The sequence below is a fragment of the Pararoseomonas sp. SCSIO 73927 genome (assembly GCF_037040815.1).
Classification (GTDB): Bacteria; Pseudomonadota; Alphaproteobacteria; order Acetobacterales; family Acetobacteraceae; genus Roseomonas.
This window is the reverse complement of sequence record NZ_CP146232.1, coordinates 1,281,053-1,394,609: the sequence shown is the minus strand read 5'-3', so window position 1 is coordinate 1,394,609 and position 113,557 is coordinate 1,281,053. Positions and strand designations below refer to the sequence as shown.

Genomic DNA, 113,557 nt, shown 5'->3' with positions numbered 1-113,557 from the left:
CCGTCCGCGAGCCGGACGAGCCGCCGGCCCCGGTCGATCGCGAGGACCGGCGCGCCGAGGCGCAGGTCGAAGCCGCCCGCCCACCGCGCCGCATCCGCCAGGACCGTCGGGGCCGCGTCGTCGGAGGCCAGCATCGCCTTGGAAAGGGCCGGCCGCTCGTAGGGATGGTGCCGCTCCTCCCCGAGCAGGACCACCGCGCCGTCAAAGCCGAACTCGCGAAGGGCCAGGGCGCAGGCGCCGCCCGCATGGCCCGCGCCGACGATCACAACGCGACGCAGCGTGCCCGGCATCCCTTCCTCCCCCATTCCTGGTGCGGAGCGTCCGGGCAGATCCGCCGCCGCGCGCCGTTTCCGGTAGAATAGTTGTCTGGACACCTATTGCAAGGCCAATCTTGCCGTGTCCCCTGACGCCGGAGCAGGACGGAAGCGGCGACGAACGCGCATGCCACGGAACAGCATCTACGCCCCCGTCACCGAAGGGCCCGCCGGGGAGGCCGTGGCCTTCGACCGCTACCTGCCTACCGTGCTGTCCAAGCTCGTCAGCGAGCTGCGGATCTCGGCCAATGCCTTCTTCGGCGACCGCTACGGCGTGACCCTCATCGAGTGGCGCATCCTGTCCTTCCTGGCCGCGGCTGGGCCCTCCAGCGCCTACACGATCTGGACGGAGGGGGAGCTGGACAAGGCCGCCGTCAGCCGCGCTCTCCGCGGCCTGCAGGGGCGCGAGTTCGTCACGATCCTCCCGGGCACGCGCACCCGCCGGCCCAGCCTCGTCATCGACCTCGCCCCGGCCGGGAGAAGGCTCCACGACGCGATGTTCGACGAGATCATGCTGCGCCACGAGCGCCTGCTGGACGGCCTCTCCCCCGGCGACGCCGAGACGCTGTTCAGCCTGCTCCGCCGGGTGCGGGAGAACATCCCGGGGATGAGCGGCGGCCGGCCCCTCCCGCGCGACTGAGGCGGGCCCGGTTCCACCGGCCCCAGCCAGCCCGCGGCGCCCGGGGAACCGCGTTCTGGCGGCGCTCTGCGCTCAGGTCCGGGCGGGGTCGGGCAGGTCGGGCGCCCCCGCCCAGTTCCCCGTCCGCAGCGTCTGCGGCGACCAGCCGCCGGGGACGGGCGGGAGCGCCAGCGGCAGCCCCGCCGCCCGGAACACCGTCCGCCCCGGCTCGAAGCGCCAGAGCCGCTCCGCGCCCGGGAAGGCGGCGACCTCGGGGGAGTCGGCCAGCACCTCCGCTCGGCCCGTCATCTGCACCAGGTCGCCGGTCGCGTCCTCCACGAAGACGAGCCCGGCGCGCGGGTTGGCCAGCAGATTCCCCAGCGTGTTGAAGAAGCGATTGCCGGAGAAGTCGGGGATGGTGAGCGCGCCGTCCGCGCCGATCCGCACGAAGCCCGGCCGCCCGCCGCGGTGCGACACGTCGACCTGCCGCCCTCCCCCGGGTGGATCGGCGAAGCTCGCCACGTAGAAGGTGTCGGCGCCGGCGATGATGCGTCGGGCCCTCTCGTCCGGCCCCTCCGTGACCAGGGGCGGCGCGGAGGGTGCCGCGCGCGGGTCGCGGAGGGCGCGCACCTCCCGCTGTCGGATGTACTGGGGGCAGTTGCCGAAGCTCTGCTCCACCCGCACCGTGAAGGCGCCGGGCCCGTCGCGGAGGAGGGTTCCGTTCATGCGGTTGCGGCGCCGGGTGGCCGGTTCGATGCCGAGAAGGCCGATGGCGTCGCCATCCTCCATCCCCGCATCCGCCGGGTCAGCCGGGTCGCGCGGCAGGTCGAGGCGCAGGTGGCGGGGATCGGGCGAGCTCATGAAGCCCGGCCGGCCGGCGCGGAGCGTGGCCCAGGGCCGGCCTTCCGGGTCCACCGCCCCAATGACGACGAAGGGAAGCCCCGCGAAGAACAGCCTGTGCTGATCGGGCATGTGGTCGCGGATGATTCTCCGGCCCATTGCCTCTAACTGCTCGCTCGACCCTGCTTCCCGCTGCAGTGCCACCTCTCCGGCGTGCCAGGGCGAGGGACGGTCGTCCGGCCCCGCGCCGGTGACGAGGTCACGCGGCATGGAGGCCTGCCGCGGTCCGGGGGAAGGCGAGGAAGCCCGGCAGTGCCTCGACGCGGGCGAGCCAGGCGCGGATCGCCGGGTAGGGGGCGAGGTCCACGTTCCCCTCGGGCGCGGCGACGATGTAGCTGTAGAGGGCGATGTCGGCGATCGTCGCCCGGTCGGCCGCGATCCAGCTTCGCGCGCCGAGCTCCGCCTCGATGAGCGAGAGAATGGCGTGCGCGCGGGGGATCACCTCCTCGGCGCGAAACGGCGCGCCGAAGACGGTGATGAGGCGGGCGGCGGCGGGGCCGAAGGCGATCTGCCCGGCCGCCACCGAGAGCCAGCGCTGCACCCGCGCCGCGCCGGCTGGGTCCTCAGGCAGCCAGTCGGTCCGGCCGAGCTTCCGGGCGAGGTAGACGAGGATGGCGTTGGAATCGGGGACCACCACCTCCCCGTCCTCAAGGACCGGGACCTGCCCGAAGGGGTTCAGGGCGAGGAAGGCGGGCGACTTGTGCTCGCCCGCGGCCATGTCGACCTCGACGAGCTCGTAGGGCACGCCGAGGAGGGAGAGGAACAGCCGGGCCCGATGGGCATGGCCGGACAGTTCGAGGGAGTGGAGCTTCACGTGGGATCTCCGTGGCAGGGTTCCCTGGCATGGAAGTCCTTTCCGGAGCCTGACAGAAGCCGCGTTATCGGAACTGCACTGATGCGTAGGATGGAATAATCAGGGGCTGCCGGGAGAGGAGGCTTCGCCGTGGACCGTTGGCAGGCCATGCGCGTCTTCGTGCGGACCGCGGAGTGCGGGAGCTTCACGGGGGCGGCGCGGGGGCTCGGCATGAGCCCGCCCGCGGTGACGCGGGCCGTGGCCGCGCTGGAGGAGACGATCGGAACCCGCCTCCTCCAGCGCACCACCCGCTCGGTCCGGCTCACCGAGGCCGGGCAGCGCTACCTGGAGGATTGCCGGCGCATCCTGTCCGACATCGAGGAGGCAGAGGCCGCCGCCGCCGGATCCTACGCCACGCCCACCGGGACCCTGACCGTCACCGCCTCCGTCCAGTTCGGGCGCCTGCACGTCCTGCCCGTCATGACGGAGTACATGGCCCGCCACCCCGGGGTGACCCTGCGCGCGCTCTTCGTGGACCGGGTCATCAACATGCTGGAGGAAGGGGCGGATGTCGGGATCCGCATCGGCCACCTCCCGGATTCCGGCCTCATGGCCGCGAGGGTGGGCAGCGTGCGGCGCGTCCTCTGCGCCGCCCCCGCCTACCTGGCGCGGCACGGCGCACCCGCCGCGCCGCGCGACCTGCGCGACCACGCCGTGATCGGATCGACCGGCATCGACCTGCTGCCGGAGTGGCGCTTCGGGCCGGAGCGGAGGACGGTGGTCAGCCTGCGGCCCCGGCTCGTCTGCAACACCGTGGACGCGGCGCTGGAGGCCGCCCTGGGCGGGCACGGGATCGTGCGGCTGCTCTCCTACCAAGTCGCGCCCGCGCTGGCGGAGGGAGGGCTCGCCCTCCTTCTCGAGGAGCACGAGGAACCGCCCGTCCCCGTCCACGTCGTGCATCTCGGGGGAGGGCGCCCCTCGGCGAAGATCCGCACCTTCGTCGATCTCGCGGTCGAGCGGCTGCGCGGGAACCGCTTCCTTCAGCCCGCCCCACCGTGAGCGCGTCCGAGGCCGGTCTCGCACCCGTCCCGGTCGCTGCGCGTGGCGCGGCCGAAGCGCGGGGCGGAGGCCCGCCCCATGGGGCCGACCGGGCGCGGCCTGGGCGGCACGGAGCGGACGCGGAACGGGCCCCCTATCAGAACCAGCGGAGCAGGCCGGTCGCCTCGTGGCAGTTCACGTAGACGAAGTCCGGATTGTCCTCCCGTAGCACGCAGACCTCGTGCCAGAGGCGGAGGTTCCTGCCGTCCCAGTGCTTCCGCACCATCGCCCAGAAGCTGTTGAAGATGGCCAGGTGCGTCGGATGGCCTCTCGACCACTCCTCCAGGTGGCGCAGCGAGAGGAACATCGCCAGGCCGGAAGACCTCGACGCCTCGCCTCCGTCCGGCCCCCTCTCGGTCATGAACCGGCACGAGAGGCAGCCCGTGGCGGCGGGCTGGTCCCGCAGGAAGGCCATGCCCTCGAGGAGCCTCGGGTGGACCTCGTCCAGATAGGTCCTGAGTTCGTCGCCCCCCACGGCTGTCCAGTCCTGCCCCGACCTGATGACCGCCATGTTCGCCGGCGGCCGGACGCGCAGGAGGAACCCGTGCGTCGGGCGGCCCGCCGCGGCCGGCCGGTGCGGCAAGGGGGTGTCCAGAGGCGTGTCCAGGGGCGCCCGCGCCGCCGCGCCGATCCGGTGCCGCATGGATCCGAAATAGGCGTGGGCCCGGGTCGTCTCGCCGGGGTTGGCCGCGGCCCGGGCGATGCCGTAGTCCGGACGCCCCGCGATCGTCTCGAGGCGGTCCAGGGAGACGAGGATCGTTTCCTGCCACACGCCGACCTCGGAGGCGAGGCGGTCCGGGTGGTGCAGCCAGACCGCGAAGCCGCTGGCGGTGGTCCAGGCGTCGTAGCGGTCCCGGTCGAGCCAGTAGCAGGCGAAGACCTCGTTGACGAAGCCGTGCTCGTCCCGGAAGGCGGAGCGCTCGTGGAAGTCCGGGCCCTCCGCCCTGCCCAGGAACTGCTCCAGGAGGTTGGTTGCCTCTCTCAGCGCATCCTCCGAGCGGGACTGGCACGCGACGTAGGAGATGACGGGATCCCGGACCTCGCTCCCGAACCGGGAGGAGTGGGCGGGGTAGGGCGGTTCCCAATCCGCCCGGGGCCCTGGGCCGGCGGGCGCCGGGGGCTCTTCTGGATGCATCTGTCACCTTCGATCGGGTGTGATGGCCGCCAGCCAGCGGGAAGAGGGGGCGCCCGAGTTCGGGCGCGCCCTCAGGGGACGCGGGGCTCCTCCGCGGAGACCCAGCCCGCGGCCTGATGGGCGTCCTCGGCCGGCTTCCAGTCCATGACGGGCGGCGCCGGGGCGCGGTTCAGCAGCAGCCGCGTCACGTCCGGCCGCGCGTAGTGCCCGGCCGGGTCCGCGACGGACTTGGCGAGCGCGATCCGGCCAAGATCGACCTCGGCAAGGACGAGGCCCTCCCATTCGGGATCCCGCGGCTCCGAGAGGGGGCGCCCGTCCGGGCCGTAGATCATGGCCCGGCCGCCGCCCCTGGCGAAGGCGGCGCGCTGGCTGTCGTCGACGCAGATCGTGTCCACCATCTCCTGCGAGACGACGGCGCAGGGGGCCAGGACGAAGCATCCCCCCTCGGCGGCGTAGACCTGGCTGGCGGCGTTGTTGACCTCGTGCCCGAGCGCGTAGACCGGGCGCCCCTCCCCGCTGGAGAGGCTGGGCCAGGCCGCGACGTGGATCTGCTCGTTCTGCGCGTACATCGCGTATTTCGAGAGCGGCTGCAGATGCTCCCAGCAGTTCAGCGCGCCGAGGCGGCCGAGCTCGCTGTCCACCACCGCGAGATCAGCCCCCGCCCCCTCCCCGAAGACGGACCGCTCCACGTGCGTCGGCTTCAGCTTGCGGCGCCGGAGCAGCGTCGCGCCGGAGGAGGAGACGACCCACTGGCCGATGTAGAGGCTGCCGCCGGATCGCTCGGCGAGTCCGAAGACGGCGACCACGCCCCGGCGCGCCGCCGCATCGGCCAGCATCCCGGCCTCGGGCGAATCGTAGCTCAGCGCGTTCTCGAAGTAGCGCTCGAAGAAGCCGTGCCGGAAGGACGAGACGGGCGAGTGGTGCCAGATCCACCAGGGGTATCCCGGGATGAAGGTCTCGGGAAAGGCGATGAGGGCGGCCCCGGCCTCGGCCGCCTCGTCGATCAGCCCGATGCACCGGGCGACCGAGGCCCTGAGATCGAGGAAGGCCGGGGCGGCCTGCACGGCCGCCACCCGGTAGGTTCTCCTGGCCTGGCCCGGCATCGCCGTCCCCCTAGCTCTGCGGCGTGAAGCCGACCGCCCTCACGATGCGTCCCCATGTCTCGTGCTCGCTCGCGACGCGGGCGCGCAGCTCCTCGGGGCTGCTCAGCCGCACCTCCAGGCCCTGGACGGCGAAGCTCTGCGCCACGGCGGGCGCGGAGAGCGCCGCTGCCGTCAGTCGGCCGAACTCCTCGACGCGCTCGGCGGGGGTCCGGGCCGGTCCGAAGAAGGCGAACCATTCCTCGAAGGCGAGGTCGGCATATCCCTGCTCCACCAGGGTCGGCACGTCAGGCAGGAAGCGGCTGCGCGCGGCGCCGCTCGTGGCCAGGACGCGGCACTTGCCCGCCTTGACGTACTGGAGGAACTCGCCGACCGGCCCGCAGACCGCGGGGATCTGGCCGCCGATCATGTCGAGGATGGCCGGGGGCGTGCCGCGATAGGCGACATGCGTCATCTCGGCGCCCGCGGCGCGGCCCAGCATGATCCCGATGAAGTGCGGGGTCGTGCCCGCGGAGGGGGAGCCGAAGCTGGCGCGCCCCGGGTTCTCCCTGCACCAGGAGAGGTATTGCGGGACCGTCCTCACCTCCTCCGGCACCGTGGGGCCGACGCCCCAGGCGAACTCGAAGGAGGCGCCGCAGGAGAGCGGGGCGAAGTCGGTGAGCGAATCGTAGGGCACCTGCGCGTAGGTGTGCGGGTGCTGCGTCAGCACCCCGAGCGGCGTCATCAGGAGGATGTTGCCGTCCGGCGAGCCGTTCCTGATCGCGGCGGCCGCGATCTGCCCACCCGCGCCGGTGCGGTTCTCCACGATGGCGGAGCGGGCGTAGGAGGGCGGGAGGCCGTCCGCCGCGCGGCGGGCCACCGTGTCGGCTGTGCCGCCCGGCGGGAAGCCCGTGACGATGCGGACGAGATCGAGCGATCTTGCCCGTGAGGGGGTCGAGACCAGCGCTGCCCCCAGGGCGGGGCCGATCCCGACGAACTGCCGGCGCAGCATGATGATGAGCACTCCTCTCCCGTTGCGAGATCACGTTCCATCATCGGCAGGGCCGGCGCGGTTCCGCGCGCCCAGGGCTGCCCCGCCGTTCGGCGCCGCGTGTCGCCCGACATGTCCTCCGCGGGTCGCCGCCACGGGCGGCAACCCTCTTTGTTGCTTATTCAATAGTTGTTTTGACACCCGTTGGCAACGGGTTTGAAGCCGTGATGGTACGGGGGCAAGGACCGGAGCGGGTGATCGCGACAGATGGCTGAACGGCGCAGGCCACGGCCCCTCGGGGTGGAGAATCCGGCCGAGGTGGTGGATTTCGACCGTTACCTCCCGATCCTCCTTACCAAGCTGGTGGCGGAGTTGCGGCAGTCGGCGAACGTCTTCTTCCGCGAGCGCTACGGCATCACGCTGCTGGAGTGGCGCATCCTCGCCTTCCTGGCGTCCGAGGGCTCGGCCAGCGCCTACGCGATCAGCACGGAGGCAGAGCTGGACAAGGCCGCGGTGAGCCGCACGCTCCGCGTCCTTGAGGGGCGCGGCCTCGTCCGGATCGAGCGGATGAAGGGGGATGCACGGACCAAGCTGGCGGTGACGCTGACCCCGGAGGGCAGCGCGCTGCACGGCGCCATGTTCGGCGAGATCATGGAGCGCCATGCCAGGCTCGCCGACGGCCTCTCGGCGGTCCAGATCGAGGGGCTGATCGATGCCCTCCGGCAACTCCGGCACAACGTGCCGCGGATGGGCCGCAAGGGGGAAAAGGTGCGGGAGCTGATGCGCCCGGCCAAGCGGAGCCGGGAGCAGGATCCTCTCCCGTGACGGATCGGCCGTGGTGCCGGACCTGCACGGGTAGGGGCCGCGGTACAGGCGGCTCCGCCCCCGGTTGCCGCCCGTCCGGGACCGCGACCGGGGCCGCCTGCCCCTAGAGGAGTTCCAGCTGTCGCGGCTCCGCCCCCGGCACCGCGAAGGCGCTGCAGTCCAGCGAGCCGTTCTCCCGCGCGCCGTCCAGGCCCAGGCGCTTCATCGCCACGGCGAAGCGGCGGGCGAGCATGTCGGCGTAGGGGCCGGTGCCGGTCTGGCGGATGCCGAAGCGGGAGTCGTAGGTCTTCCCGGCGCGGGTCTCCCGGACCAGGGCGAGGACGCGGGCGGCGCGGTCCGGCATGTGGGCGTTCAGCCAGTCCTCGAACATCTGCCGGATCTCGAGGGGAAGGCGCAGCAGCACGTAGCCGGCGGCGCGGGCGCCGTGGGCGTGCGCGGCCTCCAGGATCTTCTCCAGCTCCGCGTCGTTCACGCCGGGGATCATCGGCGCGGCGAGGACGCCGACGGGAATGCCGGCCCGGCGCAGCTCCAGCATCGCGGCCAGGCGGCGCAGCGGGGTGGCGGCGCGGGGCTCCATGATGCGGGCCAGGCGGTGGTCCAGCGTGGTGACGGAGAGGCAGACCTGGACGAGGTTGCGCTGCGCCATGCGGGACAGGATGTCGAGGTCGCGCAGCACGCCGGCGGACTTGGTGACGACCGTGACAGGGTGGTTGTGCCGGTCCAGCACCTCCAGCACCTGCCGCGTCAGGCCGAGGGTGCGCTCCACGGGCTGGTAGGGGTCGGTGTTGGCGCCCAGCGCGATCGGGCGGGGGGTGTAGCCGGGCTTGCGGAGCTCCTTCTCCAGCAGGCTCGCCACCTCGGGCTTGAACTGGAGGCGGGACTCGAAGTCGAGGCCCGGGGAGAGGCCGATCCAGGCATGGGCCGGGCGGGCGTAGCAGTAGATGCAGCCGTGCTCGCAGCCTCGGTAGGGGTTGATGGAGCGGTCGAAGCCGAGGTCCGGGCTGTCGTTCCAGGAGAGGGCGGAGCGGGAGGCGTCCCGCGTCAGGGTCGTGGCCAGCGGCGGCAGGTCGGCCATCGCCTCGGCCAGGGTGCCCCAGCCGTCGTCGAAGGCGTCGGCCCGGGTGCGCTCGAAGCGGTTGGCCGGGTTGGACAAGGCGCCGCGGCCGCGCCGGAGGCCCGGCAAGGTGCTGCCACGGTTCAGAAGGGGGCTGCCCAGGCTGCCGTCCGGCATGGTGGCCTCCGATCGCGTTCTCTCTGTGTTCCCCGTGATTTGGGGGCAGGTGGGGCACCCCGTCAAGAACATTGAGAGAACGGATGCGTGAGAATCGTGATGGGCACTGCAGCTCTGCCCGAACCCAGCATCACGGGAATGTAACGCAGGGTGACGACAGAGTGGCGGAAGCAAGGCAAGGCTGGCGTCTCACGGGCAGGTGATCCTACGCTGCGTCGCATGATGGCCTTCGAGGTATCCCCGCGGTCCTTCCCCTTAGCCCGCCCGGGCAGGGGCCCAAGCCACGTCAGGAAGTGGTTCGCGGGGGCATCGGGCGTCGGGCTCGGGCCGGGCGGCCGGGCGGCCCTGATCGCAGCGGCCCTGCTGGCGGGATGCGCGGCCGGCGACGGGCCGGGTGGGCTGGCCCCGGCCGAGGAGGTGGCGCCCGTGTTGGCCCAGGCCGCCTCCTCCGTTTCCGGGCCCGCGCGACGGCCCTCCCCGCCGCCGGCGGCGGCGCCCGGCCCGGAGCCGCAGGGCGTGTTCGGCGCCTACCTGGCCGGCCGGCTGGCCGCGAACGAGAGCGATGCGGGCGTGGCGGCCGAGGCGCTGCTGGCCGCGCTCGGCGCCGAGCCGGACGAGCCGGAGATCCTGACCCGCGCCTTCAACGCCGCCGTGATGGACGGGCGGCCGGAGGCGGTGCGCCTGGCCCGGCGCCTGCCGGACAGCCAGTTGGCCGCCCTGCTGCTGGCCGGCACCGATGCCCAGGCCGGGCGGTGGGAGCGGGCGGAGGCGCGCATCCGCGCCCTGCCGCGCCAGGGCAGCGCGCAGATCCTGCAGCCGCTGCTGCTGGCCTGGACCCAGGCGGGACGCGGAGGCACCGACACCGCCCTCGCCACGCTGCGCCCCTTCACGGAGGGCGGGCCGCTGCGCGGCGTGGCGGCGCTGCACGGGGCGATGATCGCCGACGTGGCCAACCGCCCGCGGGACGCGGAGCGGCTGATCCGCATCGCGGTGGCCGAGGCGGAGGAGCCGAACATGCGGCTGACCACCATCGCCGCCGGCATCCTGGCCCGTTCGGGGCGGGAGGTGGACGGGGCGCGGCTGTTCGACGCCATGGCGGTGGGTTCCGACGACATCGCGATGACGGCCGGGCCCGCCGCGCGCCGGGCGGCGCTGGCGGGCCGGGCTGTCGCCTCCCCGGTGGAGGGGATGGCGGAGGCGCAGGTGGCGCTGGGGGCGGCGCTGCGCGGGCAGGGGGCGCCGGAGCTCGCCCTCATCCTCGCCCGCCTCGCGCAGCGGCTGCGGCCGGGCTTCGCCCCCGCGGGCATCCTCGCGGCCGAGAGCATGGCCGACGAGCGACACGTGGCGGGCGCGCTGGCGGTGCTGGAGGGCATCCCGGCCGAGGACGGGATGGCGCCCTTCGTCGCGCTGCGCCGGGCCGCGCTGCTCGGCCGGCTCGGGCGGGGCGAGGAGGCCATGGCCCTGCTGCGCCGCCTGGCCGAGTCCCACCCGGAGGCGCCGCAGCCGCAGCTGGCCATGGCAGACATGCTGCGCCGGCAGGGGCGGGGTGCCGAGGCCGTGGGCGCCTACGGCACCGCCATCGGCCGGCTGGGCCAGCCCGGCCCCGCCGACTGGCCGCTGTTCCACGCCCGCGCCATGGCGCGGGAGCAGGCGGGGGACTGGAGCGGGGCGCAGGCGGACCTTCGCCAGGCGCTGACGCTGGCGCCGGACCAGCCCGCGCTGCTGAACCATCTGGCCTACGGCTGGGTGGAGCGGGGCGAGAGGCTGCAGGAGGCCCGGGCGATGCTCGAGAAGGCCGTGGCCGCCCGGCCGGGGGACGGGAACATCGCGGACAGCCTGGGCTGGGCCCTGTTCCGCCTGGGCGACGTGAAGGGCGCCATCATCTGGCTGGAGAAGGCGGCGGAGCTGGAATCGCGCAACGCCACCATCAACGACCACCTGGGCGACGTGTACTGGGCGGCCGGGCGGCACGCCGAGGCGCGCTTCCAGTGGCGCCGGGCGCTGGGGCTGGACCCGGAGCCGGACGAGACGGGGCGGCTGGAGGCGAAGATGCGCGACGGGCTGCCCGCCGCCGCTGCCGCGCTGCGCTGACGCCCGTGCTCTCGATGCCGGAAGCGGCCGGAACCCTGGCCGAGAACGCGCCCGCCAAGGTCAACCTGCACCTGCACGTGACCGGGCGCCGGCCGGACGGCTACCACCTGCTGGACAGCCTCGTGGTCTTCGCCGGCGCCGCGGACCGGGTGACCGCCGCGCCCGGCGAGGGGCTGACCCTGTCCATCGAGGGGCCGGAGGCGGGCGGGCTGGCGGCGGAGCCGGACAACCTCGTGCTGCGGGCCGCGCGGCTGCTGGCGGAGGCGGCGGGGCGCGATCTGCCGGGCGTGGCGCTGCGGCTGGAGAAGCGGCTTCCCGTCGCCTCCGGCATCGGCGGCGGCTCGGCGGACGCGGCGGCAGCGCTGCGGGTGCTGGACCGGTTCTGGGACCTGCGGATGGAGGCGACGCGGCTGGAGGCGCTGGCGCTGCGGCTGGGGGCCGATGTCCCGGTGTGCCTGGCCTCCCGCCCGGCGCTGATGCGGGGCATCGGGGAGGTGCTGGCGCCCGCGCCCGCCCTGCCGGGCTTCGGGATGGTGCTGGCCAACCCGCGCGTGGCCGTGGCGACGCCGGCGATCTTCAGGGCGCGGCAGGGCGGGTTCTCCCCCGCCGCGACGCTGCCGGAGAGGTGGGCGGACGCGGCGGGGCTGGCGGCGGGCCTCTCGGCCCTGCGGAACGACCTGGAGCCGCCAGCGGTCGCGCTGTGCCCCCCTGTGGCCGAAGTGCTGGCGGCGCTGCGCGCCCTGCCCGGGGCGCTGATGGCGCGCATGAGCGGGTCCGGCGCGACCTGCTTCGCGCTGTTCGCCGATGCGGGGGCGGCGGAGCGCGCGGCCGGGCAGCTGCCCGGGGGCTGGTGGCGTTGGGGCGGAGCGGTGCGCCACGGATAGGCACCGGAGGGCTTTACGCGGGCCGCGCGGGAGGACATGTTCCGGCCGGCTCCGGTGGGGCGTAGCCAAGCGGTAAGGCAGCGGTTTTTGGTACCGCCATTCCCAGGTTCGAATCCTGGCGCCCCAACCAGCGAATCGGATTTCAGTTTGATTTCAGGTGTTTGCGTCGGCGATCCAGCCCTTGGAGGCGGCTCGGCGGCCCGTGTCACACATCGATGTCACACAACAGCGTCACACAACGGTCCACGCCACCCGGCGGCGGCCGCGGCGCCGAACCGTCCACCTCGCCCTGCGGGGCGGCCGGTGGATCTGGCGGCGGCGGCTGCCCCAGGGCCTGCTGCGGCACTTTGGAACCGACGATTCCACGTGCGGTTTTCGGGACATCCAGATAGCCCTGGGGACAGGTGACAGGGGGGTCGCGGTGCTTCGTGCCGCTCCTCTCGACGCTGAGTTCGAGCGACTGGTGGCGGTGCCGATGGGCGCGACGGCAGGGCAGATTGGTACGGTTGGCCAGGCCCTCTCGGCCTTCCGCAAACGCGTTGTCACCTGGAGCGAGGCAGAGCGGGCTGCCCGGCCAGCCGGTGTCAGGGGCAGCGATGCCCTAGTGGCGGAGTGGACCATCGGAGGCAACCTGGGTCAGGATCTCTGCGCCTTCGCGGAACAGCCGGGCGTTCTCGGCCAACCTCTCCCTCTCGGACTGCTGGCACGCCTCACGGAGGCGCTCGCGCCCGGCTCTGACACCTCTGGCAAGTCCTATGGCGTCGCGGCCGGGGAGCTGGCCTCCGCCCTGGTCGCAGGCGCGGACAAGTCGCTGATACGGACGAGCCTGCTGGGCGAGACGGCCTGGCGTGCGGCTGTCGCCGAAGGACGGGCCCGCTTCTTCGAAAGGGCGCTGCTGGCCAACGACACCGACCTTGCGGAGGAGCACCTGGGGAGGTTCGAGGCCGAGGAGGGCATGACCTTCGAGCCCGCAACACGGCGCATCATGCTTCGGTATGCGCTCCAAGTGCTGGCCGAAGTCGCGCGTGACGACGCCCGACGTGACCGTGGGAAGTACCCGGCGCCCGAGGCCGATCCGGTAATGGACCTGTTCATCCAGAGCGGTCTTGCCGATGGTACTCCCGGAGTGACACTCGACGCCAGCATCGTGGAGACGGCGGTGACGTCGGTGAGCGACGGCGAACAGGAGGTGGTGACACCGGCAGCACCTGCGGAAGCGGGCAATCCTGCATTTGCACCCCGCTTCATGAGGCGTCTGCGGCTGCCATACCCTCAATTGAAGCCCGCCCAGCCGATCAGGTCGGCGCGAAGCAAATCCGCGACTAGAACGTGGCCAGGCGTCTCTTCGGCGAACTCTGTGGCGACCTTGAGATCAACGCGATAACGAGGAGAACCTGCCAGGATTTCGTGACGGAGCTAAGCCGTGTGCCAAGCCAACACGGCAAAGGCGAGCGGTACCGGAACATGACTGCCCGCGAGGCCATCCTCGCGGCGAACGAGGACGACGCGATGTCGTCGTGCACCGCAGTTGTCAACAGAACCGACCCTGATGATGCCCCGCAAGTTCCCCGTATGGCACCAGCCACGATCAACAAGCATTTCACAAGCCTGCAGACCCTCGTTGGCGAGCAGCTTGCCATCGACCGGAAGGGTCTCACACCCTTCGTGGCAGTCAGGTTCACCAAAGAGTACGTCAAGGCCAACGCCACCATTGACCGCAGGCAGCTCGAGGATGATCGCCTTACCGCCATCTTCCACGGGCCGGTCTTCAGCGGATTCGGCGACCATGTCGAGAAGCGCTACGTCGCTGGAACTACCCTGGTCCGCGATGCTCGCTACTAGGTTCCACTGGTTGCGCTCTACGGAGGCCAACGCCTGGAGGAACTCCTCGAACTCCGGCCTGATGACATTGTGACGGAAGATGGCGTCGACATCATGTCGATCGGAGCGATTCATGATCGAAGGCGCGCACGCGTGAAGACCCCGAGCAGCGTGCGCAGAATTCCCGTTCACGGCGCCCTGAAGCAACTTGGGCTTCTCGACTACGTCCGGCAGATGCGGCAAAGCGGGTCCCGGCTCCTCTTTCCATGTTTTAGGCGAGGCGGGCCCGACAAGAGCTACGGGCACGGCTTCACCCAGTGGTGGACGGAGTACCGTCGCGCCGTGGGCGCCTACAAGGAGGGCCAGGACTTCCACTCCATGCGCCACGGCGTGAACACGCGGCTTCTTGCCGCCAAGATTCCTGAACCGATCATCCGGACGCTACTCGGCCATAGGCAGGGGAACAGCATGACAGGAGGAACGTACAACAGCGGCCTGCCCAATGCAGAACTCGCCAGCGCGATGGAACTGCTTCGGTACCCCGAATTGAATCTCAAGCTGCTGAATGACCGCGCTGCGCTCCCTCAGAACCGATGACCGATATCGACCCAAACAGGGCTCTCGCTGCGGTGATCCGAAATGCTGGGTCTGGCCGGAAGCGGAACGGCTGCTTCGGAGAAAGTGTTACGACAGAGCGGACAGGAACATCCTCAAAGGTGTTGACCCAAATCTGCTCTAGCGACCCCTCAAGTGGGAAGACAGCCTACGGCGCCGCTGCATTGAGGCGCCTTACCCTCGGGCCTTCAGGGACGGCCAGTTCCGCCGCCACCACTGCCGCGATCTCCAGGAAGCTGCGAACCACCGGCATGCGCTGGAGGTCGGCGGGGCAGGCGACAAACTCGTCAAAGTGCGGAGCGGGTGCGACGATTGAGACAATCCTGCACCGCTGATCCTGCCCCGCCTCTGACCGCAGGACGGGCGCAATGCCGATGCCGCACGCGACGGCCTCCTTCGCCGCCTCGCGGGACTCCATCTCGACGAAGCGGGTGAGCGGGTGGTCCGCCGCAGCCGCCGCATCGAGGAAGGTGCTCCGGGTCGTGGAGCCCTCCTCCCGGATGATCAGCGTCTCGTTCTGGAGGTCCTGGTAGGTGACGCGGGCGCGGTGGGCCAGCGCATGGTCGTGCTTCATGAGAAGGACGATCTCGTCCCGGCGGAGAAACTGGACGTGCAGCCTGGCGTCGCCGACCTTGATGTTCGCCAGCACTCCGATGTCGATCTCGTAGCGCAGCATCGCCCTGTGGATGGCCGTCGAGTTACCGAACCGCAGCGAGAATGTGACCTCGGGGTGAATGTTCTTCAGCTTCTGAAGGATCGGCATCACGTGGAAGGGCGCAACCGCGCCGATCCGAAGATGGCCGCCCACGAGCTTGCGCTGGTTGCCGAGCAGGGCGCGCGCCTCGTCCTGTGCCGCGTAGAGCCGCCCTGTGATGCTGTGCAATTGGCCGCCGAGCTCCGTCAGCTCGATGCTGCGGCCGACCCGCCGAAACAGTTTGACCCCGTACCCCTTCTCGAGGGCGGCGATCTGCGCCGAGATCGTGGGCTGGCTCACGTTCAACCGCACGGCCGCGCGGGTGAAGGAGCCCTCGGCAGCGGCGACGTGGAAGCATCGAAGCTGGGCGTCATTCATGACCACAGCTCCTATGAGACTCATTAGCCGTTTCTATTAGTCGCCCCGAAGCATCACATCTAGGTCTGGCGCCAGCTTTGATCCCGACCCTCTTCCGGATGACCGACGCCATGGCCCACGCGAACCCCTTGAACGACATGCTGCTGCGCACCGGCGTCGACGAGACGAGGAGCGTCGACCTAAAGGCCGCGTTCGGCGACAGCAGCATGACATTCACGTTGAAGAACAGTGATGGTGATGTCGTTGATGCGGAGATCCTCGACGGCGTCCTGACGCTGCGTGCGGGAGAGCACGGCTTCTCCGACCTCGTGGTGACCGGGACGGACGCCTTGGGAAACACTGTCACGGACAACGTCCGGGTCCATGTCGCGGGCGAGAACGCCTTCACCGTGGCCGTGCTGCCGGACACCCAGAACTACACCTCGAACCCGGCCCTGAACCACATCTTCGGCGACATGACGAACTGGCTGGTCGACAACGCCGAGAGCCGGAACATCCAGTTCGTCGTCGGCGTGGGCGACATCACGGACAACAACAACGCGGCCCAGTGGAAGATCGCCGAGGAAGCGCTCCGCCGGCTGGACGGCAAGATCTCGTACTCCATGCTGCCGGGGAACCACGACCAGGCTTCCGGCGGCAGCGCGGCCAACCACTCCACGGACTACCTGGACACGATCTTCTCGCCCGACAAGCAGGCGGCAACGAACCCGGACACCTTCGGCGGCGTCTATGACCGGGAGCCTACTCGCTCCGCGAACACCTACCACACCTTCCAGGCGCCGGACGGCACCAAGTGGCTGGTCCTCTCGATGGAATTCGCCCCGCGCGACGACGTCCTGCGCTGGGCGGGCGACGTCATCGAGGGCCACCTCGATCACCGCGTCATCATCGCATCGCACACCCTGACCACCTATGCCGGGCGTAGCGACGCCTTCGCGGGTCAGATCGGCGCCGCGCCGGTCCAGGGCTACGGCGTCGGGAACAGCGCCGAGGGCGCCAATGACGGCGAGGCGGTCTATCGCCAGCTGACCAGCCGGTACCCCAACGTCGTCATCACCCTTTCCGGCCACGTGCTGGGCGACAGCGCGGAAACCAACATCACCTACTCGCAGCACGGCAACGCGGTGGCCGACATCATGGCCGACTACCAGAACGGCTCCACGACCGAGCTGATTTCCCGGGGCGGCGAGGGGGCGATCCGCCTCTTGGTCATCGACCCCGACGCCGGCACCATCTCAATGGACACCTACATCACCGAGCGCGACGAGTACCTGACCGGCTACCGCGGCAAGGAGGAGCTGGACCGTGACGGGCTGACCGGCCCCTACCGCGGCCATCAGGAGACGATCGGCGGTCTGGACCTGAAGGCGCCGGAGCTACGGGCCCAGGCCGATGCCGGCGCCGACCAGTTCGTCAGGACCGTCGGCGGAACCGCCTCCGTCGAGCTCGACGGGACCGGAACGCTGAACCGCGGCCTGGCGGCAAGCTACGAGTGGCGGGACGCGGACGGCCGGGTGCTCTCCACCGAGGCAGTCGCCAAGGTCGACCTGGCCGCCGGCAAGCACACCCTGACCCTGGTGGTGACCGACCATGACGGGCGCGTGACACAGGACGAGATGCTGCTCGTCGTCTCCGGTCCCGGCACGCTGCTGACCGACAACTTCAACGACGGCGATGCACGGGGCTGGGGACCGGTGCCGGTGCCGAGCTTCTCCGAGGCGCTCGAGTTCGGCTCGACACAAGAGCTGGGCCTGCCGGCACTGCCCGGCGGCGGGGGCGGCGTGATGGGCTTCCCCGCCACGGCGCCGACGCTCGAGGGCTTCCTGATCCGCCCGGATTTCGGCACCGCGGCCGGGCAGACCATCCGCAGCTACACGCTGGTGCTGGACATGCTGGTGAAGGCCGAGCACGCGGGCAAGTGGTTCGCCCTGCTGCAGACGGATCCGGCGCAGTCCAGCTCCAACGACGCGGACCTCCTCATCAACAAGTCCGCCGGTCTCGGAATCAGCGGCAGCTACACTGGCAGCTTCACCTACGATGCCTGGCACCGGGTCGCCCTGACGGTCACCGAGACGAACGGCGGCAACGCCACCCTGGCGAAGTACATTGACGGCGTCCTCGTCGGCACCCAGTCCATGCCGGCCAGCCGCTACGCGATCGACCCGGTGAAGGGCTTCCTCGTTTTCTCCGACAACGCCCCGAACGGCACCGACCTGCAGACGCAGCCGGGCTTCGTCTCCAGCATCCTGTTCGCCGACCGGGCCATGGGCCGGGCGGAGATCGAGGCCCTGGGCGGCGCCAAGGCCCAGGGCATCCTTACGGCACCACCCTCCAGCGGTCACGCCCTGCAGTTCGACTTCGGGGCCGACGCTCCCTTCGCGCCGAGCCTGGGCAACGGCGCCTTCACGGTGGTGGAGCCGCAGAGCATCCTCGATCACACGGAGTTCGGCACCACGGACGAGCTGGGCTCCGCCCCGATGCCGGGCGGCGTCGACGAGATCATGGACATCCCCGCCACCCCGGCCGACCAGGGCTACCTCATTAAGCCAGGCTTCGGGCCGGCGGACGGTGGGCCGATCAAGAGTTATACCTTCATCGTGGACGTCTTCGCGCCGGCGGCCAAAGGGCACTGGCTCGCCCTGTTGCAGACCGACCCTACCAACGTCAGCGACGCCGACTTCCTGGTGAACATGTCCGGCGGGATCGGCATCAACGGCAGCTACACCGGGACCTTCAAAACCGACCAGTGGCAGCGCGTGGCGCTGACCGTGACCGACAAGGGCGACGGCACGGTCACCCTGAGCAAGTACATTGAGGGCCAGCTCGTCGGCACGCAGTCGATGGACGCGAGCCGCTACGCCATCGACCCCGCCAAGGGCTTCTTCATCTTCACGGATGAGGGCCATTATCAGTGGAACTTCGAGACGGCTCCGGCGCAGGTGAACAGCGTGTTCTTCAGCGACCGCGTGCTGACCACGGCGGAGATCGGTGCGATCGGCGGCGCACGGGCGGGCGGCATCGTGGCGCCCTCGGCGGTCGACTCGGCCCACGCCGTGCAGTTCGACTTCACCGGCGGCAGTCTGGCGCCGAGCTACGGCGCCGGCAGCCTGGAGCTGTGGGATCGCTCCACCTCCGGCACCTATCTCGACGGCTGGTCGGTGAAGGGCAGCGTCAACGCGCCCGGCGCCCAGCCTGGCGAGGGAGCGCTGCACGACCGCTCCGACGCCGTCGGGAAGGTCCTGCTCTGGCAGGGTCAGGGCGCGGAGGCTTGGCGGGACTACCGCTACGACGTCACGCTGACCTCCACCGACAACGACGAGATCGGGGTCGCCTTCTACTACCAGGACCAGGGCAACCACTACCGCTTCACCATGAACACCCAGACCATGCAGCGCGAGCTGGTGCGGGTGCAGGGCGGGGTGGAGACGGTCCTGGCGGAGGTTCGCGCCGGCTACCGCTTCAACGACGCCCTGGACCTCTCTGTGGTGGTCAGCGAGGGCCGGATCGATGTGCTGCTGGATGACCGGAGCGTCTTCGGCGGCCCGGTGCTCGACAGCAGCCCGCTCTCGGGCGGCACGGTCGGGGTCCTGTCCAGCGGGCAGAAGAGCTCGATCTTCGACAACGTCGTCGTCAATAAGCTGGCGCTGACGGCCCATGGCGAGGCAGCGATGCGGGTCTTCGCCGGGGCGGGGGCCGAGACGGCCCAGGTTGTCGTCAGCGCGGCCCACTCGTTCGGCCCTGCCGACATCATCGCCTATCGCTGGCTGGTGGACGGTCAGGTGGTCGGCACCGGGCGGGATGCCGTCCTCGATCTCGCCATCGGCACCGAGAGCGTCACGTCGGAGGTCACGGACGCGGGCGGCCGGACGAGCAGCGACCTCGTCGCGCTCGACATCGTCGGCGACGGCGAGACGCTGATGCGGGAGGGCTTCGGGAGCGGCTCGCTCGGCTCCTCCTGGCGCATCCTGGACGAGGGCACGCTGGAAGGGCCCTCGGACTGGCGGGTTCAGGACGGCCGACTGTATCAGAACTCCAACATCTACAGCGAGCAGCTGGTCGCCAACGGTCCCAGCAACCCTGATAACTGGCAGAAGGGATGGAGCCCGCTCGGCGATGGCACCTTCGTGCTGCGCAAGGGCACCACGGCGCTCTACCAGCCCGAGGACGGCAAGGCGGCCGCTTGGCGCGACTACTCGGTGGAGGCGCGCTTCCACACCCCCGACGACGACGGGGTGGGCCTCGTCTTCTACTACCAGGACCCCGGCAACCACTATAAGATGGAACTCGACGCCCAGCGTGGCGTCTGGACTCTCGTCCGCCTCGTCAACGGCATCGAGGAGGTGCTGGGGCAGGCCTGGGGCGGCTACGCAGTCGGCAAGGAATCGCACCTGCGGGTCGATGTCCTCGACCACCGCATCACGGCCTACCTGGACGGCGAGGCCATCTTCCCGCTGCCCATCGAGGACCGGGCGCTGTCGGGCGGCACCTTTGGCCTCTACTCCTGGGGCAGCAAGGGCGTCTCCTTCGACGACGTGGCGGTGGTCAGCCTCCTCAACGACGCGCCCTCGATCGCTGGCGACCTGCGCCTCGAGGTGGTCGAGGGTGGCGTGGCAGTGCTGACCATGGCCGACTTGGCCGCTGTGGACCCCGATGACGGTGCCGAGGAACTCTCCTTCACGGTCGGCGCGGCGACGCACGGCGAGGTCCTGGTTGAGGGCGTGGCGGCGTCGAGCTTCACCCAGGCGCAGCTCGCTGCCGGTCTCGTCTCCTTCCGGCACGACGGGTCCGAGACGACGGCGGCCGGCTTCAGCGTCATCCTCGCCGATGGAGGGGAGGACGGTGCCGGCCCGGCCCAAGCCGACGTTGTCGTGGCGGTCACGCCGGTGAACGACGCGCCGGTGGTCTCCGCCCCCGGCCAGGTGATCCTGGAGGAGAACAGGGCCGAGGTGGCCACGATCCTGGCGAGCGATGGGGAGGGCGACGCCATTACCTTCTCGCTGGGCGGCACCGACGGGGCTTTGTTCGCAATCGGCGAGGATGGGCACCTTCGCTTCAAGGCCGCGCCAGACTACGAGCGGCCGACGGATGCCGACGGCGACAACCTCTACGACCTGGTCGTCCGAGCCTCCGATGGGGTGGACGTCACCGAGCACGCGATGATGGTCGCGGTGCAGGATGTCGAGGAGGGCGGCCGCGGCTTTGAGGTCATCGGTGTGAACGACTGGTACAATCCGTCCTGGGGCGGCGGGTTCAACGCCACCTTCCGCTACACGGTGCAGGAGGCCGATCTGGTCGGCGGCGAGGTGAAGGCCTGGGCCATTATGCCAAACTACGAGGGTGCGGGTCGGGTCACCAGCGCCTGGGCGAGCGGGTTCAACGGGAGCGTGACCGTCGGGCCGGACGCGGATGGTGACTACGCCATCTCCACCCTGGGCCAAGCCTACAAGCCGACGCTGCGGGCTGGTGACGTGCTGACCTTCACGCTTCAGGTTCAGGACGCGGGCTTCGATGCGGAGGACTTCGCCTTCGCCTTTGACGACCTCGACCGCGCGCCCGGCACCCCGACGCCCTCCGCCATGCGGGTCGAGGCGCAGCGGACGAACGACTGGGGGAGCGGCATCAACCAGAACGTCACTCTGCACAACGCCGGGGCAGGAACTGTCGAGGGCTGGCAGGTCGAGCTGGACGTCGCCTCGGGGGTGAAGGTCGACACCACCAGCGTCTGGGGCGCCACGGCCAGCCGCGACGGCGAGGGAGACATCGTCTTCACCTCCCTCGACTGGAACGCGACCGTGTCGGGAGGCGGCACTGCCAGCTTCGGCTTCAACGCCAGCTATAGCGGCAGCAACGGTCTGCAGCTCAGCAGCTCCGACTTCCACCTGCTGGGCTAGGCACGGCGGCCCGGGCGGGTGGGCCTGCCCGGGCCAACTCGGTGATGTCGTCCAGGGGTGGCATTGCTGGCCGTCCTACAGGTCGCTCGTCCGATAGGTGGCTCAGTTGGCATAATCAAAGGTCTACCCACCACTTCCCGGTGACTGAGCAAGCGCGTCCGCTTCTCGGGGATGGCACGGCGCTGATGGCCGAATCGGGCGCAGAGCGGCAATGCCAGCGCGCGTCGATTCTCCTGCAATCCCGAGAAAGGCCCTTTCAGTGGGCGAGCCGGGCGGGACAGGGCAGGCGTGCGGTTTAGAACGCCGTGGCTGTCACAGCTCAGGTTCACAGTTGCCCCGCCATATACCCCATGGCAATCGCGAGTGAGAGACTTTCGCATTGTCTGGGATGGTCGTGATGACGCGGCGTATCGTGCTTCTTTGGGTCTGCCTGCCCTTCCTGGCCTGGTGCGGGCCTGCAGGCGCCCAGACGGCCGAACTGCCCGTCGCAGTCCCCGAGGTGAACGTCAGTAGCCGGCCTGTCGCCGCCGACGGCCCGGTGCCCGGCTACGTCGCCCCGCGCGCGATCACCGGCAGCAAGACCGACACACCTCTCGTCGAGAACCCGCAATCCGTCTCCGTCGTCACCCGCGACCTGATCGACAACCTCCAGGCTCAGACGGTGGTAGAGTCGGTGCGCTTCAACGCCGGCGTCTCCGTCGGCAACTTCGGCTTCGACCCGCGCTTCGACCAGATCTACCTGCGCGGCTTCGCCGTGAACACGCTCGGCGACTACCGCGACGGGCTGCGCCAGGGCAACGCCCCCTTCACCTACTTCCGCACCGAGCCCTACGGGCTGGAGCGGATCACCCTTCTCCGCGGCCCCGCCTCCGTCCTCTACGGCCAGTCCGGGCCGGGCGGGCTGATCGACCGTGTCAGCAAGCTGCCGACCGAGGGGCGCATCGGCGAGGTCCGCCTCACCACCGGCTCCTACGACCGCCTCCAGGGCGCCTTCGACGTGGGCGGTGCGGTGGATGAGGGGAGCCGCGTCCTCTTCCGCGTCACCGGCCTCGCCCGCAACGCGCGCACGGACCTGGACTGGGTGCCGGACGACCGGCTCTTCCTGCAGCCCGCGGTGACCTTCCGGAACGACAGCACCACCCTCACCATCCTCGGCCACGTCCAGCAGGACCGCACCACGCCGAGCGCCGCCTACTACAGCGCCAACGGACGGCCCACGCGCATCCGCACCTCCGACCGCTCCATCGACGGGCTGTTCCAGAGCCAGCAGCAGGTCGGCTACCGCTTCGAGCATCGCTTCGATGAGGCGTTCTCCGTCCGCCAGAACCTGCGCTACGGCCACGCCACGCTCGACGCCGCCTACCTCACCAGCAACGGGCTGCGCGCCGACGGGCGCACCCTCAACCGCAACGTCCTCTCGCAGGAGGACGAGCTGGACTCCTTCGTGGTGGACAGCATGGCCGAGGCGCGCTTCGCCACCGGTCCCCTCTCCCACACGGTGCTCCTCGGGGTGGACTACCAGAACACCGGCTACGACACCCGCAGCGGCACCAGCACGGGCCCGACGCTGGACCTCGGCAACCTGGTCTACGGCGAGCCCATTGCGCTTCCCCGTCTGACCGCCCGCACCGTGCAGCAGCAGGACCAGGTCGGGATCTACGCGCAGGACCAGATCCGCCTCGGGCGGCTGGTGGTTACCGGCGGGCTCCGGCACGACTGGGCGGACCAGTCCAGCGCCAGCCGGGCCACCGGGGTCCGCACCCTGCAGGACGACAGCGCCCTCACCGGGCGCGTCGGCGCAGTCTACCTCTTTGAGGGCGGCCTCACTCCCTACGCGAACTACGCAACATCCTTCAACCCGCAGGTCGGGGTGGACCGGCTGGGCAGCCCCTTCGAGCCGATCCGCGGTGAGCAGGTGGAGGGCGGCCTGCGCTACCAGCCGCCGGGGACGAATAGCATCCTCACCGCCTCCGCCTTCCAGATCACGCAGCGCAACAGCCTCACCCCCGATCCCGAGGCGCCCACCCGCTTCTCCGTGCAGACGGGTGAGACACGCTCCCGCGGCGTGGAGCTGGAGGCCGTCGCGAGCCTCGCGGACGGGCTGAACCTCATTGCCTCTTACACCTGGCAGGACGTGGAGGTGACGCGCTCCAACAGTGGCAACACGGGCAAGCGCCCGGTCGGCATCCCGGAGCACCTGGCCGGCCTCTGGCTGGACTACTCCATCAAGGACGGCCCGCTCGCCGGGCTCGGGCTCGGCGGCGGGGTGCGCTACTTCGGGGAGACGCCGGCCAACGCGCTCAACACCCTGACCAACAAGTCCTACCTCGTCCTCGACGCCGCCATCCGGTACGACGTGACCGAGCGGCTGCAGCTCGCCCTCAACGGCTACAACCTGACCGACACGGACCAGATCCAGTGCCAGTCCGGCGCCTGCTACCAGGGGCTGCCCATGACTTGGCTAGCCTCCGCGCGTTTCCGCTTCTGATGCACCGACGCCTTCTCTTCGCTCCCCTTGCCGCCGCCCTGGCGGCCCCGGCCCTCTCGCGCGCGCAGAACGCCCTTCCTTCCCTCATTCCCGGAACGACGCAGCGGGACCTGGAGTCCCGTACCGGGCAACCCTTCCGCCTTTTCCTGCACGTGCCGGCCGGCGAGCCGCCAACGGGGGGCTGGCCGATGATCACGGTGCTCGACGCCAATGCCGTTATGGGGCTCGTGGTCGACACGATCCGCGTCCAGGCCTTCTGGCCTGCCGATAGCGGCTTCCGCTCCGCCGCGGTCGTCGCCGGCATCGGCTATCGCACGGACGCTCCCTTCGACTTCCTCCGTCGCTCCTTCGACCTCTCCCCGCCGCCCGGCCGCCAGTTGCCGCCCCTTCCCGACGGCCGCCCCGGGGCGCGGACCGGCGGCGCCGACGAACTCCTCGACTTCATCGAGGAGACCGTGAAGCCGCTCGTCGCCCGCGCGGCCCCGATCGACCCCGCGCGCCACGCCGTCCTCGGCCACTCCTTTGGCGGCCTCTTCGTGCTGCACGCCCTCCTCAACCGTCCCGGCACCTTCCGGGACCACATCGCGGGCAGCCCATCTATCTGGTGGGAGAACAGCGCCATCCTCGGCGCGGCGGACCGCTTCGCCGCGCGAGCGGAACGGCCCGCGCCGCTCCGCCTGCTGATGACCGTCGGCGAGTACGAGCAGAGCCCTGCCCCTTGGCACGGGGCCGCGCGCCGGCCCCGGCTGGAGGCGAACCACATGGTGGACTCCGCGCGGGCCCTGGCCGACCGTCTGCGCCCCCTGTCCGGCCTGGAGGTCACCTTCGAGGAGCTCCCCAGGGAGACGCACATGTCTGCCCTGCCGCTCGTCGTCCAACGAGGGGCGGGCTTCGTCCTGCGCGGGTCACCCGTCGCACAACCAGGCTGACGGTCGGCCCAGCTCTGCCCTCCTCTCGAGCGCCAGGAGCCCATATCTCCGTCCGCGCTAGCGCCGGAGAACCGGGTGAGCGGCCAGGCTGTGCGTTGAGCCGTCATCTCGGGTCTGGCCGATAGCGGTATTGCTGCCTTCGAGCACGACGGCCGGCGAAGCGGACGCGTTCGAACAGGGCCTGTGCCGCCCGGTTATGGCGCTTGGTGCATGGTGGCCCGCTCGAGGGTGCCGGCGTAGGAGAGAAGGTGGCCCAGGCCCGGCAGCCCGATCTCGACGGACATCCGGTACTGGCCGGCTTCCATCCATTCCCGTGCGACGACCCGGGGCGCCAGGAGCGCGGGAACGGGGAGACCGAGGAGCCGGGATTTCCGGAGCGTCCACGCGATGCTGTCGGAGCTGGGGGCCAGCACGATGTCGAAGGAGAATGGCCCGAACCGTTCGGCGATCGTCCCTTCGCCGGGAACACCGACATCGATCCGGCTCGTGAAGCGGCCCGTACCGAAGTCACGGTGCCACAACTCGCCCCCGCCGTCCGGCTCGAACACCACGCACAAGGATTGCCGGCCGTCGGCCATCCCCAGCCCCATGCACCGCAGCAGGAGCCGGGACAGGCTTCCGCCCGTGCGCACCACGGCCGATCCGGTGGCGCGGCGCGGCCCTGGCCCCTCGTGAAGGCGTCGCAACGCATCGGGGAGAGCCGGGCCCAGGGCGATGAGATGGGGTGGCGCCGGGATGGGGGATCCTGCGCCGCGCCGCATCCGCAGCCCCGCGCGGAGCTCCCGTATCCCGAAGACGAGGACGCCGAGCGCGTAGACCGTCATGAGCCAGGACCAGATTCCCCGGTCCACGAAGGCGAGCCCGGCCGGGGCGACGGACCATTGCACCAGCTCGGGCAGGAACAGCGCGAGGAACGCCCCGTAGTTCAGCGTCAGCACCGTGTGCAGGACGCGCTCGTTCGCGCTCAGCCGCCGTGTCCGGTCCTCCTCCACGAAGTCCCGGCACGTCACCCCGATCTCGGCGAGGATCACGGCGCCGAGCAGCCAGGCGCACCAGCCCCGCCACTCCAGCCAGGCCATGGTGGGAAAGAGCACGAGGTAGAAGCCCTCCCGCGCCGCGTGGAGGACGAGTTCCGAGCCCTGCGAGGAGCGGTGCGGCAGACCTTCCCGGAACTCGTGGTTGCGGATGTTGTCGTAGGCGCCGAGCACGCCCTGGATGCCGAGGACGGCTAGCGCGGCCTCGATGCTCATGACGCATGGGCCGCGATGCCCGGGCGAACGCCGATGAAGCGGTGCCGCTGGGCCTGCGGAACCACGGCGCAGTTCTCGCGCCGGCCGAACCAGTCGTAGCGCCGGCGGGCGAGGGCGGAGTAGGCGGCGTCGCGCAGCGGGCGCGGGACCGCGCGAAGGCCGCCGAGCCAGGACCAGGGTGCTTTGAGGTGGCGCAGGATCTCCAGCACGCCCGCCGAGCGCGTCAGGGGGCGACCGCGGCGGATCACCAGGAAGGTCTCGTGCAGCTCCGCCCGGCCGAAGCCATGCCGCCCGGCCAGGGCCAGCCCCTCCGGCGACCAGGCGCCGGCGAAGCGGAGGAGGTGGTCGCGCTCGTGGGCGAGCACGAAGGCGAGCATGCCGCTGCAGAGGAGGCAGTCCGTGTCGAACAGGATGATGGGGGAGCGGAAGCCGTCCTCATCATCGCAGGGCGACGCTCCGGCCGCGAACTGGGTGCCTGTCATGCTCGCTGTTCCTTGTAGATGGGGCGCGACGAGGGGTGGGCTCAGAGCAGGGCCGGCTTCGCGATCATCAGCCAGAAGATGACCACCACGCCGATGAAGGCGGGCCAGCCGAGGGCAAACCAGATCCGGGCGTAGCGGTGATACAGGGCCGGCAGGGCCTCCCCGCTCGCCACGGCCCCTTCGGCCAGGTGCCGCATCCGGATCTGCAGCCAGACGACGGGCAGCCAGCAGGCGCCAACCAGCCCATAGAGCGCGATCGACAGCAGCAGCCAGGGCGTGTCCCAGCCGAAGCCGGCCTGCCGCGCGAGGAGCACGCCTGTCACGGGCTGCACGATCACGGCCGGGGTGGTGAACAGCCAATCGGCGAGGACGACGTTGCGGCCCGAGACGGCCATGGCGCGGAGATCGCCGCTGCGCGTCGCCATCCAGCCGTGAAAGGCGGTGCCGAGCCCCGTACCGAAGAGGACCGTGGAGCTCAGCACGTGGACCCATTTCAGGAGGAGGTAGGAGTCCATCGGATCAGTCCTCCAGCGCCATGAGGGCGAGGGTCGCGGCGATCACGGCGGCGTTCTTCAGCAGCGGGGCGAAGGGGTGAGCCCAGAGCTCCGGCGCCGCGATCGTGGCGAGGAGCGTGAAGCCGAGAACGACGGCGATCCCGAGGGCGCCGACGAGGGCGGTGCGGCGCGGCAGCAGGAGCAGCGCGGCGCCGATCGCGACGTCCAGCAGCGCCCCGGCCAGCAGCACGACCGTCGCGGACGCGCCGGAGAGGCCGAGCCCGGCGAGCAGGGCGGCGCTCACCTCCCCCGGCGTGACGAGGAGCGGGACGAGGCCGGAGGCGAGCCAGATCACCGCCAGCACGCCCCGCAGAAGCGGGCGCAACGGCGCCAGCCGGGCCTGCCAGCGATCGGCGGTGACGGCCGGCTCCGCGGACAGCGCCTCCGCGACGGGCCGGGCGCGCCAGCCGATGGCTTCCGCCGCCGGGCGGGGATCGCCCGTGCTGCCGCGGGTGAGCATGGCGAGGGTGTCGGGCGTCAGCGTCGCGCCGGGCAGCACCGCCCCGACCTGGGCCGCGAGGCCGAGCAGCGGGGCGGGCAGGGGCAGGGAAGGCCGCGGCGGAAGGCCCAACCAGGAGCGCAGCATCCCGGTCAGGGCGTCGGTCCCCATGGGCGCCGGGCCGACAAGGTCGAGTTGCGGCGGAACGGCGCCGCGGCGCTCGATGAGCGCGACGACGGCCCGCGCCAGATCCTCGACATGCAGGGGCTGCACCGCCCAGTCCCCGCGCCCCAGGCGAACCGGCAGGGGAAGCGCGGCGAGGGTGAGGAAGAGCCCGGTGCTCTGGCCGCCGCGCCCGAGGACGAGGGCGGGGCGAAGTACGCACCAGCCCTCACGCCCGCCCTCGGCGCGGAGGCGGAGCAGGTGGGCGTCGGCGGCACCCTTGCTGGCCAGGAAGGCGGTCGACGCGTCCGGCGCCGCGCCGAGTGCCGAGATCTGGACCAGCCGCCCGATGCCCGCCGCGGCGCAAGCGTCGAACAGGGCGCGCGGGCCGCGGTGGTGGACCGCGTCCAGTTCGCCGTTCAGCACCCCGGCCGCGTTCACCACCGCCTCCACGCCGACGAGGCGAGGCGCCCAGGCCGCCGCGTCGTCGCGGAGAAGGTCGGCCCGCACCGTCTTGGTGCTGGGGTGACGGCGTGCCAGGGCGGCGGCGTCGCGGCCGGCAAGGACCGTCTCGTGCCCGGCGGCGCAGAGGCGGGCGACGAGGCGCCCGCCGATGAACCCGTTCGCGCCGAGGATGAGGACCCGCATGGCCCCCTCACTCGGCCGGTGCCGCGGAAACGGAGGCCCGCTGCTGGCGCCAGGGGTCGGCGGGCACCGGGACGGCGCGGCCGGCCTGCGCCGCGTTCCACACCGCCACGCCCATGATGACGAAGGCGCCGATCAGGCCGAGCGAGCAGAGATAGACGGCCTGCCGGATGAAGTCCGCCATCGACAGGGACTGGCCGGCCGCGAAGCTGACGAGGAAGAGCGGCCCGCAGACGAGCATGACGGCCGAGAAGGTCGTCCAGAAACGGGCGGCCGCCCCGCCGTGGCAGATGAACTCCAGCACGCCGTGCAGCGGCCGCCACATGATCGCGGCGACGGTCGTGGTGGCCACGAAGGTGAGGGCGAGGGCCGCGCCGAGCTCGATCCAGGTGATCATCAGGGGAACTCCCTTGGGTTGGTGGTGCTCCTTTCAGCGCAGGGCGTGTGCCAGCCCGCGCGCACCGGCCAAGTATCTGAAAAAATGGGAAGCGGCGGCCGGATGGCGCGCCATGCTGTTCCCGGCGGAGTCAGTTGGGCCGCTCGCCCTGTAAACCGCGTTTACAGCCGCGGGCCGTTCGGGCAGGCTTCCAACCGCGGGTGCGCTGGCCCGATCCATGCTCCGGGCCCCCCATGGCGCTCCATATCGCCCTCGCGCTCTCCCTCTTCGGCAGCCTGCTGCTGGCGGTGTTCCTGCTCCTCCGCGCGGGCCGCGTTCCCGGCGCGCGGCTGCTCGTGCTCTTCCTGCTCGGCGTGTCGGTCTGGATCGCGGGGAACGAACTACCGCCCCTGCTCGGGCCGGGCACGGAGCGGGTGGCGCTGGCGATGCTGGCGACGGCGCCGCTCACCTCGGCTGTGTTCGTGCACTTCGCTCTCTCCTTTACCGGCACGCGGACGCCGGCGGCTCTGCTCCCCACCGTCTACGGCCTCGGCGGCGGGGCGATGCTGCTGGCCCTCGTGATCCGGCCTGGCAGCTTCGGACCCTTCGCCGGCCTACCCTTCGTCGCCACGCCCAACACGGTGGGCTGGATCGCCAGCCTCGTCTGGGGCGGGCTGGCGGCGGCCGGCACGCTCGTCCTGCTGCGGGCGGGACTGCGCGAGCGGGGGCTGGCGCGGCGGCAGGCGCTGGCGGTCGGTCTGTCCTCCGGTTGGGGGGCGGTCTGCATGGCGGGCTACGCCGCGGCGGCGCTGCGGCTGGATGTCTATCCCTGGCCGCTGCTGGGCCTGCCGCTCTACCCCGTCATCCTCGTCTATGGCGTGCTGCGCTACCGCGTGCTGGTGGCGAATGCCTGGGCCCGGCGCGGGCTGGCCTGGACCCTGCTCGGGGCGGTGGGCGCCGGCGTGCTCGCGGTCGTCTCCTCCGCCCCCGTCCTCGCGGAACTCGGTCCCGTCGCTGCTGGCGGGGCCGCGGCGCTGGCCTTCCTGGCGCTGGGCGGGCCGGTGCGCTGGCTGGCGGAGCGGGTGATCTACCCCGGCGGCCTCGTCTCGCCGGCCGATGTCGCGGCTTGGCGGGCGGCGCTGGCGCCCGCCGCATCGGGGGAGAAGTTGGCCCGCACCGCCTCTGCCCTGCTCACCGCCCGGCTCCGCACGCAGGTGGAGGTGCTGATGCCCGGCATGGTGCCGGAGGACCCCGGCGCGCCCCGGCTTCGCCTCCTGCAGGACGGCGCCGGCGGCTGGCGCACGGAACTGGAGGGGTGGGAGGCCGCGCCGCCGGGCCCGCGCCAGGCCGGGACCCTGTTCGGCACCGTTGTCGCGGAGGAGGCGGCCCGGCTGGAACGCGCGGCGGCCCTGGCCGCGCGGGAGCGCGAGAGGGCGGAGCGCGAGCGGCTGGCGGAGCTGGGCGCCATCGCGGCGACGGTGGCGCACGACATCCGCAACCCCCTGAACATCATCGCCATGGCCGCGGCCGCCGCGCCGGGCGAGGCGCGGGCGGAGATCCGGGAGCAGATCGCCCGCATCACGCGCCTCTCGGCCGACCTGCTGGACTACGCGAAGCCGTGGCGGGTGGAGCCCGTTCCCACCGACCTCGGCGACCTTGCCCGCAGCGCGGCGCGCGGTGCTCCGAATGTCGAGTTCGGCCCGCGCCTGGAGGCTCCGCTCCCCGTGCGGGCGGATCCCTCGCGGATGACGCAGGCCCTGGTGAACCTTGTGGAGAACGCCCGTGCCGTGCCCGGCGTCCGGCGGGTGATGATCGACGCGGAGAGGGGCCGCGGCGGGGCGCTCCGCCTGCTCGTTCTCGACGACGGCCCGGGCGTGCCGGCGGAGCTGCGCGAGGAGCTGTTCCGCCCCTTCGTGTCGCGGACGCCCGGCGGCACCGGCCTGGGCCTGGCGATCGTGGCGAAGGCGATGGAGGCGCACGGGGGAACGGCGGGGCTGGAGGAGCGCGCGGGCTGGAGCACCTGCTTCGTGCTCACCCTTCCGGCGCAACTCGTGCTGCCCCCGCGGATGGAGTCAATGGGATGACGCCCGACACCCCCGGCCGCGTGCTGCTGGTGGATGACGAGGCGGCCTTCCGGCGCCTGGCCTCCTCCTGGCTGGAGGGGTTCGGCCACCGGGTCGTCACGGCGGGCGACCCGGAGGAGGCCGCGGCGCGCTTCGCGGCGGGCGAGCCCGAGGTGGTGGTGCTGGACCTCGTCATGCCGCCGCGGCTGGTGCCGGAGGCCGGGCTCGACCTCATCCCCGCCTTCGCCGCCGCCCCGGTGATCGTGCTGACGGCCCATGCGGACCACGACCTGGCGCTGCGCGCGGTGGAGCGTGGCGCCTGGGACTTCCTGGCCAAGCCGGTGGAGCCGGAGCTGCTCCGCTTCGCGGTGGAGCGCGCCCTGCGGCAGGCGCGCCTGCGGCGCGAGCTGGCCGAGCTTCGCGCGGGCGATGGGGCCGAGGACCTGGGCCTCGTCGGCCGGAGCGAGGTGATGGGGCGCCTGCGCGAGACCGTTCGGAGGCTGGGGCCCACCTCGCTGCCCGTGGTGGTCCTCGGGCCCACCGGGACGGGCAAGGAACTGGTCGCCGCCGCGCTGCACCGGACGGGCCCGCGGCGCAGCCGGCCCTTCCTCGCCGTCCACTGCGGCGCCCTGCCGGGCGAGCTGCTGGAGAGCGAGCTCTTCGGGCATCTCAAGGGTGCCTTCACCGGCGCCCACCGCGACAGGCCGGGGCTGGTGGAGGCGGCGCACCTGGGCACGCTCTTCCTGGACGAGATCGGCGAGATGCCGCCCCTGATGCAGGTGAAGCTGCTGCGCTTCCTGGCCGATGGCAGCTTCACCCCGGTGGGCGGGCGGGAGGCGCGGCACGCCGATGTGCGGGTGGTCGCGGCGACGCATCGCGACCTGGAGGCGATGGTCGCGGCCGGTGCATTCCGCGAGGATCTCTATTACCGGCTGAAAGGCTTTGTGCTGCGGACGCCGCCGCTGTCGGAGCGCCGCGAGGACGTGGCCCTGCTCGCGGCGGTCTTTCTGCGCCGTGCCGCGCCGGGCACGCGGCTGACGCCGGACGCGCTGGACTGGCTAACGTCCCGCGAGTGGCCGGGGAATGTCCGCGAACTCCGTGCACTGGTCGAGACCGCCGGCGCCCTTGTGGGCGGTGAGTGGAATCTCGTGGACGCGGCCTCCCTCCGCTTCACGGCGGGGGAGGACACCCTGGAGGCCGAGCCCCCTCCCAGCGCAGACCCTCCCCAGGGCGGGCTCGACGCGGCGATAGCGGCGTTGGAGACGCGGATGCTCCGCGATGCCTTGGCCGAGACGGGCGGCAACCAGTCCGAGGCGGCGCGGCGGCTCGGGATTTCCCGGCCAGGGTTGATCAAGAAGATGGCGCGACTGGGTTTGAGGTAGCCGCAACGTCTTACGCCGATCCCGGCCGCCAGCGATGCCTGACAGCGGCTGCTGATCCGACCGAAGCGCTCATTCGACTGTGACAGGGCGTTGCTGCCAAACGATGCTGGCCGGAAGCAGAATGTCCGCTTCCCGCCGTGGCAGCCGAGAAGCCGACACCCGATCCGTCAACGGCACACCTCCCACCGAAATGAATACTGTCTCCTCCAGCCTCACTGGTCCCCCTTTCCGGACCGGCCAAGGAGGGAGCGACCGGACACCGCGGCGCGCGAGGAAAGCTTGTTCTTTGCGGCGTCCCTTCCCGATGAACGGTTTCGTACAACTCCCCCCTCGGTTCTGGCCTAGAACCCCTCCATCGCCCGCCGAGACCCTCGGCGCGGGTGACTGAGAGACGCGCCGCGCTCCCGCCGACACCCCGTCGCAGGAGCTATCATGGCCGCCTCCGCCGTACCCCTGCCCGCAACCCGCAACCGCCTCCTCTCGGCCCTGCCGCGGGACCTGCTCGCGCAGCTCTGGCCCCGGCTCGAACCCGTCGAGCTCGCCCTGCACGAGGTGCTGCACGAGGTGGGAAAGCCGATCGCCTTCGTCCTCTTCCCAGAGACAAGCTCCGTCTCGATGCTCGCCTATCTCGAGGACGGCGACGCCGCCGAGGTCGGGATCATCGGCCGTGAGGGGATCATCGGCATCGCGGTCCTGCTCGGGGCCGGGCGCGACGACCTCGAGGCGCTGGTGCAGAACCCCGGCACCGCCCTGCGGATGGAGGCCGGCGCCTTCCGGGACGCGCTGGACGCCCACCCAGCGTTCCGCGCCCTCCTCCTCCGCTACGCCCATGTCCACCACACCCAGGTCGCGCGGACCGCGGCCTGCAACGCGCACCACAGCATCGAGCAGCGCTTCGCCCGCTGGCTTCTGATCAGCCACGACGGCGCGGAGGGCGACACCTTCCCGATGACGCAGGAGTTCCTCTCGATGATGCTCGGCGTGCGCCGGGCCGGGATCTCCTCCTCGGCGGCGGGGCTCCGGCGCGCGGGCATGATCGACTACGCGGCCGGCCAGATGACGGTCACCGACCGCCCCGGCCTCGAGAGCGTCGCCTGCGAGTGCTACGGCGTCGCCCGGCGGGCCTCCGATCGCCTGTTCGGGCCGCCCGGGGGCGCGCGCGGCCCCTACCGGGCATGACATCCCCGGGGGGCGCCCATCCCTCCCGCACCGGCAGGGCGGGAAGGGGCCCGCGCCGGCCGGGGCCCTTCCCGTCCGGCAGCCCGTCCCGCGCGATCGCCCCCTCGATGGACCAGCCTTCGATCGATGGGTGCACGGTACCGCACACCGCCGGCGGCCCCGTCTCCCTATAGCGCGCCCACCGCCCGCCGCGGCCCTCTCGGCGCGGGTGGCTGGGAGACGCCCTGCACTCCCGCCGACACCCCACCGCACGAGCTGCAATGGCCGCCTCCGCCGATACCCCCCCCCCACCCGCAACCGTCTCCTCGCGGCGCTCCCGCAGGCGGTGCTGGAAGCGATCTGGCCCCGGCTGGAGCCGGCCGAGCTCGCCCTGCGCGAGGTGCTGCAGCCCATCGGCACGCCCGTCCGCCACGTCTACTTCCCCGAGACCGGCTGGGCCTCGATGCTCGCCTACCTGGAGGACGGCGACGCGGCCGAGGTCGGCCTGGTCGGCCGCGAGGGCATGATCGGCCTGCCCGTGTTGCTGAACGCGGACTCGGACGACATCGAGGCGCTCGTGCAGTGCCCGGGGACGGCGCTCCGCATGGAGGCCGGCGCCTTCCGGCTGGCGCTGGAGGCGCATCCCGACCTGCGCGACCTCCTCCTCCGCTACGCCCTCGTCCACCACAGCCAGGTCGCGCGCACGGCGGCCTGCAACGGGCGGCACGGGATCGAGCAGCGCCTCGCCCGCTGGCTCCTGATGGGCCACGACCGGGCCGAGGGCGATTCCTACCCGATGACCCATGAGTTCCTCTCCATGATGCTCGGGGTGCGCCGGGCCGGGGTCACGGTGGCCGCGGGCCTGCTGCAGAAGGCGGGGTTCATCCGCTACGCGGCGGGCCGGATGGAGATCACCGACCGCCCCGGCCTCGAGAGCGCGGCCTGCGAGTGCTACGGCATCGTCCGGCGCCTCTCCGAGGCCCAGTTCGGGCTGGCCCCGGGCGCGAAGGGCACCTACCGGCCCTGAGGGCGCAAAAAAACCGCCCGATCCGGCGGCGGGCCGGGCGGGTGGTACGGTATGGGACAGCAACGGCGCGGCGCGGCACCCTAGACAGAACCCCAGGATATCGGGGGGGGGGGGGGGGACCAGCCCTTGCGCGACGAAGACGATCTGAAACAGGCCCAGGGCGCTCCCGGCGATGACGGGCACGACGACTACGCGGCCCGCGCGGCGGCCGCGGCGGCCATCGCCGCCCGGGCGCTGGAGCGGAATGCGCCGGGCGTGGCGCTCGCCGCCGTGCAGGAGGCGGCGCGCGCGGCCCTGCTCGCACTGTCCCATGTGCCGGATCGGCACACGAACGAGGACCTGCGCTTCCTCTCCGCGCTCGCCGCCGACCCGCCCGACAGCTTCTCCGGCCGATCCGACACGCGCGAGGCTGCCCTGCGTCGCGCCCTCCTGGTCCTCTCCCAGATGATCCCGCCGGTGCCGGTGGATGAGGAGGCCACGCCGGCGCCGCGCGACGCTGTCGCGCCGCCGAAGCCCAGGCTCCGTGTCCTTCTGGCGGAGGATGAATGGTTCATCGCCGAGGAAGCGGCGGAGTGCCTGGAGAGGGCGGGCGTCGAGGTGCTGGGCCCGGTGCCGACGGTGGACGATGCCCTCCGGCTCGTTAGGGCCGCCTCGGCCGATGGCGGCATCAGCGCCGCGGTGCTCGACTTCAACCTCAGCGGCGCCCCCGCCACACCCGTGGCCGAGGCCCTTGCCGCCACTCGCGTGCCGTTCCTCTACGTGACGGGTTATCCGCCCAACCATCTCCGCGACCGGTTCCCCGAGGTGCCGATCCTGGAGAAGCCCTTCCACCCCGATGCGCTGCTCCGCGGCGTCCTGACCCTGGGCGCCCCGAGGCAGGGCACGGCAAAGGTCGCGTCGGCGCAAGGGGCGGGGGCGGCACCTGGCCTCCATCGCCTCGGTGGTCCCGGGCCCGGCAGGGTTGCCGCGGGACACCATGCTTCGGGCTGGGCGGGCTCCGGCCAATGAAGTGCCGCGATGCCGGGCTTCAGCCCGCTCCGGATCTGGAGATGATCGTCGGGGAGGCGTTCGACCGGGTTCTGGCCAGCGTTCCGTCCGAACGCCTCGCCGCCACGCTCGGCCGGTTGCGTGCCCAGCTGGAGCATTGCCTCACCGAGGCGCCGGTGAGTGGCGCAACGGTGGGATCGATCGAGTTGCGCGCCCGCCTCGCCGCCGCCATCGATAGCAGGGTGCACGGCCGCGGTACGCCAATCTGATCCTGGCCGGGCGGTGCGGTGCTGCCCGGCGGGAGCGTTGACAGAGGAGCAATGGGCCGGAACCCGCGCCGGCCAGTGTCCGCTTCTGGGTGGGGCGATGATGCCGCTCTACCGCCGCTTTGGGCGCGAAGCGGCCATGAACGGGTCGCACCCGGCCTAGCGGGGCGGCGCGACCTCCTTGAAGCGGGAGGAGACCTGGAAGTCGTCCGGGTCAGCTTCGCCGTAGCGCACCGACACCACCTCCGTGCTGCCCGTGGCATCCGAGCGGCGGAGCTGCAGGCCGTCCGTGGTCACGCAAGCGGTCGCCTCGGGCTCATCGCGGATCTCGCTGCGGATGCGATAGACCGTGCAGCGGAGCCCGGCCACGGTGTCCTCGCCTTGGGCGGTCAGCACAGGGCGGTCCCCGCGCGACAGCCTGCCCAGGCGCTCGGACAGGGGACCGTCCGCGAGGTAGGCCACCGAGTACTCAGCGGTGGAGGGACTGGCCCGTGTGATGGCGCGGGCGAATGCGTCGGTGATCAGGACGCCACCCCAAGAATGGCCGGGGTAGTCCACCCTCACCCTCCACCCAGCCGTATCGTAGCGGGCGCGCAGATCGGTGCCGGGATCCTGGGAGCTGCGGTAGGTGATGGTAGCGTCCCGCGCCGGGAATAGGGGAACGGCCGGGGCGGCCGGACGGGTGTGCGGGCGGTCCGTGACCGGGCGCACGCGAGCGCCGGAGGACCGCGCCGGCATCGGGAGGGCCGGGCGGTCGGTCACGCTGTCGAGCGACAGGACGGCGTCACCTGCCCGGACGAAGCTGCCTACGGGACCGGTCTGCGCCGGATCCATGTAGATCTCGAGAAAGCGGCCCTCGCGCAGGTCGCCGGGCCATACTGCACGCCCCTCACGGGCCTTTGCAGCGCCGCCCCCGTATCCCCACGCCGAGCGTCGGCTTGCCTCCGGATTCGGGCGTCCGGCACAGCCGAGCCGAACCCGGAAGCGGGCCCCTTCGGGCAGGACTTCGCGGCCGCGGAAGGTCCGCCGTGCTACCGCGTCCACCGTGCAGTCTCCCCGGTGCCGGAGAGTCGGGATGACCGCCGACACGACCTCCGCCTGGACGTGCACGGCAGCGGTCCGCATCTCCTCGCGGTAGCCCTCCCACCGCTCGGGAGACGGAGCCTGGGCCATAGCGGCCGGGGCGATGAGCAGGACAGCCAGAGCGGCCGACCAAGCGTTCCTGGTCGTCATGTCCTATGCTTCCTTCAACGCAGGCCCTGGCCGGTCCCGGCCATGCGATGACGCACCACGGCCCCGGACCAGCCGGTCAACCGCTCGAGGTTCGACGCCCACTGGGCGTAGCGGGCCTGGAGCCCGGCCTCGTAGGCGCGGCCTGCGCGGCAGACCGAGGTGTCACCGCGATAGGCGTGACGGGTGACAAGGCGGACCTGGTAGGTGCGATTATCGACGGTTTCCTGAAACGCAAGGTCCTCCGGGAAGTGCTCGCGGTCGTAGCGGACATGCAGCCGCGTCACGAAGGCGTTCTGCTGCCATCCCTGTTCGGGTACCCAGGTGGCGCCGAGCTCGCGCAGTTCCGCGTTCGACAGGTTCGGGGCCGCGCAGGGATCGCAGGCGCCCATGTTCCAGGCGTATTCGAGGAAGACCGCGTTGCGTCCGGCTTGTTCGTGCGCCCGGTCGAAAGCCGCGTCATAGAGCCTGCCGAACTCCTCCTGGGCGAAGACCGGCACTTCGATGTCGGTCGGCATGCGCTGAGTGCGGTAGTTCGTCGTCTCTACGCGTCCGCGACGGGTGAGGGTGAGGACCACCATCTCCTGGGGGCCGGTCGCGTTCACCGTGCCCAGGCGGATGGGCAGCATGAACTTGGGGGATTCGTAGTCCACCCGGATGGGCCGCAGGAAGCCGGACGTGTTGTTCCGCATCCTGTTGAGGTTCACCTTGGCCACGAAGAACTTCATGTCCTGGCCGAGGTAGCTGTTCACCGTCTCCTCCGCTCCCGGCGGGATCTTGTAGCCGTTGCGGTTAAGATAGCGGATCAGGTCGCCGCTGTCGGTCGCCGACAGCACGACAATGTCGTATTCCTCGACCGCGAACTGCGCCTCGACGCGCACGGTCGCTGGCGCGGCGGCGGGCGCCGGAGCCGGGACTGCCATGGAGTACCGACGCTCGGGCTCTGGCTCGGGGCACGGATCCTCGTCAAAGTACTCGACAATGCGCGGCTTGGTGTAATCCACGAGGTGCTGAACGGTGTCCGGCCTGACGATGCTCACCTGCTCGCGCCGGATGACGGTCGGCACCGGCACCACCATGGCGAACTCCTTGGGATCGCCGCTGACATCGCTGGCCATCGTGATCGAGGTGCGGTTTCCCTCGCGGGCCAGGACGACACGCGACGCCCTGTTCACCAGAGGCTCGCTGGAGGTCGCGACGTAGAAGCCGCAGAAGGCCTGGGCGGTCTGCGACACAAACAGCAGGGCGGCGAGCGCCACGGGCAGGACACGGATCTTCTTGGTCATAGGGTCATGCTTCCCGGGTTCCAGACCAAGCGAAGCGCGCGGAAGGGCGCCAGCGGTCGATGAGGGGGGTGGCCAGCGAGACCGCGGCCAGGGCGTAGAACAGTCCCTCCCGGACCTGCCAGCGGAACTGGAGGTGATAGCCGATCGCCGCCACGGCAAAGGCGAAGACCATCCGGCCGGATCGGCTGTCAGGCGTGGAGCGGGGGTCGGTGATCATGAACAGCGAGAAGATGAGCAGTGCCCCGGACTGCATCTGGTGCGCCGGGATGGTCAGCGGATCCCCGAGCCACAGGCACCGGCCCAACAGCAGCGCTCCGTAGGAGGCGAGGAACGCCAGGGCGATGTCGAGGCGGCTGGACCGGGCCAGGACGAGGCCGCCGAACCCGGCCACCATCAGTGCAAGCCAGGTTGCGTTGCCCCAGAGCCCTGGAGAAACCCAGACCTGCCCCGTGGCGAGCATGGCGACGATGGCGAAGCAGGCCGGGTTGAAGACATGCTTGCCACCAATCCGGAGCAGGAATTTCGAGCCGATACCGACCGCAGCGGCCGCGACCCACGAGAGCGGGTCGGCCGAGCGCAGCAGCAGGGACAGCGAAAGGCCGGTCACGAGCGGGCTCCGCCAGTCGAACGGCGTCCCGGTCGCCCGGCAAGAGGCGGCTTGGACGACGAGCGCGGTGCCCACGGTCACCAGGGCCTGGAGGGGAGTCGCACCGAGGTCGAACGCCCAGATCTCGAGCACGAGCAGCGTGGAAAGCGCCGCGATCTGGACATACCGTGCGTCGGTCGTCATCCCGTCTCGCCCCATTTCCGCATGCAGGCTCCGCAGAAGCCGATTTTTTGTCAAACCGGCGCTGTGCATCATGGTCCGCCTGGGAACGTCCCGGGACTGCACGGATGAGCGCAGTAGTTCGGCACCCGTCGCGGAGGCGGGCTCACAACTCAGCACTCCGCTATGCTGGCCAGGAACCTGCTCTACCCCGGTGTGACCCGGGGCAAGCGGCTCGTCGTGCTGGTAGGCCAGCGGCGGGCGCTGGCCATCGCGGTCAAGAACAGGAACACCCGTCGGCAGTGGTCGAAGCTGCGGGAGTAGATGACCGTCTCCGTAAGCTGAGCCCAACGCCGATGTGTGATGTCCCCTGAGGGATAGACATGTCTGTTTGCCACCTCAGACGGCTATATGCCATTCGGGGTAGACGATTTCCGCTTTCCGGAAGGCAACGGCACCACGCGAACGGCCGAGAAGGGCGCTGAGCCGACGGGTGAAGCTGGCCGGAAGCGGCACTTCCGCTTCCGGAGTGCAGGTGTCGAGAAGCGGGCATCAGCGATCCGGCAGCGGACATGTTGTCACCGCACCATCCTGATGGGCATTGATCCTAGGGAATTCTAAGATCCCGATCGTGGCAGTGCGTTCAGCTTGCCAGCTTGAGCACAACCACGCCGCCGATGATCAGGGCCACACCCGCGGAGCGGGCCACAGATGTCGGATCGCCGTAGATCATGATGCCGACCAGGAACGTCCCAGCGGCCCCGATGCCAGTCCAGACCGCATAGGCCGTACCCAGTGGGATCTGCCGCTGGGCCATCCAGAGCAGGGTACCGCTCGCTCCCATGAATGCGAGGGCGACCACGATGCCGAGCCAGCGCGTTGCCGGAACCTGGGCCATCTTCAGGCCGACGGGCCAGCCGATCTCCAGGAGGCCTGCCAGGACCAGGTAAAGCCAACCCAAGGTCTTTCCCCCTCTCAAATCTTGCCGTCGAGGAGTGCGCGAAGCCCGTCGCGGACACCGCTCCACTCGTCATCGCTGAATTCCATCAAGCCGAAGGTGCGCAGAATGAACGCCCCCTCGGTGGCCAGCAGCGCCATCCTGGCGCGCTGCCCTTGCTTCGAGCGCGGGTCGAGGGCGCCGAAGCGTTCGGCGTACCAGGCCCTGCACTCCGCCCGATGATGCGAACTCTCTATTAGGGCGGCCATCAGGCCCGCGGCCCTAGTGCGGCCACCGGCGTCCATGCCCATCGTCGCCTCGACGTGCCCCCGCACCGCCTCCTCGGCTTGCGGGTCCGGGCCGACAATGGCGTTGAGCTGGGCATCGTACTCGCGCGACCAGCGCTCGATCATCGCGCCGATGAGTTCATCTTTGGTCCCAAAGCGCGACTGAACGCCCCCTTTCGAGATGCCCGCGGCCTTAGCGACGGCATCAAGCGTCAGGGCGCCGGTTCCCGCCTTGAGCAGGATGCCCTCTGCGAGGTCGAGAACCCGGTCGCGGTCGATGGTCGGCGGACGCCCCACCAGATGTCTCCTTGACGAGTTCAATTCCATCTGTATGGATTTATACGGCCCGGTGCTGCCACGGGCAAGCACCTTCCTTGGGCCGCCTTCCTGAATCTGGTGACGTCATGCAACGCCGTTCCGCGCTGTCCCTGCTCCTCCTGCTCGCCGCCTGCGGCGAGGCGACAGGGCCATCGGAGTCAACGCCGCCACCCACCAAGGTCGGCGTCGTCGAGGCGCGACCCCAACCGACTCCCCTGGCTTTCGAGTACGGCGGCCGGGTCACGGCCGTGCGCCAGACCGAGGTGCGCGCCCGCGTCGGCGGCATCCTGCTCCGGCGCGCCTACACCGAGGGTGCCGCCGTCAAGGAGGGCGACGTCCTCTTCCGCATCGATCCCGCCACCTACCAGGCTGCGGTGGACCTCGCCGAGGCCCAAGTCCAGGAGGCCGACGCGGCGGTGCAGCGGGCCCGCCGCGACCAGCGGCGGACCGCGGCCCTCCTGCGCGCGGACGCGGGCAGCCTGAAGGATCGGGACGACGCCGTGTCTGCCCTTGCTCAGGCGGAGGCCGGGCTGGCCGCCGCACGGGCGCGCCTTGCCACGGCCCGCCTCGAGCTCGGCTACACCACCGTCACCGCCCCGATCTCCGGCGTCACCAGCCTGGAGGCGGTCCCGGAGGGCAGCCTTGTCAGCGCCGGGGGCGAGAACTCGCTGCTGACCCGCATCACGCAGATGGATCCGGTCTACGTGGCCTTCGCCTTCAACGGCCCTGACCTCGCCGCCCTGTCCGCGGGCGGCGTGCGGGACCTGCCCGTGCAGGTGCTGCTGGACGCCGATGGCGGCCCGGAAGGCAAGGTGAGCTTCACCGAGGCGACGGTGGACCCCACCACAGGCACGGTGCGCGGCCGCGCCACCTTCGCCAACCCCGACCGGCGCCTGATCCCCGGCCAGTTCGTCCGCATCCGCGTGTCCGGCCGGTCGCGGGAGGCCATCCGCGTGCCCCAGGCGGCGGTGCAGCAGGACGTCCAGGGCCCCTTCGCCTACGTCGTCGGCCCGGGCAGCAAGGCCGAGCGCCGCGCTCTCCGGCTCGGGCGCACCGTGGGCAGCGAGTGGGTGGTCGAGGACGGTCTCCGGCCCGGTGACCGCGTCATCGCCGAGGGCGTGGTGAAGGTGGTCGAGGGCGTGCCCGTCGAGCCAGCCCCCGTCGAGGCCTCGCCGGTCCAGGTCGGGGAGGCCCGGCCGTGAGCGCCCGCTTCTTCATCGAGCGCCCGGTTCTCGCCGGGGTGCTCTCCATCGTCATCGTCCTGGCCGGGCTGGTGGCCATGCGCGTGCTGCCGATCGCGCAGTACCCGCAGATCGTGCCGCCGCAGGTGGTCGTCTCCACGACCTACTCCGGCGCCGATGCCGACACGGTGGCCCAGACCGTCTCGGCGCCGCTGGAGCGCGCCATAAACGGCGTCGAGGGGCTGATCTACATGCAGTCCGTCAACACCGATGGCAGCATGACCCTCACCGTCAGCTTCCAGATCGGCACCGACCCGGACCAGGCGACGATCAACGTCAGTAACCGCGTCCAGGGCGTGCTCGCGACCCTGCCGAGCGAGGTGCAGCGGGTCGGCGTCACCGTCAGCAAGCAGTCCAGCGCCTTCCTGGCCATCGTGTCGCTGACCTCGGCCGCCGACCGCTTCGACGAGATCTTCCTCAGCAACTACGCGCTGCGGAACGTCATCGACGAGATCAAGCGCATCCCCGGCGTCGGCAACGCCTCGCTCTTCGGGCAGAAGGAGTATTCCATGCGGATCTGGCTGCGGCCGGAGAAGCTGGCGCAGTTCTCCCTGACCGCCTCGGACGTCACCGCCGCCATCCGTGAGCAGAACCAGCAGTTCGCCGCTGGGCAGATCAACGCCGCCCCGAGCGCGGGGGGCGGGGCCTACACCTACGCCATGACCGCCCAGGGCCGCCTGCCGGACGTGGCCGCCTTCGGTAACATCATCCTCCAGGCCCGCCCCGACGGGTCCACCTTGCGGCTGCGCGACGTGGCCCGCGTGGAGCTCGGCTCCCAGCAGTACGACTTCCTCGGCACGCTGAACGGCCAGCCCAGCGCCCCCTTCGGCATCTATCTCCAGCCCGGCGCCAACGCCCTGCAGACGATGGACGCGGTGACCGCGCGCATGGAGGAGCTGGCCCGGTCCATGCCGCAGGGCATGTCCTACTCGGTCCCCTACAACACCACGACCTTCGTCCAGGTCTCGATCAGGCAGGTCATCACCACCTTCATCGAGGCGGTCCTCCTGGTCGTCGTGGTGGTGTTCGTGTTCCTGCAGAACTGGCGGGCGACCGTGATCCCACTGATCGCCATCCCCGTCTCCATCATCGGCACCTTCGCGGGCATGTACGCGCTCGGGTTCAGCATCAACATGCTGACCCTGTTCGGCCTGATCCTGGCCATCGGCATCGTGGTGGACGACGCCATCGTCGTGGTCGAGAACGTCGAGCGCCTGATGGCCGAGAAGGGGCTCTCGCCCAAGGAGGCGTCGATCGAGGCCATGGAGGAGGTTACCGGGCCCGTAATCGCCATCGTGCTCGTGCTCTGCGCCGTCTTCATCCCCGTCGGCTTCCTCGGGGGCCTGTCCGGCGAGCTCTACAAGCAGTTCGCCATCACCATCTCCGTCTCCGTCATCCTCTCCGGCATCGTGGCGCTGACGCTGACGCCCGCCCTGTGCGCCGTCATGCTCAAGCCCGGCCACGGCCAGCCTTTGCTGCCCTTCCGCCTGTTCAACCGCGGCTTCGACCGGCTGACGCGGGGCTACACCACCGGGGTGCGCTTCTTCCTGCGCCGCGGCTTCGCGGGCCTGCTCTCGCTCGCCGTGGTCTGCGGCCTGACCGTGATGCTGTTCCGCACGGTCCCCGGCGGCCTGGTGCCCGAGGAGGACCAGGGCAACCTGCTGGTCGTCTGGAGCATGCCGCCCGCGACCTCCCTGGAGGGCACGGCCGCCTCCGGCGTGGAGGTCGAGCGCATCCTCCGCGCCGACCCGAGCGTCCGGACCGTGCTGTCCTTCTCCGGCTTCAACCTGCTCTCCAACGCCGCCAGCACCAGCGCGGGCGCCGCCTTCGTGGAGCTGAAGGACTGGTCCGAGCGCACCGGCGAGGGGCAGGACGCGCGCGTCCTCGCGGGAGCCCTCGCGGGCACGCTCTCCGAGGTCCGCAACGCCTTCGCCCTCGCCTTCAACCCGCCCGCCATTGACGGACTGGGCACGGTGGGCGGCTTCGAGATGAAGGTGCTGGACCGCGCCGGGACCGGGCGCGCGGCGATGACCGAGGCCGTCAACGCCCTCGTCGCTGCCGCGGCGCAGCGGCCGGAGCTGGCCGGGGTCAGCACGACCCTGCAGAGCAACGTCCCGCGTTACCGGCTGGACATCGACCGCGACGCCGCGAAGGCGCGCGGGGTGGCGCTCAACGCCCTGTTCGAAACGGTGCAGAGCACGTTCAGCAGCCTCTACGTAAACGACTTCTCCCTGCTCGGCCGCAACTACCGGGTCAACCTGCAGTCGGAGGGCGAGTACCGCCGGGAGCCGGGCGACCTCAGCCGCGTCTTCGTGCGGGCCAGCAACGGCGAGATGGTGCCCGCCAGCGCCATGCTGACGCTGACCCGCGTGGTCGGCAGCGACTTGGCCGAGCGCTTCAACGGCTTTCCCGCCGCCACGATCAACGGCGCCGCCGCTCCTGGTTACTCCTCCGGCCAGGCGCTGCAGGCGATGCAGGAACTCGCGGCCACCGCCCTGCCGCAGGGCTTCGGCATCGCCTGGAGCGGCGCGGCTTACCAGGAGGTGGCAGGCGGGAGCGCGGCCGCGCTCGCGCTCGGCTTCGGCATCGTCATGGTCTTCCTGATCCTCGCCGCCCAGTACGGGCGCTGGACCCTGCCGGTCGCGGTCCTGCTCGCCGTGCCCTTCGGGCTGTTCGGCGCGCTGGTGGCGGTGTGGGCGAGAGGGCTGAACAACGACATCTACTTCCAGGTCGGCCTCATCACCCTGGTCGGCCTGGCCGCCAAGAACGCCATCCTCATCGTGGAGTTCGCGGTGCTGGAGCGCCGGGCGGGCAGGTCCGCCTTCGACGCGGCGCTGGAGGCCGCCCGGCTGCGCTTCCGCCCCATCATCATGACCTCGCTGGCCTTCATCCTGGGCTGCGTGCCGCTGGCCATCAGCACGGGCGCGGGCTCGGGCAGCCGGGTCTCGATTGGGACCGCCGTGGTCGGTGGGATGGTCGCGGCGACCTTCCTCGCCGTCTTCCTCATCCCGCTCTTCTACAAGTGGTTCGCCGGGAAGGCCGAGGTGGCGGCCGAGGCTGGCGACGGGAGGCCACCGGCCACCGCGAAGGAGGCGACCTGATCATGGCCCGCCGTCATTACCCCCTCTCCGGCGCGGCCTTCCTGCTGCTCGCGGGCTGCGCCGTCGGCCCGGACTTCGAGCGCCCGGCCGCGCCGGACGCCGCCGGGTACCGCCCGGCCCCGTTGGCGGCCACGATCACCGGCACGACCGGCCCCGGCGGCGGCGCCCAGCGCTTCGTGCCCGGCGCGCCCGTGGCGCCGGACTGGTGGCGCGCCTTCGGCTCGGCCGAGCTGGACGCCCTGGTTGCCGAGGCGCTCGCCCGCAACACCGACTTGGAAGCGGCCCGCGCCACGCTCCGGCAGGCCCAGGCCCTGGCCGAGGCCGGGCGCGGCGGCTTCTTCCCGACAATCGGTCTCGCCGCCCAGTCCGCCCGCCAGCGGGTCGAGCCGGTCCCTTTCGGGAGCAGAGCCGCCTCCCCTCCCGCCTACACGCTCAGCACCGCCCGGGTGGAGGTGAGCTACCTCGTGGACCTGTTCGGCGGCGTCCGGCGCGAGGTCGAGGGGCTCGACGCCGAGGCCGACCGACTGCTCTTCGAGCGCGACGCGGCGGCCCTGACCCTCAGCGGCAACCTCGTGAACGCCGCTGTCCAGGACGCCGCCCTCCGGGCCGAGATCGACGCCACGCGCGAGATCATCGCGGCCGCGGAGGACAGCCTGCGCGTGCTGCGGAGCCGCCTCTCGCTCGGCGCCATCGCCCGGAGCGAGGTGCTGCTGCAAGAGGCAGAGGTGGCGCAGCGGCGCGCCGACTTGCCCGTGCTGCAGAAGGCGCTGGAGGAGCAGCGGACGCTCATCGCCGTCCTCGCTGGCCGTACCACGGACCGCCATCCCCTCTCGCTGCCCCCGCTCGACGCGCTGCGCCTGCCGGAGACGCTGCCGGTCCGGCTGCCCTCCGAGCTGGTCCGCCAGCGCCCGGACATCCTCTCCGCGGAGGCGGCCCTGCAGGCGGCCAACGCGCGCATCGGCGTGGCTACGGCCAACCTCCTGCCCCGGGTGACCTTGACCGCGAGCTACGGGACGGCGGCGACGTCCGGGATCTCGGCCTTCACGCCGGAGGGGCTGATCTGGTCGGCGGCGGCGGGGCTGGCGCAGCCGATCTTCCAGGGTGGGCGGTTGCTGCGGGAGCGGGATGCCGCCATCGCCGCACGGGACGCCGCCGCGGCCGGGTACCGGGGCGCCGTCCTCCGCGCCTTCAAGAACGTGGCCGACGCGCTGCGGGCCGTCGAGCTCGACGCGGAGACCCTGCGGACCCAGGACGAGGCGGCGCGGGTCGCGGCCCAGTCCCTCGACATCGCGCGGCGGCAGCAGCGGCTGGGCGCCGTTACGACGCTGGAGGTCCTGACCGCCCAGCAGGCCGATGCACGGGCCCGCATCGCCCTAATCCGCGCCCGGGCTGCCCGTTTCGCGGACACCACCGCCCTCTTCGTCGCCCTCGGCGGCGGCTTCGGCGCGGAGGCCGGGGCTGTCGCTTCGGTGTCCGGGCGATGATCCCGCCGACGGTCACAGCCCTCGAGCAGGAGGCCGTTCACTCCCTGCCGGACCCCGGCCGGGGCTGGCAGCTGCGGTTCTGGGCCATCTTCGGCGGGCAGGCGCTCTCGCTCATCGGGTCGGCCCTAACGCAGTTCGTGCTGCTCTGGTGGATCACCGACACCACGGGCAGCGTCTCGGCGCTGGCCACCGCGGGCACGGCGGCCCTGCTGCCGCAGGCGCTGCTCGGCCCGCTCGGCGGTGTCCTCGCAGACCGTTACAGCCGCAGGCTCCTGCTGATCGCGGCGGACGCCGTCAGCGCGCTCTGCATGCTGGTCCTGATCGCCCTCTTCCTCACGGGGCGGATCGAGCTCTGGCACGCCTACGCCATGATGGCCGTCCGCAGCGCGATGCAGGCCTTCCAGGCGCCTGCCGCGGCCGCCAGCACGGCGATGCTCGTCCCGCGGGACTTCCTGCCCCGCGCCGCCGGGCTGAACCAGACCCTAATGGGGCTGATGACGGTCGCCGCCGCGCCACTGGGCGCTCTGGCCATCGGCGTCATGCCGATCGGGATGGCGCTGGGGATCGACGTGCTGACGGCGCTGCTCGGCATCGTGCCGCTATTGGTCTTCCGCATTCCCCAGCCAGAGGTACCCCCGGCCGACCGGACAGGCATCTGGTCGGAGTTCCAGGGCGGTGTTCGCCTGGTCTGGGGTCACCCCGGGCTGCGTCGCCTCTACGGGCTGCTGGGGGCCGTCGTGCTCGTGGTCATGCCGTCGTTCACCCTGGTGCCCCTGCTGGTGAAGGAGCACTTCGGGGGTGGGGCCGGGCAGGTCGCGGTCATGGAAGGGGTGGCGGGCGCCGCGATGCTCGCGGGCGGAATGGTGGTGGCCGCCTTTCCGCCCGGGCGGCCTATGCCCTGGATCCTGTGGGGCCTTGCGGGATCCTGCTTCGCCGTCGCCCTGGCAGCCCTGATGCCGAGGGAGATGTTCTGGGCGGCCGTGTTCTGGTGGGGGGTGAGCGGGGCCGCCTTCGTTATCGGCGACGCGCCGATGATGGCTCTCCTGCAGTCGTCCATCCCCCATCACCAGCAGGGCCGGGCGCTGTCCCTGATGACCGCCGTCATGGGGCTTGCGGCGCCGGTCGGCCTGGCCGTGGCCGGCCCCATCGGAGAGATGATGGGAACCCGCTGGCTCTTCGTCCTGACGGGCACCCTGGCGGGAGGTGTCGCGCTCGTGGGCTTCCGGTCGAAGGCCCTGCGCGATTTCGGATGAGGCGCACTCCAGGACGGCGATGAACCGCCTCGGATCCAGGACAGCAGAAACCTTCTCGAAGAGTGACGTCCGCTCTGGAGCATGCGCCAGATCCGATTTCACGTCTGAGAAGGGCGCAAAGCGGCAGTCCGCTTGGTTGAACCCTCTTTTCCCCGGCGCAGCCACCAGGCCCCGGCCTGCGATCAGGAAGCGCGCCCTTAAGCGCGCCCGTCCGTCCAAGTCCGAGCCGACGCTGGAAGCTCCCCGATCCCGAAGGGCTCCCGATGACCCATCTCCATCCCGCAGCCTCCGGTAGGCTGCGCGAGCGCTTCGTCGCCGACATGACCGTGCGCGGACTTACTGAGAAGACCCGCAGGAACTACCTCCGCACCGTCTAGGGCTTTGCCGCCTTTCTGGAATGCTCGCCCGGTACGGCTACGGCCGAGGACATCCGCCAGTTCCAGATCCGGCAGTCCGAGTAGGGCCTGCAGGCACCGTTGGGCTCAGGCCAGAACTACAGCCTTGTTGTACTTCTCCGAACCGAGCCGGAACCCGTATCGCCGTACCGCGTCGATGACGCCCGCCATCCGCTCCGGCGCTGGAGGCGCACCGCCCGACACCGTTACCGACTCCCCGATCTTAGCGAAGAACCGTCCCATTCCTGCGCGAGTAGGCCGGGCTGCTGGAGGTGCGTCGCGTGACGACGGACTGGGCCGTGCCGGAGGCGCTCGCCGGTCGCTGTCCCGCGGCTCGGGTCGAGCCAGATGCCATCCTCAACTTCGACGGGCCGCTCCGGACGGCCGCCGGGGTGACGGCGGGCCTCGACCTCGCCCTGGCGCTGGTGGAAGAGAATTGGGGAGAGCTCGCGCGGCAGGTCGCGGCGCAGTTCGTCATGTTCTTCGAGCACGGCGGCGGGCAGATGCAGTTGAGCCGGCACGGCCTCGGCGCGCCGGTCGGGCGTTCCGCCTTGCAGGAGGTCCAGCGCTGGGTCGCCGCACATCCCGCCGAGGACCACGGCGTCGAGCGCCTTCCAGCCCGGACCGGGATGAGCCCGCGGCACTTCGTGCGCCTGTTTCAGGTCGAGACGGGGCTGATGCCGGCCACATATGTCGAGGGCGTGCGGATCGAGGCCGCGCGGCGGCTTCTCGAGAGCAGAAGCATGGCCACGAAGCAGGTCGCGGGCGCCTGCGGATTCAGGGACGCCGGCACTCTTTGGCGTGCCTTCGCTAGGCGGGCCGGCACGACGCCGGTGGAGTACCGGCGTTGCCAGGGCGGGACCGGCTTATGCCCATGGGGCGGGTAGGTGCCCTCAGCGACCGGCCGCTTCCTGGACGAGCCCGGCGACCGCCCGAGGATGGGAGATCAGGGCGACATGGCTGGACCGGAGCTTCACGGCCCGGGCGCTCATGGCGTCCCATTTTCCCCGCTGCGAGGCGGGTGGCCGCGACTGTAAACTTGCCCGGGGACATGCCACGGCTTGATTGATCGATCAGTCGCCATGTGATCTAAGGAGCAATGACTAGCCGAGGCTTTTCGCTCGGCAGCCTGGCCGTTTTGATGTAGCCCGCGTTGTTCACGAGGATGTCGAGCCGCCCGAAGCGCTCGACGGCCGTCGCCACCGCCTTCTCGGCGCTGCCGTCCGCCGCCACGTCGGCGACCAGCGGCACCAGCTCTTCGGACGCCAGGCGCTCCACCTCGGGGTTGATGTCCACCGCGACGACCTTCGCCGCGCTCGACGAAGAGCTCGGTCGTCGCGCGGCCGATCCCGCTCGCCGCCCCGGTGATCACCGCGATCTTGCCACCGATCTCGTCAACGCTGCTTCCGTCGGCCATGCGCCATTCCCCTGTCTGCGGATACGTCGCAGAAGACGTCAGCCCTCCTTTGGTTGATGGCCGATTTGTCGCCGCTTTCCGGACAGAAGCGATACGGTCCTGACGGAAAGTCCAGGCTGGGCTCGCTCGACGGCGAGCGGGTCAGCCGCCTCGTCCCGCGGACGCGCCTCCCTCGCGCCCCGTCGAGACGTTCGCGCCGTCCCCGCGGCGGGTGATCGTGGAAACGCCGCCGTGGGACCGCCGTTCCGGCGAGGAACGAAGCCGACGGCGCCCGGAGCGACGGCCGCCCCCGGCCCGCGCCCCTCAGGCCCGCGAGGGGCGCGGGCGAGCGGGACGGGAGTCCGGGTCCGGGGGCCCGCTGCGACGCAAGGACAGGAGCGCCCGATCATGCCTTTCCCCCCTCGCCGACGCACGCGGCGCGCCGTCCTCGCCCTCGCCGCGGTCCTGTCGCTCGCGGCGGGGACCGTGACGCGCGCCGGTGCGCAGGCGCCCGCGGCCTCGCCGCCGGGCGACGCCGCGTCCGGTGCGCCGGCGGCGGGCGGGACCACCATCACCCTGCTCGGCGTCGGCCCCGGGCCGATGGTGTCGCGCGAGCGCAACGGCATCGCCACGCTGCTCACCGCCGGCGGGCGGCACTACCTCGTCGATGCCGGGATCGGCGCCACCCGGCAGCTCGCCGCCGCCGGGCTGGAGCCGACGGACGTGAGCGCCGTGCTGCTCACCCACCTGCACGACGACCACACGGCCGACCTGCCGGCGCTGCTCAGCTTCCGCGCCACCGCCGGGCTCTTCCCCGGCGCGCCGCCGCGGCTGCGGCTGCTCGGGCCGCCGGGCGTCGCGGCCTACGCCGCGGCGGCGGGGCGTCTCATCGGGGTGAGCGGCGCCATCCGGCAGGCCGAGGCCCGCGCCGAGGGGCCGGGCGCGGGTGCGCAGAACCGGGGCGGGTCGAACCGGGGCAGGTCGAGCCAGGGAGGGGCGCGGGCCGGGACGGACGGCCTGGAGGTCGTGACCCTGCGTCCGGGCGCGGCCTACGACGACGGGACCATCCGCGTCACGGCGGTCGAGAACACACATTATTCCGGCCGCGGCGTCAGGCGCCCGGCCGGGGCCGTCTCCCTGTCCCTCCGGATCGAGGCCGGGGGACGGGCGATTACCTTCACCGGCGACACCGGCCCGAGCCGGGACGTGGAGCGGCTGGCCCGCGGCTCCGACGTGCTGGTGGCGGAGATGGTGAGCGACGACGACTCCGACCTGCCCCCGGGCTTCACCCCCGCGCAGGCGCAGCGGGGCCACCTGTCGCCGCGCCGGGTCGGCGAGCTCGCCGCGGCGGCCGGGGTCGGGATGGTGGTGCTGTCGCACTACACGCGGGCGACCGAGGCCGACCTGCGGAGCATCGCCGCGGTGTTCCCCGGCCGGGTCGTGGCGGGGCGCGACCTGATGCGGTTCTGACCCGCCGCACCGTGTCCGGCCGGATCGCACGGCGGCGCGGCCGGCCCAATGGGTTCCGCTGGGTCGGTCCGGCTGACCTAGCCCTCGTAGAAGCGGTCCGCCGGTAATGTGAGTCCGACGGATCCGTGGAGGGCGTGGAGATGGCGACGAAGCACCACAAGCCGGAGGAAATCGTGGCCAAGCTGGGCCAGGTCAAGGTGCTGCTGGCGCAGGGGAAGTCGGCGGTCGAAGTCGTGCGCGTGATCGGGGTGACGGAGCAGACCTACTATCGGCGGCGAAGTGAGTACGGTGGGCTGAAGCTGGACCAGGCGAAGCGGTTGAAGGTGCTGGCGAAGGAGAACGGCAGGCTTCGCCGGGCGGTGGCGGACCTCACCCTGGAGAAGCTGGTGCTGAAGGAAGCCGCCTCGGAAAACCCGTAAGCGCCGCGCGTTGTCGGACCTGCGTCAGGCAAGTCACGGGCACGCTGGACGTCTCGGAGCGGTTCGCCTGCCGGGTGCTGGGGCAGCACCGGTCCGTGCAGCGCAGGGCACCGCGGGTGGCCGATCACGAGGCGGCGCTGGTGGCTATCGAGTGCGCAGGGCACGGCGTGACGGCGAAAGCCATCGCGCCGGGCCGCATCGACACGCCGAGGGCGGCGGGCGCTGCGCCGGGCATGAACGAGGAGTTCGCGCGCCGGATTTCGGTGGGCCGCATGGGCCTGCCGGAGGAGATCGCCGCTGCAGCGCTCTACCTCGTCGGGGAACACGCCGGCTTCGTCACCGGCACCACGCTCGACGTGAACGGCGGCTTCTTCATGGCCTAGCCGCCTCCTCGGTGCCGGATCAAGGAAGTAACGCAAGACTGGCGAACGTCGTCGGAGGAGGCGTTCAGCGGCGCCGGGATCGTGAGCCAGGCAGCACCCGGCGCAACTTTCCGGGTGGAGCCGTCACCGCGATCCTGGTCCGGCCCTGGGCCGCGGCGGGATGAGAGGCAGGCCCTACATGGTACCGGCGAACCGTTGCGCCACGGGTTGCCACTTCCGCCGCTCGACAGCGATGAACGACGCGAAGTCGTCCGGGGTGCTGAACTGGACGTCCATGGTCTGGTCGCGCATCCGCGCGATCAGATTCTCGTCGGTCAGCGCGGCGCGGAGCGCGGCGGACATGCGGGCAACGGCGGGGGCGGGTAGGCCGCCAGGACCGACGACGCCGTACCAGGCCGTGGCGGAGAAGCCCCGCAGCCCGGCCTCCTGCATCGTGGGTGTGTCTGGAAGGGCGGCGATCCGCTTCTCGCCCATCACCGCGATCGGGGTGATTTTCCCCTCCCGCATCATGTTGGCGCCAGAGCCGGTCGTGACGAGAAGCTCCAGCTGCCCTCCCAGAAGGTCCCGCAGCGCCGGCGCGCCGCCGCGGTAGGGCACGTGGGTCAGGTGGATTCCGGCGGCCTCCTGAAGCATCTCCCCCGCGAGGTGCTGCGTGGTGCCGGTGCCGGCGCTGCCGAAGTTCAGCTTACCCGGCGCTGCCTTGGCGGCGGCCACGACCTCGTCCAGCCGCTTCCATCCGAGGTCGTTCCGCGTGGCGAAGATGTTCGGCGACCAGGCGGCAAATCCGATCGGCGTGAAATCCTTCTGCGGGTCGAAGGGAAGGGACCGGAACAGGATGGTATGGTACGCCATTGGCCCGGTGCTGCAGAGCAGGAAGGTGTGGCCGTCATTCGCACGCGCCACCATCTCCGTCCCGATATTGCCGGCCGCGCCGGTGCGGTTCTCCACCACCACGGTCTGGCCGAGCTCCGGCCCCAGGCCCGCAGCGATGGCGCGGGCGAGTTGGTCCGCTGCCCCGCCGGGCTCGAAGGTGGCCACCAGGCGCAGGGGGCGGTTCGGCCAGCCCTGCGCCCGGACCGGCCGCAATGCCGGAAACGCGAGCGCGGCAGCGCCCGCCAGGACATGTCTGCGGTGGGGCATTATATGGCCTCCTCCAGTACGGTGCCGGTCAGCGCCTCGCGCAGCGCCGGCCCGGCCGCCCGGCGCGGGTTCTTGAAAGCGGCGAGGAGGGCGGCCGCCCCTGTCGGCGCGCCGCCGCCATGCGCGAAGCAGTCGGCGGACTTGGCCAGCAGATCGCCCTCGCTCAGGGGATCCTCGATCCCGCCGCGCAGCGCGTCCCGGCGGGTCGAGAGGGTGCGGCCGTCCTTCAGCCGCAGCGTCACCTCCGCCCAGCGCGGCAGCAGTGCGCCCCTGGCCTCATCAGCGGTCACATTGGGCAGGAAAGCCTGGAGCGCGGGCCGGCGCACCGCCGCATCCTTGAAGCTGGCGAGACGCAAGGCGCCGTCCGCCAGCGCGGCCGCCATCGCGAACTCCATGGAGAACTTGGCATCGAGGCCGGTTGTCGGGCGGTGGTGGATCAGCGGCGCCAGCGCGCCGGACGAGGTGTGGACATGCACGGCCTCCACATCGGCCAGCGTCAGCCCGTGCGCCGCGCGCAGGTCCAGCACCGCGTCCAGCGCGCGGTGTGTCGCGTAGCACAGCGGATACTTCTTCACCTCCAGCCCGTGCTGCAGCAGGGCGGGCGCGTCGCGTGCCCCGGGCAGGGCCAGCATCCCGCCACCGCCGAGACAAGCGAAGCCCAGGGCGCCGCCGAGAGCGTCCGGTGCCGCGTCGAAGCCGATTTCCGCCAGCCGCGCGGCGCGCAGTCCGGTCAGGTTCGCGTTCCCCGCCTGTACCGACTTGGCCATGGTGCCGAAACTGGCCCGCGTGCCGGCCGCCTGGGTGACGGCGAGCCCGATCGCGTGCGCGACCCGCGCCCCGTCCAGCCGGAGCAGACGGGCGCAGGCCGCCGCAGCCCCGATCGCGCCGATCGTCGCCGTGCTGTGCCAGCCCAGGGCGTAGTGCGGCGCGGCCATGGCGGCCGAGAGCGCGGCAATCACCTCGAACCCCGCGGCATAGGCGGTGGTGACGTCGTCCACCTGCAGCCCCTCGGCCTCGGCGAGGGCGAGAATGGCCGGCAGCATCGCAACGGAAGGGTGGCCGCGCATCGCCGAGGTGACGTCGTCGAAGTCAAGGACATGGGCCATGACACCGTTCGCCCAGGCCGCCTCCTCCTCCCGCACATGGTGAGCGCCCGAGGCCGTCCAGAGCGTGCAGGGTCCCTCACCCTGCGCGAGAGCCCGCCGGACCGCGAGGCGTGCGGCCGGTTCGTCGCGCGCCGCCACTCCCACCGCGACGGTGTCGAGCACCGCCCTGGCGACGAGCGCGCGCTCCTCCGGGACAAGGTCCGCTGCGTTCAGCCCGGCCACCCGGGCGGCCAGACGTCCCGTGGCTGACTGCGGTTCCGTGCCGCTCAACGCCGGGGTACCCGGCCAGGCGAGACTCCAGCGCGGCAGGGCGCGCAGGAGCCGACAATGGACATCCGTGTCATGGCGGCTTCCGTCCCGTGATCCCGTCTCCGAGGCCGGGCGGGGTTCTTGAGCGGATGGTATGCCCGTACCGCTGCTCGCGCAACGCGGCAGGAAATCCGCTATGCAAATAGAGGCGCTTCCTGCCGAACTTGGGATCGCGATCTGGTCCCGCTTCTTGACCTCGCGTGACAAACGGCGGTAGCCGTAACGTAATGCACAAATAAATCATTTGCTGCGCGAATGCCGGGCCGGAGTCTGACCACCGGGTGTTGGCAGCGCTGGAGGACCGTTCGATAATGGCCGAGCTCCCGACAGCAATCCGTCCTGCCTATGCGCGTCGCTGCGCGCAGGAGGGCTGAGCCGTGGCCACCTCCATCACGCGCGCGCTCGGGGCCTTCGCCAGCGGCCTGCGATTCGAAGAAATCCCGGCGGAAGCCTCGGCCATCGCCCGGACGGGCTTCGTGGATTGCGTCGGCGTGATGATCGCCGGCCGGGAGGAGCCGGTCGTCGGTATCCTGCGCGACGCGCTCGACGTCGCCGGGCCGCGGGGCGAGGCGGCCCTGACCTTCGGCCCCCTGCGCGCACCGGCCCCCGAGGCGGCCCTCATCAACGGCACCGCCGCCCACGCGCTCGACTACGACGACGTGGCCCTGCGCGGCCATCCCAGCGCCGTGCTCGTCCCGGCAATCCTGGCGGAGGGCGAGGCGCTCGGCGCCACGGGGGCGGAGATGGTCGCAGCCTATGTCGCGGGCTACGAGGTCTGGGCGGAGCTGATCGCCCACGACGAGGACTTCCACCACGAGAAGGGATGGCACCCGACCGGCGTGTTCGGCGCTGTCGGCGCGGCCGCGGCCTGCGCCAGGCTGCGCGGGCTGGACGCGGAGCGGGCGGCCCACGCCGTCGCGCTCGGCGCCTCGCAGAGCGCAGGGCTGGGCGCCAACTTCGGCACGATGACGAAGCCCTTCCACGCCGGGCGCGCGGCGCAGGCGGGCGTGATGTCGGCCCGCCTAGCGCAAGCGGGGATGACGGCCTCTCTCGACGCCATCGAGCACCCGCGCGGCTTCCTCTACGCCATCTCCCCGCACGGCCGGATGAAGGATCTGGACGCACCGAGCCGGGGCTTCGGCCAGGACTGGCTCATCCTGGAGCACCGGCTGAGCATCAAGAAGTTCCCGATCTGCTACTGCGGCCACCGCGCGACCGACGCGATGCTCGCCCTGCTCGCGCGCCGGCCCCTTGGAGCGGAGGAGATCGACACGATCGAGGTGGTCACGAGCCGCGCCCATGCCGGAACGCTCCGCAACGCCATGCCCGCGACCGGGCTGGAGGCAAAGTTCAGCGCGCAGTTCGACATGGCGGCCGCGGTGATCGCCGGGAAGGTCGGGTTAACGGAGCTGACCGACGCTTTCGTGCAGCGCCCGGAGGTGCGGGCGCTGATGGCGCGCGTCACCGTCTCATCCACCGACGAGGCGGATCCGGCCCTGCCGGGGGCCGCGCCCTTCGATACGGTGCGGGTGGCGCTGCGGAACGGCGAGCGGCTGGAGGAATCCGTCCGGCGCGCGCGCGGCCACGCCGCCGTGCCGCTGACCGATGCCGAGCTGCGCGCGAAGTTCATGGACTGCCTGGCCTCCGTGGGAGAGGGCCGGCGCGCGCCCGCGCTCTTCGATCGGCTGAACGACATCGCGACGCTCGGCGCGGCGACGGAGCTGGAGGCGGCCTGAGCGCAGCCCCGCCACCAGCGGTTTACAGCCCGGACGGGTTGGGCCTAGCGTGGGACAGTAGCGAGAAAGCAACTCGCATAGCAAATGAGGGGGCGGTTCCGGCCGGCTCTTCTCCGGGAGAAGCGTTTGATCCAGCCAGTAAACCCCGGTGCTCACCTGACGGGGTGCGCGCGATGAGCGGGCCCCTCGCAGGCCTTCGGGTGGTCGAGGTCGGTGTTGCCATGGCCGGTCCCTACTGCGCGATGACGCTCGGCGACTTCGGCGCCGAGGTGGTGAAGATCGAGCGTGTCGGTGCCGGGGACGACAGCCGCTCGTGGCCGCCGCACTTCTTCGGCGCCATGGGCTACTATTACGGTTCCGCCAACCGCAACAAGCGCAGTGTCGCGATCGACCTGAAGACGCCAGAGGGCGCGGGCGTCGCGCGGCGGCTGATCAAGGGCGCGGATGTCCTTGTAGACAATTACCGGATCGGCGCGCTCGCGCGGGCCGGGCTGGACTGGGAGGGCCTGCAGGCCGCGAACCCGCGCCTGATCTACTGCGCCATCAGCGGCTTCGGCGCCACCGGTCCGCGGGCGGAGGAGCCCGCGAACGACCTTTTCATGCAGGCCTATGCCGGCGGCATGAGCATTACAGGCGAGGAGGGCGGCGGCCCGGTGAAGATGGGCATGTCGGTCGCGGATATTGGCGCGGGCATGCTCGCCACCATCGGCGTGATGATGGCGGTGGAGGCGCGGCATCGCACCGGGCGCGGGCAGCGCGTGGACACCTCGCTGCTTGAGGGACAGATGTCGATGCTTGCCCACTTCGTCACGCGCTACTTCGCCTCCGGCGAGGTGCCGGGGCCGAGCGGCAGCGGCGCGCTGACCAGCCCGACATACCGCGCCTACCGCGCCGCCGACGACTGGATCGTCATCTCTGCCTTCAATCAGCGCATGTGGCGCGGCCTCTGCGCGGCGCTGGAGAGGCCGGAGTGGGTGGACGATCCGCGCTTCGCCGACGCCGCGCTGCGCGTGGCGAACAGGTTGCAACTGATCGACCTCATCGGCGCCGCGGTCGCGACACGCCGCGTGGCGGAATGGGAGATGCTGCTGAGATCGAACGAGGTTCCGTGCTGCCCGATCAACCGCATCGACAGGGTGGTGGCGGAGGAGCAGGTCGCGGCGCGCGGGATGGTGGCGGAGATCGACCTGCCCGGCCTGGGCGCCATGCGGATGGCGGGCCTTCCCGTGAAGCTCAGCGAGACGCCCGCCGCTATCGGCCTGCCGCCGCCGCGCCTGGGCCAGCACACGGCCGAGGTGATGCGCGACGCCGGCTACGCGGATGAGGAGATCAACGCCCTCGCGAGGCGCGGCGCCATCGGCCTGGACGAGGGCTGGCGCGACGGAGACCAGCCGAGCCGCACCGGCTGAGCGCGATGCGGCCGGGAGAAGAGGAGGAGGATCGGGCATGACGCTGCTGACGGACGAGGTGCGGTCCTACATCGGGCGGGAGGGGCCGGCCTTCGCGGCCTGCGACGCCGTGGAGGCCGGTGCGGTCCGCCGCTACGCTCAGGCCATCATGGATCCGGATCCGGCCTACGCCTCGGACCGGGAAGGATTGCGCTACGGCGGGGCGGTGGCGCCGCCGCTCTATCCCTCCTTCATGTTTCGCACGCCCTTCGGCACCCCCGACGTTCTGACGGAGCGCGCGCACGATCCCGACTTCGACGGCATCGTGATGGGCGTGGGGAACGGCCTCCCGGAGCTGCCCCTGCACGGCCTGGCGCTGCTGAACGGCGGCGCGGAGGTGGAGTTCTTCGCCTATGCCCGCCACGGCGAGCGCGTGCTGCAGAAGTCCCGCATCGCGGATATTCAGGAGAAGCAGACGAAGTCCGGACCGATGCTCCTCGTGATCTTCGAGACGGAGTTCACGAACGAGGCGGGCCAGCTCCTGCTGCGCTCCCGCAAGACCATCATCCGGCGGTGAGCGGCATGCGCGAGAGGATCGATTTCGAGGACGTCTCCGTCGGTGACGCCGTGGGACCGCTCGGCAAGGGGCCGTTCACCACGCCGCACCTGATGCGATGGTCGGCGGCGATGGAGAACTGGCATAAGATCCACTACGACCAGCCCTTCGCCACCGGGCACGACAAACTGCCGGGCCTGCTCATCAACGGCTCGCTGAAGCAGCAGTTCATCGCGCAACTCCTGAAGGACTGGGCAGGGCGCGACGGCTGGATGTGGAAGGTGAATTTCCAGTTCCGCGCCATGAACGTGGCGGGGGAGACGCTCTCCGTCTGGGCCAGGGTCACGGGCAAGCGCGAGATGCCGGATTACGGCCTCGTTGATCTGGATGTCGGCATCAGCAACGAGAAGGGAGTGGAATCCACGCCGGGCACCGCCGTGGTCGCGCTGCCCTACCGCGGGCGGGCGCCGGTGCCCTATCCCTTCGTGCCGCCCGCGGCCGGCTGACCCGTGGAACGGCCCGCAGCCCCCGGGAACGCCCGGGGCCTGCGGCGATGCCCAGCGCGGCGGAACGGATTGACTTGCTCCACTGCCGTCTCGCCCGGCACCTCCGGGGCACCGAGGAGAAGATCCTGAAAGCCCCCGAACGGGAGGAACGAACGATGCGGCGAAGGCAATTCCTGTGCGCGGGCGGCGGCCTGCTGCTACCGGCCGGCCAGGGCCGCGCGGCCGGGCCCTGGCCCACGCGGCCGTTGCGGCTGCTGGTTCCCTACGCGCCCGGCGGCGGCGCCGACATCCTCGCCCGCACCGTCATGCGCCACGTCTCGGAGCGGCTGCAGCAGCCGATCGTGGTCGAGAACCGCGGCGGCGCGAACACCATCATCGGCACCCAGCAGATCGTCCAGTCGGCGCCGGACGGCTACAACTTCGTCGTCGGCACGTCCTCGCTGGCGATGAATCCTTTCCTCTACCGACGCCTTCCATTCGAGGCGGAGCGCGACCTGGTGCCGGTGGCGCTGCTGGCCACGGTGCGCTTCGTGCTGGTGGTGAACCCGCTGCTTCCAGTGCGCTCGGTGCAGGACCTTGTCGCCCACGGCCGCGCGGCGCCGGGCGGGCTGATCTTCGGCTCCTACGGGGCGGGCAGCACGGCGCATCTCACGGGGCTGCTCTTCGGCCGGGCGGCCGGGGTCGAGGTGACGCATGTCGCCTATCCCGGCTCGTCGCCCGTGCTCATCGACCTCATGGCCGGGCGGCTCGCCTTCGCTTTCAGCACCATCCTCCCCGCCGTGCCGGAGATCGGGAACGGGCGCCTGCGCGCCCTGGCGGTCACGACGCCGGAGCGGGTGAACGCCCTGCCGCACTTGCCGACGATGCAGGAGGCCTGGATGCCCGGTTTCGAGGCGGCCGGCTGGAACTCCGTCCACGCCCCCGCGGGAACGCCCGAGGCGGCGCTGCAGCGGATGAGCGCCGAGATGCTGGCCTCGCTGGACATGCCGGAGGTCCGCCGCTTCTTCGGGGAGCAGGGCTACGTCATCCCGCCCGCCGAGCGGAACACCCCGGCCGCCCTCGCCGCCCTGCAGCGGAGCGATGCCGGGAAGTGGGGCCGAATCATCGAGGACGCCTCGGTCCGGCTGGATTGACCTCCGGCGCATCTTCTTGACCCCCCGATCCGGGATCGTCTACCGTCGGAAAAGGATAAGGTATTCGCGGTGCGATTAGCGGGATCCCTCCCTGCAAGGCGGCACGCGACGGGGCGGGGCTTACCCGGCCCTGCATAACGGGGAATGCCATGAATTTCGGTTACACGCCCGAGCAGGAGGCGCTGCGGCGCGAGGTCAACGCCTTCATTGCGGAGCATGTCACGCCCGAGGTGCTCCACGACAAGGAGGCCCAGGACGACCAGATGCACGGCTCCGGCGTGGCCGACCCCTTCGGTCCGAACATGCGGGAGCTCTACGGCAAGCTGCACGCCCGCGGCTGGCTCGGCATCGCCTACCCCAGGGAGTACGGCGGGCAGGGCGGCGACCGCATCAGCCAGTACATCGTGGAGGAGGCCTTCATGCGGGTCGGCCTCAACATCAGCCTCAGCGGCAGCGGCGCGCCGGCGATCATGGCGGCCGGCACCGAGGAGCAGAAACGCTACTACATCCCGCGCCTGATCAGCCGCGAGATTACCTTCGCCCTTGGCTTCACCGAGCCGCATGCGGGCGCCGACCTCGCCAATATCCGCTGCCGCGCGACGCGGGACGGCGACCACTTCGTGATCAACGGCCAGAAAATCTACACCACCTCCGGCCATCTCTCCTCCCACATTTACCTGATGGCGCGCACGGACCCGAGCCTGCCGAAGCGCGAGGGACTGTCCATCTTCATCTTCCCCATGGACACGCCGGGCATCACCGTGCGGCCGCTCTGGTCCATCCAGAACAACCCGCGCGCCCCGCTCGGCACCACCTATGGCGAGGCGCGGACGAACGAGACCTTCTTCGACAACGTGCGCGTCCACGAATCCACGCTGCTGGGCGGGGAGAACAAGGGCTGGAAGGTGGCGGCGGATGGCCTCAACCTCGATCGTGTCGGTGCCTTCCGCTACGTCATGTCGATCCGGCGCGACGAGGACATGGTCAACTGGGTCAAGACCACGGAGCTGGAAGGCTATGTGGACAACCCGGCGATCCGCGACAAGGTGGCGGAGCTGTGGATTGAGGCGCAGGTCTGCCGCCTTATGACAATGCGGAGCATGTCCATCGTCCAACGCGGCCGCGACTTCACCTATGAGGGCTCTGCCGAGAAGGTCTGGGCCCCCGAGCACGGCGTCCGCACGACGGAGGCGATCACGCAGATGCTCGGCCCCTACGGCCAGCTCCTGCGCGGCTCGCCGTACGCGGTGGAGGACGGGGTCTTCGCGCACAACGTCCTCGGCGCCTTCCAGTCCGGCGTGAACCACGGCGGCGTTACCATCATGCGGGACCAGGTGGCGCGCCGCGGCCTGGGCCTGCCGGCCATGCGCCGGCCCAAGGCCGCGGCGAACTGACGGCCCCTGACAGAACGAGATGACGGACCGCTGACATGGATGTCCTGCTGACCGACGAACAGGAGATGATCCGCGAGACCGCGCGGAGCTTCCTGGAGGGCGAGTGCACGCCGCAGCTCGTGCGCGCGATGGAGGCCGACCCGCTCGGCTACCCGCCGGAGCTCTGGCGCAAGGCGGCGGAGCTGGGCTGGCAAGGCCTCTCGCTCCCCGAGGCCTATGGCGGCTCGGAAATGCCGCTCGTCTATCTCGGTCTTGTCCTCCAGGAGGTCGGGCGCGCCGTCGCGCCTCTGCCCTTGCACAGCACCGCCGTCGCGGCGCTCACGATTGCCGAGGCCGGCAGCAAGGCGCAGTGCGAGGCGATCCTGCCCGGCGTGGTGTCGGGCGACACGATCCTGACCTGGGCCTTCACCGAGGAGGACCCGCGCCTGCGGCCGGAGGCCGTGGCCATGAACGCCGTGCAGGAGGGCGATCACTACCTCCTCTCCGGCCGCAAGATGTTCGTGGACGACTTCGTCGCTGCGGACAAATTCCTCGTCGTATGCCGCACCGCGCCGGCGCGCAGCGGCAGCGCCGGCCTCTCGCTCCTTCTCGTGGATACGAAGGCGGAGGGCCTCTCGCACAAGCCCCTGACCACCACGGCCAAGGACAAGCAGAGCGAGGTCACCTTCAACCGCGTCCGCGTCCCCGTGGCCAACCTGGTCGGCCGCGCGGGCGAGGCCTGGCCGGTGGTGGAGCGGATGCTGGACCGCGCGGCGGCACTGCTCTGCGCGCAGATGCTCGGTGCCGCGCGCAAGGACGCCGAGATGGCCTTCGACTACGCCAAGATGCGCGAGGCCTTCGGCCAGCCCATCGGTGCTTTCCAATCCATCCAGCACATATGCTCGGACATGGTCATCTGGATCGACGGCGGCGAGCTGCTGACCTACGAGGCGCTGTGGCGGATGGACGAGGGCCTGCCGCACGCGGTCGAGGTCTCCCAGGCGAAGGCCTTCTGCAACGAGAAATGCCTTGCCTCCGCCCGCAACGCGCAGATCATCCATGGCGGCATCGGCTTCATGATGGAGCTGGACCTGCACCTCTGGTACCGGCGTATCGCCGCTTGGGGCATGCGCCTCGGCACCACCTACGACCATCGCGCGCGGGTCGCGGCGGCGCTGATCGACTTCCCCGGCGAGGTCGTGCTCGGCCAGCCCGTTCCCGTGGCCGGTGCGGCCGCGGAGCCGGAGCGGGAGCGCAGGGTGGCCTGAACCCCCGCAGTTCCCCGCCCCGGCGGTCCGGGGCGGGGACCGGCATCGTCAGGTCTGGATCTTCGCCCGCCGGATGATGTCCACCAGCTTGGTGACGGATATATCGAAGCTCACCTTGGCCTGGGCGGGCGTCATCGGCTCGGCGGGCACGAAACCCTGCTCCTCCAGAAGCTTACGCAGCTCGGCATCGCCGAGCGACTTCACCACCGCGTCGTTCAGCCGCTGCAGCCGGTCGGCGGGTACGCCGCTGGGCGCGAACATCACGTTCATGCTGACGCACTCGTAGCCCGGAACCCCCGCCTCCTCGATCGTCGGCACGCCCGGCAGGGCCGAAAGGTGCTGGCGCCCCGTCAGCCCCAGCGGCCGCAGCCGCCCGGCCTCGATTGCCGGCAGGGCAGGGGGAATGGTGCAGAAGCTCATGGCGACGCGCCCGCCCATCACGTCGTTCAGCCCGGGCGCCGTTCCGTTGTAGGGGATGTGCACCGTCTCCGTGCCGGCGAGCAGGTTGAACATCTCGGCCGCAAGGTGCCCGGCCCCGCCGACGCCGAAGGAGGCGTAGTTCAGCACCCCTGGCCGCTCCTTCGCGTAGGCGATCAGCTCCCTCACATTGTGGACGGGGAGCTTCGCGTTCACCACCAGCAGGTACGGCACGATGGTCAGCACCGCGACGGCGGTGATGTCGCGCTCCGCGTCGTAGGGCGTGCGGGTGCCCAAATGCGGCATCAGCGCCAGCTGCGTGCCGCCCGACAGCACCGTGTAGCCATCCGGCTCGGCGCGCGCGACGTACTCCGTCGCGAGCATGGTGGAAGCGCCCGGCCTGTTCTCGACAACCGTGGGCTGGCCCGTGTGGGTCGAGAGTCGGGTACCGAAGGCGCGCGCCATGAGATCGACAGAGCCGCCCGGTGTGTACGGCACGATCAGCCGGACCGGCCGGCTCGGGAAAGCCTCCCGCTGTGCCTGCGCGCCCGCGGCGTGTCCCAGCGTGGCCAGGCCGGCAGCAGCCGCGAGTTGGCGTCTTGTCAGCATGCAACCTTCTCCTCCCTGTCGCCGCCCCATCGAGGAGGCAGGCGTCAACCCGAGAATTCATCCTGCGAGTTGATTGTTCGAGATTCAGATTGCCTTGTCTGCGGCAAGGTGATCAACGACTTTGCAGTCCTGATCCCTATCCGAGACACGGCCGGCAGCCGGTTCGGGCAGGGGCTTCAAAGCACGGGGAGCAAAGCCATGTCCGACATTCCGAAGCGCGTCCACATCCAGGAGGAGGGACCGCGCGAGGGCTTCCAGATCGAGCCCGGCCCGATCGCTACCGCCGACAAGATCCGCCTGATCGAGGCGCTGGCCGAGACGGGGCTGGACCACATCCAGGTCTGCTCCTTCGTCAGCCCCAAGATCGTGCCGGGCTGGGCGGACGCCGAGGACACGGTGGCAGGGTTCAAGGCGAAGCCCGGCGTCCGCTACACGGCGCTGTGGTTCAACGAGAGCGGATTGAACCGCGCGCTCGCGTTCCGAGACAAGCTCGCCATCTCCGGCTCGATCTCGCTCACCGCGAGCGAGGGCTTCACGAAGAAGAACCTCAACCGCACGCATGAGGAGAACCTCGCGGCGATGCGGAAGCAGACCGCGCTGCACCTCTCCCACGACGTACCCGTGCGGCGGATCGGCGTGATGGCGGCCTTCGGCTGCAACTACCAGGGCGACATCTCGCCCGCGCAGGTGATCTCTACGGTCGAGGACGGGCTCGCTATCGCCGCCGAGGCCGGGGCGGAGATCACGGACATCTCGCTCGCGGACACGATGGGCTGGGCCATGCCCGCGCGGATCGAGCGCGTGCTCGGCGAAGTGCGGTCCCGCTGGCCGGAGAAGCGCGTCACGCTCCACCTGCACGACACGCGCGGCCTGGCGGTGGCCAACGCGCACGCCGCGCTGAAGATGGGCATTGACCGCTTCGACACCACGGTAGGCGGACTCGGGGGCTGCCCCTTCGCCGGCCAGAAGGGTGCCGCGGGCAACATCTGCTCGGAGGAGCTGGTGCTGCTCTGCCACGAGATGGGGATCGAGACCGGCGTGGACCTCGACGCGCTGATCGAAGTGGGGCGCATGGCCGAGGCGATCGTCGGCCACCAGCTGCCGAGCGAGCTGATCCACGCAGGCAGCCTGGACGCCTTCCGCAAGGCGGCCTGAAGGAAGGGGGCGGCCCGTCCGCCCCCGGACCTACTGCGGCGTCAGCCCGAGGGAGCGCACCACCTCCACCTTTTCGGCGTTGTCTCGCCGGGCCTGGGCGGTGAAGGCCTCGCGCCCGGAATACAGGATGGGCTCGCCCAGGCGGCCCATCACCGCGCGGAAGGAGGCCTCCTCGGTCCCCTTGCGGCACAGCTCGTCCAGCCGCGCCGTGACCGCGGCCGGCGTCCCGCGCGGCACGGTGATCCCCGCCAGCACGGGCTGCAGCGTCGGCAGGCCCAGCTCCCGCGTGCTCGGCACATCCGGCGCGGCCACGCTGCGCTCATCGCCGAACACGGCGAGCAGCCGCACCGGCTTGCCGCGCGCGCCTCCCACCGTGCCCATGCCGAAGTCCAACCGGCCGCTCAGCAGCTCCGGGTAGATCGGCGTCTCCCCGCGGAAGGGCACGTCCGTCACGCGCAGGGAAAGGCCGCGCACGATGTTGGCGAAGGAGAGGTGCCCGAGGCTGTTCGTCCCGAAGTGCCCATAGGTCATCGTGTCCGGCCTTGCGCGAATGGTGGCGACGAGATCCGGCATGGTGCGGTGCGGGGAGCCCTCCGCCACCACCACGGCGAGCACGTTCTCGAAGACGCGGCAGACGTACTCGAATGATTCCACGTCGAAGGGCACGTTGCGCACGGTATGTGCCGCGGTGGTGATCGGCGTGATGGGCCCGAAGCCGATGGTCAGGCCGTCCGGCCTGGCCGAGGCCACCGCCTGCGCCCCGACGATGCCCGAGGCGCCGTCGCGGTTCACCACCACGAAGCGCCCCTCGGACAGGTCCGACATGGCCTGGGCCAGGGCGCGGCCGATCGTGTCCACCACGCCGCCCGCCTGCCAGGACACCACCACCTGCACGGGCCGGTCCGGGTAGGGCGCCACCGGCTGCGCCGCGGCCGTGCCGTACCAGGCGGCCCAGGCCACCGCCGCGGCCAGGGCGGCCCTCAGGATGCACCTCATACGCTCCTCCTCTCCAGGGGGTCTTGCGCCCCTCCGAGCTGTCACGCGTCCTTCCTGCTCTCCGCCACCACTTTCGCCGCGATCAGCGCCTCGATCGCCGCCTCGTCATGGCCCGCCTCCGCCAGGATTTCCCGGCTGTCCTGGCCCACTCCCGGCGCGGGCCGGCGCACGGCGCCCGGCGTCCCGGAGAGACGCGGCACGACGTCTGGCACCGTCACCTCCCCCAGTTCCGAATCCTCCACCGCGCGGAACACCCCGCGGGAGAGGACGTGGGGATCGGCCGCGAGGCCCGCGGCATCGAGGATCGGCGCGGCGGTCACCCCCGCCGCGTCCAGCGTCGCCCAGGCCTCCGCGGCGCTCCGGGTGGAGAGCCAAGCGGTGATCTCCGCCTCCAGCGCCTCCACGTGCTCCAGCCGCGCAGTGTTCGTGACGAAGCGCGGGTCGGACTTCATCTCCGGCCGCCCCATCGCGTCGAACAGCTTCTCCGTCATGGATTGCATGGGCGCGGAGATGGTCAGCCAGTTGCCGTCGCCGGCCAGGAAGGTGTTGCGCGGGGCGGCCGAGGCGCCCTGGCTGCCCGTGCGCCCGCGCACGGTGCCCTTGAAACCCTGCAGCACCGCGTCAGCGCCGAACATCGCCACCATCGGCTCCAGCAGCGAGAGGTCCACGACCTGTCCCCGGCCGCCCGCCTCCCGCGCGCGCACGGCCGAGACGGTGGCGAAAGCGCCCATCATGCCCGCCACCATGTCGGCCAGTGGGAAGCTCGGCAGCAGCGGCGGGCGGTCGGGAAAGCCGTTGCGCGAGGCGAAGCCGGACAGGCCCTCGATCAGCGACCCGTAGCCCGGCCGCATCCGGTACTCCCCCGACTGCCCGAAGCCCGAGATGCGGACGATGACGAGCTCAGGGTGTCGCTCCAGCAGCATGGCCGGTGCCAGGCCCCAGCGCTCCAGCGTGCCGGGGCGAAAGCCCTCCACCAGCACGTCCGCCCGCGCCGCCAGGTGCTCCAGCACCGCCCGCCCCTCGGCGGAGCGCAGGTCGAGCGCGATGCTGCGCTTGTTGCGCCCGTACACCTTCCAGTGCGCGGCGATGCCGTCCGCGATCCAGGCGCGGAGCGGGTCGCCCGGCCCCGGCTCCTCCACCTTCACGACGTCGGCGCCGAAGTCGCCCAGCAGCATCGTCAGCATGTTGCCGCAGACGAGCCGCGACAGGTCGAGAACCCGTATGCCACGGAGGGGTCCCTCCGCCGTCTCTTCCGTCATCGCGTCAGCCCTCGAACAGCGGCTCGGGAACGCCCCGCACGCCGAGGCCATGGAGCGCGAGGAGAGCGCCGGCCAGCGGCTGCCGCGCCCGCTCCGCCTCGCCCAGGAACACGGTGCCGGAGGTGACGTAGAGCACGTCGAGGTCCGGTCCGCCGAAGTTGCACATGGTGGGGTGCGAGACGGGCAGCCGCACGATGCGGTCCAGCCGCCCCTCCGGATCGAAGCGCCCGATCGCGCCGTCCCCGATCAGGGCGCACCAGTAGTAGCCCTCGGCGTCGAAGGTCGCGCCGTCCACGCGCCAGGGCAGGCCGGCGGTCGAGAGGAAGACGCGCCTGTCGGCGATCCGCCCGCTCTCGATGTCGAAATCGTAGCGCCACACCGTCTCCCCGCGGCTGTCGCCAAAGATCATCGTCCGGTCGTCCGGGCTGAAGGCCATCCCATTGGACACGATGAAGCCCGTATCCATCCGCTCGCACGTCATGTCCGGGGAGAGGCGGAACAGCGATCCTCCGGGGTTCTCGTCGCCCGGGTCGCGCGAGCCGCACCAGTAGCGCCCGCGCCGGTCGCAGCGGCCGTCGTTCAGCCGGTTCTCCGGCTTGTCCGGTTCCGGGTCCAGCACCGGCGTCACCGCCCCCGTTTCCAGGTCCACCGCGGCGAAGCCCTGCTTCAGCCCGGCCACCACGCCGCCCCCGCGCCGGAACACGAAGGAGCCGATGTTGTTCGGCATGGTCCAGCGGCGGACCGTGCCGTCCGCCTCCAGCCGCTGCAGCGCGGGATATCGCGTGTCCACCCAGTAGAGGCGTCGCTCCGCCGGGTGCCACATCGGGCTCTCCCCGACGATGTCGGCGCCCTCGTGCACGACCTCGATTTCGGGCTGCGGAAGCTTCGGCATCCGTTCCTCCGGGCCTATCGGGCGCCGGCCGGCCCCATGCCGGCCTGCCAGGTGGAGGGGGCGCTTCCGAAGCCGGACCTGTCCCGCTTCTCCAGCCAGTACCCGTAGGCGGGTGGGATCGCGGTGAAGGCGTCGGGCGCGCCGAGCTTCTGCGCGGCGTCCAGTGGCCAGTTCGGGTTGTGCAGCATCTCCCGCCCGATCGCGACGAGGTCCGCGCTGCCCTCTTGCAGGATCGCCTCCGCCTGGTCGGCATGGACGATCAGCCCCACTGCCATGGTCGCCACCCCGGCCTCGGCCCGGATCCGGGCGGCGTGCGGCACCTGGTAGCCCAGCCGCGGCCGGTCCGCCTCGGTGATGGAGCGCGCCGTCATCCCACCCGTGCTGCAGTCGATCACGTCCACGCCCTTGGCGTGCAGCGCGCGCGCAAGCGCCACCGTCGCCTCGATCGTGCCGCCATCCTCATCGATGGCGGAAACGCGGAAGAACAGCGGCTTCTCCGCGGGCCAGTGCCGCCGCACCTCCTCGACCACCTCCACCGCAAAGCGCATCCGCTTTTCCGGAGAGCCGCCATAGGCGTCGTCCCGTCGATTAGCGGCCGAAGAGAGGAACTGGTGCAGTAGGTAGCCGTGCGCGCCGTGCACCTCCAGCACGTCGAAGCCGGCGCGGTGCGCCCGGCCGGCGGCGGCGCCCCAGGCGGCCACCATGTCCTGGATTTCCGGCAGGGTGAGGGCGCGCGGCACCGCGGCCGCCGGGCTCGCGGCCACGGCGCTCGGCGCCACCAGCTCCCAATCCCCGTCATCCTCCAGTCCGGGATGGCTGGCCAGCGGGGCGCGCCCCTCCCAGGGCACGGAGTTGCGGGCCTTTCGGCCGGAATGGCCGAGCTGGATCCCGATCGCCGCGCCGTGGCCCTTCACGAAGCGGGTAATACGCTCGAGCCCCGGGATGAACTCGTCTTTCCACAGGCCGGGGTCGCGCGGCGTGGTGCAGCCGCGCGGGTCAACCTTCGTGGACTCCATGAAGACCAGCCCCGTACCCCCCACCGCGAACCTGCCGAGATGCATCAGGTGCCAGTCCGTCACGTGGCCGCGCTCCGCGGCGTAGGTGAGCATGGGGGAGAGGACGATCCGGTTCCGTAGGACCAGTCCGCGCAGCGCGAAGGGTTGGAGAAGGAGTGGAGCCTGCTGCATGGACGCGTCCGTCTCCCTCTTCCTCCAGGGGGTAAGGCGGCCATGTCCCGTTCAGGACGCCGCGCCTCCCCTGTGCCAGGCCGTGCTTTACTCGCATGACGAATTGTGTAATCGAAGCGCCGCGATGCTACCGCGCTCGCGGACCGTTCGTAAACCGCCACGGCCCTGCCGTATCCGGAGACCGCTTCTTGGCCTCGATCAAACCTCCCCCGACAAGCGCGGACGAGAAGAAGGACCGGCAGTTCGTCACGGCCCTCTCCCGCGGGCTGCAGCTTCTGCAGTGCTTTACGCCGCAGCGGCCGGAGATGAGCGGCTCCGACCTTGCGCGGCTCACCGGGCTGCCTCAGCCGACCGTGTGGCGGCTCTGCCACACGATGATCGAGATGGGCGTGCTGGTCACGGTCTCCGGCGACAAGATGCGGCCGGGGCTGGCGGCGCTCCGGCTCGGGCACAGCGCCATCGCGGGCCTCGGCATCGCCGAGACGGCGCGGCCGCACCTGCAGGAACTGGCGGATACTTTCGAGGGCGCGGGCGGGCTCGCGACGCGCGAAGGGATCGAGATGGTAATCCTGCAGCGGTGCGAGAGCGACAACCGGCTGCTGATGAATCTTCACGTCGGCTCGCGCGTGCCGCTCTCCACTTCGGCGCTCGGCTGGGCCTGGCTTGCCGGCGTCTCCGAGGAGGAGCGCGCTCGCGCCGTCGGTGAGATGGAGGCCAGGGATGGCGGACGCTGGGGGAAGGCAAAGGCAGGCTTTGCGCTCGCCCTGGAGGAGTTCCGGCAGCGCGGCTTCATCATCAATGCCGGGGTTCTTCACAAGGGCTACAATACGGCCGCGGCGCCGGTAGTGGCCCCGGATGGGTCGGTGCCCTTCGCGATCAACTGCGGTTCGGCCGCCGTCACCTTGTCCGCGGCCCGTCTGCGCTCCGACGTCGGTCCGCGCCTGGCGCGGCTCGCGGAGGCGTTGCAGCACGCGGCGATCCCGAAAAGGACGAAAGGCGTGTCCCCGACGGGAGATCGCCCCGGCCGAAGGGGGATAGCCTGAAGCCTGTCACGGAACGAGCGGCCGCTCCGCTCTGCCAGGACCGTGCTCGGCACTGCGGGTCCTTCGGGCGCACGACCGGGTCATGGTAGCGCCGGTTGGCGAGCGGCCGGACCTGCGGCGCACCTTTGGGCTGCCCGGGATGCTGCACTCTCCCTACCAGCCCCGCGGCCTCTTTCAGCCCGAGGCTTTCCTTCCAGCGAAGTCGCCTCGCGACAGCCTCCGCCATGGTCGGCTCGATCTCGGCGTCGCGCACGGCCTCACATCTCCCGCCTCCGTCGAAGGAAGCGCTTTGGCCTGTGCACGAACAGGTGCTGGCCCTGAATTGAGAGCATAAGCGGTTGCGGCTCGGACTGTGGGCAGACTGTTCCGATTAGTCCGGCACAACGCGCGCTTGTCGCGTGTACCGGCTGCATGCGACGGCTCGTGCCTGCCGCAGCAACTCCTATTGAACCTCTACTTTGCCGATCCTGGCTGCCTCGATCCAAAGTGCGAGGTCGCGTGCTAGGAACGTGCTGAACTGGGCCGGAGTGAGATCGGGGATCTCGCCGCCAGCATGTACGATCCGCTCGGTGATCCGAGGCGTGCGGAGCGCCGCACGGATGGCCTGGTTTAACGTGGTGAGGACAGGCAGCGGAATTCCCGCTGGCCCGAGCACGCCGAACCAGGCCGCCGCTGTCTGAACCTGCGGGACTGTTTCCGACAGGGACGGAATGTCGGGCAAAGATGCCAGCCGGTTCCTCGATGTGACCGCGAGCGCACGGACACGTCCGTCCCGGAGCAGGGGGGCGGCGACATCCACCGGTGCGAACATCGCATCCACATGGCCCGCGACAACATCGACCAGCGCCGGCGCCGTGCCGCGAAACGGCACTTCCGGCCCTGACAGGCCGAGCGCCGACCGGAACAGGACGGTCTGCATGTGCAGAGAGCTGCCTACCCCGCCAATGGCGAAGCTGTAGCGGTCGCGTCGGGCACGTGCCGCGGCGAGGAAGCTTGCGATGTCCGCCTCCCGCACGCCCGCTCCGACGACCAGCACGCTCGCATTGAGCTGCGCAAGCAGCGCAACGGGGGTGAAGTCCTCGAGCGGCCGATAGGGAACCTGGCGCATGATGGCCGCGTTCAGGGTGTGGCTCGTGAACGCGACCAGCAAGGTCCCGCCATCGGGCGCTGAACGTGCGACGTGCTGCGCCGCCACGTTCCCTCCTGCCCCCGCGCGGTTCTCGACGGCAACACTGCGCCCGAGTTGCTCCCGCAATACGTCGGAAACATCGCGGGCGAGGGTGTCCGTCGTGCCGCCCGGGGCGGCACCCACCACGAGCGAGATGACCGGCGGAAGAGGCGCCTGCTGCGCTCGCGCGGGTTGGCGGGGCCCGGCCGCGGTGGCGAAGGGCACTCCCAGGGTCGTTGCTATCAGGGTGCGGCGTGTGGCGTTCGGCATGTCCTGTTTGGCTCCTCCCAGCGCGCGCCCCGGTACTGGCCTGGGGCGGTTCGTCCCGGGAAACGATCGTGACGCATCCACGAGCCCGGTGCCAGCCGCCGTGTCGTGAGGACTCGCTGGTGCCGGGACGGGGGCGACGTCGACGGGCCGCGCCAGGGCTGCCCCTGTACTCAGGCCGCGTCACGCCGGATCGGCCCGGGCCTGCCGGCGGGATGCGCCTGCAGCGTGACCGGCCTCACGGCGTCATTGACAGCCGTAAGAATGGATGTCCTAGTTTTAGTACCTGTGGAGGACTAGCCCGAAGGATGCGCAGCTTTCGTTCTCCAGAGGCGGCGTTCCCGCGGGCTGACCTGTTCGGGTCCTGCCGGCGGCCCGGCTGTTCCGGCCTTGGGGTGCACACATGATCGACTTCGCGCCCGACGATGCCCAGCTGGCTGTCCTCGACTCCGTCGATCGCTTCCTCCGGAACCGTCTCCCGGTCGATGAGATCCGGCGGCGTGACCGGATGCACATCCCTCCCTACGACCTTTTGCCTGAGATGGGTGATCTGGGCCTCTTCCGCCTGGCTTTGCCGGAGGAGCATGGTGGCCTCGGGATGGATTGGCGCAGCGTCATGCTGGTTCAGGAGAAGCTCGGACGGCACGCCTACATGGTGGCATCGATCTTCAACCGCGTGGTGGGCTTCGGCATCGCGTCCGTCCTCGGGTACGGAACTGCAGAGCAACGCGAGGCGCTTCTTCCCAGGCTCGCAGATGGGCAACTGCTGATCGCCCTCGCCCTGACCGAGCCGGAAGCGGGGACGGATGCCTGCGCCATCCGGACGCGCGCGGTGCCCGTGCCTGGCGGCTGGCGGATCAATGGCCGCAAGACCTGGATCAGCGACGCGCGATGTGCGGACTACCTGCTCGTTCCGGTTCGAACCGCGGCGGACAGCAGCGGCACCAAGGGCATCTCCCTGCTTCTCGTCCCGCCCTCGACCGCCGGGGTCAACATGACCTTGCTCGAGAAGATCGGGAACAACTGCATGCCGTCCTGGGACATCGGCTTCGACGACGTCTTCGTGCCGTCCGGGAACCTGATGGGGCAGGAGGGCGAGGGCTTCCGCCACATGATGTCAACGCTTCACAACTCGCGTGCCTCCATGGCGGCCACCGTTACCGGCTGCGCCCAGGCCGCGGTCGATTGTGCCGTCGCTCACGCGAAGGAACGCGCCCAGTTCGGCCGCCCCATCGGAAGCTTCCAGTCCGTGCGTCACCGGCTGGCGAACATGCAGATGCGGGTCGACCAATCGCGCCTGACGGTCTGGCACCTGGGTTGGCTCCTCGCTACTGGGCAGAGGGCGCAGCGCGAGGCCTCGGCCGCGAAGATCATCGCCACCGAGACACTGCAGTACGTCACCCATCACGGCATGCAGATCCTCGCCTCCGCCGGATACTCGGCGGAAAGCGACATGCAGCGCTTCTGGCGTGACGGGCGCCTCTACACCTTCGGCGAAGGTGCCAACGAAATCCAGCGCGAGATCGTCGCGCGCGAACTTGGCCTTTGAGAGAGCACCGCGATGACCGATGAGGTTTGGGCGATCGACGCCGTCGTCAACATCTGGACAGAGGAGGCGCTGGCCGGGCGCCCCGAGCGGGCGGGCTTCTATCGCAGCAAGATCGGCGTTGATGCGGAAACCTTCCAGGGCATCTCGCTCGAGGAGATGCTCCACCGCATGGACAAGGCGCGCATCGAGCGCGCGTTCCTGATCGCTGCGAAGGTCGGCACGCTGGGGCACCCTGCCTGCTACCACGTTCCCTACGCGCTGGTGGCCCAGGCCGTGAAAATGCATCCCGACCGGTTCAGCGCACTGGCCGGCCTTGATCCGACCGAGGGGATGGACGGCGTTCGTGCCCTGGAGCGCGCGGTGCAGGACCATGGGTTCATCGGCGCCCACTTCTACCCGCACTGGTTCGAGCTGCCGCCGGACCATGCCAAGTGGTACCCTTTCTACGCGAAATGCGTGGAACTGGACATTCCCGTCCAGCTCCAGGTCGGTCAGTCCCTTGTCTATGACCCGCGCTACCCGCGGCGTTCCGTCGGCCGACCGATCACCCTAGACGCCGTCGCCTGCGACTTTCCCGAGCTAAAGATCATCGGGATCCATCTCGGCGTGCCCTGGATGGATGAGATGATCGCCATGGCGTGGAAGCACGCGAACGTCTTCATCGGCACCGATGCCCACAGCCCGCGCTACTGGCCGCCCTCGCTCATTCACTACATGAACACCTACGGCCGGGAGAAGGTCATCTTCGGGACGGATTTCCCCGTCCTGGCATTCGAGCGCACGCGCGACGAGATCGAGGCCCTTCAGTTGAGGCCCGAGGCGAAGCGAGCGGTCCTGCGAGAGAATGCGCGCCGTATCTACAAGCTGGATTGAGGGCCGCGGAGATGGTCATGAATCTAGCCGATGCGCTCGCCCATCATGTCCGGGCGCGGCCCGACCGGCCGGCGCTCATCCATGGCGGCCGTACCATCCTCTATCGTGACCTCGATGGGCTCGTCCGGCGCTGGGCGGCTCATCTGTCCTCGCTCGGGCTGGAGCGCGGTGATGTTCTCGGCATCGCGCTCAAGGACACGGCTGATCACGTCCTGGCGCTCTATGCCTCCGCCCGGCTGGGGACCATTACCCTGCCGATCGACGTGCGGTGGACAAGGGCCGAGATGCAGTCCGTCGCCGCCCGCTTCCGGGCCAAGCGCGTCCTGGTCGAAGGTGATGCGTTACCCATCGAAGGGCTCGACTGTGTCCCAGTCGACCGGGCCTTCCTCGATGCCGTCGCCTCGGCCCGGACCGACATGCAGTTCCCCGCGGGTGCCGCTTGCGGCGAGATGCCCCTTCTGGTCTCGCTTTCGTCCGGAACGACCGGCCGCCCCAAGGGCCCGGTCGTCACGCACTACCAGTTCCTCCGACGCTTCTGGACGCATTGGATCGATCTCGGCCTGGATGCCAAGCAGGTCTATGTGTCGGCCACGCCGCTCTACTTCGGCGGCGGGCGCACCTTTGCCATGTCGCAGCTGTTCTGTGGCGGCACGGTCGTGCTCTTTCCTCCGCCTTATAAGCCGGAGGACCTCGTTCGCGAGGTCGAGTTCCGCGAGGCGACGAGTTGCTTTCTTGTGCCGACCCTGATCCGCCGGCTGCTCGACCTTGCGCCGGACAAGCTGCTTCCCATGAGGCGCCTGTCACTTCTCCTGTCCTCGGGCGCTCCTCTCCATGCCAATGAGCGCGCGATGATCCGCGATCGTATCTCGGCGGGATTCCACGAGTACTACGCTTCGACCGAGGGAGGAGGCGTCTCGCTCCTTCGTCCTCAGGATGTCGACCGCCACGCGGACTCCGTGGGCCGCCCCGTCTTCGGCGTCGAGGTCCGCGTCCAGGACAATGATGGCCGCCCTCTGCCCCCCGGCGAGGTGGGCCGCCTGGCCTATCGCGGCCCGGGTGTCGCCAGCGGCTTCTTCGACGACGCCGAGGCGGATGCCGATGCCTTCCAGGACGGGTGGTTCCTGCCCGGTGATCTGGCCACCATCGATCAATCCGGTTTCATCCGCCTGCGCGGCCGTGGGAAGGACATGATTATCCGCGCTGGCGTGAACATCTATCCGATGGAGATAGAGGCACTCCTCTCCTCGCATCCGGCTGTGCATGACGCGGTTGTCGTCGGATGGCCGGCACGGGAGATGGGTGAGGAGGTCGCGGCCTTCATCCTGCCGCGTGGCCCGCTCGACCTGGCCGAGCTTCACAAGCTCTGCGCGGACCGACTGGCCTCCTACAAGCGGCCGCGAGAGTTCTTCCTGGTGACGGACCTGCCGCGCAACGCCTCTGGCAAGATCTTGAAGGCGGAACTGGCCAAGAGCCTCCCACCGATCCGATGAGAGGCAGGTCTTGGGCATCCCCTTCGACCGTCTCGAATTGTCGGCCGCATCACTGCTACGCGGCGCCGAGGCTCCCGGCGCCATGCGTGACGGCGAAGCACGCGGGACTGGGGACAATGCAGGGTGTCTCGCGGATGGCGCCGCCGGCGATGCCGTGCGTCGTGCACATGCCTGGAGCGGTTTGAGCGATGCGAGGCAAGGCTCCGGCACGGCGTCCTCCCGGGCGGCAGAGCGGCGAAGGGCCGCTCCCACTTTACCACCGGATCTACACGGTGTTGCGGCAGCAGATCCTGGAAGGCACCTGGACCGATGGCGTGTCGCTTCCCAACGAGCACGAACTGGCCGCTCGTTTCCAGGTGGCGCGCATCACCATCCGCCGGGCATTGCAGGAACTGGCGCGGGAAGGCCTTCTGGAAAGGCAGCACGGCCGTGGCACCTTCGCGCGGCCGGATGCCGTCTCGCCTCTCCGGCAGAATCTGGGCGGGCTGATCGAGAACCTGCTCATCATGGGGCAGGAAACCAGCGTCAAGGTGCTGGATTTCAGCTATGTGCTGGCGTTAGGAGAGATTGCGGAGGCGCTGCAGATCCCCCCCCAGAGTACGGTTCAGAAATCAGTGCGCGTTCGAAGTCATCACGGGCGGCCATTCTCCTATCTGACAACCTGGGTGCCGGAGGAGATCGGCCTCAGCTACAAGCGCGCGGACCTGGCCCGAAAGCCGCTGCTCGCGCTTCTGGAGGCAGCAGGCTGTCAGGTCTCCCACGCGGAGCAGGTCATCTCGGCCCGGTCGGCGGAGCCAGCGGTGGCCGGCGCGCTCGGCGTGCCTGTCGGCAGTGCGTTGCTCTACGTCCGCCGCCAAGTGCGCGATCAGGACGGACGTGTGGTGGAGTATATCCAGGCGCTCTATCAGCCCGAGCTTTACGATTATCAGCTGGATATGCAGCGCATCCTGCGATCCGGCAAGGCGCTTTGGTCGGTGGCGGGCGAAGCGGCGGACTGACAGCCCCCCTGCCGGCGTCGCGCTCCTCTGCCGAAAGAATGTTCTGAGATGGCCCCTATGCCCTTCGTGGCACGGCCTTTGCGCCCAGCACATCACTGGACAGGAGACGTTCGATGGTCGTGAGTTCCATTGGTCGGCGGATGTTACTTGGCGGCATGGTGGCCGCTCCCTGCATCGGGAAGGCACATGCCCAGCAGGGGTGGCCGGATAGACCGATCCGCATGATCAATCCGTGGGCCCCGGGCGGTCCCTCCGATCTTCTGGCGCGCCCCATCAATCAGCGCCTGACCGAGCGCCTGGGCAAGCCGGTGGTCATGGACAACCGCCCGGGTGCTAACGGAACGATCGCAACCGCGCTTGCGCTGCGCTCTCCGCCGGACGGCTACACGGTCCTGCTGGCCCATGCCGGGCCGCTGACCCTTGCGCCGAACTTCCAATCCAACGTCACTTACGATCCGCTCAAGGATCTCGTGCCGGTGATGCAGATCGCATCGGTGCCGACCGTGCTGGTTTGCCGTCCCGAGTTGGGTGCGGCGGATCTGACGTCCTTCATCACCATCGCCAAGGCGGCCCGGCAGCCACTGTCCTACGCCTCCGTCGGTCAGGGCAGCACCACCCATCTGGCCGCCGAGATGCTGTCCAGGCTTTCGGGCGCGCCCATGTTGCACGTGCCCTACACGGGCTCGACCCAGGCCATCATCGACATGCTGGCGGGCCGGGTCGATTTCGCCTTCTTCAGCATTGGCGCGGTGACCGGCCACCTCGAGGCGGGGCGTCTCAAGGGCCTCGCCATCTCGACGCTGAATCGCATGTCGCGCCTGCCCGACATCCCGGCGGTGGCGGAGACCTATCCGGGCTTCGAGATGAACTCCTGGTACGGCATCGCCCTGCCGGCCGGCGCGCCGCGCTGGCTGGTCGAGCGCCTGCACGGGGAGTGCACCGTGGCGCTGGCGGTGCCAGAGTACCAGCAGCTCGTGCAGGAAAGCGGCATGGTCATCGAGGCCACGGATCCGGACGCCTTCGGCCGCAAGATCGCGGACGATCTAAAGCGCTGGGGCGAGTTCGCGAAGGCCACCGGCATTCGCGCCGGCTGATGCGGCCGGCGAGCCAGCCTTCGGAAGCGACCGGGGCCGGACCGGCCCCCGCTGTCGTGCCCAGTGATCCTTAAGGAAGTCGAGTGATGAGCCTGAACGCGACGCCTGTTCGCATCAGCCGCGGCTTCGCCGATGTGGCCGAGGGGCAGGTTCACTACCGCACGGCAGGCCAGGCGCATGGCGGCCCTCCGTTGATCATGCTCCATCCCTCGCCTGGCTCGGCGAAGATGCTCGAGCCACTGCTCGGCGCCGTCGGCCAGCGGCGCTGGGTCCTGGCGACCGACACGCTAGGCAATGGTGACTCCTCCGCGCCACGGCACGGCGAGCAGCCTCCCATCGCCTATTTCGCCGATGCCCATCTCCGCGCGCTGGATGCCCTCGGCGTAGGAAGCTTTGACCTCTACGGGTCCCATACCGGCGCCAACATCGCCTGCGAGATCGCCATCGCGCAGCCGCACCGCGTGCGCAGGCTCATCCTGGACGGTGTGTCCCTCTATGAGCCCGAAGAACAGGCCGAGATGCTCGCGAATTATGCGCCGGGCGTGACGATCGATCTCCACGGGAGTCAGCTCAACTGGATCTGGCACTTCGTGCGGGACGTCTATCTTTTCTGGCCGTGGTACCGACGTGACGCGGCCCATCGACGCAACCTGGGGCTTCCGAGCGCGGACGAGTTGCACGATAAGGTCGTCGAGGTGCTGAAGGCGGCCCGGACCTACCACGTCCCGTATCGGGCGGCGATCGCCTACGATAAGGTGGCGCGCCTCCCCCTCGTGCGCGTGCCCACACTGATGGCCTGCGCCAGAACCGACATGTTTCTCACCTATTTTGACCGTGTGAAGGACCTTATTCCCGGTTCTGAATCGATGATCACACCGGGGACCGGCGGTGCCGAGGCGCTGGCCGAGACCGTGGGCCGTTTTGCGGAGTTTCTCGATCGCACTCCCTGAACTCGCATCCTCTTGGGTGACCACGCAGCTGAGCATCACGACAATGCATCGCTCGACGGAGCCGCAGCCGACCTTGAGGCTTGAATATGCCCCGCACGGCCTGATGGGCCTCCTGACTCCGCAAGCCAATACGACGGCGGAGGCCGAGTTCGGCCTTCTCTGCCCGCGCGGCGTCGGCATGGTGACGGCCCGGCTCACCAGCGCGCGGCCCGGTATGGTTGACCGCCTGCTGGAGTATATCCGCGGGCTCGACGATGTGTTGGACCGGTTCGGAAACGCGCCGATCGGCGCCTATGCCTTCGCCTGCACGGGCGCATCCTACTATGTCGGCGTGCTAGCGGAGGATGCGTTGATATCGCGGGTTGAGGCCTCTCGGGGCGTGCGCCTCGTGACGGCGGCCTGCGCCGTGCGGGATGCGCTGGTCGCCCTCAATGCGCGCCGGATCGGGCTTGTCTCGCCATATTCGTCGGATATGACAGAAGCCTCCCGCGGCTACTGGGAGGCGCGCGGCTTCGAGGTGGTGCGCGTCGCGGCCCTCATCCAGCCCGAAGCAGCCTTCCATCCCATCTACACCATGAGCGGCGCGGCGGCGGAGGAGGCGCTGGCCAGCCTCGATACGCCAGACACCGCCTCTTCCGGCCTTGATGCCGTCGTGATGCTGGGCACGGGCCTGCCGAGCCTCGGCTCCATTCTCGCGCGCCCCCGCATCGGCCAGGTGCCGGTGCTCTCCTGCATGCTGGCCCTGGCATGGCGTACCAGCCTCATCCTGCATGGCCGGGATCCCGATGCCGCCAGTCTGCTTGATTGGATTGGTGGCGGGGACTGGGGTCCGCGCTACCGCGAAAGGATGGGATGAGCCTTCTTCGTGGATCCTGTCATCCGGCCGCCATCGTCCGGGGCGGGTTCCGCGTGGCAGGGCCGGAGCCGGCGAGCACGGCCCCGCGGCATCAATCGCCCTGGATGTTGGCCTCCCGCGCCACCGTGGCCCAACGTGTCACCTCTGAGGCGATCAGGGCGGCGTAATCCTGGCGGGTCATGTTGTTCGGGCCGGCGCCGAAGTCCAGCAGCCGCTCCACCGTGTCCGGCGCGGCAAGGCCCTTCGCAAGCGCAGCCCAGAGCGCATCGGCCACGGGAGCCGGCATGTTGGCGGGCCCGGAAAGGCCGAACCAGTTCGTCGCGACGAGTGTGCCGAGCCCGTGCTCGCGCACGCTCGGCACCTCCGGCCAGCGGGTGGCGCGCTCCGGCGTCGTCACGGCCAGCATGCGCAGCCGATCGTTGCGGCCGACGTCCGGCACGGCGGCGATCAGCCCATCGATCTGCCCGCCGAGGATATCCGCGACCGCCGGCGCGGAGCCACGATAGGGCGCGTGGATGATCTGCACGCCGGCCGCGCGGTTCAACAGCTCCAGCTTCGCGTGGCTGGACGTGCCGACGCCGGTGGAACCGAAGCGGACGCTGCCCGCCCTCGCGCGCTCGATCAGCTCCGGCAGGGTGCGGATCGGGCCGTCGGCGGCCACCACGATCGCGCTCGGCACGGCGGCGATGAGGCCGATCGGCGTGAAGTCGCGCACCGCGTCGTAGGGAATGTGCTTCGACACCGCGGGGCCGATGGCCTGCGAGGCGATGTTGGACAGCACGATCACATGCCCGTCGGGCGCGGACTTGGCGACGAGGTCGCTGCCGATCGCGCCACCAGCCCCGCCCCGGTTCTCGACGATGACGGTCTGGCCGAGAGGCGCCTCCATCCCGCGCGCGGCGAGGCGGCCCAGGAGGTCCGTCGTGCCGCCCGGGGTGAAGGGAACGACGAGGCGCACCGGACGGTTCGGGCGCCAGGCGGGTTGGGCCAGCAGGGCAGGGGCGGGCAGAGCACCGGTCGCGGAGAGCAGGGCGCGGCGGGAAAGGGTCATGGGGGCCAGATCCTGTGCTCAGTTCACGGTGATGCCGGCGTCCCGCACCACGCCGCGCCAGCGCGCGAGGTCTCCGGAGACGAGCCGGCCGAGATCGGCGCGACTGCCGCCTTCCACCACGAAGCGGATGCGCTCCAGGCGCTCCACCACCTCGGGCTGGCGGAGGACGATGGCAGCTGCGTCGTGCAGCGCTTCAACCACCGCATCCGGTGTGGCGGCAGGGGCGAAAAGACCGGTCCAGGAGAGGGAATGGAGATCAGGCAGTCCCTGCTCGGCCATCGTCGCGACATCCGGTGCCCAGGACAGGCGACGGGGGCCGGCGACCGCGATGATGCGCAACTGCCCGGAGGTGATCTGTGGCGCGGCGGTACCGGAGTTGACCATGGAGAGCGGCACCGTGTTGCCGATCACCGCCGTGATCGCGGCAGCGCCGCCGGCAAAGGGAACATGCGTCGCCTTCAGGCCGGTGCGCAGAAGGAACAGCTCGAAGCCGAGCTGCTCCGAGGAGCCGATACCGGAGGAGGAGAAGGACAGGGTGTCGCTCCTCCCGGCCATCCAGGCCTTGAGTTCCGCCACGTCCCGGGCCGGCACGCCGGGATTTACGACGATGACGTTCGGTGCGCTCATCGCCAGGATCACCGGCTTGAAGTCGCGTTCCGCATCGAAGCCGGGGTGCTGCATGACCACGGGCTGGATCGTCATGGTGCCGCTGGCGTTCACGAGCAGCGTATGGCCGTCCCCCGGCAGGCCGGCGACGATGCGCGTGCCGACGACCCCCGTTGCGCCTGGGCGGTTGTCGATGACGACGCTCTGCCCGAGGACCGCCTGCAACCCCGGTTGCAGGGCGCGTGCGCAGAGATCCGTGGCGCCTCCGGGCGGGAAGGGGACGAGCAGCGTGACGGGCCGCGTCGGGCGCCAGGCGGGCTGTGCCAAAGCCGGCCCGGCGCCGGGAACCGCCGCGGTGGAGAGAAGGGCAAGGGCTTCGCGGCGGCGCATGGTGGTCTCCGTGCCGGATGGTTGTGCGATTGCGGGCATGGTGCGGTTGACGGGTGCGGCGTCGCGGCCGAGCTTGCCTGCCATGAGCAAGATCGAGGCCGGAACCGGGATGAACGAGCCGCAGCGCGTGCGCGAGACGCTGGCCGCGCTGCGAGACGAGCGCGGCTATGTCCTGCCGCATCACGGCCTGATGGCGGCGGCCTTGCCGGAACTGCACGCGGCCTATCGCGCGACCTACCGCGTGCTGACACTCGATGAGCAGCACCTGTCGCCGCTGCAGCGGGAATGCGTGTGGCTGGCCATCCTGGTGGCCTGCGATGAGGCCGTGGGCACGCATCACGTCGCGCAGTTCTATCGGCACGGCGGCGACGACCGGCTGGCCGGCGCGGTGTTTCGCCAGACCTCCTGGGCTATGGGCGCGGACGCGCTCGGCTTCCTTGCGAAGTCCTGGGCCTCGCAGTTTCCGGGCTTCGACGCGGCGCGTTCCCTTCTCGACGGCGCGGCGGCGCTGAATGCATCGGGCGATCTGCCCGATGCGACGGCACGGCTGCTTCGCCTGGCCGTGCACGCGGCGCGCGGCAATCTCTGGGCGCTGGGCGTCGAACTGGAGGACGCCTACGGGACAGGCTTGGATGAGCGGTGGATGGCGGAGGCGCTCAGCCTCATCATCTGGCCGCGCGGGGTGAACCCTTTCGTGCGGGCCGCCGATGTCTGGCTCGCGCTGCTGCGCAGCGGGCGCGTGCGGCCCACGCCGCCCTTCGCGGCCTGGGCCGAGGCGGCGGGCCAGGGACCGCTCGCCCTGCCCGAAACCCCGCCAGCCCCGGAACGCTAGGGCCGGCGGGCGCATCAGGCGGAAGCCGCGAGGGCGCCCTCGAAGAAGCATCGCCGGTCCCGCGCACCGCGCATCATCAAGGTGATGTCGTTCTCGGTCAGGATCATCCGCATCCCGGCTCGGAGGAATCCGTGCCAGGGGCCTTCCTCCTTCGGTCCGCCCATACCGGCGAAGAGGCCGTGCCGCCGGGCGGCCGTGCCGGTGCGCTGCACCGCATCCAGCAGCTCGGGTGCATCGTAGCGGCCGGGCAGGCCAAGGTCCCAAAGCAGATCGGAGCCGCCGATGAACAGTCCGTCGATCCCCGGGGTGGCAGCGATGGCCTCGACATTCGCGACCGCCGTGCGGCTCTCGATCATCACGACGATCACGACCTCCTCGTTGAAGATCGCACAGGCCTCGGCCAATCCCTTGTCGTAGCCGAAATGCGCGAGGGTCCCGGGAACGGAGAGGTTGCCGCGCGGGGCGAAGCGCGCGCTTCGCGCGACGGCGGCCGCCTGTTCCGGCGTATCCACATGCGGCACGACGAGGCCGAGCGCCCCATTGGTGAGCAGCCCCGCGATCTCACGCGGGTCGTGGCTCGACGGGCGCGCAAGCGGCAGCAGCCCGGCGCGGATCGCGGAGAGGGCGATGTCGTGCGCCAGATGCGGCGAAGCCGGGCTGTGCTCGAAATCGATCATCGCCCAGTGGAAGCCACAAGCAGCGAGGATCGGGCCCGCCTCGGCACTGCGCGAGATCCGCAGATTGCTGCCGAGGGCGAGCTCGCCCGCGCGCATCCGCGCACGGAACGCCGTTCCCGGGCGGGGGCTCACGCGGGCTGCTCCAGCAGCGGCGACCCGATCAGGGCGTCGGGAAAGCGCCAGAGCGTCCGCGGACGGCCCGCGAGGATCGCAAGGGCCTCGCGAACCCGGTCGAAGGCCTCGCGCACCGCGGCCCGGCCCTCGATCACGCAGCCAAAGCCCGGGCACAGGCGGTCGATGGCACAGGTAGCCTGGATGCGGTCCAGGTCGCGGATCACCGGGGCCGGATCGATTCCGATCAGCCAATCCATTTTCGCGGAGAGGAAGAGCGCTGCGTCCTCCGCCCGCATCGGGACCTCGCCCGGCGCGCGCAGACGGGAGAGGCCAGGGGACCAGGCGGCAGCGGGGCGGGTGAGGAAGGCAAAGGCATCGGAGGTGAAGAGTGTGCGGGTCTCGCGCTCGTAGAACCAGTTGGTGGCGAGCAGGCGCAGCTCCACCCGCAGCACCTCCAGCCGTAGCCGGCCGATCTCGGTCACGGTGCCGGGCGCGATGCGCGCGGCGCGCAGGCCGGGCACAGATTCGATGCGGGCGGCGGCATCGGTCTCCTCCATGCCCTCGAAGAAGTCGAGCGGGTTCAGGACTCCGGCATAAAGCACCTCGCTCACCCCGAACTCACGGAGGATGGCGGGCAGGTTGATCATGCTGTCCTGCTCGCGGCGTGTGGTGATCAGGCGCCGTTCCGTCGTGCCCCCAAGCGTGCGCGCGATGCCGTCGGCGATCAGCGGCCAATGGATCGCCAGGCCGGTGTCGATCATCAGCCAGCTACCACCATCGCGCAGGACATAGCCCTGCACCGGCAGCAGGCCGCGGCCCTCCGGCGGGAGCCAACTGACCGGGCGCGCCGCCACCTCCATCCATCCGCCGGTCGCGTAGAGCGTGCCGGGAACGACCTCTGAAAAGCCCTCCGTCTCGGCGCTCATACAGCGACAGGCTTCATGGAGATGCCCTGCTTGAACAGGGGCAGCGTCTCCGCCGGGGTGTCGACAACGCAGCCATGAGCGCCGGCGAGAAGGAGCGGCCGCAGGCGCGCGATCAGCTCGTCCATCTCGGGGAAGCTCGGGCGGCTGTCGGTGAAGCGCGGCCAGTGCAGCGCCTTGTCGTTGAAGTCCTGCATCATCGCGATGTCAGGGGGCGGGATCTCACCGCTCAGGTGATCGCACTGCCCGGGGACATGCGCGTGGAAGTAGGCGCAGGCATCGGAGAGGAAGAGGATGCGATCCTTCGTGTCGAACCCCCAGAGCGTGTCGGGCAGGTCGCGCCACACGGGGGGCAGGAAAAGGAAATGGCGGTCGCCCAGGTCGAGGGAGTCGCCGGGCTCGACCTGCCGGAAGCGCGGGGCGAGGGAGGGGTGGTAAAGCGGGTAATCCCGGACATCACCGACCGCGATCGCGTCCGGGAACTCCCGCATCCAGCGCTCGAGCAGGCCGGAATGGGGCAGCTCGCTATGCGTGGGGAAGATGTAGTCGAGCGGACGGCCATCCAGGAAGGCGGCCACGTCGGCCCTCACCTCGTTCCAGTGAATCGGGTGGCCCGTATCAATCAGCACCGTCCTGTCGCGACCCTTCAGCAGGTACAGCGAGTAGTGCGCGTGCATGTCGGGCACGCTGCTGGCGAGGCAACGGCCGGTCCACAGGCAGTCCGGCGTGATCGCGCGCGGCAGGGTGCCGGTGCGGGCGAACCCGGCCTCGTGGTGATGCGGGCTGGTCATCCCGGGCGTAGCTCCTCGACAGGTTATGGGGTGGGCCACAGGGGCGGGCATCACCGTGTGGCGGTGCCCTCGGGCAGCCAGGCCCAGGGGCGGCGGCCGCGGTCGGCCTCGGCGAAGGCGGCGATGGCCTCGGCGTAGCTCAGGGTAAGGTCCACGTCGCTCCAGCCATTCAGCAGCTTCGTGCGCCAGACCGGGTCGATGGTGAAGGACCAGCACAACTCGCCGGCCCGGACGCTGCCGGCCTCCAGATCAACGGTGACCTCTCGGCCGCCCGCCTCCAGCCAGGCGAGCAGAGCCTCGATCGCCTCCTCCTCCAGCGGCGCTGGAAGCAGGCCGTTGTTCACGGCATTGCTGCTGAAGATGTCGCCGAAGCTGGGAGCCAGGACGCAGCGGATCCCGTGATCGACCAGCGCGTAAGCGGCGGCCTCGCGCGAGGAGCCGCTGCCGAAGTTGCGGCGGGCGACGAGGATGCCGCTGCCCATGCGCTCCGGCCGGTTCAGCGGGAACTCCGGGTGCGGCGCGCCATCCGCGCCGAAGCGGAGGTCGTGCAGCAGGAAGTCGCCGTAGCCGGCGCTGCGGGGGCGGCTCATGAAACGGGCGGGGATGAGCTGGTCCGTGTCCACGTTCGCCTGGGGGAGTGGGCAGGCCGTGGCGGTGAGGAGGCGGAAGGGCTGCATCAGGCGCGGCCTTTCAGAAGCGGCCGCACATCGGTGAGATAGCCCGTGACCGCCGCGGCGGCGACCATGGCCGGTGACATCAGATGCGTGCGCGACCCCTTGCCCTGGCGGCCCTTGAAGTTGCGGTTGGTGGTGGAGGCGCAGCGCTCCCCGGCGGCGAGGAGGTCGCCGTTCATGCCGACGCACATGGAGCAGCCGGATTCCACCCATTCTAGCCCGGCCTCGATGAAGATGCGGTCCAGCCCTTCCGCCTCCGCCTGGCGCTTAACGGGGGTGGAGCCGGGGGAGACGAGGCCCGGCACCTTCGAGCGGCGCCCCGCCAGCACGGCGGCGGCGGCGCGCAGATCCTCGATCCGGCTGTTGGTGCAGGAGCCGATGAAGACGCGGTCCACCACAACGTCCGAGAGCTTCTGGCCGGCATGAAGGCCCATATAGTCCAGCCCGTCACGGATCTGCGCGGCGCGCGACGGATCGGTGACACGGCCGGGGTCGGGCAGGGTGGCGGTGACGGGCAGCGCATCCTCCGGGCTGATGCCCCAGGTGACGATCGGCACGATCTCCCGGGCATCGAGGGTCAGGCTGCGGTCGAAGGCGGCATCGGCGTCGCCGGGCAGGGCCATCCAGGCCTCGGCCGCGCGGTCGAACCCGGCACCCTCCGGCGCGAAGGGACGGCCGCGTAGGAATTCGAGGGTGGTGGCGTCGGGCGCCACCATGCCGCACCGAGCGCCGCACTCGATGGAGAGGTTGCAGAGCGTCAGGCGACCTTCCATGGAGAGGGCACGCACCGCCGATCCGGCATACTCCACCGCATGCCCCTGCGCGCCATCGGCGCCCAGTCGCGCGATGACGGAGAGCGCCAGATCCTTCGCGCCCACCCCGGGGGCCAGCACGCCCTCCACCGCCACGCGCATGCGGCGGGGACGGCGCTGCCACAGGGTCTGCGTCATCAGCACATGGGCGACCTCGGAGGCGCCGATGCCGAAGGCCAGCGCGCCGAACGCGCCGTGGGTGGAGGTGTGGCTGTCACCGCAGACGATCGTCAGCCCCGGCAGGGTCAACCCCTGCTCCGGCCCGACGACGTGCACGATGCCCTGGCCGGGATCGTCCAGCCCGAAGAGGCGGAGTCCGTGCTGCGCGGCGTTGTCGGAGATCTGCGCGACCATGCGGCGGATGGGTTCATCGGCGATTGGACCGCCGCGGCCGCGGGTGGGCACGTAATGGTCGGCCACGCCGACATTCTGCGAGGGCCGCGCCACCGCGGCGCCGCGCGCGCGGAGCTGGTTGAAGGCGTGGTGGGAGCCCTCGTGGAAGAAGTGGCGGTCGATCAACAGCAGCGCCTGCCCATCCTCCCGCGTGAGGATGACGTGCGCGTCCCAGACCTTGTCGAACAATGTTCGAGGCGCGGCATCCGCCATACCCTCTTCCCCGTTCCCGTCCGTTTCCGTTGGCGGACGATAGGCACGGCAAAACACTTGATGCAATCCTCCTGTTCTGTAACCTAGACTGCGTGCTGTCTTGGATATAGGACAGGAGCGGGGTGAGAGGCGGGCGATTGAACGCGGCGGTGGAACCTTTCAAGGCGCGCCGGATCTATCTGGTGTTGCGCGACCGCATCGCCGGCGGCTCCCTGCCGGTCGGCGCGCGCCTGCCAGGGGAGCCCGATCTGGCGGCCGAGCACGGCGTGGCGCGCGTGACCATCCGCCGCGCGCTGGACCAGCTTGCACAGGACGGGCTGGTGGAGCGTCGGCCGGGCGTAGGCACCTTCGTGCGCGGCGGCGCGGCGCTACCGCCCACCGTGGTCGATTTCTCCGACGTCTTCTCCCACCTGAAGGAGATGGGGCGACGCACCGAGGTGCGGCTTCTCTCCTTCGGCTACGTCCTGCCGCCGCCCGGCGTGGCCGAGAGCCTGGAGCTGCCGCCGGGCGAGGCCGCGCAATGCGCCGTGCGCGTGCGCCGCATGGCCGAGGGGCCCTTCTCACATCTCACGACGCATGTTCCCGGGCGGATCGGCCGCACCTATTCCGAGGCGGATCTTGCAAACCAGCCGCTGCTGGCGCTGCTGGAGCGCTCCGGCTTGCGGATCGGTCGCGCGCGGCAGAGCATCGGTGCCGCCCTGGCCGGGCCCGAGACGGCCCAATGGCTTGAAGTGGAGATCGGCGCTCCGCTGATCGCGCTGACCCGCCTCGTGCAGGATGAGGACGGGCGGCCGGTGGAGCATCTGCGTGCCCTCTATCGCCCGGACCGATTCTCCTTCGAGATGCAGCTCCAGCGCACGGGCGCCGACGGCGAGCGGCGCTGGAGCCCCCTGTCGCATCCCGGTGAGGCCATGATCACCGCACAGCGGGCGGCGCGGCCGCGGAAACCCGAGAGGACCTCCTCACGATGATCCATCCCCTCCTTCCCCGCCGCGCGCTGCTGGGTGCCGGCGCGGCCGGTGCGGCGCTGCTGGCGATGCCCGCGCTGCTGCGGGCGCAACCAGCCGCTGTGAAGATCGGCCTGCTGCAGCCGCTGACCGGCGCCCTGGCCCAGGACGGCGATCTCGGCCGCTTCGGTGCCGAGGCAGCGGTGGCGCAGATCAACGCCGCGGGCGGGCTTCCCGCCCTGGGCGGCGCCAGGGTGGAACTGGTGGTGGCGGATGCGCGCTCCAACCCCGAGGCAGGGGCGCAGGAGGTGGAGAAGCTGCAGGGCGAGGGCGTGGTGGCCATCGTCGGCGGCTTTGCGAGCCCGATCTGCCTCGCAGCCAGTCAGGCGGCCTCGCGCTACGACCTGCCCTATGTCGTGGATGTGGGGGTGGCGGACCAGATCACCTCGCGGGGTCTGGCCAATACCTTCCGGTTCGCGCCGGGCTTCGGCACCGTCACCTCGGCCGCGATCGAGAACCTGGTCCGCCTGAACGACGCCGCCGGCAAGCCCTGCAGGACCGTGGTGCTCGTTCATGAGGACGGGCTCTTCGGCTCCGGCCTGGCGAGGCTCATGGCGACGGAGCTGCCGAAGCACGGCTTCGAGGTGCTGGAAACCATCGCCCACCCGACGCCGGCACGCGACATGAACAACATCGCGCTCCGCCTCCGCTCCCTACGGCCGGACCTGCTGGTTCCCTCCTCCTATTACGGCGAGTTCGTGCTGCTCTCCCGCACCATGCGGCAGCAGCGCATCCGGCCGAAGGGCATCTATGCCGTGCTGAACGGTGCCGCCTCCAACTACCGCTTCGTCAAGGAATTCCCGGACGCGGCGCTGGGCGTGATGGACTGCAATCACTGGCACGACCCCAAGAATGCCGAGGCCATCGTGCTGAAGCGGCAGGCGGATGCCGCGGGGAAGTTCTGGGGCTACAACATCCCGCTCAACTACTCCTGCGTGAAGCTGGTGGCCGATGCGGTGAACCGCGCCGGCGCGGCGGACCGGGCAAAGGTGATCCAGGCGCTCGCGGCCTCCGATTATGCGGGCCACATCATGCCCTACTCGCCCACGCGCTTCGTCAACGGCCAGAACGCCGGCGCGCGCCCCGTGAACACGCAGGTACAGGACGGCGACATCAAGGTGGTCTACCCCACCGAGGTGGCCGACGCCCGGGCCGTCTTTCCGATCCAGGGCTGATGATCCCGCCCGCCATCATCGCGGAGGCCCTGGTGAACGGCCTCCTGGCCGGCGCGGCCTATGCGCTGGTCGCGCTGGGCCTCACCCTTGTCTATGGCGTCCTGCACATCGTGAACTTCGCGCACGGGGCCCTGCTGACCTGCGCCATGTTCGCGGCCTGGGGATTGCACGCCACCTTCGGGCTGGATCCCTATCTCGCGATCCTCCCGATGGCGTTTGCCTTCTTCGGATTCGGCTACGCGCTGCAGCGCTGGGTGATCGGCCCCTCCAGCCACGGGGAGGACGGCAACACACTACTCGTCACGCTCGGCCTCTCCATCATCCTCGAGAATGCGCTGCTGGCCCTGTTCCGCTCCGACACCCGCACGCTCGGCACCGATGCCGGTTTCGACGTGGTGGAGCTGGGGCCGATGCTGCTCTCCCGGCCACGGCTGATCGGCTTCGCGGTGGCGCTGGTCACGGCGGGGCTGCTCTGGGCGCTGCTCTCCGCGACCGACACAGGCAGGGCGATCCGCGCGGTGTCGAAGGAGCGGCTGGGCGCGCAGCTTGCCGGTATCGATCCGCGGCACATCTTCGCCGTGACCTTCGGCCTGGGCTGCGCCTGCCTGGCCGTTGCCGCCTGCCTGCTGCTGCCGACCTTCTACGTCAACCCGCGCGTGGGCAACGCCTTCGTGCTGGTGGCTTTCACCATCGTCGTGCTCGGCGGCATGGGATCGATCCCCGGGGCTCTGCTGGGCGGGCTCTTCATCGGGGTGGTGGAAAGCCTCGGCGGCCTGCTGCTGGGCGAGAGCCTCGGGCAGCTTGGCATCTTCCTCATCTTCATTCTCGTGCTTCTGCTGCGGCCCACGGGCCTGTTCGGGGCCCGTGCATGACGGACGGTCCTGAGGACGAGGGCATGAGGGTGGGGGCATGAGCGCGCGGGAGATCTGGCCTGGAGGCGTGCTGCTGGCCTTGCTGGCGCTGGCGCCGTTCTTCGCATCCAACGTGGCGCTCAACTTTCTCGTCTCCTCCCTCATCGTCGCCCTGGCGGCGCAGGGATGGAACCTGCTGGGGGGGTATGCCGGGCAGCTTTCCTTCGGTCATGCCGCATTCTTCGGTACGGGCGCCTATGTCACCGCCGTCCTGCAGCTGCGCTACGGCGTGAATGCCTGGGTCGGGCTCGCGGCCGGCATCGCCTTCGGCGCGGCGATGGGATGGGTGATTGGCGCGCTCTCCTTCCGCGCCCGGCTGCGCGGCTCCTACTTCGCACTCGTCACTCTCGCCTTCGCGGAGGTCCTCCGCATCCTCGCCAATGCCGCGGACTGGACGGGCGGCGCGGCGGGACTGCTGGTCCGCATGGCGCCGGGCGTCGGGAACCTGCAGTTCCCCTCCCGCGGTGCCTTCCTGTGGCTGGTCATCGCCTGCGTGCTGGCAGTGCTGCTGCTCACCGCCTGGATCGCTCGCGGTCGCTTCGGTGCGCGGCTGGTGGCGGTGCGGGAGAACGAGGACGCGGCCCGCGCACTCGGGGTGGACGTGCTGCGGACGAAGCTCCTCGCCATCGCGCTCTCGGGTGGCATCACGGCGGCGGCGGGCTGCCTCTACGTGCAGAACTTCCTCTATCTCGACGCCAACATCGCCTATGGCACCTGGATCTCGGTGGAGGTGCTGATCGCCTGCGTCCTCGGCGGCAGCGGCACGGTGCTGGGCCCGGTGATCGGTGCGCTGGCGCTGCACGGGGCAGGTGAGGCGGCGAAGATCGCCTTCGGCGCCGTTGCCGGCCCCCTGCCCGGGGTCGATCTCGTGCTCTTCGGCGCGCTGCTGATCCTGGCCGTCGCCTTCCTGCCGCAGGGCGTGATGGGCGGGGTGCGGCGTCTCCTAGGGAGCCTCGGCCGATGAGCCTGCTGCGCGCGGAGGGCCTGTCACGCCGCTTCGGCGGCCTGCTGGCGGTGGACAATGCCTCCCTGGAGGTGCCGGAGGGCGGGCTGATCGGGCTGATCGGCCCCAACGGCGCGGGCAAGACGACGCTCTTCTCCCTGCTTTCCGGGTTCCTCGCGCCCAGTGCCGGCCGCGTGACCTTTCGCGGCGAGGACGTGACGGCGGAGCCGCCGCACCGGCGAGCCGCGCGAGGTATGGCCCGTACCTTCCAGATCGTGCAGCCTTTCGCCGGGCTGACGGTGCGCGAGAACATCTCGGTCGGCGCCTATCTCCGCCATGCCGGCCGGGCCGAGGCGATCCACATCGCCGAGGCCGTGGCGCAGGAGGTGGGGCTGGCCTCGATGCTCGATGCCCAGGCCTCCGCGCTCACGGTCTCCGGCCGCAAGAGGCTGGAGCTCGCCCGTGCCCTGGCCACCGAGCCGCGCCTGCTGCTGCTGGACGAGGTGCTGGCCGGCCTCAATCCTTCGGAGGTGCGCGACATCATCCCGGTGATCCGCGGCATCCGCGCGCGCGGCGTGACCATCCTGATGATCGAGCACGTGATGCAGGCGGTGATGAACCTCTGCGACCATGTCCACGTGCTCGCGGGCGGGCGCATGATCGCGGCCGGGGCCCCGCGCGAGGTCACGGCCGACCCGCGGGTGATCGAGGCCTACCTCGGCCATGGCGCCGCCGCGAGGATTGCGGCCCAGAGCGTGAGCCCTAACGCGACCGATGGCACGCATGCTTGAGATCACGGGCCTGCGCGCCGGCTACGGCCCGGTGGAGGTGCTGCGCGGCCTCGACATGGCGGTGGCCGCGGGTGAGATCGTGGCGGTGCTCGGCGCCAATGGCGTGGGCAAGACGACGCTGAACAAGGTGCTTTCCGGCGTGCTGCCGGCCCGTGCCGGCGCGATCACCTTCGACGGCATGCGGCTGGACCGCGCAACCCCCGCCGCCATCGTCGAGGCCGGGCTGATCCATGTGCCGGAGGGGCGCCGGATCTTCCCGAACATGAGCGTGCAGGAGAACCTGGAGCTCGGCTCCTACCGCCGTGGCCGCCCCCGGCGCGGCGCCAACCTCCACCGCGTCTTCGAGACGTTCCCGCAGCTGCGGGAGCGCGCCCGGCAACTCGCCGGCACCCTGTCCGGCGGGGAGCAGCAGATGCTCGCCATCGGGCGCGGCCTGATGGCGGAGCCCCGCCTGCTGATCCTCGATGAACCCTCCCTCGGCCTCTCCCCGCTGCTGGTGGAGGAGATGTTCGCCCTGATCCGCCGCCTGAACGCGGAGGGGCTGCCGATCCTGCTGGTGGAGCAGAACGTGGTGCAGTCCCTCGAGATCGCATCGCGCGGCTTCATCCTGGAGAACGGCGCCTTCGCCCTGAACGGGCCCGCCGCAACCCTGCGCGACGACCCCCAACTCCGCCGCGTCTATCTCGGCCTGTAAGGCCCTTGAGGCAATGATGAGCACGACCCTCCTGAAGCAGCGGCTGGCGGACCCCCGCCCTGTCACCGCCCCCGGCATCTACGACGCCATGACCGCCTGCCTGGCCGAGGCTGCGGGCTTCGAGGCCCTCTACGTATCGGGCGCCGCCATTGCCTATACGCGCCTTGGCCGGCCCGATATCGGGCTCGTCTCGATGACGGAGATGGCGGAGACGGTGGCGTTGATCCGCGACCGCGTGGCGCTTCCCCTGGTGGTGGATGCCGATAACGGCCACGGCAACGCGCTGAACGTGCAGCGCACCGTGCGGATGTTCGAGCGCGCAGGCGCGACGGCGATCCAGCTGGAAGACCAGACCCTGCCCAAGCGCTGCGGCCACCTGCAGGGCAAGTCGCTTATCTCCGCTGCCGAGATGGCCGGCAAGATCCGCGCGGCCGTGGATGCGCGCGCCAGCGAGGAGACGCTGATCATCGCTCGGACGGATGCCGTGGCGACGGACGGGCTGCAGGCGGCGCTCGACCGGGCTGCGATCTACGCCGAGTCCGGGGCCGACATTCTCTTCGTCGAGGCGCCGCGTGACCGCGAGCAGATGGCCAGGATCGTGCAGGTGCTGGGCAGTGCCTGCCCGCTGATGGCGAACATGGTGGAGGGCGGCGACACGCCGATCTCCACCTCCGGGGAACTGGGACAGATGGGCTTCCGCCTCGTGATCTTTCCCGGCGGCATCGCGCGGGCCCTGGCCCGCACGGCGCAGGATTACTACCGCTCACTCGCGGCCCATGGCTCCAACGCGCCCTTCTCGAATCGCATGTTCGACTTCACCGAGCTGAACGCGGTGATCGGCACGCCGGAGATGCTGGCGCTCGGGCGCCGCTACGAGGAGAAGCAGGCGTGACGAAGGTCTCCATGACGCCGGATCCCGTCACGCTGGCCATTCTCAAGGGACGGCTGGAGGGCATCGCGGACGAGATGGACGCGACGCTGTTCCGCTCCGCCTTCAACCCGATCATCGCCGAGGCGAAGGACGCCTGCCACGGCCTGTACCATGCCGAGACCGGCGAGACCCTCGTGCAGGGTACGAGCGGCCTCCCCATCTTCGTGGGTGCCATGGCCTTTGCCGTGAAGGTGGTGATCGACAAGGTGGCGCGGGACGGCGACCTGCGCCCGGGCGACACCTTCCTCTTCAACGATCCCTACGAGGGAGGCACCCACCTCAACGACTTCCGCCTGGTGCGGCCGGTCTTCCGCCAGGGCACGCTGTTCTGCTGGATCGCCTCGGTCGGGCACTGGCTGGATGTCGGCGGCAACGTGCCCGGCGGCTACAACCCCAAGGCAACCGAGAGCTTCCAGGAAGGCTTCCGGATCCCGCCCGTGCGCCTGATGCGGGATGGCCGGATCAACCAGGACATCGTGGACATCCTGGCGGCCAATTCCCGCGTGCCCGCCTCCAACTGGGGCGACCTGAACGGGCAGCTGAACGCGCTGGATCTCGGCGAGCGCCGTCTCGGCGCACTGATCGACGAGCACGGCGAGGAGCTTGTCCAGGGTGCCTTCACCGCCTTCTCCGCCCGTGCGGAAGCCTTGATGCGTGCCGCCATCGCCGGCCTGCCCGACGGCACCTATGCCTTCGAGGACGTGCTGGACAATGACGGCATCACCGACGAGATGCTGACCATCGCGCTCGACCTCACCATCGCGGGGGAGGAGATGGTGCTCGACTTCACCCGCTCCTCGGCGCCCGCGCAGGGACCGGTCAGCATCAGCCGCGCCACCACCATCGCGGGCTGCTACGTCGCGCTCAAGCACGTGTTCACCGAGGTGCCGGCCAATGCCGGCTGCCTGCGACCCATTCGCTTCGTGGTGCCGGGTACCACGCTGCTCGGCGCGGGCGCGCCGCATCCGATGGCGGGCTACACCGAGACGGTTCTCCGGCTAATCGGCGTGATCTTCGGCGCCCTGGCCAAGGCCGACCCGGCTCGCGCCACTGCGGCGCCCTTCGGCACGATCAATGCGCTTTCCATGGCCGGGTACCGGAAGGATGGCTCGCGCTGGGTGATGTTCTCCTTCTTCGGCGGCGGGCTCGGCGGCAATCCGGAGAGCGACGGGCTGAGCCACGCCAACAACCCCATCTCCACGGCAACCATTCCGCCCGTGGAGATCCTGGAGGCTGCCTATCCCGTGATGTTCAAGCAGTGGGCGCTGCGACCCGGTTCTGCGGGCGTGGGCGAGCACCGCGGCGGCCTCGGCGCGGTCTATGAGATCGAGGCACTGGTGCCGGCCAGCGTCTCCTTACTGGGAGAGCGCGGCAAGGTCGCGCCCTTCGGCGTGGGAGGCGGCGGTTCGGCCGCGCTCAACCGCTTCTCCTGGGCTACGGCGGAGGGAAGGGGAACGCCGCCCATGGTGTCCAAAATCACCGACATCCAGCTTGGCGCGGGGCAGAGCGTACGCCTGGAGACGCCCGGGGGCGGTGGCTGGGGCGATCCGGCATTGCGCGACCCGGCGGCCTCGGCGCGCGATGCGCGGCTGGGCTACGTGGCGCCGGAGAACCTGGCATGAGCGGCGCCAAGGTCGTCGGTGTCGATGTCGGCGGCACCTTCACCGATCTCTTCCTCTTCGACGAGGCGAGCAGGAGCTTCCGCACCGCCAAGGTTCCCTCGAACCGCGGCGACGAGGCGGTGGGCTTCCTCAACGGCCTCCGGCAGTTCGGCGCCGTCTCCGACCTTGCCTCCGTTGTCCACGGCACCACGGTTGGCACCAACGCGCTGCTGGAGCGCAAGGGCGCCAAGGTCGGCCTCATCACCACGCGCGGCTTTCGCGACGTGATCGAGATGCGCCGCCGCGATCGGCTGCGCACCTGGGGTCTCTGGGGCGACTTCATCCCCGTGGTCGACCGCGATTTCCGGCTGGAGGTGGATGAACGCATCCTGGCCGATGGCACCGTCCGCCAGCCCGTTGATGCCGAGGCCGTGCGCGCGGCCGTGCGGCAGCTCGTCGCGCAGGGGGCGGAGGCGCTCGCTATCGTCTTCATCAACGCCTATGCGAATCCGGAGAACGAGAGGGCCGCCCTGGCCGCGGCGGCCGAGGTCTGGCCAGGCGATTCCATCTCCTGCTCCTCCCAGATCCTGCCGGAGATCCGCGAGTTTGAGCGCTCCTCCACCACCGCGCTGAATGCCTACCTGCAGCCCGTGGTGGGTTCCTATCTCGGGAAACTCGACGCGGCGCTGCAGGGCGACGGCTTCACCGGGCGCTTCCACATCGTGCAGTCCAACGGTGGCGTCATGTCCACCGAATCAGCCAGGCGCATGCCTGTGCGGACAGCCCTCTCGGGCCCGGCCGCCGGGGTGATCGCGGCCGCTGCCATCGCGCGCGCGGCCGGCTTCCCCGACGTGGTCACAGGCGATCTCGGCGGAACCTCCTTCGACGTGTCGCTGGTGGTCGACGGCGAGACCGCGCTGGCGGCGCAGACCACCATTGATTTCGGCCTGGTGATCCGCACGCCGATGATCGAGATCACCACCATCGGCGCCGGCGGCGGGTCCATCGCCCGCGTCGATGCCGGCGGGCTGCTGCAGGTGGGGCCGGAGAGCGCGGGATCGCGCCCCGGGCCTGTCTGCTACGCCGGGGGCAACACGCGCCCGACGCTGACGGACGCCAATGTCGTGCTCGGCCGCATCAATGCGGAACGCCCGATCGGCGGCGGCCTCGATCGGTTGGACGTGGAGGCGGCGAAGGCCGCCATCCTGGAGCATGTCGGTCGCCCGCTCGGCCTCGACGCCATGGCGGCCGCGGAGGCCATCCTGCGCGTCGCGAACGGTCATATGGCCGGCGCCATCCGCCTCGTCTCGATCGAGCGCGGGCATGACCCGGCGCGCTTCGCCGCCGTGCCGTTCGGCGGCGGCGGTGCGCTGCATGCCGGCGCCTTGATTCGCGATGTCGGGCTGAAGGCGGCGCTGGTGCCGCGCTTCCCCGGCATCAACTCGGCACTGGGCTGCGTCATCGCGGATATCCGGCATGACGGGGTTCGCACCGTCAGCCTCTCCCTGGATGGCGTGGACGCCGCTGCGCTGGACCGCCTGATGGTTTCGGAAGCCAGGGCCCTGTGCGCCGTGGTCGCCGATGCCGGACTGCCGGTGGAGCGGATCGACACGGTTTTCGCGCTCGACATGCACTATGCCGGGCAGACCCACACGGTCTCGGTGCCGCTGCCTCTCGAGGTTGCGGAGGGCACGACGGGGGTGACGGAGGCGGCGATCCGGCAGGCCTTCGAGGCGGCCTATCAGGCCAGCTTCAGCCGCCTGCTCACCGGCGTGCCAGCGCGCATCGTCAACCTGCGCACCGCCGCCGTCGGCCGGCGCCCGCACTTCGACCTGTCCGCCCTGGCGCCCGGTTCCGGCGCCTCGATGGAGGCAGCTCAGCGCGGTACACGGCCGGTCTGGTTCGGCGGCGCATGGCATGAGACGGCGATCCTCTCGCGCCTCGACCTGCCGGTGGGCGCCGTGGTGCATGGCCCGGCCATACTGGAGCAGCCGGATGCCACCACCGTGGTCGACCCCGGCCTCATCGCGCGGGTGGATCACCTGGGCAATGTCATCATAACAGGCGCGGCCAGCCGCGAGGAGGCAGCAGCGTGAGTCATGCCCCGGTTCCCGCCTCGAAAACCGCGCTGCTGATCTTCGACCTACAGAACGACTTCATCCATCCGGATGGCGCCTACGCGCGCGGCGGCCAGGGCGATCCCGCCATCGCCGCTCTGCCAGGCAAGCTCGAGCCGCTGGCCCGTGCGATGCGCGCGGCGGGCGGCTGGATCGTCTCCACCCACTTCACCCTAATCCCCGGCAAGGGCGGCGAGCCTATCATCTCGCCACATCTCAAGGCACTGCGCCCCTTCCTGCGGAAAGGCGACTTCCAGCCCGGCGCCTGGGGGCACCAACTGGTCGATGCACTGCAGCCGAGCGACCTGATGATCGAGAAGGTCGCCTATTCCGCCTTCTACATGACCCGCTTCGAGTGGCTGCTCCGCAAATGCGGGATCGAGCGCCTGGTCGTGGGCGGCATCGTCACCAATGGCGGGGTGGCGACGACGGTGCGGGACGCGCATGTGCGCGACATCGACGTGACCGTGCTGTCCGACGGCTGCGCGGCCTTCGGCCTCGAGACCCATGAGGCGGCCATCACAGCCCTGCGCTCCGTGGCCCAAATCGCCACCATTGGGGAGGTGATGGCCGAGCTGGGCCACGCCGCATGACCGTGCTGCCGGCCGGCGGGGGTTATGAAGTCACCATCCCCGTTGTGGTGGTCGGCGCCGGCGCTGCCGGCCTCTGCGCCGCCCTGGCCGCGCGGGAGGCCGGGGCCGAGGTGCTGGTGCTGGAGCGCGACCCGGTGCCGCGCGGCTCCACCGCCCTCTCCGCCGGGCTCGTCCCTGCTGCCGGCACGCGCTGGCAGCGGGAGGCCGGCATCGCCGACACCCCCGAGGCCTTCGCCGCCGACATCAGGGCCAAGGCCGAGGGCGAGCCGGACCCGGCGGAGGTCGCTTCCGTGACCCGCGCGGCCGGACCGGCCCTGGAATGGCTGGCCGATGCGCACGGGCTCGACTTCTCCGTCATCACGGATTTTCGCTACCCCGGCCATTCCGCGAACCGCATGCACGGCCTGCCCACCCGTTCCGGCCAGGAGTTGGTGGACCGGCTGCGACAGGCCGCCGAGGCGGCGGGGATCGATATCCTCTGCGATGCCCATGTGGTGGCCTTGCATGCCACGCCGGATGGCCGCATCGCGGGGCTGACGCTGCGGCGGCCGGACGGGACCGAGGACCGCATCGGCTGCATCGCGCTGGTCCTCGCCTGCAACGGCTATGGCGGCAACAAGGATCTCGTGCGCCGCCACATCCCGGACCTCGCGGATGCCCTGTATTTCGGCCATGCTGGCAATCAGGGCGACGCGGTTCTCTGGGGCGAGGCGCTGGGCGCCGCCACGCGCCACCTCTCCGGGCATCAGGGGCACGGATCGGTGGCGCACCCGGCCGGTATTCTCCTGACCTGGGCCACGATCACCGAGGGCGGCGTGCAGGTGAACCTGGAGGGGCATCGCTTCTCCGATGAGAGCCACGGCTATTCCGAGCAGGCCGCAAAGGTGCTCGAGCAACCCGACGGGCTGGCCTGGACGATTTTCGACGAGCGAATCGCGGGGATTGCCCGGCAGTTCGAGGATTTCCGTCTGGCGGAAGCCGCCGGCGCCGTCCTTGCGGCCGAGACCGTCCCGGCTCTCGCTGCCCTCACCCGCCTGCCGGAGGGCGCCCTGGCGGCGACGCTGCAGGAGGTGTCGCAATTCAAGAGAGAAGGTGCGACCGACTCCCAGGGACGGAACTTCGCCGGTGTGCCGGAATTGGTCGCACCCTATTTCGCCGTTCGCGTCACCGGGGCGCTCTTCCACACGCAGGGGGGCCTCGTGGTCGATGAAACTGCGCGCGTGCGGCGGATGGAGGGTGGCTCCTTTCCTAACCTCTTCGCGGCCGGTGGCGCGGCCTGCGGTGTCTCGGGGGCGCGGGCGTCCGGATACCTTTCGGGGAATGGGCTGCTAACGGCGGTGGCGCTCGGGCGAATCGCGGGCCGAGCCGCAAGCGAAGCAGCCTTTGAGGGAATGCGGGCCCGTTGATCCGGGAACCGGAACTGGGGTGATGTCAGGCGGGCGATGACGGTGGGGTCGGGAGCTTGCGGCCGATGCTGGCTCACACCGGCCTGAAAGCTCCTGCTTCGGTCGAGGGGGCGCGGTAGCTGCCGGGATCGCCTAGGCCGGGCGACACTTTCCTGAGGTTGGCCGGTTCCGGGACAACACCCGCAGCAACTGGTTCTTCGCCTTCCCCGAGCAGCGCCCGGCAGGCAAACCGCTCCGCGACGCCGGGTTTGAACACCTCAGCGCGGGTGCCAAGATCACGGTAAGGCACCTGCCGCTGGATGGAGCTGTCCTGCCAGAGGTGTGCGTCGCCATGAACGCCACCCCCCGGCCGATGGTGGCCGCCACCGATGGCGTAATGTAGGCGGCGGTGAGTTGCCCTGGCCTGCGACCTGCGCTTGGCCGTGTCCAAGCCAGCGCCAGCCACTCGGATGACGAGCGTACCCACTGCATTCAGGCCGAGCGCTGGATGGATGATCCAACGGCTGAACTGGCGCTGGAGGCTATGGGTGACGTGCTGACCTACCCGCAGCGCAACCGTATGCCCTATTCCCTCGTGCACAGCCGTAGCGCCATGCGGAGCGGCCGAGGTGCAGCGTGCCGCGCAGCATCACCACCTCGTCCGGCGCTGCCGGGTCTTCCACCCGTGCGAGGAGCAGGTCCAGGCCGCGCCCGACCACGGATTGCAACGGTTGAACGATGGTCGTCAGCTCGTAAGGGGGCTTCAGCGCCGCCGCCACGCCATCAAACCCGACCACAGACACGCCGCCCGCTTCTCCCACCGGCACGGAGTTGGCACGTAATGCGTCGATCACGCCCATGGCCATCCCGTCGCTCACGGCGAAGATGGCATCAGGCCGCTTCCCGGGTGACATGGTCGCGACCTGCGTGCCGGCCGCCCACCCTCCCTGCCTGGTGGAGCCGCCGTCGAAGCGCACGGCCAACGCGTGGCCCCGCTCCGCCAGCCGGGCCACGAAGCCGCGCTCCCTGTCCAGGCTCGTCGAGGTGTCGACATGGCCCCCGACCACCGCGTGGCGCTGGTGACCGGCATCGATGAGCCAGTCGGCGAGGCGCGCGCCTCCCTCGACGTTGTCGCAGTACACGGCCGTGCCGTGCTCCCGCGCCACGCGATTCACCATGACCAGCGGCACCGCGTTCTCCCGGCAGATCGCCGCGATACGAGAGGGCAGCACGGCCGAGGTCACGATGCACCCGTCCAACTGGTACTGCAGCAGGGCCTGGGCGGTGCGGTCCTCCATGGAGCCCTCACCCGCGTGCAGGATCACCAGACGCTGCCCGCGCTCCGCTGCTTGGGCGACCAACTCCTCCAGCAGGTCCGGATAGAAGGGGTTGTGCATCGGCCCGAGCACGAGCCCGATCAATCCGCTGCGCCCGCCGAGCAGCGTTCGCGCCATCGCGTTCGGCGCGTAGCCCGTCTCTGCCGCCAACGCCTCGATCCGCTTGCGGGTCGTTGGAGAGATCCGACCATCCCCGCGGAGGGCGCGGGACACGGTAGACGCCGAGACCCCGGCAGCCCCGGCGAGGGAGAGCAGTGTTGCGCGGGCCGGCCGGAGGCGTGAGGCGGGCAGATCCATGCGGCAATGCTAGCATGTCCTCCTCGCGAGCAAAGCTTTGCACGACCACGATCCTTGCGGGCGAAGAATTGGCGCTGCAGCGCAGCAGAGATGTCGTGCAAACCTTTGCCCAAAACCTCTTGATGGTCCCACAACGACCGGGCCATGCTCCTCTCAACCCTGCGGGTTCACGCGGGGAAGTAGAGAACGGGAGATGAAGCGGATGCATCGGATGATCCGGTCCGAGGCCGACTGGCGCCCTGCCGGCATAGTGAATTCGGGCCGCTGGCTGCGCCAGGTGGCGGAGGAGGAGGCCGCCGATCTCGGCGCCGCCGTGGATGCGCTGAAGGCGGGCGGAAAGCCGATGCTCGACATCACCCGCCGCGACGTGGCGCTCGGCCGCTTCGCCGCCGTACTGGGGGACGCGCGCGCCGTGGTGGAGGACGGGCCCGGCTTCATCGTGCTGCGCGGCCTGCCCACCGCCGGCCGCACGCCGGAGGAGAACAGGCTGATGGCCTGGGCCGTCGGCGCCCATCTCGGCGTGGCGCGCCCGCAGGGCAAGGCCAGCCAGCTCATCTCCGACGTGCGCGACGCCGGCGGAACCTACCGCAGCGGCAGCGGCCGCGGCTACAACACGAATGCGGAGCTGGACTACCACACGGATGGCAGCGACGTCGTAGGGCTGCTCTGCCTCAACACCGCGCGCTCCGGCGGCCTCAGCCGCCTCTCCTCCACGGTGGCGATCCACAACGAACTGGTGCGGACACGGCCGGACCTGGCGGAGGCGCTGTACGGCCTCTTCCCGCACAGCCGGCAGAACGAGGAGGCGGCGGACGAGGCGCCCTGGTACATGGCGCCGGTCTTCAGCGAGCGGGACGGCGCCTTCGCCTGCCGCTACATCCGCAACCACATCCGCTCCACCCAGGCCATGGAGGGCACGCCCCGCCTGACGCCGCTGCAGCACGAGGCGCTGGACACGGTGCAGCGCATGGCGGAGAGCCCGGACTTCTCCTTCGACATGTGGCTGGAGCCGGGCGACCTCCAGCTCGTCAACAACCACGTCCTCATCCACTCCCGCACCCACTACGAGGATTTCGAGGAGCCGGAGCGCAAGCGGCACCTCCTGCGCCTCTGGCTCTCCGTACCGGAGGCGCGGCCGCTCTCCCCCGCCCTGCTGGACGTCTACAAGAGCGTGGATGCCAACAGCGTGCGCGGCGGCTTCAAGGGGCGCGGCGTCACGCCGGAGCTCGTTGCCTACCAGGCCCGCGCCGCGGCCGAGCTCGGCATGCGCGACACGCCCTACAGCCTCTAGGGCTGCCCGGACGGAGCGCCCCGACGCTCCGTCCCAACAAACGGCCCCGCAAGAGGGGCGACCGCGGGAGGAACTGCCAGCATGACCATCCAGCGCCGAACCCTCCTGGCCGCCGGCGCGGGGCTTGCCCTCGCCCCAAGCGCCAGGGCCGAGGAGTGGCCGACCAAGCCCATCCGCATCGTGGTGCCCTACGCGCCCGGCGGTGGCACGGACATCTTCGCGCGCGCCCTCTCGGACAGCCTGCGGGGCCGCCTCGGCCAGCCCGTGGTGGTGGAGAACCGCGCGGGCGCCAACGGCGTGGTCGGGGCGGAGCAGGTCATGCGCTCCCCGCCGGACGGCACCACCTTCGCCGTCTGCACCGGCGCGCACGTGATCAACAAGTACTCCATGCGCAGCATCCCCTTCCATCCCGTGAACGACTTCACGCCCATCGCCCTGCTCTCCAGCTTTCCGCTCTGCATCGCGGTGAACGGGCGCGCCTTCCGGGACCTCGCTGGGATGATAAAGGCGGCGAAGGAGAAGCCGGGCAGCGTCAGCTTCGGCACGACCGAGGCCGCCACCAGCTTCGCCGGCAACAACTTCGCCCGCATGGCCGGGCTGACCATGACGGAGGTGCCGTACCGCGGCAGCGGCCCCATGCTGAACGACCTTGTCGCCGGGCACCTGCCGACCTGCGTCACCAGCACCGTCTCCGTGCTGCCCTACATCCAGGACGAACGGATCCGCGTCCTGGCCGTCACCTCCGACACGCGCTCCGGGCTGCTGCCGCATGTGCCGACCATCGCGGAGAGCGGCGTGCCGGGATACGAGTTCACCGCCTGGTACGGCATGTACGCCCCGCCCGCCCTGCCCGCGCCGATCGCGGGCCGCATGGCCGGCGCCATCGAGGAATCGCTGCACGAGCCGGCGCTGAGGGCGCGGCTGCTGGAACTCGGCGCCGACGTGAAGCCGATCGTGCTCGGTTCCTTCGCCACCTTCCTGCAGCGCGACGACGCCCGCTGGGCCCAGGCCGCGCGCGAGGGCCTCATCAACGTCTCGCAGTAGCCGCGCGGAAGGAGCCACCGGCTTGGCCGCCCACACCATCACCGAGAAAATCCTCGCAGCCCACGCCACCGGCGGGACCGCCCGCGCGGGCGAGATCGTCACGGTCCGTCCGGACGTCGTCCTTTTGAACGACGTCTCCGGCCCGCTCGCCTTCGAGAGCTTCGCGGAGATGGGCGCGGCCCGCGTCTTCGACCCGGAGCGCGTCGTGCTGGTGGCCGACCACTTCGCCCCCGCGCCGAACGTCGCCGCCGCGGCCGCCATCCGCATGACGCGTGACTTCGCCGCCCGTCACGGCATCCCCCACTACTACGAGCCCGGCAATGGCGGGATCGAGCACACGCTGCTGGCGGAGCTCGGCATGGTCGGCCACGGCAGCATCGTCTTCGGCGCGGACAGCCACACCTGCACCGCCGGCGCCTTCAACGCGCTCGGCATCGGCTTCGGCTCCACCGACCTCGCCGCGGCGCTGGCCATGGGGAAGTCCTGGATGCGCGTGCCGGATTCCATCCGCGTGGAGCTGACGGGCGCGCCCGGCCCCTACGTGGCGGGGAAGGACGTGATCCTGGAGGTGATCCGCCGGATCGGCTCGGACGGCGCCGCCGATGCCGCGCTGGAGTTCGGTGGCCCCGGCCTCGCAAACCTTTCCGTAGACGCGCGCATGGCCGTGGCGAACATGGCGGTTGAGGCCGGCGCCGACACCTGCGTGCTGGAGGGCGACGCCCTCTCCGCCGCGCGCAATGCCGCCACCGGCGCGCCGAACGGCCCGCCCGTCGCGGCCGACCCAGGCGCCGTCTACCGGCAGCGCATCGCGATCGACCTCGGCGCCCTCTCCCCCCTCGTGGCGAAGCCGCCATCCCCCGCCAACGGCGTGCCGGTGGGGGCGCTGCGCGGCCAGCGGGTGGACCAGGTCTATATCGGAAACTGCTCCAACGGCACGATCGAGGACCTGCGCCAGGCGGCCTCGGTCCTGCGGGGCCGTCGCGTCGCCCCCGGCGTGCGGCTTGTCGTGGTGCCGGCCACGCAGCGCATCTGGCGCCAGGCCCTGGCGGAGGGGCTGCTGGACGCGCTGGCGGCCGCCGGCGCCGCCGTCTCCACCCCCACCTGCGGCGCCTGCTTCGGCGGGCACATGGGCATCCTCTCGGCGGGGGAGACGGCGATCGCCACCACCAACCGCAACTACCGCGGCCGCATGGGCGACCCGGATTCCCAGGTCTTCCTCGCCAATGCCTGGGTCGCCGCCACGGCCGCCGTCGCCGGCGAGATCACCCCGCCCGAGGACCTGCGCGACGCGGCGGAGGCGGCATGAGCGACCCCCTGCAAGGCAGCGTCCACCGCCTCGGCGACGAGGTGAACACCGACGTCATCCTCCCCGGCCGCTACCTTGCCCTGCGGAGGCCCGAGGAGCTGCGCGCCCACTGCCTGGAAGGCCTGGATCCCGGCTTCGCCGATCGCGTCCGCCCCGGCGACATCCTCGCCGCCGGCCGCAACTTCGGCTGCGGCTCCTCGCGCGAGCACGCGGTGGTGGCGCTGCGCGCGGCCGGCATCGGCGCGGTGGTTGCCGCCAGCGCCGCCCGCATCTTCTACCGCAACGCGATCAACCTCGGCCTGCCCGTGCTGGTCTGCCCGGAGGCGGCCGGCGCCCTGCGGCTCGGAGAGACGGCCAGCATCGACCTCGCCACCGCCACCATCCGCCAGGGCGACCGCGCCTGGCAGGCCCAGCCCCTGGGCGAGGAGGTGCGCGCCATCCTCGCCGCCGGCGGGCTGGTGCCGCGCGTCCGCGCCGCCCTCTCAAACTGAACCAACCAGGAGACACCCCATGGCTGATCCCCGCCTCAAGGCCGCCATCAAGGCCGGCGAGTTCGTCGTCGCCCCCGGCATCTTCGACATGATCTCCGCCCGCGTGGCGGACCGCATGGGCTTCACCGCCCTCTACGCCACGGGCTACGGCACCGTCGCCTCCCATCTCGGCGTGCCGGATGCGGGGATTGCGACTTTCACGGACATGGTCAGCCGCATGGCCCGCTTCGCGGGGGGCAGCACCACCCCCGTGATCGCGGATGCCGACACGGGCTACGGCGGCCTGCTGAACGTGCGCCACACCGTGATGGGCTACGAGGCCGGCGGCGTGACGGCCATCCAGATCGAGGACCAGGAGGTTCCGAAGAAGTGCGGCCACACCCCCGGCCGCCGCGTGATCCCCGCCGAGGAAATGGCGCTGAAGATCGAGGTCGCCGCGGAGGCGCGGAAGAGCGACAACTTCCTCATCATCGCCCGCACCGATGCCCGCACCACCCTCGGCCTGGACGAGGCGATCCGCCGCGGCAAGCTCTACGCGAAGGCGGGCGCCGACATCGTCTTCATCGAGAGCCCGGAGAGCGAGGAGGAGATGCGCCGCATCGGCGGCGAGATCGACGCCCCCCTGCTCGCGAACAACGTCGATGGCGGCGGCCGCACGCCGATCCTCCCGGCGGAGGTGCTGAAGTCCATCGGCTACAACGTCGCGATCTACCCCGCCATCGGCTTCCTGAGCGTCGCGAAGGTGCTGGAGGAGGCCTATGGCCACCTGCTCCGGCAGGGCGACAGCCGCGGGCTGGACATCTACCCGTTCAGCGCGATGAACGATCTGATGGGCTTCCCCGAGGTGTGGGAGTTCGACGCGAAGTGGGCGCGCCCCGATCGCAAGCAGGCGGCCGAGTAGCCCGCCGCCCCGCCGTGAAGGAGCCGACCATGACAGGACCGATCCTCACCCGCCGCGCCCTCGGTACGGCCGCCGCCGGGCTGCTCGCCGCCCCGGCCCTGGCCCAGCGCGCCGCCTGGCCGGACCGGCCGGTGACGCTGGTGGTGCCCTTTACCCCCGGCGGCGCCTCCGACACGCTGGCGCGGCAGGTGGCGCAGCACTTCCCGCGCTTCGCCAACGGCCAGACCCTGGTGGTGGAGAACCGTGCCGGCGCGGGTGGGCTGGTGGGCGGCGCCTATGTCGCTGGCCAGCGGCCTGACGGGAACATCCTGCTGATGGCCGATATCGGCGCCAACGCCATCGGCAAGGAGCTGAACCCCCGCCTCGGCTATGACCCGATGACGGCCTTCACGCCGATCATCCATCTTGTGAACCTGCCGGCCGTGTTCTTCGCCCACCCCTCCGTGCAGGAGAGGACGGTGGCGGAGGTGATTGCCCGGGCGAAGTCGCGGCCGGACGCCTACACCTACGCCTCGGCGGGCGTGGGCAATGGCAGCCACCTCTTCATGGCCCTGCTCTGCCGCCGCGCCGGGATCTCCATGGTCCACATTCCCTATCGCAGCGGGTCGGAGATCGTCACCTCCGTGATGCGGAACGAGACCCAGCTCGGCTTCCCTACCCTCTCCTCGGCACTGCAGATGCTGAGGGAGGGCGCGATCCGGCCGATCGCCATGGGGAACCCCGGCGGCAGCCCGGCCATGCCGGGAGTACCGCCGGTAAGCGACATCTTGCCCGGCTTCGACATCGGCGTTTGGTACGGGGTGGCCGCCCCGGCCGGCATGGCGCCGGAGCTGGCCCAGCGCGTCAACGAGGTTTTCGCCGGGATCGCGGCCCTGCCGGAGGTGCGGGACGCGGTGTTCAATGCGCAGGCCGGGAGCGTCGTCGGTGGCAGCCGCGAGGATTTCGCGGGCTTCCTGCGGAAGGAGTACGACACCTGGACGCCGGTGATCCGGGAGGGCGGCATCCGGCAGGAGTAGGGCCGCCGATCCTTCCGCGCCGGATCGTTCGCCACCAGGATCGTGCAAGCGTTCCGAGGTGCTCGAGGTCTCGCGGCATCCGACCGCGTCGTCCTTGCCGGCCCTGACCAGGGGACCCTTGCGAGCCGCGCGGTCAAGACGGGCGCCATGGTCCGAGGTGCGGCGAGCGAACTCGGCCGGACGCTTGATCACGCCGAAACTGCCCACTCCGTTAGGCGCTCACGCAGCGCCGGTCCAGCGACCGCCTCCTGCAGCGCCTGATCTGATGGGATGCTTCCTTGGCGGCCGGAGGTGCTGCCACGGATGACCTGTTCTGGCTGACGAAGGCATGGGGCCGGTGGGTTCGGCCGTACGTCCCGGCCTCGCATGGGGTGCCGCGGGTCGACGATCAGCGCGTGGTCAGCGGCATCATCATCTCACCCGCAACGGGCTGCGCTGGCGCGATGCCCCGGCCGGGTGCGGGCCGCACAAGACCCTCTATCGGCAGCGACGCCGCATCGAGATCATGTTCGCGCGCCTGAAAAGCTGGCGCTGGCACCGCCATGCGCCGCGGCCGATGCGCCCACCCCTTCCTCTCCGCCGGCACCGTACGTTTCTGGATAGGTGAGACCTGAGCCCGGTGGACCGGAGGAACCGTCCGAACGGTTGCGGCCAAGTCACCAGGCACCGACCAGCTGCCTTTCCGCATCCGATGATCCTGCCGCGGAAGACCACCCGTCGTTCACGCGGCAAGGAGCTCGTCGGCGGGACCGAAGAACTCGTAATGGATTTGGCCGGCGGGAACGCCGAGCGCGGTCAGCCCCGCTGCGAAATCGCGCAGGAAGGGGCGCGGGCCGCAGAGGTAGTAGTCGGCCCCGGCCAGGGGCGTGTTGGCGCGCAGCCAGTCCGGGGTGATCCGGCCGGCCTCGTCGTAGTCGCGGCCCACCACGTCCTCGGGGCGCGGAGCCTCGTAGAAGGTGCTGGCAGTGATACGGCCGCCCGAGGCGGCGGCCAGGGCGCGCGCCTCCTCGCCCAGCGCGTGGGTAGCGCCGGAGAGGGTGCCGTGGACGAAGTGCGCGGCCGCGCCGGGGCGCCCGGCGACGGCGTGCAGCATGCTGAGCAGGGGCGTCACGCCGACACCGCCGCTGAGCAGCACCACGGGGCGCGGCGGCTCCTCCGGCAGGACGAAGTCCCCGGCGGGCGCGGCCACCTTGAGCCGGGTGCCGGGCCGCACCGCATCGTGCAGCCAGCCGGAAGCGACGCCCATGGGCTCGCGCTTGACGCTAATGCGGTAGCTCCGGGAATCCGGGGCCGAGGAGATGCTGTAGTTGCGCTTGAGGGGCGCGTGTCCCGGGACCTCCAGCCAGAAGGTCAGGTACTCGCCGGGGCGGTGGCGCAGCACCGGGCCGCCATCCGCGGGCGTGAGGATGAAGGAGGTGATGATCTCGCTCTCCGCCCTCCTCTCCGTCACCACGAAGTCGCGCCAGCCGACCCAACCGCCGGGGGCGGCCGCGTGCCCCGCGTAGATCCTCTTCTCGCGGCCGATCAGCAGCCCGGCCAGGAACCAGTAGGCCTCGCCCCATGCGTCCAGGATCTCCGGCGTCGCGGCCTCGCCCAGCACGTCCGCGATGGCGCCCAGCAGCGCGGTGGCGACGAAGGGGTAGTGCTCCTCCAGGATGTTCAGCCCGACATGCTTCTGCGCGATTCGCTCCAGGGCGGGGCCGAGCACGGCGGGGTTGTCGACGTTCCGCGCGAAGGCGAGCACGGCGCCAGCGAGCGCCCGGGGCTGAGAGCCCGTCTCGCCGTGATGGGACGCGTTGAACAGAGCCCGGATCGCCTCGTTCTCGAACAGCCGCTCATACATGCGGCCGGTGATGGCAAGGCCGTGCGCCTCCAGCGCCGGGACGGTGGCCTTCACAATGGCGATGGTCCGGTCCGTGAGCGGGCGGGGCATGGGCAGCTCCTTAAAGGTGCATGATAGATGCACCTTTCTATGTTGCTGCCCAGAAGGTGTAAAGGCGCTACACCTTCTTTTATGAGGCTGACCCTTCACACCGACTACGCGCTGCGGGCGCTCATCTATCTCGGGCTGAGGCAGGACCGGCGCGTCTCGATCCGGGAGATCGCGGAGGCGCATCGGATCTCGGAGAACCATCTGGTGAAGGTGATCCACAACCTCGGGCGCGGGGGCTTCGTGGAGACGGCACGCGGGCGAGGCGGCGGGCTGCGGCTGGCGCGCCCGCCGGAGGAGATCTGCGTCGGCGACGTGGTGCGCTTCACCGAGGACGATCTGGCCCTGGTCGCCTGCTTCCAGCCGCCCGGTGGGGCTGGTGGGGGCGCGGGCGGCTGCGCGCTGATCAACGTGTGCCGGCTTCAGTCCCTGCTGGGCGAGGCCCTGGCGGCCTTCATGGCCGTGCTGGACAAGGCCACGCTGGCGGAGCTGATCGGCGGGCCCACGCGCCTCTCCATCGCCGCCCGGCTGGGTCTCCTGCCTGCCGTGGCCGAAGGCAGCGCACCGGGCGAGGCCGCCCTGTGATGCGTGACTGGCTACGGGCCTTTCTCCCGGCGCCGATGGGGGCCGGCCTGACGGAGCGGCTGCGCGGCTGCTGCGGCGCTCTCGTCGGATTGCTTGTGGCCGGCCTGGCCTGCACCTGGCTGGCGGGCCCTGGCCTCGCTGGCCAAGGGGTGCCGCTGCTGATCGCACCGCTCGGCGCCTCGGCGGTGCTGCTCTTCGCCGTGCCGTCCAGCCCGCTGGCGCAACCCTGGTCGATCCTGGGTGGCAACACCCTCTCCGCCCTGGTCGGCGTCACCTGCGCGCAGTGGATCCCGGACCCGCTCCTCGCCGCGCCCCTGGCCGGCGCGCTCGCGATCGGGGCGATGTTCGCGCTGCGCTGCCTCCACCCGCCCGGCGGGGCGATCGCGCTGACGGCGGTGCTCGGCGGACAGGCGGTGACCGGGGCCGGCTACCACTTCGCCCTCTCGCCCGTCGCGCTGAACTCCCTGGTGCTCATGCTCGCCGCCGTCGCGTTCAACAACGCGACCCGCCGGCCCTATCCGTCCTCTCAACGCGCGGCGCGGGGCCATCCGCACGGGACCGCAGACCGCAGCCCCATGCAGCGCGTGGGTGTGCGGCCGGAGGACCTGGATGCCGTCCTGCGGAACCACGACGGCGTTTTCGACGTCGGCCGCGACGACCTCGACGCCCTGGTGCAGAAGGCGGAGATGCACGCCTACCGGCGCCGCTTCGGGGAGATCACCTGCGGGGACATCATGTCGCGCGACGTGATCGCCGTGCAGTACAGGACGACACTCGCAGAGGCCTGGATGCTGCTGCGCCGGCACGACATCCGCGCCCTGCCCGTGATCGACCCCGTGCGCCGCGTGATCGGGATGGTGTCCGACCTGGACTTCATGAAGCGACCGGAACTCGATCACTACGACAGCCTCAAGGCGCGCTTCCGACAGGTGATCCGCCGGCTGACGACGCTGCACGCGGACCGGCCGGAGGTTGTCGGGCAGATCATGCCGCGCGGCATCCGGACGGTGGCGGAAGGCACCCATATCGGAGAACTGGTACCGCTGATGGCGGATGCGGGGTTCCGCCACGTCCCCGTTGTCGACCACCACGGCAAGCTGTCCGGCATCATCGCCCAGTCCGACCTGATTGCCGCCCTCTACCGGGGCGGCCTGGTCTCCGGCGCCGGAAAGGTCAGCGCCGCGGCCTGACCGCCCCGGCCGGGATCCCCACCTCGGGTCCCGCGGCTGCGTGGAACGGGCCTTCGGAGGGACGGACCGGCACCGTCCCCCGCCCGAAGAAGGCCGTGAAGTGCCGCAGGACGCGCCCGGCCGCCTCCTCCGTTGCCCAGTGATCGCCGCGCGCGGGAATGCGCGCACCTGATCCGTCGGGGTGGGGCATCATCGACGTCGTGTTAGCCCAGGGGCCCTGCCCGTGGTCCCACCCGTGCGCGGCGCCCTCCAGCACCTCGGCGAGGGGAGCGAGATGGCGGCACGCCACCGTCTCGGCCGGGTCGTCGGGATGCAGCACCAATGCTGGTGCCGTGCGGCCAAGGGAGGTCAGCCCGGCGCAGGACGGGTAGAGCGCCGCCACCGGCAGGTCCGCCGGTGCACTGAGCGCCGCGCGCCCTCCTCCACCAAAACCGAGAAGGCCGATGCGCGAGCCGTCCAGGCGCCCGGGCGCGATCCTGCGGACGATGTCCCGCAGCCACGGCGAGTTCCGTAGCAGCGCGGCCGCCTCGGTGCCTTCCATCTCCACCGTGAGAACCGCGATGCCGCCCTCCAGGAGGCGTTCCGCGTAGGGCCGCTCCCGTCCATCCGCGCCGAGCTGGTCCGGCAGGATCAGGACGACGGGAACAGGGGCCACCCCGGAAGCTGGCAGGGAGAGCAGGACGTTCCCTCCCGCCGTCGGGAGGAAGATCGCGCCCTGCGCTGGTGCCGGGTAGGGTGAGAGCAGGAGCAGTGCCGCCATGAGGGCCGGGACGGCCCGGTTAGGCCCAGAGGCCCGCGCGGGAGGTCGGCGCCGTACGGCAAGTCGGGCAGCGCCCCCCAGCCATCCCGGCCATGCCTGAGCGAGAATGCTTGGAACCGGCCTCGGCGCAGCCATGGAGATGTCCCGATGCGGTGAACGCCGACGCTATGGCGCGGACCGCCGGGCGCAGGCTTCGGTGCCGGCCGAAGCGTCCCCGCGCGGATCTTGGCTACAGGCCTGCCGGGCGGAAGGCCGGGCAAAGTGCCTCGGCCTCCGCGTGGCCCTGCGGGCGGGCGAGGATCAGCGCCTCTTCCCGAACGAGATCGCGTAGGCCGTGAGCCGGGCCACGAAGATGTCGTCGGTGGGAAGGCCGATCCCCTCCGCGAGACGGGACGGATCGAAAAAGCCGGCGTCGCAGGTCTCGTTGGGCTCCAGCGCGGTGATCGCGATCGACCCGAGCCGGACGGCCTCGTGGGCGTCCTCGTCGGGCCAGCGCAGGGTGACATCCGTCGTCTGGTCGCCGGGCCGCGCGAGAAGCGCGAGGACGTCGAACCGGACGCGACGCGCTGCGACCCGCTGCTCCAGGTCACGCTGCAGGAAGTCGCCGGGCCTGGAGCGCGCCTCCTCGTCGGAGAGCGTCACCTCGCCTTCGGCCGGCACGACCTTGAACTTGATGAAGCGCGTGGCGCCCTGCGCGTTCGTCGCGGGATAGGCGTGCACGCCCCAGTAGGTCGTGCCGGCGAAGCTGCCGGGGAACGGCCTGCCCGCGACGAAGCGCGCCTGGTTCAGCGTCTCGTCATTCGCCTCGGAGAAGGTCCGGACCCGTGCCGGATCGGGGCTGCCGCCCGGGCCGGGGGCACGTGCCCGCAGGAAGGCGAGCATCTGATCCTGCGACCGGGCGAAGTGGACGGGCGCGTTCTCCATCAGGAACTCCGACGCGGCGTCGCCCGTCTCGATGCGAAAGCTGAAGCCGCGGAGAACGGCCCTGTTCGTATCGGCGACAGCCGGATTGCCGCCACCCACGGAGAAGCGGCCGGTGATGCGCCCGGGCCTGGTGAAGCTGACGGAGCGCGTGACGTGCGCGGCCTCCCCGGAGGGCTCGAAGCCGCCGGTCACGCACTGCCCCTTGGCGAATGTCGGCCGGATATGAGGGAGGTGGCCCGCATTGGCGCGAAGCGCGTCCACGATCTGCTCCGCGTCGGCAGCCTGGGTCGGCTGGGCATTGGCCGCGGCCGGGAGCACCGCCGCAAGCAGGAGGGCCGCGGAGAGCAGGGCAGCACGGCCGGTGCGGCCGAGCGGCCGGCAGGTCTGGGCACGCTCCACCACCCCCGACGGCACCGCCCCGTCGGTGGCGGGCAGGGCCGGATCTGTCGGGGCCTGGATGTTGCGAAGGGCAATGGCAGCGGAGGGCATGGCGGCGACCTCTGACGGGGCTTTCCGGACTATCCGGGGAACCGGACCGTCTGGTAGAGCCGGTTCGTGGAATTTGGGTGGTCCGGTTGTCGCGACCTTCGCAGGCCTTTGAGCTGGAGAACGAGCCCGGCACGCCGCTCTTCCTTCGGATCGCGCGCGCGCTGATCCAGGGAATCCAGCGCGGCCGGCTGAGGCGCGGTGCAAGGCTGCCCGGCACCCGGGCGCTGGCGGCGCAACTCAAGGTCAACCGCAACACGGTCGTTGCGGCCTACAACGAGCTGGCCCTTCAGGGCTGGATCCGCGTGCACCCGTCCCGCGGCGCCACCGTGGCCGAGGATCTGCCCGACGCGATCCCACCCTCCTCCGCGGTGGCGACTGTCACGCCCGGACACAATCCCGGTGTTCGCGCCCACCCGGCGGAACGGCCGCCCCGGTTCGTGCTCTCGGACGGCACTCCCGACCCGCGCCTTCTGCCTGCCTCCGAACTGGCGCGGGCCTTCCGGCGCGCGCTTCCCTCGCCGGCCTTTCTCGAGGCGCAGGGCTACGGAGACCCACAGGGCAGCCCGAAGCTGCGGCGGGCTCTGGCGGAGTTGCTGGCCAGCACGCGCGGGCTCGCGGTCGGCCCCGAGGACATCCTGCTGACGCGCGGGAGCCAGATGGGCCTGTTTCTCGCCGCGCGGGCCATCGCCGGGACCGAGCCGGCCGCCATCGCCGTGGAGGACCCGGGCTATCCTCTCGCCTGGGAAGCTTTCCGGATGGCCGGGGCGCGTGTGGTCGGGACGCCCGTCGACCGCGAGGGGATCAGCGTCGACGCGCTCCGCGACCTGGCCGGGCGGGAGAGGACCCTTCGCGGCGTGCTCGTCACGCCGCACCACCAGTACCCGACCACCGTCACCCTCGGCGCCGGGCGGCGCCTCGCCCTGCTGGCGGCCGCCGCCGAGCACAACCTGACCGTCATCGAGGACGACTACGATCAGGACTACCGCTTCGAGGGCCGGCCGATCCTGCCCCTGGCCGCCTCGGCCTCGTTCAGCTCGGAAAGCCCGGTCATCTACCTCGGTTCCCTCTCGAAGCTCCTCGCGCCCGGCCTACGGCTGGGCTACGTCGTCGCCTCGCCCGACCGGCTCCGCCGGATGACCGCCGCGCGCCAGGCCATCGACCGCCAGGGCGACGTGCCGCTCGAGATCGGGATCGCCGAGCTGCTGCAGGACGGCGAGCTCGCCCGGCACGCACGCAGGGCGCGCAAGATCTACCTGGAACGGCGCGACCTGCTGGTCTCCGGCCTGAGGCGTGAGCTCGGCGACGCGCTCTCCTTCCACCTTCCTGCAGGCGGCCTGGCGATCTGGACGTCCGTGAGGCGCGACATCGACGCGGAGCTCTGGGCATCGGAGGCGCTGCACCAGGGGCTCGCGGTCTCGTCCGGCGTCCGCTTCGCGCTCGGTGCAGAGGGCATGCAGAACGCGTTCCGCCTGGGCTTCGCGTCGCTCAACGGTGCGGAGATGGAGAATGCCGTGCGGATCC

The 113,557-nt window shown here is 70.8% G+C and carries 101 protein-coding genes, 1 tRNA gene and 2 pseudogenes (2 of these 104 cut by a window edge); 66 read left to right on the top strand and 38 right to left on the bottom strand.

Features of this window, described 5'->3' with window-relative positions; genetic code table 11:
• On the bottom strand, positions 1-290 hold the 5' portion of the coding sequence (locus tag VQH23_RS06605) for an FAD-dependent oxidoreductase (protein WP_338664837.1). Its footprint begins 910 nt before the window's first position; the window shows 290 of its 1,200 coding nt (coding positions 1-290); the start codon lies at positions 288-290; its stop codon lies beyond the left edge, outside the window.
• 151 nt (positions 291-441) lie between these two features.
• Between VQH23_RS06605 and VQH23_RS06600 the strand changes: the two genes are divergently transcribed.
• Positions 442-954 carry a MarR family transcriptional regulator gene (locus VQH23_RS06600; protein WP_338664836.1) on the top strand — a complete coding sequence of 171 codons (513 nt, stop codon included), beginning with the start codon at positions 442-444 and terminating at the stop codon, positions 952-954.
• 72 nt (positions 955-1,026) lie between these two features.
• Here the strand turns inward: VQH23_RS06600 and VQH23_RS06595 are convergent, their stop codons facing one another.
• Positions 1,027-1,905, bottom strand: a complete 879-nt coding sequence (locus VQH23_RS06595; protein WP_338664835.1) for a pyridoxamine 5'-phosphate oxidase family protein — start codon at positions 1,903-1,905, stop codon at positions 1,027-1,029.
• Between the two features lie 127 nt (positions 1,906-2,032).
• Entirely contained in the window at positions 2,033-2,647 is a 615-nt protein-coding gene (locus VQH23_RS06590; protein ID WP_338664834.1) for a glutathione S-transferase, read from the bottom strand.
• A 129-nt stretch (positions 2,648-2,776) separates the two neighbouring features.
• On the opposite strand from VQH23_RS06590, the gene VQH23_RS06585 reads away from it, so the two are divergent.
• Positions 2,777-3,685 (top strand): LysR family transcriptional regulator, encoded by a 909-nt coding sequence (locus tag VQH23_RS06585; RefSeq protein WP_338664832.1) that lies wholly within the window; start codon positions 2,777-2,779, stop codon positions 3,683-3,685.
• Between the two features lie 136 nt (positions 3,686-3,821).
• On the opposite strand, the gene VQH23_RS06580 is transcribed toward VQH23_RS06585, so the two are convergent.
• The 3 genes from VQH23_RS06580 to VQH23_RS06570 form a co-directional block, all read right to left on the bottom strand.
• On the bottom strand, positions 3,822-4,859 hold the full coding sequence (locus VQH23_RS06580; RefSeq protein WP_338664831.1) for a phenylacetaldoxime dehydratase family protein: 1,038 nt from the start codon (positions 4,857-4,859) through the stop codon (positions 3,822-3,824).
• A 71-nt stretch (positions 4,860-4,930) separates the two neighbouring features.
• Positions 4,931-5,962, bottom strand: a complete 1,032-nt coding sequence (locus tag VQH23_RS06575; RefSeq protein WP_338664830.1) for a carbon-nitrogen hydrolase family protein — start codon at positions 5,960-5,962, stop codon at positions 4,931-4,933.
• A gap of 10 nt (positions 5,963-5,972) precedes the next feature.
• On the bottom strand, positions 5,973-6,950 hold the full coding sequence (locus tag VQH23_RS06570) for a tripartite tricarboxylate transporter substrate-binding protein (RefSeq protein ID WP_338664829.1): 978 nt from the start codon (positions 6,948-6,950) through the stop codon (positions 5,973-5,975).
• 246 nt (positions 6,951-7,196) lie between these two features.
• Between VQH23_RS06570 and VQH23_RS06565 the strand changes: the two genes are divergently transcribed.
• Positions 7,197-7,754, top strand: coding sequence for a MarR family transcriptional regulator (locus VQH23_RS06565; protein WP_338664828.1), 558 nt, complete (start codon positions 7,197-7,199; stop codon positions 7,752-7,754).
• Positions 7,755-7,857: 103 nt separating this feature from the next.
• Here the strand turns inward: VQH23_RS06565 and VQH23_RS06560 are convergent, their stop codons facing one another.
• Positions 7,858-8,985 carry a PA0069 family radical SAM protein gene (locus VQH23_RS06560; RefSeq protein ID WP_338664827.1) on the bottom strand — a complete coding sequence of 376 codons (1,128 nt, stop codon included), beginning with the start codon at positions 8,983-8,985 and terminating at the stop codon, positions 7,858-7,860.
• 426 nt (positions 8,986-9,411) lie between these two features.
• Between VQH23_RS06560 and VQH23_RS06555 the strand changes: the two genes are divergently transcribed.
• The 6 genes from VQH23_RS06555 (at position 9,412) to VQH23_RS06530 (ending at position 14,378) form a co-directional block, all read left to right on the top strand.
• Positions 9,412-11,076, top strand: a complete 1,665-nt coding sequence (locus VQH23_RS06555; protein WP_338664826.1) for a tetratricopeptide repeat protein — start codon at positions 9,412-9,414, stop codon at positions 11,074-11,076.
• 14 nt (positions 11,077-11,090) lie between these two features.
• Positions 11,091-11,960, top strand: coding sequence for a 4-(cytidine 5'-diphospho)-2-C-methyl-D-erythritol kinase (locus VQH23_RS06550; RefSeq protein ID WP_338664825.1), 870 nt, complete (start codon positions 11,091-11,093; stop codon positions 11,958-11,960).
• A 55-nt stretch (positions 11,961-12,015) separates the two neighbouring features.
• Positions 12,016-12,090 (top strand) — tRNA-Gln (locus VQH23_RS06545).
• Between the two features lie 27 nt (positions 12,091-12,117).
• Positions 12,118-13,344 carry a DUF6538 domain-containing protein gene (locus VQH23_RS06540; RefSeq protein ID WP_338664824.1) on the top strand — a complete coding sequence of 409 codons (1,227 nt, stop codon included), beginning with the start codon at positions 12,118-12,120 and terminating at the stop codon, positions 13,342-13,344.
• Positions 13,290-13,802 carry a hypothetical protein gene (locus VQH23_RS06535; RefSeq protein WP_338666168.1) on the top strand — a complete coding sequence of 171 codons (513 nt, stop codon included), beginning with the start codon at positions 13,290-13,292 and terminating at the stop codon, positions 13,800-13,802. The genes VQH23_RS06540 and VQH23_RS06535 overlap by 55 nt, the downstream gene beginning before the upstream one ends.
• Before the next feature lie 6 nt (positions 13,803-13,808).
• Entirely contained in the window at positions 13,809-14,378 is a 570-nt protein-coding gene (locus tag VQH23_RS06530; RefSeq protein WP_338666064.1) for a site-specific integrase, read from the top strand.
• Between the two features lie 166 nt (positions 14,379-14,544).
• Here VQH23_RS06530 and VQH23_RS06525 read toward each other — a convergent pair whose 3' ends face one another.
• Complete coding sequence (locus VQH23_RS06525) at positions 14,545-15,468, bottom strand: LysR substrate-binding domain-containing protein (protein WP_338664823.1); 924 nt, start codon at positions 15,466-15,468, stop codon at positions 14,545-14,547.
• 98 nt (positions 15,469-15,566) lie between these two features.
• Between VQH23_RS06525 and VQH23_RS06520 the strand changes: the two genes are divergently transcribed.
• The 3 genes from VQH23_RS06520 (at position 15,567) to VQH23_RS06510 (ending at position 24,776) form a co-directional block, all read left to right on the top strand.
• Positions 15,567-21,359, top strand: coding sequence for a cellulose binding domain-containing protein (locus VQH23_RS06520; protein WP_338664822.1), 5,793 nt, complete (start codon positions 15,567-15,569; stop codon positions 21,357-21,359).
• 397 nt (positions 21,360-21,756) lie between these two features.
• Positions 21,757-23,847: a TonB-dependent siderophore receptor gene (locus VQH23_RS06515; protein WP_338664821.1), complete on the top strand. Its 2,091-nt coding sequence runs from the start codon at positions 21,757-21,759 to the stop codon at positions 23,845-23,847.
• Positions 23,847-24,776 (top strand): alpha/beta hydrolase-fold protein, encoded by a 930-nt coding sequence (locus tag VQH23_RS06510; protein WP_338664820.1) that lies wholly within the window; start codon positions 23,847-23,849, stop codon positions 24,774-24,776. The genes VQH23_RS06515 and VQH23_RS06510 overlap by 1 nt, the downstream gene beginning before the upstream one ends.
• Positions 24,777-24,970: 194 nt before the next feature.
• Here VQH23_RS06510 and VQH23_RS06505 read toward each other — a convergent pair whose 3' ends face one another.
• The 5 genes from VQH23_RS06505 to VQH23_RS06485 are packed head-to-tail and all read right to left on the bottom strand — an operon-like array spanning position 24,971 to position 28,705.
• The gene (locus tag VQH23_RS06505) at positions 24,971-26,026 is read right to left on the bottom strand and encodes a DUF4166 domain-containing protein (RefSeq protein WP_338664819.1); all 1,056 of its coding nucleotides are present in this window, start codon (positions 26,024-26,026) and stop codon (positions 24,971-24,973) included.
• Positions 26,023-26,508 carry a DCC1-like thiol-disulfide oxidoreductase family protein gene (locus VQH23_RS06500; protein ID WP_338664818.1) on the bottom strand — a complete coding sequence of 162 codons (486 nt, stop codon included), beginning with the start codon at positions 26,506-26,508 and terminating at the stop codon, positions 26,023-26,025. Before VQH23_RS06500 ends, VQH23_RS06505 begins: the two co-directional genes overlap by 4 nt.
• Before the next feature lie 41 nt (positions 26,509-26,549).
• Positions 26,550-27,023 (bottom strand): DUF2269 domain-containing protein, encoded by a 474-nt coding sequence (locus VQH23_RS06495; RefSeq protein WP_338664817.1) that lies wholly within the window; start codon positions 27,021-27,023, stop codon positions 26,550-26,552.
• A gap of 4 nt (positions 27,024-27,027) precedes the next feature.
• Complete coding sequence (locus VQH23_RS06490) at positions 27,028-28,311, bottom strand: SDR family oxidoreductase (protein WP_338664816.1); 1,284 nt, start codon at positions 28,309-28,311, stop codon at positions 27,028-27,030.
• 7 nt (positions 28,312-28,318) lie between these two features.
• The gene (locus VQH23_RS06485) at positions 28,319-28,705 is read right to left on the bottom strand and encodes a hypothetical protein (protein WP_338664815.1); all 387 of its coding nucleotides are present in this window, start codon (positions 28,703-28,705) and stop codon (positions 28,319-28,321) included.
• A 233-nt stretch (positions 28,706-28,938) separates the two neighbouring features.
• Here VQH23_RS06485 and VQH23_RS06480 point away from each other — a divergent pair, with 233 nt between their 5' ends.
• The 6 genes from VQH23_RS06480 (at position 28,939) to VQH23_RS06455 (ending at position 35,570) form a co-directional block, all read left to right on the top strand.
• The gene (locus VQH23_RS06480) at positions 28,939-30,768 is read left to right on the top strand and encodes an ATP-binding protein (RefSeq protein ID WP_338664814.1); all 1,830 of its coding nucleotides are present in this window, start codon (positions 28,939-28,941) and stop codon (positions 30,766-30,768) included.
• Positions 30,765-32,129 carry a sigma-54 dependent transcriptional regulator gene (locus VQH23_RS06475; RefSeq protein ID WP_338664813.1) on the top strand — a complete coding sequence of 455 codons (1,365 nt, stop codon included), beginning with the start codon at positions 30,765-30,767 and terminating at the stop codon, positions 32,127-32,129. The genes VQH23_RS06480 and VQH23_RS06475 overlap by 4 nt, the downstream gene beginning before the upstream one ends.
• 432 nt (positions 32,130-32,561) lie before the next feature.
• Positions 32,562-33,308: a Crp/Fnr family transcriptional regulator gene (locus VQH23_RS06470; RefSeq protein ID WP_338664812.1), complete on the top strand. Its 747-nt coding sequence runs from the start codon at positions 32,562-32,564 to the stop codon at positions 33,306-33,308.
• Between the two features lie 325 nt (positions 33,309-33,633).
• Complete coding sequence (locus tag VQH23_RS06465; protein ID WP_338664811.1) at positions 33,634-34,314, top strand: Crp/Fnr family transcriptional regulator; 681 nt, start codon at positions 33,634-33,636, stop codon at positions 34,312-34,314.
• 126 nt (positions 34,315-34,440) lie between these two features.
• Positions 34,441-35,322 (top strand): hypothetical protein, encoded by an 882-nt coding sequence (locus tag VQH23_RS06460; protein WP_338664810.1) that lies wholly within the window; start codon positions 34,441-34,443, stop codon positions 35,320-35,322.
• 41 nt (positions 35,323-35,363) lie between these two features.
• Positions 35,364-35,570, top strand: coding sequence for a hypothetical protein (locus tag VQH23_RS06455; RefSeq protein WP_338664809.1), 207 nt, complete (start codon positions 35,364-35,366; stop codon positions 35,568-35,570).
• Positions 35,571-35,726: 156 nt separating this feature from the next.
• Here VQH23_RS06455 and VQH23_RS06450 read toward each other — a convergent pair whose 3' ends face one another.
• The 3 genes from VQH23_RS06450 to VQH23_RS06440 form a co-directional block, all read right to left on the bottom strand.
• Positions 35,727-36,401, bottom strand: a complete 675-nt coding sequence (locus VQH23_RS06450) for a hypothetical protein (RefSeq protein ID WP_338664808.1) — start codon at positions 36,399-36,401, stop codon at positions 35,727-35,729.
• A 413-nt stretch (positions 36,402-36,814) separates the two neighbouring features.
• Positions 36,815-38,083 carry a DUF2330 domain-containing protein gene (locus VQH23_RS06445; RefSeq protein WP_338664807.1) on the bottom strand — a complete coding sequence of 423 codons (1,269 nt, stop codon included), beginning with the start codon at positions 38,081-38,083 and terminating at the stop codon, positions 36,815-36,817.
• Between the two features lie 4 nt (positions 38,084-38,087).
• The gene (locus tag VQH23_RS06440) at positions 38,088-38,945 is read right to left on the bottom strand and encodes an RnfABCDGE type electron transport complex subunit D (protein WP_338664806.1); all 858 of its coding nucleotides are present in this window, start codon (positions 38,943-38,945) and stop codon (positions 38,088-38,090) included.
• Between the two features lie 90 nt (positions 38,946-39,035).
• Between VQH23_RS06440 and VQH23_RS06435 the strand changes: the two genes are divergently transcribed.
• A complete protein-coding gene (locus tag VQH23_RS06435; RefSeq protein WP_338664805.1) occupies positions 39,036-39,173 on the top strand; it encodes a hypothetical protein in 138 nt (45 codons plus the stop codon).
• Positions 39,174-39,492: 319 nt separating this feature from the next.
• Here the strand turns inward: VQH23_RS06435 and VQH23_RS06430 are convergent, their stop codons facing one another.
• Positions 39,493-39,810 carry a multidrug efflux SMR transporter gene (locus VQH23_RS06430; RefSeq protein ID WP_338664804.1) on the bottom strand — a complete coding sequence of 106 codons (318 nt, stop codon included), beginning with the start codon at positions 39,808-39,810 and terminating at the stop codon, positions 39,493-39,495.
• A 14-nt stretch (positions 39,811-39,824) separates the two neighbouring features.
• Positions 39,825-40,400: a TetR/AcrR family transcriptional regulator gene (locus VQH23_RS06425; RefSeq protein WP_338664803.1), complete on the bottom strand. Its 576-nt coding sequence runs from the start codon at positions 40,398-40,400 to the stop codon at positions 39,825-39,827.
• Positions 40,401-40,477: 77 nt separating this feature from the next.
• On the opposite strand from VQH23_RS06425, the gene VQH23_RS06420 reads away from it, so the two are divergent.
• The 5 genes from VQH23_RS06420 (at position 40,478) to VQH23_RS06400 (ending at position 48,752) form a co-directional block, all read left to right on the top strand.
• Positions 40,478-41,593, top strand: coding sequence for an efflux RND transporter periplasmic adaptor subunit (locus tag VQH23_RS06420; protein WP_338664802.1), 1,116 nt, complete (start codon positions 40,478-40,480; stop codon positions 41,591-41,593).
• Positions 41,590-44,733, top strand: coding sequence for a multidrug efflux RND transporter permease subunit (locus tag VQH23_RS06415; RefSeq protein WP_338664801.1), 3,144 nt, complete (start codon positions 41,590-41,592; stop codon positions 44,731-44,733). Before VQH23_RS06420 ends, VQH23_RS06415 begins: the two co-directional genes overlap by 4 nt.
• Positions 44,734-44,735: 2 nt before the next feature.
• Complete coding sequence (locus VQH23_RS06410; RefSeq protein WP_338664800.1) at positions 44,736-46,217, top strand: efflux transporter outer membrane subunit; 1,482 nt, start codon at positions 44,736-44,738, stop codon at positions 46,215-46,217.
• Entirely contained in the window at positions 46,214-47,470 is a 1,257-nt protein-coding gene (locus VQH23_RS06405; protein WP_338664799.1) for an MFS transporter, read from the top strand. The genes VQH23_RS06410 and VQH23_RS06405 overlap by 4 nt, the downstream gene beginning before the upstream one ends.
• Positions 47,471-48,146: 676 nt before the next feature.
• Positions 48,147-48,752 (top strand): helix-turn-helix domain-containing protein, encoded by a 606-nt coding sequence (locus VQH23_RS06400; RefSeq protein ID WP_338664798.1) that lies wholly within the window; start codon positions 48,147-48,149, stop codon positions 48,750-48,752.
• 202 nt (positions 48,753-48,954) lie between these two features.
• Here the strand turns inward: VQH23_RS06400 and VQH23_RS06395 are convergent, their stop codons facing one another.
• Positions 48,955-49,161 carry an SDR family oxidoreductase gene (locus tag VQH23_RS06395; RefSeq protein WP_338664797.1) on the bottom strand — a complete coding sequence of 69 codons (207 nt, stop codon included), beginning with the start codon at positions 49,159-49,161 and terminating at the stop codon, positions 48,955-48,957.
• On the opposite strand from VQH23_RS06395, the gene VQH23_RS06390 reads away from it, so the two are divergent.
• From VQH23_RS06390 to VQH23_RS06375, 4 genes and pseudogenes are all read left to right on the top strand, one after another.
• Complete coding sequence (locus VQH23_RS06390) at positions 49,154-49,339, top strand: hypothetical protein (RefSeq protein ID WP_338664796.1); 186 nt, start codon at positions 49,154-49,156, stop codon at positions 49,337-49,339. The genes VQH23_RS06395 and VQH23_RS06390 overlap by 8 nt on opposite strands.
• Before the next feature lie 330 nt (positions 49,340-49,669).
• Positions 49,670-50,731, top strand: coding sequence for an MBL fold metallo-hydrolase (locus VQH23_RS06385; RefSeq protein ID WP_338664795.1), 1,062 nt, complete (start codon positions 49,670-49,672; stop codon positions 50,729-50,731).
• 140 nt (positions 50,732-50,871) lie between these two features.
• Positions 50,872-51,296, top strand: a pseudogene (locus VQH23_RS06380) (transposase); the annotation flags it as partial.
• Complete coding sequence (locus VQH23_RS06375) at positions 51,291-51,533, top strand: SDR family oxidoreductase (protein WP_408904328.1); 243 nt, start codon at positions 51,291-51,293, stop codon at positions 51,531-51,533. The pseudogene VQH23_RS06380 and the gene VQH23_RS06375, both read left to right, overlap by 6 nt.
• Positions 51,534-51,707: 174 nt before the next feature.
• Here VQH23_RS06375 and VQH23_RS06370 read toward each other — a convergent pair whose 3' ends face one another.
• Both VQH23_RS06370 and VQH23_RS06365 read right to left on the bottom strand, forming a co-directional pair.
• Positions 51,708-52,673, bottom strand: a complete 966-nt coding sequence (locus VQH23_RS06370; RefSeq protein ID WP_338664793.1) for a tripartite tricarboxylate transporter substrate binding protein — start codon at positions 52,671-52,673, stop codon at positions 51,708-51,710.
• Complete coding sequence (locus VQH23_RS06365; RefSeq protein WP_338664792.1) at positions 52,673-54,049, bottom strand: MmgE/PrpD family protein; 1,377 nt, start codon at positions 54,047-54,049, stop codon at positions 52,673-52,675. Before VQH23_RS06365 ends, VQH23_RS06370 begins: the two co-directional genes overlap by 1 nt.
• Positions 54,050-54,465: 416 nt before the next feature.
• Here VQH23_RS06365 and VQH23_RS06360 point away from each other — a divergent pair, with 416 nt between their 5' ends.
• The 7 genes from VQH23_RS06360 (at position 54,466) to VQH23_RS06330 (ending at position 62,048) form a co-directional block, all read left to right on the top strand.
• Positions 54,466-55,824, top strand: a complete 1,359-nt coding sequence (locus tag VQH23_RS06360) for an MmgE/PrpD family protein (RefSeq protein ID WP_338664791.1) — start codon at positions 54,466-54,468, stop codon at positions 55,822-55,824.
• Between the two features lie 173 nt (positions 55,825-55,997).
• Entirely contained in the window at positions 55,998-57,233 is a 1,236-nt protein-coding gene (locus VQH23_RS06355) for a CoA transferase (RefSeq protein ID WP_338664790.1), read from the top strand.
• Between the two features lie 37 nt (positions 57,234-57,270).
• Entirely contained in the window at positions 57,271-57,789 is a 519-nt protein-coding gene (locus VQH23_RS06350; protein ID WP_338664789.1) for a MaoC family dehydratase N-terminal domain-containing protein, read from the top strand.
• Complete coding sequence (locus VQH23_RS06345; RefSeq protein ID WP_338664788.1) at positions 57,786-58,274, top strand: hypothetical protein; 489 nt, start codon at positions 57,786-57,788, stop codon at positions 58,272-58,274. The genes VQH23_RS06350 and VQH23_RS06345 overlap by 4 nt, the downstream gene beginning before the upstream one ends.
• 155 nt (positions 58,275-58,429) lie before the next feature.
• Positions 58,430-59,407, top strand: coding sequence for a tripartite tricarboxylate transporter substrate binding protein (locus VQH23_RS06340; RefSeq protein ID WP_338664787.1), 978 nt, complete (start codon positions 58,430-58,432; stop codon positions 59,405-59,407).
• Between the two features lie 149 nt (positions 59,408-59,556).
• The gene (locus VQH23_RS06335; RefSeq protein WP_338664786.1) at positions 59,557-60,801 is read left to right on the top strand and encodes an acyl-CoA dehydrogenase family protein; all 1,245 of its coding nucleotides are present in this window, start codon (positions 59,557-59,559) and stop codon (positions 60,799-60,801) included.
• Between the two features lie 35 nt (positions 60,802-60,836).
• Positions 60,837-62,048, top strand: coding sequence for an acyl-CoA dehydrogenase family protein (locus tag VQH23_RS06330; protein WP_338664785.1), 1,212 nt, complete (start codon positions 60,837-60,839; stop codon positions 62,046-62,048).
• Positions 62,049-62,096: 48 nt separating this feature from the next.
• On the opposite strand, the gene VQH23_RS06325 is transcribed toward VQH23_RS06330, so the two are convergent.
• Positions 62,097-63,074: a tripartite tricarboxylate transporter substrate binding protein gene (locus VQH23_RS06325; protein ID WP_338664784.1), complete on the bottom strand. Its 978-nt coding sequence runs from the start codon at positions 63,072-63,074 to the stop codon at positions 62,097-62,099.
• Positions 63,075-63,272: 198 nt separating this feature from the next.
• On the opposite strand from VQH23_RS06325, the gene VQH23_RS06320 reads away from it, so the two are divergent.
• Positions 63,273-64,229 (top strand): hydroxymethylglutaryl-CoA lyase, encoded by a 957-nt coding sequence (locus tag VQH23_RS06320; RefSeq protein WP_338664783.1) that lies wholly within the window; start codon positions 63,273-63,275, stop codon positions 64,227-64,229.
• A gap of 30 nt (positions 64,230-64,259) precedes the next feature.
• On the opposite strand, the gene VQH23_RS06315 is transcribed toward VQH23_RS06320, so the two are convergent.
• The 4 genes from VQH23_RS06315 to VQH23_RS06300 are packed head-to-tail and all read right to left on the bottom strand — an operon-like array spanning position 64,260 to position 68,563.
• Positions 64,260-65,225, bottom strand: coding sequence for a tripartite tricarboxylate transporter substrate binding protein (locus tag VQH23_RS06315; RefSeq protein ID WP_338664782.1), 966 nt, complete (start codon positions 65,223-65,225; stop codon positions 64,260-64,262).
• A 41-nt stretch (positions 65,226-65,266) separates the two neighbouring features.
• Positions 65,267-66,484 (bottom strand): CoA transferase, encoded by a 1,218-nt coding sequence (locus tag VQH23_RS06310; protein ID WP_338664781.1) that lies wholly within the window; start codon positions 66,482-66,484, stop codon positions 65,267-65,269.
• Between the two features lie 4 nt (positions 66,485-66,488).
• Complete coding sequence (locus VQH23_RS06305) at positions 66,489-67,376, bottom strand: SMP-30/gluconolactonase/LRE family protein (protein WP_338664780.1); 888 nt, start codon at positions 67,374-67,376, stop codon at positions 66,489-66,491.
• A 14-nt stretch (positions 67,377-67,390) separates the two neighbouring features.
• Positions 67,391-68,563, bottom strand: a complete 1,173-nt coding sequence (locus VQH23_RS06300) for an NADH:flavin oxidoreductase/NADH oxidase (protein WP_338664779.1) — start codon at positions 68,561-68,563, stop codon at positions 67,391-67,393.
• A 188-nt stretch (positions 68,564-68,751) separates the two neighbouring features.
• On the opposite strand from VQH23_RS06300, the gene VQH23_RS06295 reads away from it, so the two are divergent.
• Positions 68,752-69,606 carry an IclR family transcriptional regulator gene (locus VQH23_RS06295; protein ID WP_338664778.1) on the top strand — a complete coding sequence of 285 codons (855 nt, stop codon included), beginning with the start codon at positions 68,752-68,754 and terminating at the stop codon, positions 69,604-69,606.
• A 442-nt stretch (positions 69,607-70,048) separates the two neighbouring features.
• Here VQH23_RS06295 and VQH23_RS06290 read toward each other — a convergent pair whose 3' ends face one another.
• Positions 70,049-71,044 carry a tripartite tricarboxylate transporter substrate-binding protein gene (locus VQH23_RS06290; protein ID WP_338664777.1) on the bottom strand — a complete coding sequence of 332 codons (996 nt, stop codon included), beginning with the start codon at positions 71,042-71,044 and terminating at the stop codon, positions 70,049-70,051.
• Between the two features lie 400 nt (positions 71,045-71,444).
• Here VQH23_RS06290 and VQH23_RS06285 point away from each other — a divergent pair, with 400 nt between their 5' ends.
• The 7 genes from VQH23_RS06285 (at position 71,445) to VQH23_RS06255 (ending at position 78,851) form a co-directional block, all read left to right on the top strand.
• Positions 71,445-72,590, top strand: a complete 1,146-nt coding sequence (locus VQH23_RS06285) for an acyl-CoA dehydrogenase family protein (RefSeq protein ID WP_338664776.1) — start codon at positions 71,445-71,447, stop codon at positions 72,588-72,590.
• Between the two features lie 12 nt (positions 72,591-72,602).
• On the top strand, positions 72,603-73,463 hold the full coding sequence (locus VQH23_RS06280; RefSeq protein ID WP_338664775.1) for an amidohydrolase family protein: 861 nt from the start codon (positions 72,603-72,605) through the stop codon (positions 73,461-73,463).
• Between the two features lie 17 nt (positions 73,464-73,480).
• A complete protein-coding gene (locus tag VQH23_RS06275) occupies positions 73,481-74,953 on the top strand; it encodes an AMP-binding protein (protein WP_338664774.1) in 1,473 nt (490 codons plus the stop codon).
• 188 nt (positions 74,954-75,141) lie between these two features.
• Entirely contained in the window at positions 75,142-75,951 is an 810-nt protein-coding gene (locus VQH23_RS06270) for a GntR family transcriptional regulator (RefSeq protein WP_338664773.1), read from the top strand.
• Positions 75,952-76,064: 113 nt separating this feature from the next.
• A complete protein-coding gene (locus VQH23_RS06265) occupies positions 76,065-77,045 on the top strand; it encodes a tripartite tricarboxylate transporter substrate binding protein (RefSeq protein WP_338664772.1) in 981 nt (326 codons plus the stop codon).
• Between the two features lie 86 nt (positions 77,046-77,131).
• Positions 77,132-77,995, top strand: coding sequence for an alpha/beta fold hydrolase (locus tag VQH23_RS06260; protein ID WP_338664771.1), 864 nt, complete (start codon positions 77,132-77,134; stop codon positions 77,993-77,995).
• Positions 77,996-78,011: 16 nt separating this feature from the next.
• Entirely contained in the window at positions 78,012-78,851 is an 840-nt protein-coding gene (locus VQH23_RS06255) for a hypothetical protein (protein ID WP_338664770.1), read from the top strand.
• A gap of 91 nt (positions 78,852-78,942) precedes the next feature.
• Here VQH23_RS06255 and VQH23_RS06250 read toward each other — a convergent pair whose 3' ends face one another.
• Both VQH23_RS06250 and VQH23_RS06245 read right to left on the bottom strand, forming a co-directional pair.
• Complete coding sequence (locus VQH23_RS06250) at positions 78,943-79,902, bottom strand: tripartite tricarboxylate transporter substrate binding protein (RefSeq protein ID WP_338664769.1); 960 nt, start codon at positions 79,900-79,902, stop codon at positions 78,943-78,945.
• An 18-nt stretch (positions 79,903-79,920) separates the two neighbouring features.
• Positions 79,921-80,982, bottom strand: coding sequence for a tripartite tricarboxylate transporter substrate binding protein (locus VQH23_RS06245; RefSeq protein WP_338664768.1), 1,062 nt, complete (start codon positions 80,980-80,982; stop codon positions 79,921-79,923).
• On the opposite strand from VQH23_RS06245, the gene VQH23_RS06240 reads away from it, so the two are divergent.
• Complete coding sequence (locus tag VQH23_RS06240; protein ID WP_338664767.1) at positions 80,981-81,730, top strand: hypothetical protein; 750 nt, start codon at positions 80,981-80,983, stop codon at positions 81,728-81,730. The two genes, VQH23_RS06245 and VQH23_RS06240, sit on opposite strands and share 2 nt — an antisense overlap.
• Positions 81,731-81,744: 14 nt before the next feature.
• On the opposite strand, the gene VQH23_RS06235 is transcribed toward VQH23_RS06240, so the two are convergent.
• From VQH23_RS06235 to leuC, 5 genes are read right to left on the bottom strand one after another with little or no spacing between them, the layout of a single operon-like run.
• Positions 81,745-82,539: an aldolase/citrate lyase family protein gene (locus VQH23_RS06235; protein ID WP_338664766.1), complete on the bottom strand. Its 795-nt coding sequence runs from the start codon at positions 82,537-82,539 to the stop codon at positions 81,745-81,747.
• Complete coding sequence (locus VQH23_RS06230; protein WP_338664765.1) at positions 82,536-83,447, bottom strand: hypothetical protein; 912 nt, start codon at positions 83,445-83,447, stop codon at positions 82,536-82,538. The genes VQH23_RS06235 and VQH23_RS06230 overlap by 4 nt, the downstream gene beginning before the upstream one ends.
• Complete coding sequence (locus VQH23_RS06225; protein ID WP_338664764.1) at positions 83,444-84,235, bottom strand: MBL fold metallo-hydrolase; 792 nt, start codon at positions 84,233-84,235, stop codon at positions 83,444-83,446. Before VQH23_RS06225 ends, VQH23_RS06230 begins: the two co-directional genes overlap by 4 nt.
• 50 nt (positions 84,236-84,285) lie before the next feature.
• On the bottom strand, positions 84,286-84,912 hold the full coding sequence (gene leuD / locus VQH23_RS06220) for a 3-isopropylmalate dehydratase small subunit (RefSeq protein ID WP_338664763.1): 627 nt from the start codon (positions 84,910-84,912) through the stop codon (positions 84,286-84,288).
• Positions 84,912-86,327 (bottom strand): 3-isopropylmalate dehydratase large subunit, encoded by a 1,416-nt coding sequence (gene leuC / locus VQH23_RS06215; protein ID WP_338664762.1) that lies wholly within the window; start codon positions 86,325-86,327, stop codon positions 84,912-84,914. The genes leuD and leuC overlap by 1 nt, the downstream gene beginning before the upstream one ends.
• 122 nt (positions 86,328-86,449) lie before the next feature.
• Here leuC and VQH23_RS06210 point away from each other — a divergent pair, with 122 nt between their 5' ends.
• The 11 genes from VQH23_RS06210 to VQH23_RS06160 are packed head-to-tail and all read left to right on the top strand — an operon-like array spanning position 86,450 to position 98,496.
• Entirely contained in the window at positions 86,450-87,298 is an 849-nt protein-coding gene (locus VQH23_RS06210) for a GntR family transcriptional regulator (protein ID WP_338664760.1), read from the top strand.
• Positions 87,295-88,509: an ABC transporter substrate-binding protein gene (locus tag VQH23_RS06205; RefSeq protein ID WP_338664759.1), complete on the top strand. Its 1,215-nt coding sequence runs from the start codon at positions 87,295-87,297 to the stop codon at positions 88,507-88,509. Before VQH23_RS06210 ends, VQH23_RS06205 begins: the two co-directional genes overlap by 4 nt.
• Positions 88,509-89,381: a branched-chain amino acid ABC transporter permease gene (locus tag VQH23_RS06200; protein ID WP_338664758.1), complete on the top strand. Its 873-nt coding sequence runs from the start codon at positions 88,509-88,511 to the stop codon at positions 89,379-89,381. Before VQH23_RS06205 ends, VQH23_RS06200 begins: the two co-directional genes overlap by 1 nt.
• Before the next feature lie 37 nt (positions 89,382-89,418).
• Entirely contained in the window at positions 89,419-90,384 is a 966-nt protein-coding gene (locus VQH23_RS06195; RefSeq protein ID WP_338664757.1) for a branched-chain amino acid ABC transporter permease, read from the top strand.
• Positions 90,381-91,154 carry an ABC transporter ATP-binding protein gene (locus tag VQH23_RS06190; protein WP_338664756.1) on the top strand — a complete coding sequence of 258 codons (774 nt, stop codon included), beginning with the start codon at positions 90,381-90,383 and terminating at the stop codon, positions 91,152-91,154. The genes VQH23_RS06195 and VQH23_RS06190 overlap by 4 nt, the downstream gene beginning before the upstream one ends.
• The gene (locus VQH23_RS06185; RefSeq protein WP_408904327.1) at positions 91,147-91,848 is read left to right on the top strand and encodes an ABC transporter ATP-binding protein; all 702 of its coding nucleotides are present in this window, start codon (positions 91,147-91,149) and stop codon (positions 91,846-91,848) included. The genes VQH23_RS06190 and VQH23_RS06185 overlap by 8 nt, the downstream gene beginning before the upstream one ends.
• 16 nt (positions 91,849-91,864) lie before the next feature.
• A complete protein-coding gene (locus VQH23_RS06180) occupies positions 91,865-92,740 on the top strand; it encodes an isocitrate lyase/PEP mutase family protein (RefSeq protein ID WP_338664754.1) in 876 nt (291 codons plus the stop codon).
• Positions 92,737-94,401, top strand: coding sequence for a hydantoinase B/oxoprolinase family protein (locus tag VQH23_RS06175; protein ID WP_338664753.1), 1,665 nt, complete (start codon positions 92,737-92,739; stop codon positions 94,399-94,401). Before VQH23_RS06180 ends, VQH23_RS06175 begins: the two co-directional genes overlap by 4 nt.
• A complete protein-coding gene (locus VQH23_RS06170; RefSeq protein WP_338664752.1) occupies positions 94,398-96,476 on the top strand; it encodes a hydantoinase/oxoprolinase family protein in 2,079 nt (692 codons plus the stop codon). Before VQH23_RS06175 ends, VQH23_RS06170 begins: the two co-directional genes overlap by 4 nt.
• On the top strand, positions 96,473-97,090 hold the full coding sequence (locus VQH23_RS06165) for a cysteine hydrolase (RefSeq protein WP_338664751.1): 618 nt from the start codon (positions 96,473-96,475) through the stop codon (positions 97,088-97,090). The genes VQH23_RS06170 and VQH23_RS06165 overlap by 4 nt, the downstream gene beginning before the upstream one ends.
• Positions 97,087-98,496 (top strand): FAD-dependent oxidoreductase, encoded by a 1,410-nt coding sequence (locus VQH23_RS06160; protein WP_338664750.1) that lies wholly within the window; start codon positions 97,087-97,089, stop codon positions 98,494-98,496. The genes VQH23_RS06165 and VQH23_RS06160 overlap by 4 nt, the downstream gene beginning before the upstream one ends.
• A 521-nt stretch (positions 98,497-99,017) precedes the next feature.
• Here VQH23_RS06160 and VQH23_RS06155 read toward each other — a convergent pair.
• Positions 99,018-100,109 carry a LacI family DNA-binding transcriptional regulator gene (locus VQH23_RS06155; RefSeq protein ID WP_338664749.1) on the bottom strand — a complete coding sequence of 364 codons (1,092 nt, stop codon included), beginning with the start codon at positions 100,107-100,109 and terminating at the stop codon, positions 99,018-99,020.
• A 211-nt stretch (positions 100,110-100,320) separates the two neighbouring features.
• Here VQH23_RS06155 and VQH23_RS06150 point away from each other — a divergent pair, with 211 nt between their 5' ends.
• The 7 genes and pseudogenes from VQH23_RS06150 to VQH23_RS06120 form a co-directional block, all read left to right on the top strand.
• Positions 100,321-101,400: a TauD/TfdA family dioxygenase gene (locus tag VQH23_RS06150; RefSeq protein ID WP_338664748.1), complete on the top strand. Its 1,080-nt coding sequence runs from the start codon at positions 100,321-100,323 to the stop codon at positions 101,398-101,400.
• 81 nt (positions 101,401-101,481) lie between these two features.
• Positions 101,482-102,444 carry a tripartite tricarboxylate transporter substrate-binding protein gene (locus tag VQH23_RS06145; RefSeq protein WP_338664747.1) on the top strand — a complete coding sequence of 321 codons (963 nt, stop codon included), beginning with the start codon at positions 101,482-101,484 and terminating at the stop codon, positions 102,442-102,444.
• 22 nt (positions 102,445-102,466) lie between these two features.
• Positions 102,467-103,750, top strand: a complete 1,284-nt coding sequence (locus VQH23_RS06140) for an aconitase/3-isopropylmalate dehydratase large subunit family protein (RefSeq protein WP_338664746.1) — start codon at positions 102,467-102,469, stop codon at positions 103,748-103,750.
• A complete protein-coding gene (locus VQH23_RS06135; protein WP_338664745.1) occupies positions 103,747-104,241 on the top strand; it encodes a 3-isopropylmalate dehydratase small subunit in 495 nt (164 codons plus the stop codon). Before VQH23_RS06140 ends, VQH23_RS06135 begins: the two co-directional genes overlap by 4 nt.
• Positions 104,242-104,260: 19 nt before the next feature.
• Entirely contained in the window at positions 104,261-105,142 is an 882-nt protein-coding gene (locus tag VQH23_RS06130) for an isocitrate lyase/PEP mutase family protein (RefSeq protein WP_338664744.1), read from the top strand.
• A gap of 29 nt (positions 105,143-105,171) precedes the next feature.
• On the top strand, positions 105,172-106,158 hold the full coding sequence (locus tag VQH23_RS06125) for a tripartite tricarboxylate transporter substrate-binding protein (RefSeq protein WP_338664743.1): 987 nt from the start codon (positions 105,172-105,174) through the stop codon (positions 106,156-106,158).
• Positions 106,159-106,436: 278 nt separating this feature from the next.
• A pseudogene (locus tag VQH23_RS06120) lies at positions 106,437-106,654 on the top strand (transposase); the annotation flags it as partial.
• Positions 106,655-106,879: 225 nt separating this feature from the next.
• On the opposite strand, the gene hmpA reads toward VQH23_RS06120, so the two are convergent.
• On the bottom strand, positions 106,880-108,091 hold the full coding sequence (gene hmpA, locus VQH23_RS06115; protein ID WP_338664742.1) for an NO-inducible flavohemoprotein: 1,212 nt from the start codon (positions 108,089-108,091) through the stop codon (positions 106,880-106,882).
• Between the two features lie 81 nt (positions 108,092-108,172).
• Here hmpA and VQH23_RS06110 point away from each other — a divergent pair, with 81 nt between their 5' ends.
• Together VQH23_RS06110 and VQH23_RS06105 are read left to right on the top strand one after the other, a co-directional pair.
• Complete coding sequence (locus tag VQH23_RS06110) at positions 108,173-108,673, top strand: Rrf2 family transcriptional regulator (protein WP_338664741.1); 501 nt, start codon at positions 108,173-108,175, stop codon at positions 108,671-108,673.
• Complete coding sequence (locus VQH23_RS06105) at positions 108,673-109,863, top strand: HPP family protein (RefSeq protein WP_338664740.1); 1,191 nt, start codon at positions 108,673-108,675, stop codon at positions 109,861-109,863. The genes VQH23_RS06110 and VQH23_RS06105 overlap by 1 nt, the downstream gene beginning before the upstream one ends.
• Here the strand turns inward: VQH23_RS06105 and VQH23_RS06100 are convergent.
• Positions 109,847-110,623 (bottom strand): hypothetical protein, encoded by a 777-nt coding sequence (locus VQH23_RS06100; protein ID WP_338664739.1) that lies wholly within the window; start codon positions 110,621-110,623, stop codon positions 109,847-109,849. The genes VQH23_RS06105 and VQH23_RS06100 overlap by 17 nt on opposite strands.
• 300 nt (positions 110,624-110,923) lie before the next feature.
• Positions 110,924-112,036 carry a catalase gene (locus VQH23_RS06095; RefSeq protein ID WP_338664738.1) on the bottom strand — a complete coding sequence of 371 codons (1,113 nt, stop codon included), beginning with the start codon at positions 112,034-112,036 and terminating at the stop codon, positions 110,924-110,926.
• An 86-nt stretch (positions 112,037-112,122) separates the two neighbouring features.
• Between VQH23_RS06095 and VQH23_RS06090 the strand changes: the two genes are divergently transcribed.
• On the top strand, positions 112,123-113,557 hold the 5' portion of the coding sequence (locus tag VQH23_RS06090) for a PLP-dependent aminotransferase family protein (RefSeq protein WP_338664737.1). The gene runs 23 nt beyond the window's last position; 1,435 of the gene's 1,458 nt are visible here — the first part of the coding sequence; it begins with the start codon at positions 112,123-112,125; its stop codon lies off the right edge, out of view.

Coding starts and splice junctions, on each gene's coding strand:
- VQH23_RS06270 (WP_338664773.1), top strand. CDS start 75,142: ATGCGAGGCAAGGCTCCGGCACGGCGTCCTCCCGGGCGGCAGAGCGGC.
- VQH23_RS06505 (WP_338664819.1), bottom strand. CDS start 26,026: ATGAGCATCGAGGCCGCGCTAGCCGTCCTCGGCATCCAGGGCGTGCTC.
- VQH23_RS06510 (WP_338664820.1), top strand. CDS start 23,847: ATGCACCGACGCCTTCTCTTCGCTCCCCTTGCCGCCGCCCTGGCGGCC.
- VQH23_RS06390 (WP_338664796.1), top strand. CDS start 49,154: ATGTCCACCGCGACGACCTTCGCCGCGCTCGACGAAGAGCTCGGTCGT.
- VQH23_RS06470 (WP_338664812.1), top strand. CDS start 32,562: ATGGCCGCCTCCGCCGTACCCCTGCCCGCAACCCGCAACCGCCTCCTC.
- VQH23_RS06130 (WP_338664744.1), top strand. CDS start 104,261: ATGGCTGATCCCCGCCTCAAGGCCGCCATCAAGGCCGGCGAGTTCGTC.
- VQH23_RS06195 (WP_338664757.1), top strand. CDS start 89,419: ATGAGCGCGCGGGAGATCTGGCCTGGAGGCGTGCTGCTGGCCTTGCTG.
- VQH23_RS06310 (WP_338664781.1), bottom strand. CDS start 66,484: ATGACGGAAGAGACGGCGGAGGGACCCCTCCGTGGCATACGGGTTCTC.
- VQH23_RS06185 (WP_408904327.1), top strand. CDS start 91,147: ATGCTTGAGATCACGGGCCTGCGCGCCGGCTACGGCCCGGTGGAGGTG.
- VQH23_RS06440 (WP_338664806.1), bottom strand. CDS start 38,945: ATGATGCACAGCGCCGGTTTGACAAAAAATCGGCTTCTGCGGAGCCTG.
- VQH23_RS06450 (WP_338664808.1), bottom strand. CDS start 36,401: ATGGATCCGGCGCAGACCGGTCCCGTAGGCAGCTTCGTCCGGGCAGGT.
- VQH23_RS06225 (WP_338664764.1), bottom strand. CDS start 84,235: ATGACCAGCCCGCATCACCACGAGGCCGGGTTCGCCCGCACCGGCACC.
- VQH23_RS06285 (WP_338664776.1), top strand. CDS start 71,445: ATGATCGACTTCGCGCCCGACGATGCCCAGCTGGCTGTCCTCGACTCC.
- VQH23_RS06160 (WP_338664750.1), top strand. CDS start 97,087: ATGACCGTGCTGCCGGCCGGCGGGGGTTATGAAGTCACCATCCCCGTT.
- leuD (WP_338664763.1), bottom strand. CDS start 84,912: ATGCAGCCCTTCCGCCTCCTCACCGCCACGGCCTGCCCACTCCCCCAG.
- VQH23_RS06385 (WP_338664795.1), top strand. CDS start 49,670: ATGCCTTTCCCCCCTCGCCGACGCACGCGGCGCGCCGTCCTCGCCCTC.
- VQH23_RS06260 (WP_338664771.1), top strand. CDS start 77,132: ATGAGCCTGAACGCGACGCCTGTTCGCATCAGCCGCGGCTTCGCCGAT.
- VQH23_RS06480 (WP_338664814.1), top strand. CDS start 28,939: ATGGCGCTCCATATCGCCCTCGCGCTCTCCCTCTTCGGCAGCCTGCTG.
- VQH23_RS06095 (WP_338664738.1), bottom strand. CDS start 112,036: ATGCCCTCCGCTGCCATTGCCCTTCGCAACATCCAGGCCCCGACAGAT.
- VQH23_RS06330 (WP_338664785.1), top strand. CDS start 60,837: ATGGATGTCCTGCTGACCGACGAACAGGAGATGATCCGCGAGACCGCG.
- VQH23_RS06340 (WP_338664787.1), top strand. CDS start 58,430: ATGCGGCGAAGGCAATTCCTGTGCGCGGGCGGCGGCCTGCTGCTACCG.
- VQH23_RS06135 (WP_338664745.1), top strand. CDS start 103,747: ATGAGCGACCCCCTGCAAGGCAGCGTCCACCGCCTCGGCGACGAGGTG.
- VQH23_RS06125 (WP_338664743.1), top strand. CDS start 105,172: ATGACAGGACCGATCCTCACCCGCCGCGCCCTCGGTACGGCCGCCGCC.
- VQH23_RS06575 (WP_338664830.1), bottom strand. CDS start 5,962: ATGCCGGGCCAGGCCAGGAGAACCTACCGGGTGGCGGCCGTGCAGGCC.
- VQH23_RS06230 (WP_338664765.1), bottom strand. CDS start 83,447: ATGAGCGCCGAGACGGAGGGCTTTTCAGAGGTCGTTCCCGGCACGCTC.
- VQH23_RS06550 (WP_338664825.1), top strand. CDS start 11,091: ATGCCGGAAGCGGCCGGAACCCTGGCCGAGAACGCGCCCGCCAAGGTC.
- VQH23_RS06405 (WP_338664799.1), top strand. CDS start 46,214: ATGATCCCGCCGACGGTCACAGCCCTCGAGCAGGAGGCCGTTCACTCC.
- VQH23_RS06105 (WP_338664740.1), top strand. CDS start 108,673: ATGCGTGACTGGCTACGGGCCTTTCTCCCGGCGCCGATGGGGGCCGGC.
- VQH23_RS06205 (WP_338664759.1), top strand. CDS start 87,295: ATGATCCATCCCCTCCTTCCCCGCCGCGCGCTGCTGGGTGCCGGCGCG.
- VQH23_RS06600 (WP_338664836.1), top strand. CDS start 442: ATGCCACGGAACAGCATCTACGCCCCCGTCACCGAAGGGCCCGCCGGG.
- VQH23_RS06425 (WP_338664803.1), bottom strand. CDS start 40,400: ATGGAATTGAACTCGTCAAGGAGACATCTGGTGGGGCGTCCGCCGACC.
- VQH23_RS06525 (WP_338664823.1), bottom strand. CDS start 15,468: ATGAATGACGCCCAGCTTCGATGCTTCCACGTCGCCGCTGCCGAGGGC.
- VQH23_RS06265 (WP_338664772.1), top strand. CDS start 76,065: ATGGTCGTGAGTTCCATTGGTCGGCGGATGTTACTTGGCGGCATGGTG.
- VQH23_RS06475 (WP_338664813.1), top strand. CDS start 30,765: ATGACGCCCGACACCCCCGGCCGCGTGCTGCTGGTGGATGACGAGGCG.
- VQH23_RS06565 (WP_338664828.1), top strand. CDS start 7,197: ATGGCTGAACGGCGCAGGCCACGGCCCCTCGGGGTGGAGAATCCGGCC.
- VQH23_RS06355 (WP_338664790.1), top strand. CDS start 55,998: ATGAGCGGGCCCCTCGCAGGCCTTCGGGTGGTCGAGGTCGGTGTTGCC.
- hmpA (WP_338664742.1), bottom strand. CDS start 108,091: ATGCCCCGCCCGCTCACGGACCGGACCATCGCCATTGTGAAGGCCACC.
- VQH23_RS06595 (WP_338664835.1), bottom strand. CDS start 1,905: ATGCCCGATCAGCACAGGCTGTTCTTCGCGGGGCTTCCCTTCGTCGTC.
- VQH23_RS06455 (WP_338664809.1), top strand. CDS start 35,364: ATGATCGTCGGGGAGGCGTTCGACCGGGTTCTGGCCAGCGTTCCGTCC.
- VQH23_RS06570 (WP_338664829.1), bottom strand. CDS start 6,950: ATGCTGCGCCGGCAGTTCGTCGGGATCGGCCCCGCCCTGGGGGCAGCG.
- VQH23_RS06490 (WP_338664816.1), bottom strand. CDS start 28,311: ATGCGGGTCCTCATCCTCGGCGCGAACGGGTTCATCGGCGGGCGCCTC.
- VQH23_RS06320 (WP_338664783.1), top strand. CDS start 63,273: ATGTCCGACATTCCGAAGCGCGTCCACATCCAGGAGGAGGGACCGCGC.
- VQH23_RS06370 (WP_338664793.1), bottom strand. CDS start 52,673: ATGCCCCACCGCAGACATGTCCTGGCGGGCGCTGCCGCGCTCGCGTTT.
- VQH23_RS06580 (WP_338664831.1), bottom strand. CDS start 4,859: ATGCATCCAGAAGAGCCCCCGGCGCCCGCCGGCCCAGGGCCCCGGGCG.
- VQH23_RS06280 (WP_338664775.1), top strand. CDS start 72,603: ATGACCGATGAGGTTTGGGCGATCGACGCCGTCGTCAACATCTGGACA.
- leuC (WP_338664762.1), bottom strand. CDS start 86,327: ATGGCGGATGCCGCGCCTCGAACATTGTTCGACAAGGTCTGGGACGCG.
- VQH23_RS06275 (WP_338664774.1), top strand. CDS start 73,481: ATGAATCTAGCCGATGCGCTCGCCCATCATGTCCGGGCGCGGCCCGAC.
- VQH23_RS06240 (WP_338664767.1), top strand. CDS start 80,981: ATGAGCAAGATCGAGGCCGGAACCGGGATGAACGAGCCGCAGCGCGTG.
- VQH23_RS06250 (WP_338664769.1), bottom strand. CDS start 79,902: ATGACCCTTTCCCGCCGCGCCCTGCTCTCCGCGACCGGTGCTCTGCCC.
- VQH23_RS06190 (WP_338664756.1), top strand. CDS start 90,381: ATGAGCCTGCTGCGCGCGGAGGGCCTGTCACGCCGCTTCGGCGGCCTG.
- VQH23_RS06145 (WP_338664747.1), top strand. CDS start 101,482: ATGACCATCCAGCGCCGAACCCTCCTGGCCGCCGGCGCGGGGCTTGCC.
- VQH23_RS06300 (WP_338664779.1), bottom strand. CDS start 68,563: ATGCAGCAGGCTCCACTCCTTCTCCAACCCTTCGCGCTGCGCGGACTG.
- VQH23_RS06155 (WP_338664749.1), bottom strand. CDS start 100,109: ATGGATCTGCCCGCCTCACGCCTCCGGCCGGCCCGCGCAACACTGCTC.
- VQH23_RS06100 (WP_338664739.1), bottom strand. CDS start 110,623: ATGGCGGCACTGCTCCTGCTCTCACCCTACCCGGCACCAGCGCAGGGC.
- VQH23_RS06520 (WP_338664822.1), top strand. CDS start 15,567: ATGACCGACGCCATGGCCCACGCGAACCCCTTGAACGACATGCTGCTG.
- VQH23_RS06485 (WP_338664815.1), bottom strand. CDS start 28,705: ATGATCACCTGGATCGAGCTCGGCGCGGCCCTCGCCCTCACCTTCGTG.
- VQH23_RS06515 (WP_338664821.1), top strand. CDS start 21,757: ATGACGCGGCGTATCGTGCTTCTTTGGGTCTGCCTGCCCTTCCTGGCC.
- VQH23_RS06150 (WP_338664748.1), top strand. CDS start 100,321: ATGATCCGGTCCGAGGCCGACTGGCGCCCTGCCGGCATAGTGAATTCG.
- VQH23_RS06445 (WP_338664807.1), bottom strand. CDS start 38,083: ATGACCAAGAAGATCCGTGTCCTGCCCGTGGCGCTCGCCGCCCTGCTG.
- VQH23_RS06335 (WP_338664786.1), top strand. CDS start 59,557: ATGAATTTCGGTTACACGCCCGAGCAGGAGGCGCTGCGGCGCGAGGTC.
- VQH23_RS06495 (WP_338664817.1), bottom strand. CDS start 27,023: ATGGACTCCTACCTCCTCCTGAAATGGGTCCACGTGCTGAGCTCCACG.
- VQH23_RS06500 (WP_338664818.1), bottom strand. CDS start 26,508: ATGACAGGCACCCAGTTCGCGGCCGGAGCGTCGCCCTGCGATGATGAG.
- VQH23_RS06180 (WP_338664754.1), top strand. CDS start 91,865: ATGAGCACGACCCTCCTGAAGCAGCGGCTGGCGGACCCCCGCCCTGTC.
- VQH23_RS06420 (WP_338664802.1), top strand. CDS start 40,478: ATGCAACGCCGTTCCGCGCTGTCCCTGCTCCTCCTGCTCGCCGCCTGC.
- VQH23_RS06325 (WP_338664784.1), bottom strand. CDS start 63,074: ATGCTGACAAGACGCCAACTCGCGGCTGCTGCCGGCCTGGCCACGCTG.
- VQH23_RS06110 (WP_338664741.1), top strand. CDS start 108,173: ATGAGGCTGACCCTTCACACCGACTACGCGCTGCGGGCGCTCATCTAT.
- VQH23_RS06245 (WP_338664768.1), bottom strand. CDS start 80,982: ATGGCAGGCAAGCTCGGCCGCGACGCCGCACCCGTCAACCGCACCATG.
- VQH23_RS06200 (WP_338664758.1), top strand. CDS start 88,509: ATGATCCCGCCCGCCATCATCGCGGAGGCCCTGGTGAACGGCCTCCTG.
- VQH23_RS06435 (WP_338664805.1), top strand. CDS start 39,036: ATGCTGGCCAGGAACCTGCTCTACCCCGGTGTGACCCGGGGCAAGCGG.
- VQH23_RS06410 (WP_338664800.1), top strand. CDS start 44,736: ATGGCCCGCCGTCATTACCCCCTCTCCGGCGCGGCCTTCCTGCTGCTC.
- VQH23_RS06560 (WP_338664827.1), bottom strand. CDS start 8,985: ATGCCGGACGGCAGCCTGGGCAGCCCCCTTCTGAACCGTGGCAGCACC.
- VQH23_RS06315 (WP_338664782.1), bottom strand. CDS start 65,225: ATGAGGTGCATCCTGAGGGCCGCCCTGGCCGCGGCGGTGGCCTGGGCC.
- VQH23_RS06170 (WP_338664752.1), top strand. CDS start 94,398: ATGAGCGGCGCCAAGGTCGTCGGTGTCGATGTCGGCGGCACCTTCACC.
- VQH23_RS06350 (WP_338664789.1), top strand. CDS start 57,271: ATGACGCTGCTGACGGACGAGGTGCGGTCCTACATCGGGCGGGAGGGG.
- VQH23_RS06290 (WP_338664777.1), bottom strand. CDS start 71,044: ATGCCGAACGCCACACGCCGCACCCTGATAGCAACGACCCTGGGAGTG.
- VQH23_RS06305 (WP_338664780.1), bottom strand. CDS start 67,376: ATGCCGAAGCTTCCGCAGCCCGAAATCGAGGTCGTGCACGAGGGCGCC.